General features: G+C 63.0%; 97 protein-coding genes, 3 tRNA genes and 1 pseudogene (1 of these 101 cut by a window edge). 47 read left to right on the plus strand and 54 right to left on the minus strand.

Annotated features, from left to right (window positions below; translation table 11 throughout):
• The 5 genes from ACN0X6_RS05515 to sdhC form a co-directional block, all read right to left on the minus strand.
• Window positions 1–2428 carry the 5' portion of a 2-oxoglutarate dehydrogenase E1 component gene (locus ACN0X6_RS05515; protein ID WP_417702649.1) on the minus strand. Its footprint begins 404 nt before the window's first position, so only the first 2428 of its 2832 coding nucleotides appear in the window; its start codon is at window positions 2426–2428; its stop codon lies off the left edge, out of view.
• A 249-nt stretch (window positions 2429–2677) separates the two neighbouring features.
• Window positions 2678–3385 carry a succinate dehydrogenase iron-sulfur subunit gene (locus tag ACN0X6_RS05520; protein WP_013715382.1) on the minus strand — a complete coding sequence of 236 codons (708 nt, stop codon included), beginning with the start codon at window positions 3383–3385 and terminating at the stop codon, window positions 2678–2680.
• Window positions 3386–3396: 11 nt separating this feature from the next.
• Window positions 3397–5169 carry a succinate dehydrogenase flavoprotein subunit gene (gene sdhA, locus ACN0X6_RS05525; RefSeq protein ID WP_417702650.1) on the minus strand — a complete coding sequence of 591 codons (1773 nt, stop codon included), beginning with the start codon at window positions 5167–5169 and terminating at the stop codon, window positions 3397–3399.
• A 3-nt stretch (window positions 5170–5172) separates the two neighbouring features.
• Window positions 5173–5541, minus strand: coding sequence for a succinate dehydrogenase, hydrophobic membrane anchor protein (sdhD, locus tag ACN0X6_RS05530; protein WP_024308045.1), 369 nt, complete (start codon window positions 5539–5541; stop codon window positions 5173–5175).
• Window positions 5535–5909, minus strand: a complete 375-nt coding sequence (sdhC, locus tag ACN0X6_RS05535; protein WP_037000859.1) for a succinate dehydrogenase, cytochrome b556 subunit — start codon at window positions 5907–5909, stop codon at window positions 5535–5537. The genes sdhD and sdhC overlap by 7 nt, the downstream gene beginning before the upstream one ends.
• 363 nt (window positions 5910–6272) lie before the next feature.
• Here sdhC and gltA point away from each other — a divergent pair, with 363 nt between their 5' ends.
• Window positions 6273–7556 carry a citrate synthase gene (gene gltA / locus ACN0X6_RS05540; RefSeq protein ID WP_074678169.1) on the plus strand — a complete coding sequence of 428 codons (1284 nt, stop codon included), beginning with the start codon at window positions 6273–6275 and terminating at the stop codon, window positions 7554–7556.
• Between the two features lie 65 nt (window positions 7557–7621).
• Here the strand turns inward: gltA and ACN0X6_RS05545 are convergent, their stop codons facing one another.
• From ACN0X6_RS05545 to ACN0X6_RS05555, 3 genes are all read right to left on the minus strand, one after another.
• A complete protein-coding gene (locus ACN0X6_RS05545; protein WP_417702651.1) occupies window positions 7622–8221 on the minus strand; it encodes an START domain-containing protein in 600 nt (199 codons plus the stop codon).
• 66 nt (window positions 8222–8287) lie between these two features.
• Complete coding sequence (locus ACN0X6_RS05550; RefSeq protein ID WP_072423863.1) at window positions 8288–8539, minus strand: YkgJ family cysteine cluster protein; 252 nt, start codon at window positions 8537–8539, stop codon at window positions 8288–8290.
• A gap of 73 nt (window positions 8540–8612) precedes the next feature.
• Window positions 8613–9485 (minus strand): NAD(P)-dependent oxidoreductase, encoded by an 873-nt coding sequence (locus ACN0X6_RS05555; RefSeq protein WP_417702652.1) that lies wholly within the window; start codon window positions 9483–9485, stop codon window positions 8613–8615.
• Window positions 9486–9782: 297 nt separating this feature from the next.
• Here ACN0X6_RS05555 and ACN0X6_RS05560 point away from each other — a divergent pair, with 297 nt between their 5' ends.
• From ACN0X6_RS05560 to rhtA, 3 genes are all read left to right on the plus strand, one after another.
• Complete coding sequence (locus ACN0X6_RS05560; protein WP_417702653.1) at window positions 9783–10331, plus strand: exonuclease domain-containing protein; 549 nt, start codon at window positions 9783–9785, stop codon at window positions 10329–10331.
• A gap of 137 nt (window positions 10332–10468) precedes the next feature.
• On the plus strand, window positions 10469–10750 hold the full coding sequence (locus ACN0X6_RS05565; RefSeq protein ID WP_160017947.1) for a pyrimidine/purine nucleoside phosphorylase: 282 nt from the start codon (window positions 10469–10471) through the stop codon (window positions 10748–10750).
• Window positions 10751–10820: 70 nt separating this feature from the next.
• Window positions 10821–11672 carry a threonine/homoserine exporter RhtA gene (rhtA, locus tag ACN0X6_RS05570; RefSeq protein ID WP_417702654.1) on the plus strand — a complete coding sequence of 284 codons (852 nt, stop codon included), beginning with the start codon at window positions 10821–10823 and terminating at the stop codon, window positions 11670–11672.
• Here the strand turns inward: rhtA and ACN0X6_RS05575 are convergent.
• Genes ACN0X6_RS05575 through ACN0X6_RS05595 form a run of 5 tightly spaced genes read right to left on the minus strand, consistent with a single transcriptional unit; the run spans window position 11669 to window position 15981 of the window.
• On the minus strand, window positions 11669–13426 hold the full coding sequence (locus ACN0X6_RS05575) for an ABC transporter transmembrane domain-containing protein (protein WP_417702655.1): 1758 nt from the start codon (window positions 13424–13426) through the stop codon (window positions 11669–11671). The genes rhtA and ACN0X6_RS05575 overlap by 4 nt on opposite strands.
• 8 nt (window positions 13427–13434) lie before the next feature.
• Window positions 13435–13842 carry a DoxX-like family protein gene (locus tag ACN0X6_RS05580; protein ID WP_417702656.1) on the minus strand — a complete coding sequence of 136 codons (408 nt, stop codon included), beginning with the start codon at window positions 13840–13842 and terminating at the stop codon, window positions 13435–13437.
• A complete protein-coding gene (locus ACN0X6_RS05585; protein WP_417702657.1) occupies window positions 13835–14269 on the minus strand; it encodes a thiol-disulfide oxidoreductase DCC family protein in 435 nt (144 codons plus the stop codon). Before ACN0X6_RS05585 ends, ACN0X6_RS05580 begins: the two co-directional genes overlap by 8 nt.
• On the minus strand, window positions 14266–14856 hold the full coding sequence (locus ACN0X6_RS05590) for a DUF1287 domain-containing protein (protein WP_417702658.1): 591 nt from the start codon (window positions 14854–14856) through the stop codon (window positions 14266–14268). The genes ACN0X6_RS05585 and ACN0X6_RS05590 overlap by 4 nt, the downstream gene beginning before the upstream one ends.
• Window positions 14857–14865: 9 nt before the next feature.
• Window positions 14866–15981 (minus strand): ATP-NAD kinase family protein, encoded by a 1116-nt coding sequence (locus tag ACN0X6_RS05595; protein WP_417702659.1) that lies wholly within the window; start codon window positions 15979–15981, stop codon window positions 14866–14868.
• 147 nt (window positions 15982–16128) lie between these two features.
• Between ACN0X6_RS05595 and ACN0X6_RS05600 the strand changes: the two genes are divergently transcribed.
• Window positions 16129–16305 carry a PA1571 family protein gene (locus ACN0X6_RS05600; RefSeq protein ID WP_417702660.1) on the plus strand — a complete coding sequence of 59 codons (177 nt, stop codon included), beginning with the start codon at window positions 16129–16131 and terminating at the stop codon, window positions 16303–16305.
• A gap of 41 nt (window positions 16306–16346) precedes the next feature.
• Here ACN0X6_RS05600 and msrB read toward each other — a convergent pair whose 3' ends face one another.
• The gene (gene msrB, locus ACN0X6_RS05605; protein ID WP_417702661.1) at window positions 16347–16742 is read right to left on the minus strand and encodes a peptide-methionine (R)-S-oxide reductase MsrB; all 396 of its coding nucleotides are present in this window, start codon (window positions 16740–16742) and stop codon (window positions 16347–16349) included.
• Between the two features lie 274 nt (window positions 16743–17016).
• On the opposite strand from msrB, the gene ACN0X6_RS05610 reads away from it, so the two are divergent.
• The 3 genes from ACN0X6_RS05610 (at window position 17017) to htpX (ending at window position 19648) form a co-directional block, all read left to right on the plus strand.
• Window positions 17017–18228, plus strand: coding sequence for a pyridoxal phosphate-dependent aminotransferase (locus tag ACN0X6_RS05610; protein WP_003459950.1), 1212 nt, complete (start codon window positions 17017–17019; stop codon window positions 18226–18228).
• Between the two features lie 6 nt (window positions 18229–18234).
• Window positions 18235–18681: a hypothetical protein gene (locus ACN0X6_RS05615; RefSeq protein ID WP_003459949.1), complete on the plus strand. Its 447-nt coding sequence runs from the start codon at window positions 18235–18237 to the stop codon at window positions 18679–18681.
• 94 nt (window positions 18682–18775) lie between these two features.
• Window positions 18776–19648: a protease HtpX gene (gene htpX, locus ACN0X6_RS05620; RefSeq protein WP_017676754.1), complete on the plus strand. Its 873-nt coding sequence runs from the start codon at window positions 18776–18778 to the stop codon at window positions 19646–19648.
• A 61-nt stretch (window positions 19649–19709) separates the two neighbouring features.
• Here htpX and ACN0X6_RS05625 read toward each other — a convergent pair whose 3' ends face one another.
• The gene (locus ACN0X6_RS05625; RefSeq protein WP_417702662.1) at window positions 19710–20366 is read right to left on the minus strand and encodes a thiopurine S-methyltransferase; all 657 of its coding nucleotides are present in this window, start codon (window positions 20364–20366) and stop codon (window positions 19710–19712) included.
• A 105-nt stretch (window positions 20367–20471) separates the two neighbouring features.
• Here ACN0X6_RS05625 and ACN0X6_RS05630 point away from each other — a divergent pair, with 105 nt between their 5' ends.
• On the plus strand, window positions 20472–21239 hold the full coding sequence (locus ACN0X6_RS05630) for a DODA-type extradiol aromatic ring-opening family dioxygenase (RefSeq protein WP_417702663.1): 768 nt from the start codon (window positions 20472–20474) through the stop codon (window positions 21237–21239).
• 74 nt (window positions 21240–21313) lie between these two features.
• Here ACN0X6_RS05630 and ACN0X6_RS05635 read toward each other — a convergent pair whose 3' ends face one another.
• Together ACN0X6_RS05635 and sohB are read right to left on the minus strand one after the other, a co-directional pair.
• Entirely contained in the window at window positions 21314–22303 is a 990-nt protein-coding gene (locus ACN0X6_RS05635) for a YhdH/YhfP family quinone oxidoreductase (protein WP_417702664.1), read from the minus strand.
• Window positions 22304–22375: 72 nt separating this feature from the next.
• The gene (gene sohB / locus ACN0X6_RS05640) at window positions 22376–23395 is read right to left on the minus strand and encodes a protease SohB (RefSeq protein ID WP_417702665.1); all 1020 of its coding nucleotides are present in this window, start codon (window positions 23393–23395) and stop codon (window positions 22376–22378) included.
• Window positions 23396–23594: 199 nt separating this feature from the next.
• Here sohB and ACN0X6_RS05645 point away from each other — a divergent pair, with 199 nt between their 5' ends.
• The 4 genes from ACN0X6_RS05645 to ACN0X6_RS05660 all read left to right on the plus strand — a co-directional run bounded on the left by ACN0X6_RS05645 (window position 23595) and on the right by ACN0X6_RS05660 (window position 26808).
• Window positions 23595–24293, plus strand: coding sequence for a histidine phosphatase family protein (locus ACN0X6_RS05645; protein WP_417702666.1), 699 nt, complete (start codon window positions 23595–23597; stop codon window positions 24291–24293).
• Window positions 24294–24349: 56 nt separating this feature from the next.
• On the plus strand, window positions 24350–24661 hold the full coding sequence (locus tag ACN0X6_RS05650) for an SCP2 sterol-binding domain-containing protein (RefSeq protein ID WP_003459932.1): 312 nt from the start codon (window positions 24350–24352) through the stop codon (window positions 24659–24661).
• A 295-nt stretch (window positions 24662–24956) separates the two neighbouring features.
• On the plus strand, window positions 24957–26024 hold the full coding sequence (locus tag ACN0X6_RS05655) for a phosphotransferase family protein (RefSeq protein WP_417702667.1): 1068 nt from the start codon (window positions 24957–24959) through the stop codon (window positions 26022–26024).
• Between the two features lie 16 nt (window positions 26025–26040).
• On the plus strand, window positions 26041–26808 hold the full coding sequence (locus tag ACN0X6_RS05660; protein ID WP_417702668.1) for an SDR family oxidoreductase: 768 nt from the start codon (window positions 26041–26043) through the stop codon (window positions 26806–26808).
• Window positions 26809–27036: 228 nt separating this feature from the next.
• On the opposite strand, the gene ACN0X6_RS05665 is transcribed toward ACN0X6_RS05660, so the two are convergent.
• Window positions 27037–27684, minus strand: a complete 648-nt coding sequence (locus ACN0X6_RS05665; protein WP_055985706.1) for a hypothetical protein — start codon at window positions 27682–27684, stop codon at window positions 27037–27039.
• Window positions 27685–27785: 101 nt separating this feature from the next.
• On the opposite strand from ACN0X6_RS05665, the gene ACN0X6_RS05670 reads away from it, so the two are divergent.
• Window positions 27786–28565 carry a TSUP family transporter gene (locus ACN0X6_RS05670; RefSeq protein ID WP_417702669.1) on the plus strand — a complete coding sequence of 260 codons (780 nt, stop codon included), beginning with the start codon at window positions 27786–27788 and terminating at the stop codon, window positions 28563–28565.
• A gap of 36 nt (window positions 28566–28601) precedes the next feature.
• Here the strand turns inward: ACN0X6_RS05670 and nudC are convergent, their stop codons facing one another.
• From nudC to ACN0X6_RS05705, 7 genes are all read right to left on the minus strand, one after another.
• A complete protein-coding gene (gene nudC, locus ACN0X6_RS05675) occupies window positions 28602–29426 on the minus strand; it encodes an NAD(+) diphosphatase (RefSeq protein ID WP_417702670.1) in 825 nt (274 codons plus the stop codon).
• Complete coding sequence (locus ACN0X6_RS05680; RefSeq protein WP_417702671.1) at window positions 29426–31105, minus strand: ferrous iron transporter B; 1680 nt, start codon at window positions 31103–31105, stop codon at window positions 29426–29428. Before ACN0X6_RS05680 ends, nudC begins: the two co-directional genes overlap by 1 nt.
• Before the next feature lie 37 nt (window positions 31106–31142).
• Complete coding sequence (locus ACN0X6_RS05685) at window positions 31143–31955, minus strand: crotonase/enoyl-CoA hydratase family protein (RefSeq protein ID WP_417702672.1); 813 nt, start codon at window positions 31953–31955, stop codon at window positions 31143–31145.
• 201 nt (window positions 31956–32156) lie between these two features.
• A complete protein-coding gene (locus ACN0X6_RS05690) occupies window positions 32157–34400 on the minus strand; it encodes an Orn/Lys/Arg decarboxylase N-terminal domain-containing protein (protein ID WP_417702673.1) in 2244 nt (747 codons plus the stop codon).
• 121 nt (window positions 34401–34521) lie between these two features.
• Complete coding sequence (gene dnaQ, locus ACN0X6_RS05695; protein ID WP_417702674.1) at window positions 34522–35280, minus strand: DNA polymerase III subunit epsilon; 759 nt, start codon at window positions 35278–35280, stop codon at window positions 34522–34524.
• A 73-nt stretch (window positions 35281–35353) separates the two neighbouring features.
• On the minus strand, window positions 35354–35806 hold the full coding sequence (gene rnhA / locus ACN0X6_RS05700) for a ribonuclease HI (protein ID WP_021488942.1): 453 nt from the start codon (window positions 35804–35806) through the stop codon (window positions 35354–35356).
• A 58-nt stretch (window positions 35807–35864) separates the two neighbouring features.
• Window positions 35865–36623: a class I SAM-dependent methyltransferase gene (locus ACN0X6_RS05705; RefSeq protein ID WP_417702675.1), complete on the minus strand. Its 759-nt coding sequence runs from the start codon at window positions 36621–36623 to the stop codon at window positions 35865–35867.
• 72 nt (window positions 36624–36695) lie between these two features.
• Here ACN0X6_RS05705 and gloB point away from each other — a divergent pair, with 72 nt between their 5' ends.
• Together gloB and ACN0X6_RS05715 are read left to right on the plus strand one after the other, a co-directional pair.
• On the plus strand, window positions 36696–37469 hold the full coding sequence (gene gloB, locus ACN0X6_RS05710; RefSeq protein WP_417702676.1) for a hydroxyacylglutathione hydrolase: 774 nt from the start codon (window positions 36696–36698) through the stop codon (window positions 37467–37469).
• 121 nt (window positions 37470–37590) lie between these two features.
• Window positions 37591–39168 (plus strand): LysM peptidoglycan-binding domain-containing protein, encoded by a 1578-nt coding sequence (locus ACN0X6_RS05715; protein ID WP_417702677.1) that lies wholly within the window; start codon window positions 37591–37593, stop codon window positions 39166–39168.
• On the opposite strand, the gene ACN0X6_RS05720 is transcribed toward ACN0X6_RS05715, so the two are convergent.
• Complete coding sequence (locus ACN0X6_RS05720; RefSeq protein WP_417702678.1) at window positions 39169–40611, minus strand: HDOD domain-containing protein; 1443 nt, start codon at window positions 40609–40611, stop codon at window positions 39169–39171.
• A 147-nt stretch (window positions 40612–40758) separates the two neighbouring features.
• Here ACN0X6_RS05720 and ACN0X6_RS05725 point away from each other — a divergent pair, with 147 nt between their 5' ends.
• From ACN0X6_RS05725 to fabI, 6 genes are read left to right on the plus strand one after another with little or no spacing between them, the layout of a single operon-like run.
• On the plus strand, window positions 40759–42588 hold the full coding sequence (locus tag ACN0X6_RS05725; protein WP_417702679.1) for an extracellular solute-binding protein: 1830 nt from the start codon (window positions 40759–40761) through the stop codon (window positions 42586–42588).
• On the plus strand, window positions 42585–44432 hold the full coding sequence (locus tag ACN0X6_RS05730; RefSeq protein ID WP_417702680.1) for an extracellular solute-binding protein: 1848 nt from the start codon (window positions 42585–42587) through the stop codon (window positions 44430–44432). The genes ACN0X6_RS05725 and ACN0X6_RS05730 overlap by 4 nt, the downstream gene beginning before the upstream one ends.
• A 1-nt stretch (window position 44433) precedes the next feature.
• A complete protein-coding gene (locus tag ACN0X6_RS05735; protein WP_417702681.1) occupies window positions 44434–45519 on the plus strand; it encodes a microcin C ABC transporter permease YejB in 1086 nt (361 codons plus the stop codon).
• A 2-nt stretch (window positions 45520–45521) separates the two neighbouring features.
• A complete protein-coding gene (locus tag ACN0X6_RS05740; RefSeq protein ID WP_092375695.1) occupies window positions 45522–46541 on the plus strand; it encodes an ABC transporter permease in 1020 nt (339 codons plus the stop codon).
• A gap of 1 nt (window position 46542) precedes the next feature.
• Window positions 46543–48156, plus strand: a complete 1614-nt coding sequence (locus ACN0X6_RS05745) for an ABC transporter ATP-binding protein (protein ID WP_417702682.1) — start codon at window positions 46543–46545, stop codon at window positions 48154–48156.
• Between the two features lie 28 nt (window positions 48157–48184).
• Window positions 48185–48979, plus strand: coding sequence for an enoyl-ACP reductase FabI (fabI, locus tag ACN0X6_RS05750; protein ID WP_074678102.1), 795 nt, complete (start codon window positions 48185–48187; stop codon window positions 48977–48979).
• Window positions 48980–49118: 139 nt separating this feature from the next.
• Here the strand turns inward: fabI and ACN0X6_RS05755 are convergent, their stop codons facing one another.
• The 9 genes from ACN0X6_RS05755 to ACN0X6_RS05795 form a co-directional block, all read right to left on the minus strand.
• Window positions 49119–50966: a SurA N-terminal domain-containing protein gene (locus tag ACN0X6_RS05755; protein WP_417702683.1), complete on the minus strand. Its 1848-nt coding sequence runs from the start codon at window positions 50964–50966 to the stop codon at window positions 49119–49121.
• Between the two features lie 195 nt (window positions 50967–51161).
• The gene (hupB, locus tag ACN0X6_RS05760) at window positions 51162–51434 is read right to left on the minus strand and encodes a nucleoid-associated protein HU-beta (RefSeq protein ID WP_003239952.1); all 273 of its coding nucleotides are present in this window, start codon (window positions 51432–51434) and stop codon (window positions 51162–51164) included.
• A gap of 135 nt (window positions 51435–51569) precedes the next feature.
• The gene (lon, locus tag ACN0X6_RS05765; RefSeq protein ID WP_417702684.1) at window positions 51570–53966 is read right to left on the minus strand and encodes an endopeptidase La; all 2397 of its coding nucleotides are present in this window, start codon (window positions 53964–53966) and stop codon (window positions 51570–51572) included.
• 149 nt (window positions 53967–54115) lie between these two features.
• On the minus strand, window positions 54116–55396 hold the full coding sequence (gene clpX / locus ACN0X6_RS05770) for an ATP-dependent Clp protease ATP-binding subunit ClpX (RefSeq protein ID WP_017676722.1): 1281 nt from the start codon (window positions 55394–55396) through the stop codon (window positions 54116–54118).
• Window positions 55397–55503: 107 nt separating this feature from the next.
• On the minus strand, window positions 55504–56145 hold the full coding sequence (gene clpP / locus ACN0X6_RS05775; protein WP_160017909.1) for an ATP-dependent Clp endopeptidase proteolytic subunit ClpP: 642 nt from the start codon (window positions 56143–56145) through the stop codon (window positions 55504–55506).
• Window positions 56146–56239: 94 nt separating this feature from the next.
• Window positions 56240–57550 carry a trigger factor gene (gene tig / locus ACN0X6_RS05780; protein ID WP_417702685.1) on the minus strand — a complete coding sequence of 437 codons (1311 nt, stop codon included), beginning with the start codon at window positions 57548–57550 and terminating at the stop codon, window positions 56240–56242.
• A 128-nt stretch (window positions 57551–57678) separates the two neighbouring features.
• A tRNA-Leu gene (locus tag ACN0X6_RS05785) sits at window positions 57679–57763 on the minus strand.
• Between the two features lie 56 nt (window positions 57764–57819).
• A tRNA-His gene (locus ACN0X6_RS05790) sits at window positions 57820–57895 on the minus strand.
• A gap of 39 nt (window positions 57896–57934) precedes the next feature.
• A tRNA-Arg gene (locus tag ACN0X6_RS05795) sits at window positions 57935–58011 on the minus strand.
• Window positions 58012–58280: 269 nt separating this feature from the next.
• Here ACN0X6_RS05795 and folD point away from each other — a divergent pair.
• Window positions 58281–59135, plus strand: a complete 855-nt coding sequence (gene folD, locus ACN0X6_RS05800) for a bifunctional methylenetetrahydrofolate dehydrogenase/methenyltetrahydrofolate cyclohydrolase FolD (RefSeq protein WP_417702686.1) — start codon at window positions 58281–58283, stop codon at window positions 59133–59135.
• A gap of 119 nt (window positions 59136–59254) precedes the next feature.
• Here the strand turns inward: folD and ACN0X6_RS05805 are convergent, their stop codons facing one another.
• The 6 genes from ACN0X6_RS05805 to ACN0X6_RS05830 are packed head-to-tail and all read right to left on the minus strand — an operon-like array spanning window position 59255 to window position 65194.
• Window positions 59255–60997 carry an ABC transporter substrate-binding protein gene (locus ACN0X6_RS05805; RefSeq protein ID WP_417702687.1) on the minus strand — a complete coding sequence of 581 codons (1743 nt, stop codon included), beginning with the start codon at window positions 60995–60997 and terminating at the stop codon, window positions 59255–59257.
• A 51-nt stretch (window positions 60998–61048) separates the two neighbouring features.
• Window positions 61049–61321 carry a DUF2160 domain-containing protein gene (locus tag ACN0X6_RS05810; protein ID WP_003239937.1) on the minus strand — a complete coding sequence of 91 codons (273 nt, stop codon included), beginning with the start codon at window positions 61319–61321 and terminating at the stop codon, window positions 61049–61051.
• A 12-nt stretch (window positions 61322–61333) separates the two neighbouring features.
• Complete coding sequence (locus tag ACN0X6_RS05815) at window positions 61334–62134, minus strand: carbohydrate ABC transporter permease (RefSeq protein ID WP_160017905.1); 801 nt, start codon at window positions 62132–62134, stop codon at window positions 61334–61336.
• A gap of 8 nt (window positions 62135–62142) precedes the next feature.
• Window positions 62143–63006 (minus strand): carbohydrate ABC transporter permease, encoded by an 864-nt coding sequence (locus ACN0X6_RS05820; RefSeq protein WP_417702688.1) that lies wholly within the window; start codon window positions 63004–63006, stop codon window positions 62143–62145.
• Window positions 63003–64100, minus strand: coding sequence for an ABC transporter ATP-binding protein (locus ACN0X6_RS05825; RefSeq protein ID WP_417702689.1), 1098 nt, complete (start codon window positions 64098–64100; stop codon window positions 63003–63005). Before ACN0X6_RS05825 ends, ACN0X6_RS05820 begins: the two co-directional genes overlap by 4 nt.
• Window positions 64100–65194: an ABC transporter ATP-binding protein gene (locus ACN0X6_RS05830; protein WP_417702690.1), complete on the minus strand. Its 1095-nt coding sequence runs from the start codon at window positions 65192–65194 to the stop codon at window positions 64100–64102. The genes ACN0X6_RS05825 and ACN0X6_RS05830 overlap by 1 nt, the downstream gene beginning before the upstream one ends.
• Before the next feature lie 258 nt (window positions 65195–65452).
• Between ACN0X6_RS05830 and ACN0X6_RS05835 the strand changes: the two genes are divergently transcribed.
• The gene (locus tag ACN0X6_RS05835) at window positions 65453–67282 is read left to right on the plus strand and encodes a sigma-54-dependent Fis family transcriptional regulator (RefSeq protein ID WP_417702691.1); all 1830 of its coding nucleotides are present in this window, start codon (window positions 65453–65455) and stop codon (window positions 67280–67282) included.
• A gap of 95 nt (window positions 67283–67377) precedes the next feature.
• Window positions 67378–68517, plus strand: coding sequence for a PRC family class C beta-lactamase (gene blaPRC / locus ACN0X6_RS05840; protein WP_417702692.1), 1140 nt, complete (start codon window positions 67378–67380; stop codon window positions 68515–68517).
• 114 nt (window positions 68518–68631) lie between these two features.
• Here the strand turns inward: blaPRC and ACN0X6_RS05845 are convergent, their stop codons facing one another.
• The 5 genes from ACN0X6_RS05845 to ACN0X6_RS05865 form a co-directional block, all read right to left on the minus strand.
• Window positions 68632–69759, minus strand: coding sequence for an acyl-CoA dehydrogenase family protein (locus tag ACN0X6_RS05845; RefSeq protein ID WP_417702693.1), 1128 nt, complete (start codon window positions 69757–69759; stop codon window positions 68632–68634).
• Between the two features lie 84 nt (window positions 69760–69843).
• Window positions 69844–71034, minus strand: a complete 1191-nt coding sequence (locus ACN0X6_RS05850) for an acetyl-CoA C-acyltransferase (RefSeq protein ID WP_417702694.1) — start codon at window positions 71032–71034, stop codon at window positions 69844–69846.
• Between the two features lie 87 nt (window positions 71035–71121).
• The gene (locus ACN0X6_RS05855) at window positions 71122–71889 is read right to left on the minus strand and encodes a 3-hydroxyacyl-CoA dehydrogenase (RefSeq protein WP_417702695.1); all 768 of its coding nucleotides are present in this window, start codon (window positions 71887–71889) and stop codon (window positions 71122–71124) included.
• 17 nt (window positions 71890–71906) lie between these two features.
• Complete coding sequence (locus tag ACN0X6_RS05860) at window positions 71907–73526, minus strand: acyl-CoA synthetase (RefSeq protein WP_417702696.1); 1620 nt, start codon at window positions 73524–73526, stop codon at window positions 71907–71909.
• Between the two features lie 118 nt (window positions 73527–73644).
• Window positions 73645–74673 carry an AraC family transcriptional regulator gene (locus tag ACN0X6_RS05865; RefSeq protein ID WP_417702697.1) on the minus strand — a complete coding sequence of 343 codons (1029 nt, stop codon included), beginning with the start codon at window positions 74671–74673 and terminating at the stop codon, window positions 73645–73647.
• A 145-nt stretch (window positions 74674–74818) separates the two neighbouring features.
• Here ACN0X6_RS05865 and ACN0X6_RS05870 point away from each other — a divergent pair, with 145 nt between their 5' ends.
• The 11 genes from ACN0X6_RS05870 to ACN0X6_RS05920 all read left to right on the plus strand — a co-directional run bounded on the left by ACN0X6_RS05870 (window position 74819) and on the right by ACN0X6_RS05920 (window position 87070).
• Entirely contained in the window at window positions 74819–75199 is a 381-nt protein-coding gene (locus ACN0X6_RS05870) for a MerR family transcriptional regulator (RefSeq protein WP_417702698.1), read from the plus strand.
• A gap of 73 nt (window positions 75200–75272) precedes the next feature.
• The gene (locus ACN0X6_RS05875) at window positions 75273–76436 is read left to right on the plus strand and encodes an isovaleryl-CoA dehydrogenase (RefSeq protein WP_417702699.1); all 1164 of its coding nucleotides are present in this window, start codon (window positions 75273–75275) and stop codon (window positions 76434–76436) included.
• Window positions 76437–76539: 103 nt separating this feature from the next.
• A complete protein-coding gene (locus ACN0X6_RS05880; protein ID WP_417702700.1) occupies window positions 76540–78147 on the plus strand; it encodes a carboxyl transferase domain-containing protein in 1608 nt (535 codons plus the stop codon).
• A 93-nt stretch (window positions 78148–78240) separates the two neighbouring features.
• Window positions 78241–79035, plus strand: a complete 795-nt coding sequence (locus tag ACN0X6_RS05885) for a gamma-carboxygeranoyl-CoA hydratase (RefSeq protein ID WP_417702701.1) — start codon at window positions 78241–78243, stop codon at window positions 79033–79035.
• A 2-nt stretch (window positions 79036–79037) separates the two neighbouring features.
• Window positions 79038–80966: an acetyl/propionyl/methylcrotonyl-CoA carboxylase subunit alpha gene (locus tag ACN0X6_RS05890; protein ID WP_417702702.1), complete on the plus strand. Its 1929-nt coding sequence runs from the start codon at window positions 79038–79040 to the stop codon at window positions 80964–80966.
• 26 nt (window positions 80967–80992) lie between these two features.
• Entirely contained in the window at window positions 80993–81118 is a 126-nt protein-coding gene (locus ACN0X6_RS05895; RefSeq protein ID WP_417702703.1) for a hypothetical protein, read from the plus strand.
• Window positions 81115–82014, plus strand: coding sequence for a hydroxymethylglutaryl-CoA lyase (locus ACN0X6_RS05900; protein ID WP_417702704.1), 900 nt, complete (start codon window positions 81115–81117; stop codon window positions 82012–82014). Before ACN0X6_RS05895 ends, ACN0X6_RS05900 begins: the two co-directional genes overlap by 4 nt.
• A gap of 413 nt (window positions 82015–82427) precedes the next feature.
• Complete coding sequence (locus tag ACN0X6_RS05905; protein WP_417702705.1) at window positions 82428–84389, plus strand: acetoacetate--CoA ligase; 1962 nt, start codon at window positions 82428–82430, stop codon at window positions 84387–84389.
• Between the two features lie 106 nt (window positions 84390–84495).
• Window positions 84496–85323, plus strand: a complete 828-nt coding sequence (locus ACN0X6_RS05910; protein ID WP_417702706.1) for an alpha/beta fold hydrolase — start codon at window positions 84496–84498, stop codon at window positions 85321–85323.
• Window positions 85310–86263 carry a diguanylate cyclase gene (locus ACN0X6_RS05915; RefSeq protein ID WP_417702707.1) on the plus strand — a complete coding sequence of 318 codons (954 nt, stop codon included), beginning with the start codon at window positions 85310–85312 and terminating at the stop codon, window positions 86261–86263. Before ACN0X6_RS05910 ends, ACN0X6_RS05915 begins: the two co-directional genes overlap by 14 nt.
• 57 nt (window positions 86264–86320) lie before the next feature.
• Window positions 86321–87070 (plus strand): substrate-binding periplasmic protein, encoded by a 750-nt coding sequence (locus ACN0X6_RS05920; RefSeq protein WP_417702708.1) that lies wholly within the window; start codon window positions 86321–86323, stop codon window positions 87068–87070.
• A 3-nt stretch (window positions 87071–87073) separates the two neighbouring features.
• Here ACN0X6_RS05920 and ACN0X6_RS05925 read toward each other — a convergent pair whose 3' ends face one another.
• The gene (locus tag ACN0X6_RS05925; protein WP_417702709.1) at window positions 87074–88294 is read right to left on the minus strand and encodes a PilT/PilU family type 4a pilus ATPase; all 1221 of its coding nucleotides are present in this window, start codon (window positions 88292–88294) and stop codon (window positions 87074–87076) included.
• A 148-nt stretch (window positions 88295–88442) separates the two neighbouring features.
• On the opposite strand from ACN0X6_RS05925, the gene ACN0X6_RS05930 reads away from it, so the two are divergent.
• The gene (locus ACN0X6_RS05930) at window positions 88443–88721 is read left to right on the plus strand and encodes a peptidylprolyl isomerase (RefSeq protein WP_017362973.1); all 279 of its coding nucleotides are present in this window, start codon (window positions 88443–88445) and stop codon (window positions 88719–88721) included.
• Window positions 88722–88728: 7 nt separating this feature from the next.
• Here ACN0X6_RS05930 and ACN0X6_RS05935 read toward each other — a convergent pair whose 3' ends face one another.
• From ACN0X6_RS05935 to ACN0X6_RS05950, 4 genes are all read right to left on the minus strand, one after another.
• Window positions 88729–89640 (minus strand): LysR family transcriptional regulator, encoded by a 912-nt coding sequence (locus ACN0X6_RS05935; RefSeq protein WP_417702710.1) that lies wholly within the window; start codon window positions 89638–89640, stop codon window positions 88729–88731.
• Window positions 89641–89708: 68 nt separating this feature from the next.
• Window positions 89709–90188 carry a DUF1348 family protein gene (locus ACN0X6_RS05940; protein WP_143508788.1) on the minus strand — a complete coding sequence of 160 codons (480 nt, stop codon included), beginning with the start codon at window positions 90186–90188 and terminating at the stop codon, window positions 89709–89711.
• Window positions 90172–90786 carry a TetR/AcrR family transcriptional regulator gene (locus tag ACN0X6_RS05945; protein WP_417702711.1) on the minus strand — a complete coding sequence of 205 codons (615 nt, stop codon included), beginning with the start codon at window positions 90784–90786 and terminating at the stop codon, window positions 90172–90174. Before ACN0X6_RS05945 ends, ACN0X6_RS05940 begins: the two co-directional genes overlap by 17 nt.
• Before the next feature lie 181 nt (window positions 90787–90967).
• Entirely contained in the window at window positions 90968–91888 is a 921-nt protein-coding gene (locus ACN0X6_RS05950; RefSeq protein ID WP_417702712.1) for a LysR substrate-binding domain-containing protein, read from the minus strand.
• Window positions 91889–92028: 140 nt separating this feature from the next.
• On the opposite strand from ACN0X6_RS05950, the gene ACN0X6_RS05955 reads away from it, so the two are divergent.
• Entirely contained in the window at window positions 92029–92424 is a 396-nt protein-coding gene (locus tag ACN0X6_RS05955) for a RidA family protein (RefSeq protein WP_417702713.1), read from the plus strand.
• Window positions 92425–92466: 42 nt separating this feature from the next.
• Here ACN0X6_RS05955 and nfsB read toward each other — a convergent pair whose 3' ends face one another.
• Together nfsB and ACN0X6_RS05965 are read right to left on the minus strand one after the other, a co-directional pair.
• On the minus strand, window positions 92467–93117 hold the full coding sequence (gene nfsB, locus ACN0X6_RS05960; protein ID WP_417702714.1) for an oxygen-insensitive NAD(P)H nitroreductase: 651 nt from the start codon (window positions 93115–93117) through the stop codon (window positions 92467–92469).
• Between the two features lie 125 nt (window positions 93118–93242).
• Entirely contained in the window at window positions 93243–94112 is an 870-nt protein-coding gene (locus ACN0X6_RS05965; protein ID WP_417702715.1) for a LysR family transcriptional regulator, read from the minus strand.
• Window positions 94113–94214: 102 nt separating this feature from the next.
• Here ACN0X6_RS05965 and ACN0X6_RS05970 point away from each other — a divergent pair, with 102 nt between their 5' ends.
• The 7 genes from ACN0X6_RS05970 to ACN0X6_RS06000 all read left to right on the plus strand — a co-directional run bounded on the left by ACN0X6_RS05970 (window position 94215) and on the right by ACN0X6_RS06000 (window position 100369).
• Entirely contained in the window at window positions 94215–94637 is a 423-nt protein-coding gene (locus ACN0X6_RS05970) for a VOC family protein (protein WP_417702716.1), read from the plus strand.
• An 18-nt stretch (window positions 94638–94655) separates the two neighbouring features.
• Window positions 94656–95669: a homoserine dehydrogenase gene (locus tag ACN0X6_RS05975; RefSeq protein ID WP_417702717.1), complete on the plus strand. Its 1014-nt coding sequence runs from the start codon at window positions 94656–94658 to the stop codon at window positions 95667–95669.
• Window positions 95670–95681: 12 nt separating this feature from the next.
• On the plus strand, window positions 95682–96383 hold the full coding sequence (locus tag ACN0X6_RS05980; protein ID WP_417702718.1) for a glutamine amidotransferase: 702 nt from the start codon (window positions 95682–95684) through the stop codon (window positions 96381–96383).
• 180 nt (window positions 96384–96563) lie between these two features.
• Window positions 96564–97478 carry an ABC transporter substrate-binding protein gene (locus tag ACN0X6_RS05985; RefSeq protein ID WP_417702719.1) on the plus strand — a complete coding sequence of 305 codons (915 nt, stop codon included), beginning with the start codon at window positions 96564–96566 and terminating at the stop codon, window positions 97476–97478.
• Window positions 97478–98479 (plus strand): FecCD family ABC transporter permease, encoded by a 1002-nt coding sequence (locus tag ACN0X6_RS05990; protein WP_417702720.1) that lies wholly within the window; start codon window positions 97478–97480, stop codon window positions 98477–98479. The genes ACN0X6_RS05985 and ACN0X6_RS05990 overlap by 1 nt, the downstream gene beginning before the upstream one ends.
• Before the next feature lies 1 nt (window position 98480).
• Window positions 98481–99545, plus strand: a complete 1065-nt coding sequence (locus tag ACN0X6_RS05995; protein ID WP_417702721.1) for a FecCD family ABC transporter permease — start codon at window positions 98481–98483, stop codon at window positions 99543–99545.
• Window positions 99542–100369 (plus strand): ABC transporter ATP-binding protein, encoded by an 828-nt coding sequence (locus tag ACN0X6_RS06000; RefSeq protein ID WP_417702722.1) that lies wholly within the window; start codon window positions 99542–99544, stop codon window positions 100367–100369. The genes ACN0X6_RS05995 and ACN0X6_RS06000 overlap by 4 nt, the downstream gene beginning before the upstream one ends.
• Here the strand turns inward: ACN0X6_RS06000 and pdxY are convergent.
• Window positions 100366–101244 (minus strand): pyridoxal kinase PdxY, encoded by an 879-nt coding sequence (gene pdxY, locus ACN0X6_RS06005; protein ID WP_417702723.1) that lies wholly within the window; start codon window positions 101242–101244, stop codon window positions 100366–100368. The two genes, ACN0X6_RS06000 and pdxY, sit on opposite strands and share 4 nt — an antisense overlap.
• Before the next feature lie 248 nt (window positions 101245–101492).
• On the opposite strand from pdxY, the gene ACN0X6_RS06010 reads away from it, so the two are divergent.
• Window positions 101493–101795, plus strand: a complete 303-nt coding sequence (locus ACN0X6_RS06010; RefSeq protein ID WP_196477099.1) for an ArsR/SmtB family transcription factor — start codon at window positions 101493–101495, stop codon at window positions 101793–101795.
• 152 nt (window positions 101796–101947) lie between these two features.
• Window positions 101948–102081 (plus strand): annotated as a pseudogene (locus ACN0X6_RS06015) (NADPH:quinone oxidoreductase); the annotation flags it as partial.

Genomic DNA, 102081 nt, shown 5'->3' on the forward strand with positions numbered 1-102081 from the left:
CGGTCTGGAAGGAGCCTTCGGCCAGATCTTCCAGGGTCGAGATGGCCAGCTTGTGACGCAGCAGCGATTTGGGCGTCAGCACCACCAGCGGCTTGCGCAGCGGACGGATCACCTGGCGACGCAGCATGTGGTAGACCTGTGCCGGGGTGGTCGGTACGCAGACCTGCATGTTGTGCTCGGCGCACAGCTGCAGGTAACGCTCCAGACGCGCCGAGCTGTGCTCAGGCCCCTGCCCTTCATAGCCATGCGGCAGCAGAACGGTCAGGCCGCAGAGACGGCCCCACTTGGTTTCGCCACTGGAGATGAACTGGTCGAATACCACCTGGGCGCCGTTGGCGAAGTCGCCGAACTGAGCTTCCCAGATCACCAGCGCGTTCGGCGTGGTGGTGGCATAGCCGTACTCGAAGGCCAGCACCGCTTCCTCGGAGAGGTAGGAGTCGTACAGCTCGAACTTCGGCTGACCGTCGTACAGGTTCTTCAGCGGAACGTGGGTCGAGGCGTCCTTCTGGTTGTGCAGCACCGCGTGACGGTGCGAGAAGGTGCCACGGCCGATGTCCTGACCAGTCATGCGGATCGGGTGACCTTCGACCAGCAGCGTGGCATAAGCCATGGTCTCGGCGAAGCCCCAGTTGATCGGCAAGCCGCCTGCGCCCATCTTCTGACGGTCTTCGAGGATCTTCGCCACCTGGCGCTGAACCAGGAAGCCTTCAGGGATTTCCAGCAGCTTGGCCGAGAGATCCTGCAGGGTCTTCAGATCGAAGCGGGTGTCGTGACGCGCAGTCCAGGCATGGCCCAGGTACGGACGCCAATCGACGAACAGTTCCTTGTTCGGCTCCTTGACCAGGCTCTTGACCACGTGCTGACCATTGTCCAGCGCGGTGCGGTACTCGTCGATCTTGGCCTGCACGTCGTCGCTGCTCTGCGCGCCGGCTGCAATCAGAGCATCGGCGTACAGCTCACGGGTGGTGCGCTGCTTGGCGATCTGCTGGTACATCAGCGGCTGGGTGCCGTTCGGCTCGTCGGCCTCGTTGTGACCCCGACGGCGGTAGCAGACCAGGTCGATGACCACGTCACGCTTGTACTGCATGCGGTAGTCGACAGCCAGTTGAGTCACGAACAGCACGGCTTCCGGATCATCACCATTCACATGGAAGATTGGCGCCTGAATCATCTTCGCCACGTCGGTCGCGTACTCGGTGGAGCGCGCATCCAGCGGGTTGCTGATGGTGAAGCCGACCTGGTTGTTGATCACGATGTGGATGGTGCCGCCAGTCTTGTAGCCGCGGGTCTGCGACATCTGGAAGGTTTCCATGACCACACCCTGACCGGCGAAGGCAGCATCACCGTGGATGGAGATCGGCAGCACTTTCTCGCCGCTGGCATCGCTGCGACGATCCTGACGAGCACGCACCGACCCCTCGACCACCGGGGAAACGATTTCCAGGTGCGAAGGGTTGAACGCCAGCGCCAGGTGCACTTCGCCACCGGCAGTCATGACGTTGGAGGAGAAACCCTGGTGGTACTTCACGTCACCGGACGACAGACCTTCGGTCTTCTTGCCTTCGAACTCGTCGAACAAGTCGCGCGGATTCTTGCCGAAGGTGTTGACCAGAACGTTGAGGCGGCCGCGGTGGGCCATGCCGATGACGATTTCCTTGGTGCCGTAGGAGCCGGAACGCTGAATGATCTCGTCCAGCAACGGAATCAGGCTTTCGCCACCTTCCAGGCCGAAACGCTTGGTGCCCGGGTATTTGGTACCCAGGTACTTTTCCAGACCTTCGGCAGCAGTGACGCGCTCGAGCACATGCGCCTGAACTTCGGCGGAAAACTGCGGACGACCGCGCACGCTTTCCAGGCGCTGGGCAAACCAGTTGCGCTGTCCGGAGTCGACGATGTGGGTGAACTCGGCACCGATGGTGCGACAATATGTCTGCTGCAGCGCATCGCGGATTTCGCGTAGCGTTGCCTCTTCCTTGCCGATGTACAGCTCACCAGTGCGGAATGTGGTGTCCAGATCCGCGTCGGTCAGGCCATAGTGATTGATCGACAGGTCAGACGGCGCAGTGCGCACCCACAGACCCAGAGGGTCGAGCTGGGCGGCCTGATGGCCACGCATGCGGTAGGCCTGGATCAAGCGCAGCACTTCCACCTGCTTCTTTTCGTGCTCGCTGCTGACGGCCCCGGCGGAAACCGGCTGGGCACGACGCGAATTCTTGGCGAGCAGGACGAAATGATCGCGAATGGTCGAATGCGATACGTCCGTTGCAGCGCTGCCGTCGGTCGGCAACTTCTGGAAGTAAGTGCGCCACTCTTCTGGCACAGCGTTGGGATCGTGCAGGTAGAGCTCGTAGAGCTCTTCCACGTAGGCAGCGTTGCCACCGGATAGGTGGGCACTGTCCCACATGCGCTGCATCACGCTTTCTTGCATGCTTGGTCACCCTCGGTAAGGGGACACCACCGGCGTGAATACCGCATGGTCCTGATCAAAGTCATGATGCTGCGACTCGGATAAAGCCACTTGGGTTCCCGCAGATAGTCCGGGTACCAGCCCGGATGCCCCTGCTGGTCGTCATGTTTTTCGAGTATGAGCCGCGGCTTTGTGGGCTGCGGCTCTGGCTTTACTGCGAGGCCGACCTGAGCCGGACTCGCAGGTGTTACAGGTATAGCAACTTGCGAATCAGGTACCGCTCTGCAGCAGCATGTTACGCACGTGGCCGATCGCCTTGGTCGGGTTCAGACCCTTGGGGCAGACGTTCACGCAGTTCATGATGCCGCGGCAACGGAACACACTGAACGGATCGTCCAGCGAAGCCAGACGCTCAGCGGTCTTGGTGTCACGGCTGTCGGCCAGGAAGCGATAGGCCTGCAGCAGTGCAGCGGGACCGAGGAACTTGTCGGGGTTCCACCAGAACGACGGGCAGCTGGTCGAGCAGCACGCGCACAGGATGCACTCGTACAGCCCGTCGAGCTTCTCGCGCTCTTCCGGCGATTGCAGACGCTCGATGGCCGGAGCCGGCGTATCGTTCTGCAGGAACGGCTGCACCTTCTCGTACTGCTTGTAGAAGATGCTCATGTCGACGACCAGGTCACGAATGACCGGCAGACCCGGCAACGGACGAATCACCAGCTTGCCGCCCTTGAGGCCGGCAGCGGAGATCGGCGTGATGCAGGCCAGGCCGTTCTTGCCATTGATGTTCATGCCGTCGGAGCCACACACGCCTTCACGGCAGGAACGACGGTAGGAGAAGCCTTCGTCCTGTTCCTTGATCAGCGCCAGCACGTCGAGGACCATGATGTCCTTGCCGCCGGTGTCGACCTGGAAGTCCTGCATGAACGGAGCAGCGTCCTTCTCCGGGTTGTAGCGATAAACACTGACTTGCAACATATCAGTCACCCTTAATAAGTCCGAACCTTGGGTTCAAATGCCGGAACGGTCTTCGGCGCGAAGTTCACGTCACGCTTGGCTACGCGCTTCTCGCCCGGGAAGTAGAGCGAATGGCACAGCCAGTTCTGATCGTCGCGCTCCTCGAAATCTTCACGAGCGTGCGCACCGCGCGACTCTTTACGAGCCTCGGCAGCCACAGCGGTCGCTTCGGCGACTTCGAGCAGGTTTTGCAGTTCCAGCGCCTCGATACGCGCAGTGTTGAACGCCTGGCTCTTGTCCGCGATCTTGACTTTCGCGATGCGCTCACGCAGGTCGGCCAGTTGTTGGATGCCCTTCTGCATGTATTCGCCAGTACGGAATACACCGAAGTAGTTCTGCATGCACTGTTGCAGCTCTTTGCGCAGCGGCGCTACATCTTCGCCGGTGCTGCGCTCGTTGACGCCAGCCAGACGCGACAGCGACTGCTCGATGTCGGTTTCGCTGGCACCGCGAGCTTCCACGCCTTCTTTCAGCGCTTTTTCCAGGTGCAGGCCAGCCGCACGACCGAATACCACCAGGTCGAGCAGCGAGTTACCGCCCAGACGGTTGGCGCCGTGCACCGATACGCACGCCACTTCACCTACGGCGAACAGACCGTCGATGATCTTGTCGTTGCCGTTGGCATCCTGAGTGATGGCCTGACCATGAATGTTGGTCGGCACGCCGCCCATCATGTAGTGGCAGGTCGGGATGACCGGAACCGGAGCGACGACCGGGTCGACGTGAGCGAAGGTCTTGGACAGTTCGCAGATACCCGGCAGGCGGCTGTGCAGCACTTCCTCGCCGAGGTGATCGAGCTTGAGCAGCACGTGGTCCTTGTCCGGGCCACAGCCGTTGCCGGCGATGACTTCCTTAACCATCGAGCGCGCAACCACGTCGCGACCAGCCAGGTCTTTGGCGTTCGGTGCATAACGCTCCATGAAACGCTCGCCATGGGCGTTGATCAGGTAACCACCCTCGCCACGGCAACCTTCGGTGACCAGCACACCAGCGCCGGCGATACCGGTCGGGTGGAACTGCCACATTTCGATGTCCTGCACCGGCACACCGGCACGCAGGGCCATGCCCACGCCGTCACCGGTGTTGATCAGGGCATTGGTGGTGGAGGCGTAGATACGACCCGCACCGCCAGTGGCCAGGACCACGGCCTTGGAGCGGATGTAGACGGTTTCGCCAGTCTCGATGCAGATGGCGATGACGCCGACGATGGCGCCGTCCTGGTTCTTCACCAGGTCAACGGCGTACCACTCGTTGAGGAACGAGGTGCCAGCTTTCAGGTTGGCCTGATACAGGGTGTGCAGCAGCGCGTGACCGGTACGGTCGGCAGCAGCACAGGTACGGGCAGCCTGGGTCGGATTGTCCGGCCCCTTGGACTGGCCACCGAACGGACGCTGGTAGATGCGGCCCTGCTCGGTACGGGAGAACGGCAGACCCATGTGCTCGAGTTCGAACACGGCTTCCGGGCCGACGGAGCACATGTATTCGATCGCGTCCTGGTCACCGATGTAGTCGGAACCCTTGACGGTATCGTACATGTGCCAGCGCCAATCATCGTTCGGGTCGGCCGAAGCGATGGCGCAGGTGATGCCACCCTGAGCGGAAACGGTGTGCGAACGAGTCGGGAACACCTTGGTGACCACGGCTGTCTTGTGACCGCCCTGAGCCAGTTGCAGCGCAGCACGCATGCCGGCGCCGCCACCACCAACGATGATGGCGTCATAAGAAAGAGTACGGATGCTAGCCATGAATCAGAAACCCCACAGAATCTGCACGCCCCAGACGAACATCGCAAACATGGCGATGCCACACACGGCCTGGAACAGGAAACGCACACCAGTCGCCCACTTGCCCAGCGCCATCGGCGTCAGGTAGTCGGTGGAAATGGTCCACATGCCAACCCAGGCGTGCACGCTCAGTGCAACGAGGGCCAGCAGGCTGAAGATGCGCATTGCGGTATGCGAGAACAGACCATGCCATTCGGCGTAGCCCATACCCGGATTACAGATCACATAGCCCAGCAGAAACAGCGTGTAAGCCGCGAGAACGACCGCAGAAACGCGCTGAGCCATCCAGTCGTAGAGGCCCGAACGCGAGAAATTCGTGACATTGGTTACCATATCCACACCCCCAGCAGCACGATCACGACCGCCGCAACGGCGATGACGATTTTCGAGCCCAGTTTGCCGCCTTCCAGCGTCTCACCGATGCCCATGTCCATGATCAGGTGGCGTACACCGGCCACCAGGTGGTACAGCAGAGCGGACAACAGACCCCAGATCACGAACTTGGCCAGCGGGCTGGTCAGGCACTCTTTCACCTGGGCGAAGCCCTCTTCGGAGGTCAGCGACTTGTCGAGGCCAAACAGCAGAATGGCGATACCGACAAAGAGGATGACACCGGAGATACGGTGAAGAATGGACGTGTAAGCGGTGATCGGAAGCTTGATAGTCCGAAGGTCTAGGTTTACAGGTCGTTGGCTATTCACGGCTTTTTTATCACACTGAGAGCCCCTAACTATCAGGGCAAAGTTGTTGGGAAGTGCACTGGTCAGGTACCCATCACCCAATGAGTGAGAACCGCCATGACACGGCCCTAAAGCCTGTGGCGGTCGGCCGCAGAGTATAGACAGTTAGCAGACTAATGACAATGCAATGCCCTCCCCCAAAAAGCGCATTGCAGCCTGCAAACAAATGGCGTAAATAGCGCCCCTTTTTCGTTGAAAATACCGTTCAAACCCTTCTACTGCCTGGGTTCTCGCAAATTGACTTTCGAATTTATCCCACTATAGTGGTGCGGGCCCTGCGTGGGGGGCTGTCTGATGATTTCAAGCATAACTAGGAGGCCACAAATGGCTGACAAAAAAGCGCAGTTGATCATCGAGGGCAATGCCCCCGTCGAACTGCCCGTTCTGACCGGCACTGTTGGTCCCGATGTAATCGATGTGCGGAGCCTGACCGCCACGGGTCGGTTCACCTTTGATCCTGGTTTCATGTCGACCGCCTCTTGCGAGTCGAAGATCACCTATATCGACGGCGACCAGGGGATTCTGCTGCACCGCGGCTACCCCATCGAGCAGCTTGCCGAGCAGTCCGACTACCTGGAAACCTGCTACCTGCTGCTCAATGGCGAACTGCCGAGCAAGGAAGAGAAGGCCAAGTTCGTCAGCACCATCAAGAACCACACCATGGTTCACGAGCAGCTGAAGACCTTCTTCAACGGTTTCCGCCGCGACGCCCACCCGATGGCCATCATGTGCGGCGTGGTTGGTGCCCTGTCCGCCTTCTATCACGACTCGCTGGACATCAATAACCCGCAGCACCGCGAAGTGTCGGCCATGCGCCTGGTGGCCAAGATGCCGACCATCGCCGCCATGACCTACAAGTACTCCATGGGTCAGCCCATGATGTACCCGCGCAATGACCTGAATTACGCGGAAAACTTCCTGCACATGATGTTCAACACGCCGTGCGAGATCAAACCGATCAGCCCGGTACTGGCCAAGGCGATGGACAAGATCTTCATCCTCCACGCCGACCACGAGCAGAACGCCTCCACCTCTACCGTACGCCTGGCGGGCTCCTCGGGTGCCAACCCGTTCGCCTGTATCGCAGCCGGTATCGCCGCGCTGTGGGGCCCGGCACACGGCGGCGCCAACGAAGCCGTGCTGGCCATGCTCGACGAGATCGGTGACGTTTCGAACATCGACAAGTTCATCGCCAAGGCCAAGGACAAGAACGACCCGTTCAAGCTAATGGGCTTCGGTCACCGCGTCTACAAGAACCGCGACCCGCGCGCCACCGTGATGAAGCAGACCTGCGACGAAGTCCTCGGCGAGCTGGGCATCACCAATGACCCGCAGCTGGAACTGGCCATGCGCCTGGAAGAGATCGCCCTGACCGATCCTTACTTCAAAGAGCGCAACCTGTACCCGAACGTGGACTTCTACTCGGGCATCATCCTCAAGGCCATCGGCATTCCGACCTCGATGTTCACCGTTATCTTCGCCCTGGCACGCACCGTGGGCTGGATCTCGCACTGGAAGGAAATGCTCTCGGGTCCGTACAAGATTGGCCGTCCGCGCCAGCTGTACACCGGTTACGAGCAGCGCGATCTGCCGAGCAACCGCGACTGATAGCGCCGCGAGACGAAAAAAGGCTGCCAATCTGGCAGCCTTTTTTTATTGCCGACGCACCGAGCTCAGCGCCCTTCCACCTTCGCCCGCAAGCCCCGCAGCGTCTGCAGCGGCGCATCGACGACGAAGCTGTTGGCCAGCCAGGAGGGCACGCTACCACCCGGTTCGGTATGCACCTCGTAGGTCACCTCCACCCTGCCCTGATCCAGCGGCTTGAGATGCCACTCACCCTCGACGCGCGGCACCCGCACGAAACCCTTTTCCTCCGGCAATCGCTGCGGCACCGCCTTGAGCAGGCGTGTGACACTGCCGTCGGCATCAGTGCGCGTGGTCACCTGGATCACCGAGTCACGCGCCTTCACCGGCCAGGGCATGTCGAAACGGGTGTACAGCTCGCTCACCTCACCCTCGGTCTCGAGCAGTCGCTGCTGCTGACAGCTGAAGATCCAGGAGCACGCCCCCGTGACATCCTCCTGCGCCGCCTGCACCGCAGCCAGGTTCGCGTTGATCGTCACCACACCGCGATAGGCCTTGTACTTGGACCCCGGTACGTCGGCCAGGTAAACGCTCACACCGTCTTCTTCGCGCTCCAGCTGCCACTGCCTCTCGGCAGCCTGGACAGCGGTCGCACACAACATCATGGCCAGAACGGAATAACGCATCATCTTCGAGCAACTCCCGGTGGGACTGTTTGCGTTTCGACCCGCACGGGCCACGAGCGGTTCACATCGTCAGGCAGTCGCCTGCTCCAGCCAACCCAACATACGAATGGCGCTTTCGCGATCATCCGCGCACAGCTGCTCTTCCGCCTTGAACCCAGCGCACACTGCGGGCCTCTCCGGGCGACCGAAGATGGCGCAGAGAAACTCGGCATTGAGGTGAATGCAGCGCACACCGGCGGGCTTGCCCTCAGGCATACCCGGAATCGGTGAACTGATGGAAGGCGCGATGCAGCAGGCACCGCAACCGGCACGACACTCCATGAAACGACCTCGACTGGAAGCAAACGGCGGCGATCCTAATGAGGCGCGCGCCATCCGTCGAGGCCTTTTGCGATCAGCGGTTACGCTGCAAGCGAGCCAGCAGACTGGAGGTGTCCCAGCGCCCGCCCCCCATGGCCTGAACATCGGCGTAGAACTGATCGACCAGCGCCGTGACCGGCAGTTGCGCGCCGTTGCGACGCGACTCCTCGAGCAGGATCGACAGGTCCTTGCGCATCCAGTCGACCGCGAAGCCGAAGTCGAATTCGCCAGCCAGCATGGTCTTGTAGCGATTCTCCATCTGCCAGGACTGCGCCGCGCCCTTGCTGATCACATCGACCACTGCATGACCATCGAGCCCCGCGCATTGGGCGAAGTTCAGCGCCTCTGCCAGCCCCTGAACCAGGCCGGCGATGCAGATCTGGTTGACCATCTTGCTCAGTTGGCCACTACCCGCCGGGCCCATCAGACGCATCATTCGCGCGTAGTTCTGGATGACCGGCTCGGCCACCGCATAGGTCTCTGCCTCACCACCGACCATCACGGTCAGCACGCCATTGACCGCACCGGCCTGGCCGCCGGATACCGGCGCATCGAGAAAACCGAGGCCACGCTCGGCCGCGACGGCCGCCAGCTCACGTGCCACATCGGCCGAGGCGGTGGTGTGATCGACCAGAATAGCGCCCGCAGCCATACCGGCGAACGCACCCTGTTCGCCCAGAATCACGCTGCGCAGGTCGTTATCGTTGCCGACGCAGCACATCACCAGTTCGGCGCCCGCCACCGCCTCACGCGGGGTCGGCGCACTGCTGCCGCCATATTCACCCAGCCATTGCTCGGCCTTGCCAGGCGAGCGGTTATAGACCGTTACCTGATGACCGTTGCGAGCCAGATGCCCAGCCATCGGATACCCCATGACGCCCAACCCGAGAAACGCGACCTTTGCCATAGCAACCTCCAGCAGATACAGGGGCCAGAGCCTAATGGGCATGCCGCCAATCAGCAAAGCTTTTGCAGCACATCCGCCGCCACGCGCCACCTGCTCCCGCGGGGAAGGACCTCAGCAATCGTCGCGGCGCAACTCTCGCGCCAAGGTCGTTTGCCCTGCTCGAAAAGGCCTTCCATACTGCCTGCGGTTCCGTTCAGAACGGGAGGCCTGAGCTAGCCTCGGCCCTGATGCCAGGAACCTTTTCCATGCAGCGGGGCCGAAGCGCAACAGATCGCAGACAGGTTCTAAGGAGCGCCCATGGGGCATTGGCTAGTCATCGACCTGGAGGCCACCACCGATGAGGGCGGCTGGGCGATGGAAGAAATGGAAATCATCGAGATCGGCGCCAGCCTGGTTGGCGTGGACGGCCATGAGCGGGATCACTTTCAGCGCTTCATCAAGCCACAGCGCCGCCCATGCCTGACCGACTTCTGTCGCGAACTCACCCACATCAGCCAGAGCGATGTCGACAGTGCAGCGCCATTGCCCCAGGTCTGGGCTCAGTTCGAACGCTGGCTCATGCAACATGCATCGCGCCTGGTCGGCTGGAGCAGCTGGGGCGATTACGATCGACGTCAACTGGAACAGGAGTGGCGCCAGCACCGATTGCATAGCCTGCTGGCTGACGTGCCACACCTCAATCTCAAGCAGGCTTTCGCCAAGGCGCGCAAGCTACAGCGTCCGGTAGGCCTGCACGGCGCGCTGCAGCTGGCCGGCATGCAGTTTCAGGGGCAACAGCACCGCGCCCTCGAGGATGCACGCAATACCGCACGCCTGCTGCCGCTGGTACTGCCTCTCAAAGACTGATGACGAAAAAAAGGCGCTTGGGCATACTGGCGGCCCTTTTATGGCCTGCCATCCATGGCGGCCACCCTTCGGGCCGTCGCCACACGACGTGAAACATGGCTCTCAGCAATTTTTCCACCCCTTCCGAGGAATCGCAGATGTTCAAGGTCAACGAATACTTCGACGGCACCGTCAAATCCATCGGTTTCACCATGGCTGAAGGCCCTGCCACCATCGGCGTAATGGCCCCGGGCGAATACGAATTCGGCACCAGCCAACTGGAAGTCATGCATGTGGTTGCCGGCGCACTGACCGTCAAACTGCCAGGCAGCGAAAGCTGGAACACCTTCGAAGCCGGCAGCAAGTTCACCGTCGAGGCCAACAGCAAGTTCCAGCTCAAGGTGGCCGTAGACACCGCCTACCTGTGCGAATATCGCTAAGCCACCAGGCGCCACGAAGAACCGGCCCCAGCGGCCGGTTTTTTCTTTGACCATCATCAGGATTCTGTCCATGCCACGCTCCGCCCTTCTTGTCCCCATCGCCCTGCTCGTGGTGGCCATGGTCTCGATCCAGAGCGGCGCGTCGCTGGCCAAGAACCTGTTCCCGCTGGTCGGCGCCGAAGGCACCACAGCCCTGCGCCTGGTGCTCGGCGCGATCATTCTGTCGCTGGTCATGCAGCCCTGGCGAGCCAAACTGGATCTGCGCAAGTGCCACGCCCTGCTCGCCTACGGACTGGCGCTGGGCGGTATGAACCTGATGTTCTACATGTCGCTGCAGAGCATTCCGCTGGGCATCGCCGTGGCGCTGGAGTTCACTGGCCCACTGGCCCTGGCGCTGTTCTCTTCGCGCCGTCTGCTGGATTTCGTCTGGGTGATCCTGGCCATCGCCGGCCTGTGGATGCTACTGCCCACCGGCGCCACGCAAAGCGCCATCGACCCACTCGGCGCAGCCCTGGCCCTCGGTGCGGGCGTTTGCTGGTCGCTGTACATCATCTTCGGGCAGAAAGCCGGCGCCCGGCATGGCCGCCATACCGTCGCCCTGGGCACCTGGGTCGCCGCTTTGCTGGTCTTGCCCATCGGCATCTGGCATGCAGGCACTGACCTGCTGAGCGTGGACCTACTGCCCATAGCACTCGGCGTCGCGGTGCTGTCCTCGGCCCTGCCCTACAGCCTGGAGATGGTCGCCCTGACGCGTTTGCCAGCGCGCACCTTCAGCGTCTTGATGAGCCTGGAGCCGGCAGTCGCCGCCTTGTGCGGCCTGGCCTTTCTCGGCGAGAAGCTGCTCTGGGGCCAGTGGCTGGCCGTCGGCGCCATTATCGTCGCCTCGGCTGGTGCCGCCGCCACCATCAGACCCAAGAGCTAGCTGCCGAACTGCAGCTCGGCCAGCCGCGCATAGAGCGGGCTACTCTCGATCAGCTCGGCATGGCTGCCGATCGCAGCCAAACGGCCATGCTCGATCACCGCGATGCGATCGGCCTGCTTCACCGTGGCCAGGCGATGAGCGATCACCAAGGTGGTACGCCCGGCCATCAGTGACGGCAGCGCCTGCTGGATCAGGTGCTCGCTCTCGGCATCCAGCGCACTGGTGGCCTCGTCGAGCAGCAGGATCGGCGCATCGGCGAGCAAGGCACGGGCAATCGCCAGGCGCTGACGCTGGCCCCCGGAAAGCCCGAGCCCGGCCTCCCCCAGATGAGTCTGGTAACCCTGCGGCAGGCGCTGAATGAACTCATGCGCATGCGCTGCCCGTGCGGCCGCCTCCACCTCGGCCTGGCTGGCATCCAGGCGACCATAGCGAATGTTGTCTTCGACCGAACCGAAGAACAGCGCCGGATTCTGCGAAACCAGTGCAAAACTGGCGCGCAGCTCGCGTGGGTCGAGCTGATTGATCGGCACGCCGTCGATGAGGATGCGCCCGCCCTGCGGATCGAAGAAACGCAGCAGCAGGTCGAACAGCGTCGACTTGCCAGCACCGGACGGCCCGACCAGCGCCAGCGTCTCACCCGCCGCCACCTGCAGGTCGACGCCATCGATGGCGTAGCTGTCCGAACGCGACGGATAGGCGAAACGTACGTTTTGTAGCTCGATGCGCCCCTGTACCGGCTGTGGCAGATGCCGTGGCTGCTCCGGCGCCACGATGGCGTTGCTGGCACGCAGCAGCTCGCCGATGCGCTCGGCAGCCCCTGCGGCGCGCTGCAATTCACCGATCACCTCGCTCAGGGTGCCGAAGGACGAGCCGACGATCAGGCTGTAGAACACGAAGGCTGCCAGCTCACCGCCGGAGATGCGCCCGGCGATCACGTCCATGCCGCCGACCCAGAGCATCACCCCCACGGCGCCGAGCACCAGCACGATGACCACGGTGATCAGCCAGGAACGCTGGGCGATGCGCTTGCGCGCCACATCGAAGGCGGCCTCGGCGGACTCGCCAAAGCGGCGCTTGTCCTCGTCCTGATGGTTGTAGGCCTGCACCGTCTTGATCTGTCCCAGCACCTCGCCGACATAGCTGCCGACATCGGCCACGCGGTCCTGACTCTGCCGCGACAGTGCGCGCACACGGCGGCCGAACAGCAGGATCGGCGCCACCACCAGCGGCAGAGCCAGCAAAACGATGCCACTGAGCTTGGGATTGGTGACCACCAGCAGCACGCTGCCACCGATCAGCATGATCAGGTTGCGCAGCGCCATCGACAGTGACGAGCCGATCACCGACTGCAGCAAGGTGGTATCGGCGGTCAGCCGCGACTGGATTTCCGAACTGCGATTGCTCTCGTAGAAGCCGGGATGCAGTTCGATCAGGTGATCGAACACCCGCCGGCGGATATCCGCGACCACCCGCTCGCCAATCCATGACACCAGATAGAAGCGCGTGTAGGTGCCGAAGGCCAGCGCCAGCACCAGCACGAAGAACAGCAGCAGGGACTGACGCAGCGCGGCTGGCGACTGCGTGGCCAGGCCCTGATCCACCAGCAGCTTGATGCCCTGGCCCATGGACAGGGTGATCGCCGCCGTGAACATCAGCGCCAGCAGCGCGCCCAGTACTCGGCCGCGATAAGGCGCAATGAAGCGCCAGGCCAGGCGTATGGCGCCACGCTGGCGAGAAGAAAGCATCGATGTCATGACGGGTCTCAGGAGTCAGCAGCCGAGGGCGCTTCGGCCAGCCAGGACACGGCGCACAAGGCCAGTGCAGCCAGGTTGGTCGAAAGCGGATTGAACGCCTGAGTCAACAGATGGGGGCTCAGCAGCGCAACATCAAGCAGCAGCACCAGCAATACCCCACCTGCGACCAGCAGGGGCCAGCGCTGGCGCCGCACCGTCAGCAGCAGGACGCCCAGAAGTATCTCGGCAATACCGCCGACAGCCGCGATCAGCTGCGGCGCGAACAGCGGATGATCTGGCAGACCATGGACTGCGATCATCGCCACTTCGTCAGGGCTGAGCCAGAGAATCTTCGGCGCCAGGCCATGCCAGATGAACACCAGTGCCAGAGCCAATCGAGCGAGCCAGGTGATCTGCGCCAGGCGCCGGTCAGTCATGCAGAAAGCGCTCAGCGTGATCGGCAGCGGGCAGCAGACAGACCTGGTAGCGCCCGAACAGGCGGTAGCGATTCAGTGCAATGCGGTCATAGCACCAGTCGCGCAGCGAACGCGGAATCAGGCGCAGCCAGGCAAGCACCCGCCAGGGCTGGGGCAACCGCGCAAGAATGCGCAACAGCGCCGTGGAGCGTAGATGCAACCCCGCCTCATCGATCAGCGCCATGCTGTCGAAGCGGTCGGTCGGCAGCCCATACCAGGCCAGCAACGCCTGGCCTTGCACCGACTGCACCGACGCCAGGCGAAACTGGCCTTGGCTGTCATGCCGAATGAGGAATCTCGCCCAGCCATTGCACAGCTTGCAGACGCCATCGAACAGGACGACACGCTCGCCTGCAGCAAGACCGGGCGGCAGCGACTGCTGCGTCATTGGCCAGCGCTCGCCTGTTGCGCCAGCGGACGGTAATGGCCGGTGATGCGGTAGGCGAACAGGATGTCCTCCTCCTGCGTGCCGCGACCGATGTTGTGCAGCACCAGCGGCGTAGCCGTTGGCGCCTGACGATCACTGATGATGCCGACATGAGTGAGACCACGGCCCAGGTCCCAGGTGACGATATCGCCGGCCTGGTATGCCGCGGCATCCTGCTTGACGGGCAGCGACCAGCCCTGACGCTTGAACCAGGTCATCAGGTTGGGCACGCGGCGGTGATCGATATTGCTGTCCGGGCGATTCAGCCCCCAATTCTTCGGGTAGACGGAGAAGTTGCCGCGCATGTCGCGATGCACCGCTTCCTGCAGATCCAGCCCCTGCTGACGCAGTGCGCGGATCACCACGTCGGTGCAGACCCCTGTGGCCATGGGCACGTCGCCGCCCGGATAGCTCAAGCGGCGATAGGCCGGGTCATAGCTCAGGGTCACGCCGACCTGCTGGCGAGCATCGAGCACCAGCCTGTCGGCCTCGATGGCCTGCACGGTAAAAGCCAGCGACCCGAGCAGCAGCGCGATCATTGTGCGCATATCGATCTCCTATCGACTCAGGGGGTACAGCAGTTCTTCCTTATAACCGGCCCAGACCCGTACCGCATCAGGGAAGCTGTCGTCCAGATTCACGTCGCCACTGTCGACCAGCAGCGGCCGACCTTCCAGCGTCGCCAGCTTGCGTTTGGTCGCCACCACGCGCAGACGCTCCAACCCCACGGCGCGCAGCACGCGCGGGCTGATCTGCTGGTTGCCGCGACCGATGATATGGCCCTGACCGCCAATGGCGGTCACCAGCAGGTAAGTCGGGTGCCCTTCGACCAGGGCGAACAGCTCGGTTTCATTGACGTCGCGGGCGATGACCCGGCCATCCTCGATCACATCGACGCCGAGCAAGGTGGTTTCCAGCCCCAGGTTCTGCGCCAGACCGTGCAGGGTCGAGCCAGGACCGAACACGTAACGCGCACCCTGCTCCCACTCGCTCTCGAGCCAGGCGGCCAGATCAGCCAGCACCAGTTCCTCGGACTCCATACCGCCCTGCTTCACCGCCTGCACGTAGCCGCCCTCCTGCGGCACGCACAACTCGCCGTACCAGCGCGCCGTCACCCGGCCCTCGCGCAGGGCGTTCTCGTCGATGTCACGCACCTCGCCGCTGGCCAGTCGTACCAGACCGCCTTCGACCAGCCGCGCAGTCAGCTCACCCGCCGCACGCGGGCTGATGGCGTAGACGCCGGACTGGATCTTCACCCCAGCTGGAATGCCCAGCACCGGCTGCCCGTCCCTGGCGGCTGCGCACACATCGCGGGCGGTGCCATCACCGCCCGCGAAGAGAATCAGCGCTACACCGGCGTCCTGTAGCTGCTGCACTGCGTGACGGGTGTCTTCGGCAGTGGTCGGCTGCGCACCGACCTGCCCCAGCAGGCGATGCTCGAAGCCCATCTGCGCCAGAAGATCGCCACCCATTGCGCCCGGATAGCTGACGAACTCGATGCGCTCGCGCAGGGTCAACAGCTGTTCGAGCGCGGTGCGCGTGCGTTGCGCCGCCTTTGGCTCGACACCCAGAGCCAGCGCCTGCTCGGCCATGCCGTCGCTGCCCTTGAACGCTGCTGGGCCACCCAGCCCGGCCAGTGGATTGATGATCAGACCGATATGAAAACGCGACATGAATTCCTCGTTCCACACAGACTGGCACGCAGCCTGCAATACGACTTTCGCAATGTGTTTTGTGACATAGTTCCGACGTCGCAGCTGTCACCGCGCCTTCATCTGGAAGCTCTAGAGTGGCGCGCATCACTGATGAGGAGATAGGCCATGAGCTTGCCAGACAACCCAGCCCAGTACCCCACCCCAGCCAAGCAACAACAGGAGCCGGTGGGCGGTTTTATCATTGATGGTCAGGGCCGCGAAGTGCCTATTACCGAAGAGATGATCAAACAGGCCTGCGATGCCCTGGAAGAAGACCGTCAGCCCACCAGCCAGCAGGCTTGAATCTCCTGCGCCAGACACGCAATGTGCCTGGCGTACCGGCCTCAATCGTGCGGCACCAGCTTCAACGATAGTGAGTTGATGCAGTAGCGCAACCCGGTCGGACGGGGCCCATCGGGAAATACATGCCCGAGGTGCGCGTCGCATTTGGCGCATTTGACCTCGATCCGATGCATGCCGTGGCTGTAATCCTCGAGGCTGGCGATCACCTCATCGTTGATCGGCTGAAAGTAGCTTGGCCAACCGCTCCCAGAGTCATATTTGGCATCCGAGTCGAACAGCGCCTCGCCGCAGCAGGCGCAGTGGTAGATGCCGGGCGTCTTGCTGTCGTGATAAGCGCCGGTGAACGGCCGCTCCGTGCCGCCCAGACGGCAGACATGAAATTGCTCGTCAGTCAGTTCTTCACGCCAGCTATCCAGGGGTTTGTCGACTTTATCCACGAACGGAGTTCCTCCTCGGTAATTGGGCAATACACGGCGGTACAGGCAGCACCAGCATCTGGCAGCTTCGAGGGTGAGGTTTCTACGACTGCAGCGCCACTGTGCGCCGCGTGGCAGGCCAGAAAAAAGCAGGACGGGTACCTTTGCCGCGATCAGGTCGCCACGTATGATTCGACCCCAGTCTGTCACCCACGTTACAGGCTGCCAAGATTCCTCCGCCGGGAGAATTTTGCAGCGTACTTCAGTGGGTTCTCCATAGCTCGGGATTCCTTACATGCAGGTCAGCAAATCGAACAAGCTCGCCAACGTCTGCTACGACATCCGCGGGCCGGTGCTCAAGCACGCCAAGCGCCTGGAAGAGGAAGGCCATCGCATCCTCAAGCTGAACATTGGCAACCCGGCGCCGTTCGGTTTCGAGGCGCCGGAAGAGATTCTGCAGGATGTCATCCGCAACCTGCCAACCGCGCAGGGCTACAGCGACTCCAAGGGTCTGTTCAGCGCGCGCAAGGCGGTGATGCAGTACTACCAGCAGAAGCAGGTCGAAGGCGTCACCATCGAGGACATCTACCTCGGCAACGGCGTGTCCGAGCTGATCGTCATGGCCATGCAGGCGCTGCTCAACAACGGTGACGAGGTGCTGATTCCGGCGCCCGACTATCCGCTGTGGACCGCCGCCGTGGCCCTGTCCGGCGGCAAGCCGGTGCACTACCTGTGCGACGAGCAGGCCGGCTGGTTCCCCGACATCGCCGACATGCGCGCCAAGATCACGCCCAATACCAAGGCGCTGGTGCTGATCAACCCGAACAACCCGACCGGCGCGGTGTACTCCAAGGAAGTCCTGCAGGACATCGTCGAGCTGGCGCGCCAGCACAACCTGGTGATCTTCTCCGACGAGATCTACGACAAGATCCTCTATGACGAGGCCGTGCACATCAGCACCGCGTCGCTGGCACCGGATGTGCTCTGCCTGACCTTCAACGGCCTGTCCAAGAGCTACCGCGTGGCGGGCTTCCGCTCCGGCTGGGTAGCCATCTCCGGGCCCAAGCACAGGGCGCAAAGCTATATCGAAGGCCTGGATATCCTGGCCAACATGCGCCTATGCGCCAACGTGCCGAGCCAGCACGCGATCCAGACCGCGCTCGGCGGCTACCAGAGCATCAACGACCTGGTACTGCCCAACGGCCGCCTGCTGGAGCAGCGCAACCGTGCCTGGGAACTGCTCAACGACATTCCTGGCGTCAGTTGCGTCAAGCCCATGGGCGCGCTCTACGCCTTCCCCAGGATCGACCCGAAAGTCTGCCCGATCCATAACGATGAGAAGTTCGTCCTCGACCTGCTGCTGTCGGAAAAACTGCTGATCGTCCAGGGCACCGCCTTCAACTGGCCGTGGCCGGATCACTTCCGCGTGGTCACCCTGCCCCGCGTCGACGACCTGGAGCAGGCCATCGGTCGTATCGGCAACTTCCTCAAAGGTTACAGCCAGTAAGCCGACATGGACCTGCAGATCGACGATTTCTACAAGGACGCCGCCAGCGGCCTGCTCATGCTCTATCAAGCCTTCCCGCGCAAGATGGCGCTGTACGTGGAAGACCTGATAGGGCGCGAGGAGCCGGACGAGTTCGGCCTGCCCAGCAAGCGTCACCAGGCCTGCCTCGGCGCGCTGCTGTGGCTGGCCGAGGAAGGCTATCTGCGTTTCGAGTCGACCATCGCGTACGATGCGCTGGATCAGGCGGTGCTCAGCGAGAAGGGTTTTCTGCGCCTGTCACGGGCCATTCCCCATGCCTTGCGCGAAGGTGAAGTGTTGCCACCGAGCGTGCGCCGCGTGCACGCCACACTGGCATTCCAGCTGCGCGAAGCCCTGGCCCAGCAGCACGGCGAGCGTACCGCCCGCCTCACTCGCCTGCTGTTCGAGAGCACGCTACAGGGTCAAGAGACATAGTTTGAAATAGTCGCTGGTTGAAAGCCCCAGGGGGGCGCCCTTATATAGCCGGCATTACTCGTACGTCTTTCCCCGTGAGGAGTCCGTTCACACCATGATGCGCATTATGTTGTTCCTGGCCACCAACCTGGCGGTGCTGGTTATCGCCAGCATCACCCTCAAACTGCTGGGGGTCGACCGCTTCACCGGCCAGAACCACGGCAGCCTGCTGATTTTCTGCGCAGTGTTCGGTTTTGCCGGCTCGCTGGTGTCGCTGTTCATCTCCAAGTGGATGGCGAAGATGAGCACCGGCACGCAGATCATCACCCAGCCGCGCACCCGTCACGAACAGTGGCTGTTGCAGACCGTCGAGGAGCTGTCGCGCGAAGCCGGGATCAAGATGCCTGAAGTCGGCATCTTCCCCGCCTACGAGTCCAACGCCTTCGCCACGGGCTGGAACAAGAACGACGCACTGGTCGCCGTCAGCCAGGGCCTGCTCGAACGTTTCTCACCGGATGAAGTACGTGCGGTGCTGGCCCACGAGATCGGCCACGTCGCCAATGGCGACATGGTCACCCTGGCGCTCATCCAGGGCGTGGTGAACACCTTCGTGATGTTCTTCGCACGCATCTTCGGCAACTTCGTTGACAAAGCGATCCTGAAGAACGAAGACGGCCACGGCATCGGCTACTTCGTCGCGACCATCTTCGCCGAGCTGGTACTGGGCATCCTCGCCAGCATCATCGTCATGTGGTTCTCGCGCAAGCGCGAGTACAAGGCCGACGAAGCCGGTGCTCGCCTGGCCGGTACCGGCGCGATGATCGCCGCACTGCAACGCCTGCGTGCCGAACAGGGCGTACCGGTGCAGATGCCGGACAGCCTGACCGCCTTCGGTATCAATGGCGGCCTGAAGAATGGCCTGGCCGGCCTGCTGATGAGCCACCCGCCGCTGGAAGATCGCATCGAGGCGCTGCGCCGCCGCGGCTGATCCATCTTTCACGGACAAAAAAAGGCGACCTTAGGGTCGCCTTTTGCATGGGCCTGGCGTATCAGCGGCGTGCCAGGTGAAACACCACCTCCTCCACCGCCTCGAGCTGATTCTCGATGAAGCGCGGGTTGCCACTGAGCACGTCCTTGCGCTCCACCTCACGCGGCACCCAGCCTGCGCTGAAGTGCTGAACGACTTCGGCGTCCTCGACCGAGAACGGCGGGCCATCCATGCGCTGCTGGTCGTACACCAGGGTCACCAGCAAGCCCTGGCAGGCTGGCGGCAAAATGGCCTGCAGGTGAGCGACATAGCGCTGGCGCATTGCCGGCGGCAAGGCGATCAGCGCAGCGCGGTCATAGAACGCCTGGCACTCGGCAACGTGCTCACGGCTCAGGGCGAAAAAGTCGCCACACAGAATCTGCAGCCTGCCCGCCTGATAGACCTTGAACGCACCGTGCTGCGACACCTGTGGCTGCACATCACGCTCAGCGAAGAAATCCTGCACCGCGCGCTCTGCCAGCTCCACACCAATCACGGCATGCCCCTGCTCCGCGAGCCAGGCCAGGTCGAGGCTCTTGCCGCACAGCGGCACCAGCACCGCCGCATCGGTGGAGAGGCCAAGCGCAGGCCAGTGGCGACGCAGATAGCCGTTGACCTTCTCCTGATGAAAGCCGATTTGGCTGCGCGCCCAACGTTCCTGCCAGAACAGCTCATGCATGGATAAAACCTCCATAAACTCGATAGGAATGCTCAACTATTTGTGCTGGAAGTCGATAGGTCCAGCAATGAAGATGGCGACATCCTACTTCAGGAGCTGATCGCCATGCTGCCGTCCCTGTTCATTTCCCACGGTTCCCCCATGCTAGCCCTGGAGCCCGGTGCCAGCGGCCCGGCGCTGGCCAAGCTGGCCGCCGATATACCCAGGCCCAAAGCCATAGTGGTAGTGTCGGCGCATTGGGAAAGCCAGCGCCTGCAGCTGACGGCGGGCGAACATCCACAGACCTGGCACGACTTCGGCGGCTTTCCGGCCGAACTCTATGCCCTGCAGTATCCGGCCCCCGGCGCACCGGAGCTGGCCGAGCAGATCACCCAGCGACTGAACGACGTCGGTCTGTCTGCGCAGCTCGATGCGCAGCGTCCCTTCGACCATGGCGCCTGGGTACCGCTGTCGCTGATGTATCCGCAAGCCGACATCCCCGTTCTGCAGCTCTCGCTACCCAGCCATCTCGGCCCAGAGCTGCAGACCCGCGTGGGCCGTGCTCTGGCCAGCCTGCGTACACAAGGCATTCTGCTGATTGGCTCCGGCAGCATCACCCACAACCTGGGCGAGCTGAACTGGCGCGCCGGCCCGGACGTCATCACGCCCTGGGCCAAGGCGTTTCGCGATTGGGTGGTGGAAAAGCTCGAAGCCGGCGATGAGCAAGCGCTGCACCATTACCGCCGGCTGGCGCCGCATGCCGCTCGCAATCATCCCAGCGAAGAACACCTGCTACCGCTGTTCTTCGCCCGAGGTGCTGGCGACACCTTCAAGGTCGAGCACAGTGGTTTCACATACGGCGCGCTGGGGATGGATATCTATCGCTTCGACTAGGCGTCACGACCGCCCCCAGCGCTGTCATCGACCTGAAAATGCAGAGGCCCGTCATCGACGGGCCTCTGACCCACTCAGTCGAGTCGCACCAGGATACGGCCAACCATGCCGCCGGAGAGTATCCGCTCGATGGCCGTCGGCAACTGGGCCAGGCCTATTTCCTCGCACAGCGGCGAAAGATCGAGCTTCCACTGCAGCGACAGCTTGTCCCACATGGAAGCCTTGACCACCAGTGGCAGCTCCACCGAATCCACGCCCAGCAGGTTGACCCCGCGCAGGATGAACGGCAGGACGCTGGCCTGGAAACCGACACCAGCGGTCAGCCCACAGCAGGCTACGCTGCCGCTGTGGCGCAGCGACTTGACCACATTGAACAGGATGTCGCCACCCACTGTGTCCACCGCTCCCGCCCAGCGTTCCTTGAGCATCGGACGCTCACTCCCTTGCTGCAGCTCTTCGCGACTGACGATCTCGTCAGCCCCCAGACCACGCAGGAAATCGCCCTGCTCGGCCTTGCCGGTCGCGGCAGCGACGCGATAGCCCAGCTGCTTGAGCAGCGCCACGGCGATGCTGCCAACGCCGCCAGTGGCGCCGGTGACCAATACAGTGCCTGACTCCGGGGTGACGCCAGCCTGCTCCAGTTTGTCCACGCACAGCGCGGCGGTGAGGCCGGCGGTACCGAGAATCATCGCCTCGCGCAGCGGCAAGCCTTGTGGGCGCTTGAGCGCCCAGGCGGCAGGCACGCGGATGTACTGGCCAAAGCCACCGGCAGTGTTCATGCCCAGGTCGTAGCCAGTGACGATCACCTCGTCGCCGACAGCGAACTCGGCAACGCTGGAGGCTTCGACCACACCCGCCGCGTCGATGCCGGGCGTGTGCGGGTAGGCCTTGGTCACGCCACGGTTGCCGCTGGCGGACAGGGCATCCTTGTAGTTGAGCGAGGAATAGCGCACGCGGATCAGCAGTTCACCCTGTGGCAACTGCTCGACGTTGCGCTGGACCACTTCACGCTGGAAACCGCCATCGGCGCCCTCGCTGACCAGCAAGGCCTTGAACTCGGTCATCATCCTCTCCTCTTGTCGTGGTTCGCGGCTGCGCGGCGCAAGTCGCTCGTGCAGCCCATCATGAACGAAGCGTTACCAGAAGCGCTGCTGATTGAGTCTGCTCAACCAGGTCAGGACGAAACGATCCAGTGCCATGCTGGCAGCCAGCCCGACGCGCTCCTGCAGACTCTTCTTGTGAGCGAAATGCAGGTGGAACAGTTCGGCCTCGACGGCGCGCTCGGCCAGGTATTGATCGCTGGTCATGAGCTCGTCAACCAGCAGGCGCTCCTGCGCGGCCATGCCCAGCCAGACTTCACCGGTGGCGATGGCGTCGATGTCCAGTTGCGGCCGATAACGGGCAACGAAGCCCTTGAACAGTTCGTGGGTGGTTTCCAGGTCTTCCTGGAATTTCTCCCGGCCCTTTTCGGTGTTCTCGCCGAATACGGTCAGCGTGCGCTTGTATTCACCAGCCGTCAGCACTTCGAAATCGATTTCATGCTTCTTCAACAGACGATGCACGTTAGGCAGCTGTGCCACCACCCCGATGGAACCGAGGATGGCGAACGGCGCGCTGAGAATCTTCTGGCCGATGCAGGCCATCATGTAACCGCCGCTGGCCGCCACCTTGTCCACGCACACGGTCAGCGGGATGCCAGCGTCGCGAATGCGCACCAGTTGCGACGACGCCAGGCCATAGCTGTGCACCATGCCGCCGCCGCTTTCCAGGCGCAGCACCACTTCGTCTTCGGCCTTGGCCATGGACAACAGCGCCGTCACTTCATGGCGCAGGTTGTCGGTGGCTGAGGCCTTGATATCGCCATCGAAATCCAGCACGAACACCCGCGGCTTGCTGGGCGGCGCTTTCTTTTCCTGCTTGGCCGCCTTGGCTTGCGCCTTGCGCGTGGCCTTGAGCTGATCCTTGGACAGCACGCTGTGCTCCAGGCGCTCACGCAGATCCTTGTAGAAATCATTGAGCTTGTGCACCTGCAACTGACCACTGCCGCGTCGCCCTTTACCGCGCGTGGCAGCGATCGCTACCAGCACCACGACGATGGCGACCACCAGGGTCAGGGTTTTCGCCAGAAAGCTGGCGTACTCGCTAAGAAACTCCACGGATCCCCCTTGGACAATGCAGCGGCGCCTGAGCGCGCAAAGGCTCAAGCATACCGGCGCAGCGACTCGCCGGCCAAGCGTGGCAGCACCGCACAATGGACATACAAGCAATTCAAACAAGCGTATGTTTTTTCGTTGACAGCCCCCGAGCTTCCTCATACCCTCGCGAAACATTCAACGTGCCGGGACCAATACGGACGTGGGCAGCATCTATCTGATTCGACATGGCCAGGCCTCATTCGGTGCAGACGACTACGATGTCCTGTCTCCCGTCGGCGTGCGCCAGGCCGAAGTGCTGGGTGAACACCTCGAGCAACTCGGCATCAGCCTCGATCGTTGCGTCAGTGGTAGCCTGCGCCGTCAGCAACACACGGCCAACGCCGCCCTGCAACAGATGAGCAATGCGCCGGTGCTGGATATCGACGAAGCCTTCAACGAGTTCGATGCCGATGCGGTGGTTCGCACGCTGCTGCCGGATCTGCTGCCGGAAGAACCCGAAGCCCTGCATATCCTGCGCAACGGAGCGCAGAATCGTGCCGAGTTTCAGCGCCTGTTTGCCACACTGATCCAGCGCTGGATTTCCGGCGAGCATGACAAGCCCGGCCTGCAAAGCTGGCAGGCCTATGTCGAACAGGTCGAAGGTGGCCTGCGGCGCATCCTCGAGCAGGCAGACAGCAAACAGAATATCGCCGTGTTCACCTCCGGCGGCACCATCACCGCCCTGCTCCGCCTGATTACCGGCGTACCGCCTGCAAAGGCCTTCGAACTGAATTGGCAAATCGTCAATACCTCGCTCAGCCAGCTGAAATTCCGCGGCAGCGAGGTGAGTCTGGCTTCCTTCAACAGCCATGTGCATTTACAGCTGCTGAAGGCGCCGGAGCTCATCACCTACCGATGAGCTCCAGCCCACTGCGGCCGTGAGGCTGCGCGAAAAAACCGAAAAAGGATAAGACCATGAGTGTTGCTGACATCGCCCAAACCATGCAGTCCAAGTTCAACGCCAGCGCCGCTGCAGGCCTGGATCTGGTATTCCAGTTCAACATCGAAGATGGCGAGAACTACGCGCTGATCGTCAAGGACGGCACCTGCGCCCTCGAGCAAGGCGATAACCCGAACGCCAACGTGACCCTGATCATGGACAGCGAAACCCTCAAGGGCATCGTCAGCGGTGAAACTGACGGCATGCAGGCGTTCATGGCCGGCAAGCTGCGCGCCGAAGGCGACATGATGCTGGCGATGAAGCTGGGCGAACTGTTCCCGGTCTGATCGGCGAGCTGAGCGCAAACCACGAAAACCGGAGTCCTGGCACTCCGGTTTTTTATTGCCTGCCATCCCTGGCAGCAAGCCTTCGGGCCGTCGCTACGCGACGTTGAAAATTTCTCCTGAAAATTTTTCATACCGGCGCACTGGTGGGCAGCGCAGCTCGAAGGTGACTGATCAGGCAGTTTGATCGAGGTGCAACACGCCCGCCTATAACGGCGCGTATTGCTTGTGACAGCCTGGGTGCAGCATTAGATTAGCCAATTATCTAGGGCACCCATCATAAGTAGAAGGGATAAGCATGGCGCTCACTGACCAATCCACTCGCATCCGCACCGGCGAAGAACTCGACGCCGCCGTCATCGACGCTTATCTGAAAGCCAATATTCAGGGCCTGAGCGGCGTCGCCAGGATCAGCCAGTTCCCCGGCGGCGCTTCGAACCTGACCTACCTGATCGAGTACCCACAGCAGGAATTCGTCCTGCGCCGCCCGCCGTTCGGCCACAAGGCCAAGTCGGCCCACGACATGGGTCGTGAGTACCGCATTCTCAACCAGCTCAACGCCGGCTTCCCCTACTGCCCCAAGGCTTACGTGCACTGCACCGACGAGTCGGTGATCGGCGCCGAGTTCTATGTGATGGAGCGGGTCAAGGGCATCATCCTGCGCTCGGACATGCCCGCCGAACTGAGTTTCAGCGCCGAGCAGACCAGCGCGCTGTGCAAGAGCTTCATCGACAAGCTGGTCGAGTTGCATAACGTCGACTACAGCGCCTGCGGCCTGGGTGACCTGGGCAAACCCGAGGGCTATGTCGGGCGTCAGATCAAGGGCTGGAGCGAGCGCTACGAGAAAGCCCTGACCCCGGACGCGCCGACCTGGGAGCCGGTAAAGGCCTGGTTGAATGACAAGATGCCGGCCGATCACCACAAGCCCGGCATCGTGCACAACGACTACCGCTTCGACAACGTGATCCTCGACCCGAATAACCCGATGCAGATCATCGGCGTGCTGGACTGGGAGATGACCACCATCGGCGATCCATTGATGGACCTGGGCAACACCCTGGCCTACTGGATCGAAGCCGGTGACCCGGCTCCGGTGCAACTGATGCGTCGCCAGCCGAGCAACGCGCCTGGCATGCTCCCGCGCCAGCAGTTCGTCGACTACTACGCCGAAAAGGCCGGTATCGAGATCAAGAGCTTCGATTTCTACTACACCTACGGCCTGTTCCGCCTGGCCGGCATCGTTCAGCAGATCTACTACCGCTTCTACCACGGCCAGACTCAGGACAAGCGCTTCGCCCAGTTCATTCAGATGAACAAGCTGCTGGAGCAGATGTGCCTGCAGGTCATCGGCAAATCCACTCTCTAACCCCGGGGTAATCACAATGTCCAAGACCCAACTGTTCGACCTCGACGGCAAGATCGCCTTCGTTTCCGGCGCCAGCCGCGGCATCGGCGAGGCCATCGCCAAGTTGCTGGCTCAGCAAGGCGCGCACGTGATCGTCTCCAGCCGCAAGATCGAAGGCTGCCAGGCGGTAGCAGACGCCATCGTCGCGCAAGGCGGCAAGGCCACCGCCATCGCCTGCCACATCGGCGAAATGGAGCAGATCACTCACGTCTTCGCGCAGATCAAGGAACAGTTCGGCCGTCTCGACATCCTGGTCAACAACGCCGCCACCAACCCGCAGTTCTGCAACGTGCTGGATACCGACCTGGGCGCGTTCCAGAAAACCGTCGACGTCAATATCCGCGGCTACTACTTCATGTCCATCGAAGGCGGCAAACTGATGAAAGCAGGCGGTGGTGGCTCGATCATCAACGTCGCCTCGATCAACGGCGTCTCCCCGGGGGAATTCCAGGGCATCTACTCGGTGACCAAGGCCGCGGTGATCAGCATGACCAAGGTGTTCGCCAAGGAGTGCGCGCAGTTCGGCATTCGCTGCAACGCTCTGCTGCCAGGCCTGACCGACACCAAGTTCGCCTCGGCACTGACCAAGAATGACGCCATCCTCAAGCATGCCCTGCAGCGCATCCCGCTCAAGCGCGTGGCCGACCCGAGCGAGATGGCCGGCGCGGTGCTGTACCTGGCCAGCGAAGCGTCCAGCTATACCACCGGCGTGGCACTGAACGTGGACGGCGGCTTCCTTTCCTGAAGCCAAAAGCCATGAACGACAAAGGCACCCGAGGGTGCCTTTGTCGTAAGCAGGATAGGCCGAACGCAGCGCAATTGTAGGGGGCCGGGCGGCCCACCAATCACTATTGATGTGGGCTGAAGCCCACCCTACATCACCGACGCGAACGCCAACTTCGCCCCCTCTCCCGCCCTTCGGGCACCCTCTCCCATGAATGGGAGAGGGTCATCAGATGGCCGCAAGCGGCCGCTACCAATCCTTCAGCGCGGCTTCGGCGGCGGGGTTCATGGGTTCGGCCAGCAGGCCGGTCGGCGTCAGGCTGACGCTGTAGACGGCATCGGCGGCAATCGGCAGGTAGGTGACGCGCAATGCCTGCGGGTCGAACAGCAGCAGATCACGCTGGCTCAGGCGCAACCAGCGCCACAGGTCCACGCCGTAGGGACTTTCGGCCAACTGCACGCGCCCATGTTGCGCCAACGCCTGCTGTTCGATGGCCAGAAAACGCCCGGACAGACGCTCAAGGCGGTAACCCGGTTCAAGGCCTATCAGCTCGGCCAGGCCTTTCCAGCGAATCAGGCGACCGTCGAGTTGCCACATGTCGCCCTCGAGCGTGACCGTACGCTCGCGCCCCCCTTCGAGCAGCGTCACCTGATAACGCTGCGGGCCATCGGCCTTGAAACTCAGCGTCACCAGCGGCTTGCCCGGCTGCAGCGGCTCGTAGGCATACAGGTCGTAAGCCACCAGACCAACCAGGCCGGCCAGGGCGAGAAATGCCAGACCACAGGTGCCACGCAACCAGCCGAGGAACCAGCCCGTATTGAGCAGAATGCGCAATGCCACCAGCAGCGCCAATACGGCCAACAGCGCCACGGCCCAGGCCAACCCGTCGTATTGCATCGATTGCGTTCCTTCTCTGACGAAATCCCGGCATTATGCGCAGCTCTCTCCACGACGAACAGCCGGCAGGCTGCGCACTCGCCCACAAGTCGACACTTTATATGCCATTCGCTCTCGAGCTCGCCATCGATCCCGGCACGCTAGCCATTCTCGCCTTGGTCGCTTTCATCGCCGGCTTCATCGACGCCATTGCCGGCGGCGGCGGCCTGCTGACCATCCCTGCCCTGCTTACCGCAGGTTTGCCGCCACATCTGGTGCTGGGCACCAACAAGCTGTGCGCCACCTTCGGCTCGGGCACCGCGGCCTTGACGTTCTACCGGCGCAAACTGTTCGACCCCAAGCAATGGCGCAACGCTTTGCTGGCGACCCTGATCGGCGCCCTGCTCGGCGCCGTCATCGCACACTGGATGCCGGCCGCCTGGCTCAACCAGATGCTACCGGTGATCGTCTTCGCCTGCGGTATTTACCTGCTGTTCGGACGCATGCCAGAAGCGCCGGCCGAACACGACCTGCCGATCGCGCGCGGCCGGCAATGGCCTCAAGGGCTTGGCCTGGGACTCTACGATGGGGTGGCCGGCCCTGGCACCGGCGCGTTCTGGACGGTCAGCAGCCTGCTCATGTACCCACTCGATCTGGTGCGCGCCAGCGGTGTGGCGCGCACCATGAACTTCGTCAGCAACGCGGCGGCGCTGGCCGTGTTCATCGCCTTCGGTCAGGTCGCCTGGGTGCTCGGCCTGACCATGGGCGCCGCGTTGATGGTCGGCGCCTTTCTCGGTGCACGCACGGCGATCAAGGGCGGTTCGAAATTCATCCGCCCGGTGTTCATTACGGTGGTATTGGCATTGACCGCACGCCTGGTCTGGCAGCACTGGTTTGGCTGATTCCGGCGGGCCACGCGGGGTCGTGCTGGAGCGGCTCTAGGCTGGCAGCGTCGGCTCAGGCAAGCCAAGACGACGCGCAACGTAAAGATCGATCAGATGGCGAGCGATGGATCGCGACGCTGGCAACGGCGGCAAGTCATCGACACGGAACCAGCGCGCATCCTCGATTTCGTCTTCCTGCATGACGATCTCGCCACCGGCGTACTCGGCGTGAAAGCCAAGCATCAGCGAATGCGGAAACGGCCAGCCCTGGCTACCGATGTACTGCAGGTTGCGCACCTCGACGCCGACTTCCTCACGCACTTCCCGCGCCACGCAATGCTCCACCGATTCGCCCGGCTCGACGAACCCGGCCAGGGTACTGTACACGCCGGTGACGAACCGCGGTGAACGTGCCAGGAGTATCTCGTCGCCCCGTGTGACCAGCACGATCATGCTCGGCGAAATGCGCGGATAGTGCTGCGATTCGCAGCTGTCGCAACGCATCGCCCGCTCACCAGGAAGCTGGCGCGTCGGCGCACCGCAACTGCCGCAATAACGATGTTCGGCGTACCAGGTGCCGATCTGCGCGGCGTAGGCCAGCATGCGGAAGGTTTCTGCGTCGCCCTGCAGCATGAACTGACGCAGGCTCTGCCAACTGCAGCCCTCCAGCGTCGCCGTGGGCTTGAGCTGCAGCAGGTAGACGGCATCCTCGCCGAAATGACCGATGCCCTGCTCGCCGAGAATCGGCAGGTCCTGGCGCTTGACCCAATCGCGCGGGAACAGCACGCCATTGCTGTCGGCAAGAAAGTGCTGCTGGTTGTAGAGCAGCGCCCAGCCACCGGGCTGGGCAGGGTCGAGGAAGGTATTGCGCCAGACCATCAGGCCGCCACCGGCATGCCCAGTGCCTTGACGCTTTCTTCAGCCAGGTCGAGCACGCTGGGACGGGTTTCAGGACGCATCACCGCGCCCGCTTCCAGGTAGTACTCGAGGCTGCTCAGGGCATCAGCCAGGGTTTCCAGCATCTGCTCCGACGGCATTTGCGCGGACTCGAGCATACGCGCCTGGATATAGTCGGCACAGGCACCGACCAGCATCGCGGCTCGGCGCTGCTCGAGGAACCACAAGCCGCCCCGCACGGCTTGCAGGCTGAACGGCACGTTGGACAAATGCATCTTGTCGCCAGCCGACTCCAGATATGCAGTGATCGCGCGCTTGGCCAGGGCCAGGCCGGCCTGGGCCTCGTCGACCACGACGATACGGGCTTCATTGAGCTGATGCGTGGCAAAAGAGTCGGCCTCATTGCCCGGCTCGACGGCAGCCGGCCTGATGTCGCGACCTTCGCCACGTTCCAGGCTGGCCACCATGCCTTCGACGTAGAGCACGGCATCGGCCAGCTTGTGCAGTTGTTCGGCCTGTGGCGGCGTATCCTCGCTCCAGGCGGCAACCAACGGCAGCTGCGCGCCGAGCGAGTTGCCGGCAGAGTTCAGGCCGACCATGCCCAGGGTCTTGGCCAGCTTGCCCAGTAACGCATGCAGGGTGCCCAAGGTTTCGCCTTGCAAAGTGCCGCGTTCGAGCAGGTCGAGCATGTCCTTGACGCTGGCCAGCTCTTCGCGAATCGCCGTGGACAACGAACGCATCACCGCCTGGCCCGGCCCGGCCAGACGCCGGTATTCCTCTTCCAGCAGGTGATCGGTGAACGGCAGCGGCGCGAGACCGAATACGTCGCGCATGGCACTGGTGTGCGGACCATGGCTGTCGGCGAGCGCGACCAGATACAGCAACTCTTTGAGCAGGCTGCGCGGCGCTTCGTACTGCGGGTTGCCGAGCATCAGCTTGAGCTCGCGATCGACCCGCGAGAACAACTGTTTGCGCGACTTGCGCGGCAGCAACTGGCCATCGCACTGGGCCTCGATGGCGGCGGCACCAATCCAGCACATGCGCCCACGCGGCTCGTTGGCGAACAGGCTGTCCAGGCGCGCCATGGCGCGCACCATCAGCTTGAGGCTGGCCTGCGGATTCTGCTCACGGATGAAGCCCAGCAGCCCGACCTGATACATGTGACGCAGGCGCTTGCCTTCGCTCAGCTTCGCCGCGCCATCGAGTGGTTGGGTAGCCGTGTGCGGCCGCGCATGATCGAGGCGGACGCTGAAGAAGAAACTTTCCGGCAGCGGCTGCTGCGCGCCGGCCTGACGCAAGTCGTTGATCGCCGGCAGCAACAGCTCGGGCATTTCCTGGCGATGGGCATCGACGTTTTCCAGATAACGGCGCAGCACATGCAGGGCATTGCTCAGTGCCGAGAGCTGCGCATCGCGCTCCTCACCAGCGCCGGCGGGAATATCAGTGGCCTGATCCAGCACTTCCTGAGCCAGCAACTCGGCACCGGCCAGCTCGATCAGGTTGAGCGTGCCGCGAACCTGATGCAGGCTTTCCACCGCCTGCTGCAACAGGCTGCCGTTGTGCCGCTCGGCGATGAAATGCTCCAGGCTCTGCTCGGCCTCTTCCATGGTGACGAACAGCTCGTCGCGCACCAGATTCAGGGATGTGGCTCCACTTACCATGCTCTAGGCCTCGCAGCGAACATCAGCGAATACGGCATCAGTCGGCGAACTCCGGCTTCTGCTTGGTCATGTGCGCCGCCATGGCCAGGCGCAAGTCTTCCGACTGCAGCATGGCGGCATTCCAGGTAGCGATGTATTCAAGGCCATCATCGACCCGGTGATCGCGCATATAGCGAATCATTTCCTTGGTTCCACGCACGGCAATCGGCGACTTGGCGGCGATTTGTGCGGCGATTTCCATCACCCCGGCCAGCAGCGCCTCGTGATTGTCGTAGGTGCGATTGACCAGGCCGATGCGCGCCGCCTCGTTACCGTCGATGGTGCGCCCGGTGAAGGCCAGCTCGCGCATCATGCCGTCGCCGATGATGCGCGGCAGGCGCTGCAGGGTGCCGACGTCAGCGGCCATGCCCATGTCGATTTCCTTGATCGAGAACTGCGCATCGACGCTGGAATAACGCATGTCGCAGGCGCTGATCAGGTCGATGGCGCCGCCAATGCAGTAGCCCTGAATGGCAGCCAGCACTGGCTTGCGGCAGTTGTCGACGGCGTTGAAGGAAGCTTGCAGCTCGAGAATCTTGCGGCGCAGCGCAGAGGCATTGCGGCCAACGTCCTTGCCCAGCTGGGCACCGACCGAGGCCAGCAGCATCAGGTCGATGCCCGAAGAAAAGTGTTTGCCGGCACCGGAGAGCACCACGACCCGAACCGCATCGTTGTCATCGACCCACTGGAAGATCTCGATGATCTCGCGCCAGAAGTCGGCATTCATTGCGTTGACTTTGTCGGGACGGTTGATCTGCACATGGGCGATCTTGTCCGCCAGCTCGACGCGGAAGGCTTTGTAGTCGGACATGGCAGGCATCCTCAGCCGCGGCTCGGCAGCACAGTAACAATTTTGTGATTAATAACCGAGCAACTATAACAAGCGCGTCATAAAAGTCGATGCTTGCCACTGTGACGCAGGGCACGCCTCGGACGTTAACAACCGCTTTGACTATCACGGATAAGAGCTTGATCTACCGAGAGTCTTGCCCTCGGCAGTCACCTCGTCAATTCACTCCACGAGACAGTCCACGCAATAGTGCCCCGCCTCGGTCTGCAAGCCGTGTACATCGATATCGAAGCCGGGGAAGGCCTGGTCGAAGGTCCGCGCGAAGGCCAGGTAGTCGAGAATCGAACGAGTGGCGGCAGTGAAGCGCTCGCCCGGCATGATCAAGGGAATGCCCGGCGGGTAAGGCACCAGCATCACCGCAGCGATACGTCCCAGCAACTGGTCGATGGGCACCGCCTCGACCTCGCCGCGCACCAGACGGTCATAGGCATCGGCAGGCTTGATCGCCAGCTCGGGCAGCGCCGTGTACATGCTTTTCAGCGCCTTGGCCGTGGCGTTTTCGCGGTAGCACCCATGCAGCGCGTCGCACAGATCCCGCAAGCCCATGCCCTGGTAGCGCCCACCGCCCGCGTGGGCGATGCAGGGCAGCACGTCGATCAGCGGCAGGTTGGCATCGTAGCTGCGCTTGAACTCCAGCAGCTCGGTCAGCAACGTGCTCCACTTGCCCTTGGTGATGCCCATGGAGAACAGCACCAGGAAGGAGTACAGGCCGGTTTTCTCCACCACCAGGCCACGCTCCCAGAGGAACTTGCTGACCACCGCTGCGGGAATCCCCTGCTGCTCCAGTTTGCCGGCCGCATTGAGGCCAGGCATCACCAACGTGACCTTGATCGGATCGAGCAGCACATAGTCATCGGCCACTTCACCGAAGCCATGCCAATCAGCGTCCGGCTGCAACACCCAGTCGGAAGTCGTCAGGCTGTCGGCGCCACCGGCCTCAGCCGGCTGCCAGATGCTGAACCACCAGTCCTCGGCGCTCAGGTTGCGCCGTACATTGGCCAGTGCCCGGCGGAAACTCAGCGCCTCGTCGAAGGTTTCCTGGATCAGCGAACGCCCTGCCGGCCCCTCCATCATCGCCGAGGCCACATCCAGCGAGGCGATGATGCCGTACTGTGGCGATGTGGAGATGTGCATCATGAAGGCTTCGTTGAAGCGATCGCGGTCCAGCTGCCGCTGCCCACCGTCCTGCACGTGAATCATCGAGGCCTGGCTGAAGGCCGCCAGCAGCTTGTGCGTCGAATGGGTGCTGAACACCAGTGGCGAGCGCTCGTCGTAGCGGGTGCCCATGCCGTAGCGGCCCGCATAGAACTCGTGGAAGGCGGCGTAGGCATACCAGGCCTCGTCGAAGTGCAGCACCTCGACCGAATCACCCAACGCCTGCTTGACCATTTCGGCGTTGTAGCAGAGCCCGTCGTAGGTCGAGTTGGTCACCACCGCCAGCTTGACCTTGGGCGCACGGCCTCGTGCCAGCGGGCTGGCGTCGATCTTGGCCTGAATCGACTCTTTGCTGAACTCACTCAAAGGAATCGGCCCGATGATCCCCAGCTCGTTGCGTTCCGGGCACAGATAAAGCGGAATCGCACCGGTCATGATGATCGAGTGCAGGATCGACTTGTGGCAGTTGCGGTCCACCAGCACCAGGTCGTCGCGACCGACCATCGAATGCCAGACGATCTTGTTCGCCGTCGAGGTGCCGTTGATCACGAAGAAGGTATGGTCGGCGCCGAAGTTGCGCGCGGCGCGTGCCTCGGCCTCGGCCAGCGGGCCGGTGTGATCGAGCAGTGAGCCCAGTTCCGGCACCGATACGGACAGGTCCGAACGCAGCGTGTTCTCACCGAAGAACTGGTGAAAGGCCTGGCCCACCGGACTCTTGCGATAGGCCACGCCACCGCCATGACCCGGCGTGTGCCAGGAATAGTTGGACTGCGCGGTGTGCTGCACCAGCGCCTTGAAGAACGGCGGCAGCAGGCCGTCGAGGTAGTTGTGCGCCGCACGCGCCACCTGCCGCGCCAGGAAGGACACGGTGTCTTCGTAGAGATAGAGGATGCCGCGCAGGTGGTTGAGATCGGCCATGGCCTCGGCCGGCGCGTTTTCGATGGTGACCTGCTCGCCCAGGGCGAAGATCGGCAACTGCGGCGCACGCACTCGCGCCACGCGGATCAGCTCGACCATGTCCTGCAGCAGGCGACTGTTCTCCCCTGCGCCCTCTGCCGCCACCAGGATGCAGGCCAGACCATGGTGGGTGGACGCGACGATACGCCCCTCGGCGGCGCTCGCCGTGGGCAGAATGCTGAAACCGTCCTGGGTGAGTTCCTGAGCGATGGCGCGCACACGATCACCGGCCACGGTGTCGGCCTTGATGTCGCGGTGCACGATTAGGACGGGAAACTTGAGGTCTTTATACATTGTGACGTCCTGAAGGCTGGCAGGCTCGGCCTGCCCATCGCCTCAGGTTAGAGGCTCCCCCTGATCGGCGGAACCCCCTGTGCATCACGCTATAAGAAAAGGTCGCAATTGCGCTGTTCGGTTATTCCGGTGCTTTTTCCAGCTGCGCCCACAGCGACGGACCGCCAGCGGATTTCTCGATCACGGCCAGGCGTACCAGATGCTCCGCAAGCTCCTGCTCGCTGGCGCGAATGACGCGAGTGCGCGCACGAGAGGCGTCCAGACGGCGGATCGGCGTGGCCTGCTGGCGCCCGCTGCCATCGCCATCGGCACCTTCACCGGCCAGGGACAGATTGGTCTGGCCGCCGGTCATCGCCAGGTAGACGTCGGCGAGAATCTCCGAGTCGAGCAAGGCGCCGTGCAGTTCGCGGTTGGAGTTGTCGACGCCGTAACGCTTGCACAGCGCATCCAGGCTGTTGCGCTGCCCCGGATGGCGCTCGCGCGCCATCATCAGGGTATCGAGCACCGAGCAGTAATCGCTGACGTCGGCACGCTCGCTCTGGCCCAGCAGGGCGAACTCGTTGTTGATGAAGCCAACGTCGAACGCCGCGTTGTGGATGATCAGCTGGGCGCCCTTGATGAACTCGTAGAATTCATCGGCGACCTCCTTGAAGCGCGGCTTGTCGGCGACGTACTCGTTGGTAATGCCGTGAACCGCGATGGCGCCTTCGTCGATTTCACGATCGGGGTTGAGGTAGACGTGGAAATGACGCCCGGTCAGGCGGCGGCCCAGCAATTCGACACAACCGATCTCGATGATACGGTGCCCGTCAGTGACCGGCATACCCGTGGTTTCGGTATCCAGCACTACGTAGCGCTTGACGGTGTTCTCGGTTGTCACGCCTTGCCTCTCTCATCTATTCGGGTTGCCGCACATTCAGCGCAGCATCTTAACTCAGGTGCCGTGTCACCGCTCAGCGCGCCGCACGCACATCGTCGACACCGCGATTGGCCAACTGGTCGGCACGCTCGTTGCCGGGGTGGCCAGTATGCCCACGCACCCACTGCCAGCTTACCTGGTGGCGATTCACTTCCTCATCCAGCTTCTGCCAGAGGTCGGCGTTTTTCACCGGTTCTTTCGAAGCGGTCTTCCAGCCGCGTTTCTTCCAGTTCGGCAGCCACTCCTGGATACCTTTCATCACGTATTGCGAGTCGGTCACCAGCTTGACCGAGCACGGCCGGGTCAGCGCGATCAGGCCGGCAATCGCCGCCATCAGCTCCATGCGGTTGTTGGTGGTATTGGGGTCGCCGCCCCAGAGTTCCTTCTCCACGCCCTTGTACACCAGCAGCGCGCCCCAGCCGCCGGGGCCGGGATTGCCCTTGCAGGCACCGTCGGTGTAAATCACCACATCATGGGTTTCAGACATTCATAAGCTCTGTACAGAATTGTTTGACCGGAGCCTGGCCTGCAGCGAATCGCCGCGATCAGTTGTCGAGATCGCGCCGACTGACCTTGGCCACCGGCATTGGCAGCAACTGGCCCATCGGCTCGCGACGCGGTTGCCGCAACGGGCGCAGGCCGACCACCAGCTTGCGCGCCACCAGCAGGTAGAAACCGGCGCCCGGCAACTGCCAGGCATCGCCCCAGCTTTCCATTCGCCGCAGGCGCATTTGCCAGGCCAGCGAAGCGAGCGGCGGACGATAGCACCCGAACCGCCGTTTCTCCAACGCAAAGCCCAGCAAACTCAGCCAGTCACCGACACGACTCGGCGCGATGCAACGCGCCTTGGCCAAACCATCCTGGGCAAACAGCCGGCGCACGCCCCAGGCGCTCCAGGGGTGAATACCCAGGATCAACAGATGCCCACCAGGCCTGACGCTGCGAGCCGCCTCACGCAGCAGGCCGTGAGGCGACAGGCTGAAATCCAGGCCATGCTGCAGCACCACCACATCAGCGGCGTGCTCACCCAAGGGCCAGGCTTGCTCCTCACAGACGATCTGCACGCCCGGCATCGGCGCGCCAAGACGCACGTTGTGCTGGATCTGCCCCGCGTTGGGCGGGCCTTCGGCGCCGGGGCCGTAGCTCACCAGATAACCCCCGAAAAAACGCGCCAGCTCTTCTTCCAGCAAGCGCCGCTCTTCTTCCAGCAGCAGCTGGCCGAGCGGCCCGGCAAGCCAGTCGCGCGCCTCGCCAATGAGCTTGAGCCACTCAGGGTCGGCCTGGGCGAATGCCTGATCAGTCATCGCTGCCTCCACATGACAGGTTCTGCATGTCGTGTCTAAGATGCACCTTTATCACCCGCTTAGCGACCCGCAATGATCCAGATCGACGCGCTGCCCGCCTTCACTGACAACTATATCTGGCTGCTGCAGGACGCCCGCAGCAGACGCTGCGCCGTGGTCGACCCCGGTGATGCGGCACCCGTCATGGCCTGGCTTCAGGCTCACCCTGACTGGACCCTCAGCGACATCCTGATCACTCATCATCATTTCGATCACGTCGGCGGCGTCGAGCAACTGAAGATGACTACCGGCGCCCGTGTCGCCGGTCCGGCGGCGGAAAAAATCCCGGCTCGTGACATCGACCTGAACGACAACGACGAGATCGAGGTGCTCGGCCTGCGCTTCGAGGTCATGTCCATACCGGGCCATACCCTCGGCCATATCGCCTACTACCACGCCGAACAGAACCTGCTGTTCTGTGGCGACACTCTGTTCGCGGGCGGCTGCGGGCGCCTGTTCGAAGGTACGCCGCAACAGATGCACCAATCCCTGAGCCGCCTGGCGGCACTGCCCGCCAGCACGCGGGTGTACTGCACCCACGAATATACCCTGAGCAATCTGCGCTTCGCCCACGCCGTCGAACCGGACAATGCACGCTTGAACGAGCGCCTGGCCGAAGTGGCCCGCTGGCGCGACGAGGGCCGTATCAGCCTGCCATCGAACATCGAACTGGAACTGGCCACCAATCCTTTCCTGCGTGTTGGCGAGCCTTCGATCATCGCTGCGGCCAAAGGACGCGACGACCGGCAGCCGAGCGAGCCAAGCGCCGTATTCGCTAGCCTGCGTGCCTGGAAAGACAGGTTTTAGTCACCGAGAAAAAGGTCGACAGGCCCGCAAAAGACCAGATCAAGGCTGGCGAAAACTTGACCACCCCCGGCTCGATTCCTAGAATCGCCCGATCTTTCCGCCGGGACATACACCTCACCCAATGCCTTTAACATCACGCAAGCCATTGAATATAAAGGCATTGGCGCGAAGCTCCCGAGCGCTCGCGGTGATGTGCAGCATGATCCTGGCCGGCTGTCAGAGCCTGCCCAGTGACACCCCGGATCACTCTACCGATACTTCTCGCGCCATTGGCCTGGAGCGTGAGGCCGAGTGGCCAAGTAGCAACGAAGTCAAACCTCGCGAATACGCCGACATCTGGGAGCGCGTGCGCGACGGTTTCAAGCTGCAGGATGAAATCGGCATCAACCCGCGCATCGAACGCGTGCGCCTGTGGTACGCCAGCAACCCGAAACACGTTAATACCGTCAGCGAGCGCAGCGCGCCTTATATCCACTATATCGTCGAGCGCCTGGCCGAACGTGACATGCCGATGGAGCTGGCGCTGTTGCCGGTGATCGAAAGTGCTTACGACCCACAGGCCTACTCATCGGCGCACGCGGTCGGTCTCTGGCAATTCATTCCGTCGACCGGCCGCTACTACAACCTGCGCCAGACCAACTGGTACGACGGCCGCCGCGACGTCACCGCCTCGACCGAAGCCGCGCTCAACTACCTGAGCCGCCTGCACGAAATGTTCAACGGCGACTGGTTGCTCGCCCTGGCAGCCTACAACGCTGGCGAAGGTCGCATCAGTCGTGCCATCGAGCGTAACGAAAAGCTCGGCCTGCCCAGCGACTACTGGAACCTGCCGCTGCCCAAGGAAACCGAGGACTACGTGCCCAAGCTACTGGCGCTGTCACAGGTGATCCTGACGCCGGAAGCCTACAGCGTTACCCTTTCGCCAATCGCCAACGAACCCTACTTCGAACAGATCGCGATCAAGCAGCACATGGATCTGGCCCGCGTCGCCAAACTGGCCGACCTCGATGAACAGGAGCTGCTGCAGCTCAACCCCGCCTACAAGCACGGCATTACCCTCGACGGCCCGCAACATCTGCTGGTACCGACCGAGAAGGCCGAGATGCTCAGCGCCAACCTGGCCTTGATGAAACCGCAGGAAATGGTCGACTGGCAGCGCTACACCGTGCGCTCCGGCGATAGCCTGCACGCCATCGCCAACCGTCATCACCTGTCTGTGAGCATGCTCAAGGACGTCAACCGCCTGAGCAGTAACAACCTGAGCATCGGCCAGGTGCTGACCATTCCCGGCAAACCAGGCGCGCAACCCAGCGAGCCGCTGTATCAACAGCGCAACACCGCGCAGAACCCGGCCGGCACAACCTATCGGGTGAAGAACGGCGACAGCCTGTGGCAGATCGCTCGCGCCAACCAGGTTGCCGTGCATGATCTGAAGCGCTGGAACAAGCTGCAAGGCAATCAGCTGAAAGTCGGCCAGGTGCTCAACCTGGCTGCCGCTGACAGCGCCCCACAGGTTGCCAGCACGACGCGCAACAGTTCCAGCTCACGGGACAAGGCCACCTACTACCGCGTCCAGCATGGCGACTCGCTGTACGTGATTGCCAAGCGCTTCAAGATCAACCTCAAGCACCTGCAAGCCTGGAACCCGCGCAGCAGCACGTTGCGCCCCGGGCAGATGCTGACCCTCTACCTGCCGTGATCAGCGTTTGCTGATCGCCTCCAGGCAACGCCCCGCCAGTTGAGTGAAGCGCTGAAACGCCACGAACTGCTCATGTCGCAGCGCCCGGCCGGACAGTCTGCTGTCGGCGTATAACACGCCGATCTCCCGCGTACCGGCGATGATCGGCGCGATGAAAAACATGCCAGCACCAAGACTGCGCCGAATCGGCTGGGTCACCAGCTCGGCCAGGTTGTAGCTGGCGGGCACGCCCATCCAGATCGCCTCACGATGGCGCAACGCATAACTGAAGATATGCGGCTGCTCCGCCTGCTCGGCCGGCAGCACGAAGTCCTCCAGCCATTGCTGAGTCTTTTCACCGACGACCCGCTTGGCGCGAAAGCGGCTTTGCCCATCGGCCAGAACCGTGAGCATCACCCGCTCCAGGCCAGCACCTCGATGCAAGCCCTTGAGCAAGGTGTCGAGCACCAGCCCGACATCGGCTCTGGCATTGACCATCAGGCCGAGGTCCTGCAATGCCTGCTGCAGCACCAGCAGATCCGGCTGCAGCAAACGCGCACGACGCTCTTCCTGCTGCTGGCGAATCTGCTCGGGATCGGTATTGGGAATGAGGCGGCACAACTTGCTGGCACCGAAGGTCGAGGCGACCTTGACCGCTTCATCAGCACTGGCCAGCACCTGCTGCAAGGTTTCCTCCGGGGTCAGCTCGATAAACGCCGCCACCTTGCCCAGTACGCCCTCCATTTCCGCACAGTCCCAGCCATCCAGCGCCGCCTCGCTGATACGCACGCCCAACTGCACGGCGTAGGCGGCCGGATCGTGCTGGCTGGCACCTGTCTGGGCGAGGATGGCGGTCTCGCCCAGGTTCCAGCTTTTCAGCAACGCCTGGGTAAGTTGACGGAAGCTGGCGCCGAGCACCTCGCGCACCGCCTCATCGACATCGACCCCGGGGCGCTCGAGGGCATCGGCCAGCTCGTCAGCCTGCGCTCCGCCGCAGCCCCAGAACGCCAGCTCGCCCAGGTGATGGAGCAGCGCAGCGATGAACACCTCTTCGGTGTGCCCGGAAATGACATAGCCGGCCAGGTTGCGCGCCTGCACCGCAGCATGGAACGAACGCGCGAGCAAGGTCTGCAACTGCTCGCGCGGCGCGCGGGTAAGCAGCCCGTCTATCAGGCTCACAGAAAGGCTGATCAGGCGCACATTGTCGAAGCCGATCAGTACGATGGCTCGCGAGATGGTCTTTATGGTTTCCTGGGAAGGGTTGTAGTAGACGCTGTTGCCGACCCGCAGCACCTTGCTGGTCAGCGCTGCATCACGCAGCAACACATCGGCCAGTTGCTGTACGGAAGCAGAATCCTGCTGCGCAAGGCGTTGCAGATCCTGCACCACGGCAGCCAGCGCGGGCAGTTCGGCTTGGTTCAGGCGATCGATCCATGACTGCAAACCATGGCTTCGTTCCGACAAATTCGTACCCTCATGGTGTGTCCCTGAAGTGTATGCCATCGCGTCGCAAGCGCCCGCCCACCGCTGCACTCTTTTTCCTGTCCATACAAGCTGTTACTGTACCGACCCAGAAGCCCAAACGCCGCCATGGATCGGATCTCACGCCCGATGCGTCCCCTCCTACTGCTGTTCCTCAGCCTGGCCTTGAGCTTTCCCGCCTCTGCGACTATCAGCGAGAGCCACGGCTACGCCCAGTTCGGGACACTCAAGTATCCTGCCAGCTTCAGTCATTTTGACTGGGTCAACCCCGATGCGCCCAAAGGTGGCACGTTGCGCATCATGGCGTCCGGCACATTCGATACGCTCAACCCCTATACCTTCAAGGGCAGCAGCCCGATCAGCACGGCGCATTTCCTGCAGTACGGCGCCAACGAGCTGAACGAACCCTTGATGGCTGGCACTGGCGCTTACGACCCCTCGGGGGATGAGCCCGCCTCCAGTTATGGCCTGATCGCGCAAAGCGTCGAGTACAGCGAGGACCGCAGCTGGGTGGTGTTCAACCTGCGGCCAGAAGCGCGCTTTCACGACGGCAAGCCGATCACCGCCTACGACGTAGCCTTCTCCTATCGCCTGCTGCGCAATGACGGCCACCCGCAGTACCGTACCAACCTGCAGGAAGTGAAGCGCGTCGACATCCTGGGCCGCCACCGCATCCGCTTCGTCTTCAAGCGCGCCGGCAACCCGCTGCTGATCCTGCGCCTGGGTGAACTGCCAGTGCTGCCGCAGCACTACTGGAAAGACCGCGACTTCAAGAGCACCACCTTCGATGCACCACTGGGCAGCGGGCCATACCGCATCGTTCAGGTCGAGCCCGGCCGGCGCCTGGTTTTCGAGCGGGTGAAGGACTGGTGGGGCAAGGATCTGCCGGTCAATCGCGGCAAGTACAACTTCGACCGCATCGAAGTGGAGTTCTACCGCGATAACCATGTCGCCTTCGAAGCCTTCAAGGCCGGTGAGTTCGACTTCTACATCGAGAACCAGGCCAAGAACTGGGGCAACGGTTATCGCTTTCCGGCCGTGACCCGTGGCGATGTGATTCGCGCCGAGATACCGCACCAGATCCCGACCCAGACCCAGGCGCTGTTCATGAACACGCGCCGCGACCTGTTCAGCGACCGCCGGGTGCGCGAGGCACTGGGGCTGATGTTCGATTTCGAGTGGACCAATCGCGCGCTGTTCAACAATGCCTACGTACGCGCCGCCAGTTACTACCCCAACAGCGAATTCTCGGCCACCGGCAAGCCCGAGGGCGCGGAGTGGCTGTTGCTCTCACCGCATCGCGACAAGCTGCCCGCACGCCTGTTCACCGAAGCCCCGACACAACCGGAAACCGACGGCCGTGGCATCCCCCGGGAAACCTTGCGCCGCGCCCTCGGTCTATTGGCCGATGCCGGCTGGAAGCCTGCCGGCCAGGAGCTGCGTAATGCTCGCGGTCAACGCCTCGAGTTCGAGATCATGCTGGTCAACCCCAGCCTCGAACGCATCCTCCAGCCCTACACTGCCAACCTCGCCAGTATCGGCATACGCGCCAACCTGCGTACCGTTGACCGTGCCCAGTACAAGCAACGCCTTGATCAGTTCGACTACGACATGATTCTGCTGACCCTGCCGCAAACCCTCAGCCCTGGCCTGGAACAATCGCTGTACTTCCATTCCAGCCAGGTGAACATCAAGGGCGGCAAGAATTATGCAGGCGTCAACGATCCGGTGGTCGACGCGATGATCGACAAGCTGCTTTCGGCGCAGACTCGAGACGAACAGATCGCCGCCACGCGGGCCCTGGATCGGGTCCTGCTCTGGCAGCACTACAGCATTCCCAACTGGTACATCAATTATCACCGCCTGGCGTACCGCAACCGGTTCGCCTTCGTCACCACGCCGCCCTACACGCTGGGCCTGCGCACCTGGTGGCTGAAGCCCACGGAGAACGCTCGATGACCCACCCGCTGCGCAGTTTCCTGCTCCAGGGTAGCAGCCTCATTCTGCTCGGCCTCGCTGGCCTTGCCTTCGCCGCCCCCAAACACGCCGTCACCCTCTACGACGAGCCGCCCAAATACCCCGCCGACTTCACGCATTTCGAATACACCAACCCCGATGCCCCCAAGGGCGGCACCTTTCGCGAAGCGGGTTTCGGCGGCTTCGACAGCCTCAACCCCTTCATCAGCAAGGGCGTGGCTGCCGACCAGATCAGCCTGATCTACGACACTCTTACCGTGCAGAGCATGGACGAGCCCTTCACCGCCTACGGACTGGTGGCGGAAAAGATCGAGAAGGCACCCGACAACGCCTGGGTGCGTTTTCTCCTGCGCAAGGAAGCCCGCTTCCACGACGGCACGCCGATCACCGCCGAAGACGTCAAGTTCACCTTCGATACGCTGATGGAAAAAGGCGCGCCGATGTACCGCGGCTACTACGCCGATGTCGAGCAGGTGGAAGTGGAATCACCGCACAGCGTGCGCTTCGTGTTCAAGCACGCCGGCAACCGCGAGCTGCCGCTGATCGTCGGCCAACTGCCGGTGCTACCCAAGCACTGGTGGACCGAGCGCGACTTCAGCAAGGGCAACCTTGACGTACCGCTGGGCAGCGGCCCGTACAAGGTCGGCCGCGTCCAGGCCGGCCGCAGCATCCGCTACGAACGGGTCGGCGACTGGTGGGCCAGGGATCTGCCCGTCAGTCGCGGCTTCTACAACTTCGACGCTATCCAGATCGACTACTACCGCGACAACACCGTGGCCCTGGAGGCGCTCAAGGCCGGCCAGTTCGACTACTGGCTGGAAACCAGCGCGAAGAACTGGGCCACGGCCTACAACACTCCGGCGGTTGCCAATGGCCAGCTGATCAAGGAAGAAATCCAGAACCGCAACCCTACCGGAATGCAGGGCTTCATCTTCAACACCCGTCGACCGCAGTTCCAGGATCGCCGCGTGCGTGAGGCCCTGGGCCTGCTGTACGACTTCGAATGGGCCAACAAGCGCCTGTTCAACGGCGCCTATTTCCGCACCAGCAGCTACTTCGACAATTCCGAACTGGGCTCACAGGGCCTGCCTGGCGAAGACGAGCTGGCGATTCTCGAGCCGCTACGCGGCAAGATTCCGGCCGAGGTCTTCAGCGAAGAGTTCCGCGTACCGACCACCGACGGCAGCGGCATCATTCGCGAGCAACAGCGCCGCGCCTACCAGTTGCTGCAGCAGGCCGGCTGGCGTATCGAAGGCGATCGCATGCTCGATGCCAATGGTCAGCCGGTCAGCTTCGAGTTCCTCCTCGCGCAAACCGAGTTCGAGCGCGTGCTGCTGCCATTCAAGCGCAACCTGGCCGATCTCGGCATGGATCTGGTGATTCGCCGCGTCGACGTTTCGCAGTACGTCAACCGCCTGCGCTCACGTGATTTCGACATGATCGTCAGCGGCTTCGGCCAGTCCAACTCGCCGGGCAACGAGCAACGCGAATACTGGCACTCCTCCAGCGCCGACAATCCCGGCAGCCGCAACTTCATCGGCCTCAAGGACCCGGCCATCGACCAGATCGTCGAGGGGCTGATCAACGCCGACTCCCGGCAGAACCTGATCGCCCACACCCGCGCCCTCGATCGCGTGCTGCTGTGGGGCTATTACGTGATCCCCAACTGGCACATCAAGACCTGGCGCGTCGCCTACTGGAACCGCTTCGAGCACCCGAAGGTGACGCCGCTCTACGACATCGGTCTGCACACCTGGTGGGTCCGCCCGCACCTGGAGCAGCCGAGCGAGGCCCCGCAGCAAGCCGCAGAACAGGCGGAGCAATAACATGCTGGCCTATATCTTTCGCCGCCTGCTGCTGATCATCCCGACCCTGTTCGGCATTCTGCTCATCAACTTCATCATCATTCAGGCCGCGCCCGGCGGCCCGGTCGAACAGATGATCGCCAAGCTGGAGGGTTTCGATGCGGCCGCTGGCGGCGCCACCGGGCGCATCGGCGGTGGCGGCGCCGAAGTGTCGGTGGCCGGCTCCAACTATCGCGGCGCCCAGGGCCTCGATCCGCAGCTGATCGCCGAGATCGAAAAGATGTACGGCTTCGACAAGCCGGCGCCGGAACGTTTCTGGATCATGCTGAAGAACTACGCCCAGCTGGATTTCGGCTCCAGCTTCTTTCGCGACGCCCAGGTCATCGACCTGATCATCGAAAAGATGCCAGTGTCGATCTCGCTCGGGCTCTGGAGTACCTTGATCATGTATCTGGTCTCCATCCCCCTGGGGATCGCCAAGGCCACCCGCCACGGCAGCGCCTTCGACGTCTGGACCAGTTCGGCTATCATCGTCGGCTACGCCATCCCGGCGTTCCTCTTTGCCATCCTGCTGATCGTGCTGTTTGCCGGCGGCAGCTACTGGGACTGGTTCCCGCTGCGCGGCCTGACGTCGAACAGCTTCGAGCAACTGAGCCTCGGCGGCAAGATTCTCGACTATCTCTGGCACCTGGTGCTGCCGGTTACGGCCCTGGTCATCGGTAACTTCGCCACCCTGACCCTGCTGACCAAGAACAGCTTTCTCGACGAGATCAACAAACAGTACGTGGTGACCGCCCGCGCCAAGGGCCTGACCAACCATCGCGTGCTCTACGGCCACGTATTCCGTAACGCCATGCTGCTGATCATCGCCGGCTTCCCCGCCGCCTTCATCGGCATCTTCTTCACCGGCTCGCTGCTGATCGAGGTGATCTTCTCCCTCGACGGCCTGGGCCTGATGAGCTTCGAAGCGGCGATCAACCGCGACTATCCGGTGGTGTTCGGCACCCTGTTCATCTTCACCTTGCTGGGGCTGATCGTGAAACTGATCGGTGACATCACCTACACCCTGGTCGATCCGCGTATCGACTTCGAAAGCCGGGAGGGTTGAGCATGAAACTTTCCCCTCTCAATCGACGCCGCTTCGACCGTTTCAAGGCGCACAAGCGTGGCTGGTGGTCGCTGTGGCTGTTTCTCATCCTGTTTGGCCTGAGCCTCGGTGCCGAACTGATCGCCAACGACAAGCCGCTGGCCGTGCGTTACGACGGGCAGTGGTATTTTCCGGTGCTCAAGCGCTACCCGGAAACCGTGTTCGGCGGCGAATTCCCGCTGCAGGCCAACTACAAGAGCCCCTACATTCAGGACCTGATAGCGGAAAAGGACGGCTGGATGATCTGGCCGCCCATCCCATTCAGCTATTCGAGCATCAACTACGACCTGGAAGTACCGGCACCTGCACCACCCTCGGCGCAGAATTGGCTGGGCACCGACGATCAGGGCCGTGACGTACTGGCACGGGTGATCTACGGCTTTCGCATCTCGGTGCTGTTCGCCCTGATCCTGACCCTGGCCAGCTCGGTGATCGGTGTGATCGCCGGCGCGCTGCAGGGCTTCTATGGCGGCTGGGTCGACCTGATCGGTCAACGCTTTCTGGAAATCTGGTCAGGTCTGCCGGTGCTCTATCTGCTGATCATCCTGGCCAGCTTCGTGCAGCCCAATTTCTGGTGGTTGCTGGGCATCATGCTGCTGTTCTCCTGGATGAGCCTGGTCGACGTGGTGCGCGCCGAGTTCCTGCGTGGGCGCAATCTCGAGTACGTGCGCGCGGCGCGGGCGCTGGGCATGGAGAATGGCGCCATCATGTTCCGCCATATCCTGCCCAACGCCATGGTCTCGACCATGACCTTCATGCCCTTCATCCTCACTGGCGCGATCGGCACCCTGACGGCTCTGGACTTCCTCGGTTTCGGCCTGCCCCCTGGCGCGCCATCGCTGGGTGAACTGGTCGCTCAGGGCAAGAGCAACCTGCAGGCACCCTGGCTGGGTATCAGCGCCTTCGCCGTATTGGCGATCATGCTGAGCCTGCTGGTATTCATCGGTGAAGCTGCCCGCGATGCCTTCGACCCGAGGAAATGACATGAGCCAGAACGAAACCCTGCTGCAAGTACGCGACCTGGCCGTCGAGTTCGTCACGGGCGAGCAGTGCCAGCGCGTGGTCGAGAACGTCAGCTTCGACATTCACAAAGGCGAGACCCTGGCCCTGGTCGGTGAAAGTGGCTCGGGCAAGTCGGTCACCGCGCACTCGATCCTGCGCCTGCTGCCCTACCCGCTCGCGCGCCATCCACACGGCAGCATCGAGTACGCCGGTGAAGACCTGCTCAAGCTCAGCGAAGGCCGCCTGCGCGGCATTCGCGGCAACCGCATCGCCATGGTCTTTCAGGAGCCGATGACCTCGCTCAACCCGCTGCACTGCATCGAGAAGCAGATCAACGAGGTGCTTGCCCTGCACAAGGGCCTGCGCGGCAAGGCCGCCAGCGCGCGTACCCTGGAACTGCTGGAGCTGGTCGGCATCCCGGAACCGAAGAAGCGCCTGAAGGCCTACCCCCACGAACTCTCAGGCGGCCAACGGCAGCGCGTGATGATCGCCATGGCCCTGGCCAATGAACCTCAACTGCTGATCGCCGACGAGCCGACCACCGCCCTGGACGTCACCGTACAGCTGAAGATCCTCGAATTGCTCAAGGATCTGCAGGCGCGCCTGGGCATGTCGCTGCTGCTGATCAGCCACGACCTCAACCTGGTTCGCAGAATTGCCCACCGCGTATGTGTCATGCAACGCGGTCGCATCGTCGAACAGGCGTCGTGTGAAGAATTGTTCCAGGCTCCGCAGCATCCCTACACCCAGGAACTGCTCGGTGCCGAGCCCAGCGGCGACCCTGCGGCCAACCCTGCGGGCCAGCCGCTGCTGGAAGTGGACGACCTGCGCGTGTGGTTCCCGATCAAAAAGGGCCTGCTGCGCCGGACGGTGGATCATGTCAAAGCGGTGGACGGTATCAACTTCAGCCTGCCCCAGGGTCAGACCCTGGGCATCGTCGGTGAAAGTGGTTCCGGCAAATCCACACTGGGCATGGCCATTCTGCGGCTGCTCGGCAGTCGCGGTGATATCCGCTTTCAGGGTCAGCAGTTGCAGGGCCTGAGTCAGCAGGAAGTACGCCCGCTGCGCAGGCAGATGCAGGTGGTGTTTCAGGACCCCTTCGGCAGCCTGAGCCCACGCATGTCGGTGAGCCAGATCGTCGGTGAGGGTCTGCGCATTCACGGCATGGGCAACGAGGCGGAGCAGGAACAAGCCATCATCGACGCGCTTTTGGAGGTAGGGCTGGACCCGCAGACGCGGCATCGCTACCCCCACGAGTTTTCTGGCGGGCAACGGCAGCGGATTGCCATTGCCCGGGCACTGGTGTTGAAACCGGCGCTGATCCTGCTCGACGAGCCCACTTCGGCGCTCGACCGCACGGTGCAGCGTCAGGTGGTGGAGTTGTTGCGCGGCTTGCAGGCCAAGTACAACCTGACCTATCTGTTTATCAGCCATGACCTGGCGGTAGTCAGAGCGCTGAGCCACCAGTTGATGGTGGTCAAGCAGGGCCAGGTGGTCGAACAGGGGTCTGCCGAGTCGATCTTCAATGCACCGCAACACCCTTATACGCAGCAATTGCTGGAAGCCGCTTTTCTGGCCCCGGCAACGGCTCACTGATCCTTGAAACAGGAAGAGGAATAGCACAATGGGTTTTCTAACCGGTAAGCGCGTACTCATCGTTGGCGTTGCCAGCAAACTGTCCATCGCCTCGGGCATCGCCGCCGCCATGCACCGCGAAGGTGCCGAGCTGGCCTTCACCTACCAGAACGAGAAGCTCAAGGGCCGCGTAGAAGACTTCGCTGCCGGCTGGGGCTCCAGCGCCGACCTGTGCTTCCCTTGCGATGTGGCCAGCGACGAGGAAATCGCTTCAGTGTTCGAAGCGCTGAGCAAGAAATGGGATGGCCTGGACTGCATCGTACACTCGGTCGGCTTCGCTCCGGGCGATCAGCTCAACGGCGACTTCACCGACGTCACCACCCGTGAAGGCTTCAAGATCGCCCACGACATCAGCGCCTACAGCTTCGTTGCCCTGGCCAAGGCCGGTCGCGAGATGATGAAAGGCCGCAACGGCAGCCTGCTCACCCTCTCCTACCTGGGCGCCGAGCGCACCATGCCCAACTACAACGTCATGGGCATGGCCAAGGCCAGCCTGGAGGCCGGCGTACGCTACCTGGCCGGCAGCCTCGGTCCGGAAGGCACCCGCGTCAACGCCATCTCCGCCGGCCCGATCCGCACCCTGGCGGCCAGCGGCATCGCCAGCTTCCGCAAGATGCTGGCCGCCAACGAGAAGCAGACTCCGCTGCGCCGCAACGTTACCATCGAGGAAGTCGGCAATGCCGGCGCTTTCCTCTGCTCCGATCTGGCTTCGGGCATCAGCGGTGAAATCATGTACGTCGACGGCGGCTTCAACACCACCGCCATGGGCGCCATGGAAGACTGACAGGTTAGCGCCCGGCCCTGGTGCCGGGCGCGACTCGATGCCGCCAGCGGCGTCCTGTCAGGCAATAAAAAACCCGCACGACGTGCGGGTTTTTTATTGCCTGCTCAAGCCCCCCTAGAAGGGACCTGAGCGACTTTACTCAGAAGCGCTCGACATCAGCCTGGGCTTCCAGCTGCTTGCGCAGTGCGGCGAAGTCCTGCTGACCGGCACGCGACGCCAGGAAGTTGCGGTACATGGCGATTTCTTCGTCAGCCAGCGCCTCTTCCGGCACATTCACGCCATCGAGGCGCAGCACCACGTAGTCACCATTGTTCAACGTCACACCGGCGAAGGTCGGCTCACCCGCCTTGGCGGGCTTGGGCATGCGGAACAGCGCCTGCAGCACCTTCGGCTCGACGCCATCCTGACTGCGAGTGGCCGCTTCCTGAACCTGCCAGTCAGCAGCAGCCTGCTCACCGGCCTGGGCGGCAGCCAATTGCTTCTCACCCTCGGCCTTGGCAGCAGCACTGGCACGTTCCTGCTGCAGATGGGCACGAATGCTTTCAGCAACCTGTTCCAGGGGCAGTTGCTCAGGCTTCTTGTGTTCCTTGACGCGCACGACGACCACGGTGCTCGGATCCAGCTCGATGGTCGAGCTGTTGGTACCGTCTTCCAGAACCTCTGGGCTGAATGCAGCCTGCAGCACCTGACGGTTGGCAGTGATGCCAGTGGCGCCACCTTCACGACCGAAGGCTTCGCTGGTCTTGACCTCAAGCCCCAGCTCCTGGGCCGGCTGAGCCAGATCCGATGCTTCGAATGCGGCGTCCTCCAACTGCTTGGTCGCCTCGACGAAGCGCTGCTCGACCTGCTGCGCCTTGAAGTCACGCGCCAGCTTGTCCTTGAGGCTGTCGAAGCTGGGTACGTCTGGAGCCTGAACACCTAGCAGCTTGATCAGGTGCCAGCCGAACTCGCTCTGCACGGGATCGGAAACCTGCCCCTGCTGCAGCGCATAGAGCGCCTCCTCGAAAGCCGGATCGTAAACGCCAGGACCGGCGTAACCCAGATCACCACCGTCGGCAGCCGAACCTGGGTCCTGCGAGAACTCCTTGGCCAGAGCAGCGAAATCTTCGCCAGCGTCCACACGCGCCTTGATCTCTTCGATCTTGGTACGCGCGGCCTGGTCATCGCCCTCGATAAGGATGTGCGCAGCCTGACGCTGCTCAGCCAGGTTGGCGATCTCGCTCTCGTACAGCGGCTGCAGGTCGTCATCGCTGACTTCGACCTGATCGAAGAAGCTGTCCTTCTCCAGCTCGACGTACTCCAGCACGACCTGCTCAGGGCTCATGAACTCGCTGGCGTGCTCGTCGTAATAGGCGTTGACGTCGCTATCGCTCAACTCGATCGCAGCACTATCGGCCTTGATGGTGAGGCTAGCGAAGTCGCGGGTCTGCCGCTCGAGATTGGCGAAGGCACGCGCCTCCTGCTCGGTGACGAAGCTACTGGCACCGAGACCGGCACGCAGTTGTCCGATCAGCATTTCCTCTTCCAGCATCTGGCGGAACTGCAGGCGGGTGTAACCCATCTGGCGAATGACCTGATCGAAGCGCGCGGCATCGAAGCGGCCATCTACCTGAAATTCGGGAGTTTGCAGAATCACCTGGTCCAGCGATCCCTGCGAGAAGGCGAAATGAGCGTCATCGGCTGCTTGCAGCAGCAGCCTGCGCTCGATCAGGCCCTTGAGCGAAGCCTCACGCAGCAGGTTGTCATCGAGCAGCGAGGCATCGAAATCGCGACCCAGTTGCTGCAGCAGTTGACGACGCTGCATTTCAACGGCCTGGTTGAGCTCGTTGAGGGTAATGGTGTCACCGTTCACGTCGGCCGCATTGTTGCGATTGCTGGTCCCCGTGACGATGGCTTCGAAACCGGTAAACGCCATCAGCATCACAATGAGGCCGATGATGATTTTGGCAATCCAACCGCGTGAATTGTCCCTGATGTTTTGCAGCATGCTTCCCCCAGAACGACTGTACAGAGTCACCAGCCGCGCAGTGTGGGTAATGTCCAGATAGAAGAAAGGCGCATCCTTGGATGCGCCTTCTCGTAACGCGTCAAGCGGTCAGAGCAGAAGAGTCTAGGACTACCTGCGCTGCCCCTTGACAGCCGCCAGACTGAGCCTGGACGGCGAGGCAAACCCAGAAGACGCTTAGTTGACGGCGTCTTTCAGAGCCTTGCCAGCTTTGAAGCCTGGGATCTTGGCAGCAGCGATGCTGATCGGCTTGCCGGTCTGCGGGTTGCGACCAGTGCGTGCAGCACGCTCTTTCACAGCGAAGGTGCCGAAGCCAACCAGCACAACGGAGTCACCAGCCTTCAGAGCGCCAGTGACGGATTCAATCACTGCATCCAGCGCGCGGCCAGCAACAGCTTTCGGGATATCAGCAGATGCAGCGATGGCATCGATCAGTTCCGACTTGTTCACTCTAAGTCCCCTTATTTCTGTTGAGTTTGTTTCTTGATTTTTAGTGTAAGCAAAGCGGGTGCTGGATGGCCTGCCGACACAATAAAAGCCGCTTTATAACAAGGGCTCAAAAATTGTGTCAAGGAAGCCCTCCGGCTAATGCGTGCTAATTCGCTCCTTGGAATCAGACTCGCGCTTGTCATCCGTTGCAACCATCTCCGGAGCCGCATCGGGCAAGGGCTCCGGGGCGTATTGCAGCGCAATTTGCAGGACCTCGTCAATCCATTTAACCGGTTTAATCTGCAGGTCTTGCTTAATATTTTCCGGAATTTCCTTCAGATCACGCACATTCTCCTCGGGAATGATCACCGTCTTGATCCCACCCCGATGAGCTGCCAGAAGTTTTTCCTTGAGGCCACCGATGGCCAGCACCTGGCCACGCAGGGTGATTTCTCCGGTCATGGCCACGTCCGCTCGCACGGGAATCTGGGTCAATGCCGATACCAGTGCCGTGCACAAACCAATGCCTGCGCTCGGGCCGTCCTTGGGCGTGGCACCTTCCGGCATATGGATGTGAACGTCGCGCTTCTCGTTGAAATCAGCCGGGATCCCCAGGCTTTTCGCGCGACTGCGAACCACCGTCATGGCTGCCGTCATCGACTCTGCCATGACATCACCCAGCGAGCCGGTCTTGATCAGATTGCCCTTGCCAGGCACCACAGCCGTCTCGATGGTGAGCAGCTCACCACCCACCTGCGTCCAGGCCAGACCGGTCACCTGACCGATCTGATCCTGCTGTTCGGCGAGACCATAGCGATGCTTGCGCACCCCCAGGAAGTGCTCCAGGGAATCGGCGCTGACGGTGACCTGAAAACGCTTCTCGCGCACATGTTCCTTGACCACCTTGCGGCAGACCTTGGCGATTTGCCGCTCCAGACTGCGCACGCCAGCCTCACGCGTGTAGTAGCGAATGATGTCGCGAATAGCCGACTCATCCAGCTCCAGCTCGCCCTTCTTCAGGCCATTGGCCTGAATCTGCTTGGGCGCCAGGTACTTGATGGCGATGTTGACCTTCTCGTCCTCGGTGTAACCCGGCAGGCGAATGACCTCCATCCGATCCAGCAGCGGGCCGGGGATGTTCATCGAGTTGGCGGTACAGAGGAACATCACATCCGACAGGTCATAGTCGACCTCCAGATAGTGATCGTTGAAATTGTGGTTCTGCTCAGGGTCGAGCACTTCGAGCAGCGCCGAGGCAGGATCACCGCGCATGTCCTGCCCCATCTTGTCGATCTCGTCGAGCAAAAACAGCGGGTTGCGCACGCCGACCTTGGTCATCTTCTGAATCAGACGACCCGGCATCGAGCCGATGTAGGTGCGGCGGTGACCACGAATCTCGGCCTCGTCACGCACGCCACCGAGCGCCATGCGCACGAATTTGCGATTGGTGGCAGTGGCGATGGACTCGGCCAGCGAGGTCTTGCCCACGCCGGGCGGGCCGACCAGGCACAGCACCGGCCCCTTGAGCTTCTTCACCCGCTTCTGCACGGCGAGATACTCGAGGATGCGCTCCTTGACCTCCTCCAGACCGTAGTGATCGGCATCGAGAATGGTCTCGGCACGCGCCAGATCCAGACGAACCTTGCTCTCGGCCTTCCACGGTACATTCACCAGCCAATCGATGTAGGAGCGCACCACCGTGGCTTCAGCGGACATCGGCGACATCTGCTTGAGCTTGTTCAGCTCGGCATTGGCCTTGGTCAGGGCTTCCTTGGTCAGACCCGCGTTATCGATGCGCTTGCGCAGTTCGTCGAGCTCGCTATGGCCTTCATCGATATCGCCCAGCTCCTTCTGAATGGCCTTCATCTGCTCATTCAGGTAGTACTCACGCTGGCTGCGCTCCATCTGTTTCTTCACGCGGCCACGAATACGCTTCTCGACCTGCAGCAGGTCGATCTCGGCATCCAGCAGGGCCAGTACATGCTCGACCCGAGCGGACAGCGAGGTGATTTCGAGGATTTCCTGCTTCTGCTCGATCTTCAGCGCCATGTGCGCGGCCATGGTGTCGACCAGGCGGCTGGGCTCATCGATGCTGTTGAGCGAAGACAGGACTTCGGCCGGAACCTTCTTGCCCAGCTGCACGTACTGCTCGAACTGGCTGAGCAGACTGCGGGTGAAGACTTCCGATTCGCGCTCGGCAGTTTCGCCCTCCTCGATCAGTTGCACTTCGGCACGGCAATGATCATCGAGCTCGATGAAACGCTCGATCGAGCCGCGCTGCTCACCTTCGACCAGCACCTTGACGGTGCCGTCGGGCAGCTTGAGCAACTGCAGGACGGTGGCAACGGTGCCAACGCGATACAGATCCTGATCATCCGGATCATCGACGGCCGGGTTCTTCTGGGCCACCAGCAGGATCTGCTTGTCGCCCGTCATCGCAGCCTCGAGGGCCTCGATGGATTTCTCACGCCCGACGAAAAGCGGGATGACCATGTGCGGATAGACCACTACATCGCGCAATGGCAGGAGAGGCAATTCGATGGCTGTCTTCATGATTTCGGCTCAGCGGCGGCCATGAGGCCGTAAACAGGCGGGATTACCCTTGGCTTTTAAGATGGGGGTAGCTCCCGTAAAAAACAAGCGCAATGTCCACAAAAGCGAAGGGGCCCGAGGGGCCCCTTCTTTGCATCGTGTAACTGCTGTCAGGCGTCTGGCGCGGCCTTCGCCGGCGGTTCGCTGTTCTCGTAGATCAGCAGCGGCTTGGACGAACCCTCGATGACGCTCTCGTCGATCACCACCTTGCTCACGTCCTGCTGGGACGGGATCTCGTACATGGTGTCGAGCAGAATGCCCTCGAGAATCGAACGCAGGCCACGAGCACCGGTCTTGCGCTCCAGCGCCTTCTGCGCAACGGATTTCAGCGCATCGGAACGGAATTCCAGGTCCACGCCTTCCATCTCGAACAGCTTGGCGTACTGCTTGGTCAACGCGTTCTTCGGCTCGGTGAGAATCTGCACCAGAGCAGCCTCGTCCAGCTCCTCCAGCGTCGCGATCACCGGCAGACGACCGACGAACTCGGGAATCAGGCCGAATTTGACCAGATCGTCCGGCTCGACCTCACGCAGAGATTCGCCGATTTTCTTGCCTTCCTGCTTGCTGCGCACTTCTGCACCGAAACCGATACCGCCTCGGGTGGAGCGGGCCTGAATGACTTTCTCCAGGCCGGCGAACGCACCGCCACAGATGAACAGGATGTTGCGCGTATCGACCTGCAGAAATTCCTGCTGCGGATGCTTGCGCCCGCCTTGCGGCGGAACCGAAGCAACGGTGCCCTCGATCAGCTTGAGCAGCGCCTGCTGCACGCCCTCGCCCGACACGTCACGAGTGATCGACGGGTTGTCGGACTTGCGCGAAATCTTGTCGATTTCGTCGATGTAGACGATGCCCATCTGGGCCTTCTCGACATCGTAATCGCACTTCTGCAGCAGCTTCTGAATGATGTTCTCGACGTCCTCACCGACATAACCGGCTTCGGTCAGGGTGGTGGCGTCAGCGATGGTGAACGGTACGTTGAGCAGGCGTGCGAGCGTTTCGGCCAGCAGCGTCTTACCCGAACCGGTCGGACCGATCAGTAGAATGTTGCTCTTGCCCAGCTCGACATCATCTTTCTTGTCACGCTGATTAAGACGCTTGTAGTGGTTGTATACAGCTACCGACAGCACTTTCTTCGCGCGCTCCTGACCGATCACGTACTGATCGAGGATGCCGCTGATTTCCTTGGGTGCCGGAAGTTTGTGCGCGCTGCTCTCAGCCTGTGCTTCCTGCACCTCCTCGCGGATGATGTCATTGCACAGGTCGACGCATTCGTCGCAGATGAAGACGGAAGGACCGGCGATCAACTTGCGCACTTCATGCTGGCTTTTGCCGCAGAAGGAGCAATAAAGCAGTTTGCCGTTGTCCTCACCGTTACGGGTATCAGTCATTCGATCAATCCAATACGGTAGGCTTGAAACACAAGATGAAGGCAAATGCGGGCATTTTCAAGGGCGCGGCTCGCGTCAGTGAAGGATGCCCGCAACCAATACCTTATCTAGACCGGCATTTGACGCTTTTCGTGCACGGCATCGACGAGACCGTACTCCACGGCGCGCGAAGCGCTCATGAAGTTGTCGCGGTTGGTATCGCGCTCGATGACTTCCAGGCTCTGACCGGTGTGGTGTGCCAGCAGCTCGTTCAAGCGCTCACGAATAAAGAGGATTTCCTTGGCGTGAATCTCGATGTCCGAGGCCTGCCCCTGGAAGCCGCCCAGCGGCTGGTGAATCATCACGCGCGAGTTCGGCAGGCAGAAACGCTTGCCCTTGGCGCCACCAGCCAGCAGGAATGCACCCATGCTGCAGGCCTGACCGATGCAGGTAGTGGACACGTCCGCCTTGATGAACTGCATGGTGTCGTAGATCGCCATGCCGGCAGTCACCGAGCCACCCGGCGAGTTGATGTACAGATGAATGTCCTTGTCCGGATTCTCTGCTTCCAGAAACAGCAGCTGGGCGCAGATCAGGTTGGCCATGTAGTCCTCGACCGGGCCAACCAGAAAGATCACGCGCTCCTTGAGCAGACGCGAATAGATGTCATAGGCACGCTCGCCACGAGCGGATTGCTCGATGACCATCGGCACCAGGCCGCCAGCGGCCTGGATTTCAGGCATGTTTTGCATAAAAGGATTGCGGGACATGTCTTGCGCTCACTCCCTAATAGTCATGTCTCAAATACACATAAGCCAGCACGGAGGCTGGCTTATGGTGGTGTACTCGAACGAGGTTACCAGATCAGTCGGCTTTAGGAGCTTCCGCCGGCTTGACTGCGTCTTCGTAGGAAACCGCTTTATCGGTCACGTTGGCCTTCTGCAGAACAGTATCTACAACTTGCTCTTCCAGTACAACCGAACGCACTTCGTTCATCTGCTGGTCGTTCTTGTAGTACCAGGCAACGACCTGCTCAGGCTCCTGGTAAGCCGAGGCCATCTCTTCGATCAGCTCGCGTACGCGGGCTTCGTCAGGCTTGAGATCGAACTGCTTGACCACTTCGGCAACGATCAGGCCCAGCACCACACGGCGCTTGGCTTGCTCTTCGAACAGCTCGGCCGGCAGCTGGTCTGGCTTGATGTTGCCACCGAACTGCTGAACGGCCTGCACGCGCAGACGGTTCACTTCGTTGCCGATCAGCGCCTTCGGCACTTCGACCGGGTTGGCAGCCAACAGGCCGTCCATTACCTGGTTCTTGACCTTGGACTTGATGGCCTGACGCAGTTCGCGCTCCATGTTCTTGCGAACTTCGGCGCGGAAACCTTCCAGACCACCTTCCTTGATACCGAACAGGGCGAAGAACTCGTCATTCAGCTCAGGCAGTTGCGGGGCGGAAACGCTGTTCACGGTAACGGTGAACTCGGCGGTCTTGCCGGCCAGATCGAGGTTCTGGTAATCCTCGGGGAAGGTCGGATTGATCACGCGCTCTTCACCGGCCTTGGCACCAACCAGGGCATCTTCGAAGCCCGGGATCATGCGGCCGGAGCCCAGCACCAGCTGGGTGCCCTTGGCGCTACCGCCAGCGAAGGCTTCGCCGTCGATCTTGCCGACGAAATCGATGTTCAGCTGATCGCCATTCTCGGCAGCGCGCTCAACAGCTTCGAAGCGGGTGTTCTGCTTGCGCAGGATGTCGAGCATGTTGTCGACGTCGCTGTCAGCCACATCGGCTTCCAGGCGCTCGATGGCAATGGAATCGAAACCGGAAACCTGAAACTCGGGGAATACTTCGAAGGTAGCGACGTATTCCAGATCCTTGCCCTTCTCGAAGGACTTGGGCTCTACAGCCGGAGCACCGGCCGGGTTCAGCTTCTGCTCGACCACGGCTTCATAGAAGGTAGCCTGGATCAGGTCGCCCAGCGCTTCCTGACGAGCGGTATCTTCGTAGCGCTGACGGATCACGCTCATCGGCACCTTGCCAGGACGGAAGCCAGGAACCTTGGCACGACGGGCAGTCTGCTGCAGACGCTTGTTGACTTCGGTCTCGATGCGCTCGACGGGTACGCCGACAGTCATGCGGCGCTCAAGAGCAGAAGTGCTTTCAACAGAAACTTGCATGGATATTCCTCGTTGCACAGACATAAGCCGGCTCGAACCGGCCCCGAATCAAGGCCAAGCATTCTAGAGGGTCAATGTGCAGAAGTCACCCTAGAAGCAGGCGGCAGTCGGGAGGGGCTATATAAAGATGGTGCGGACGGAGAGACTCGAACTCTCACACCTTGCGGCGCCAGAACCTAAATCTGGTGTGTCTACCAATTCCACCACGTCCGCGTGGCTTTGCAGCTTAAAACAAAAACGCCAGGCTTTTGGCCTGGCGCTTTGGAATATGGGGTGGACGATGGGAATCGAACCCACGACACCAGGAGCCACAATCCTGTGCTCTACCAACTGAGCTACGCCCACCATATTGCATTTGCTTACTCGATTTGCCTGACCGCCAAATGGCGCACCCGGCAGGACTCGAACCTGCGACCATCCGCTTAGAAGGCGGATGCTCTATCCAGCTGAGCTACGGGCACTTATCCATCCGCTAGCGCAGACTTACAAGCTTTTGGCTCCAACCTCACCACCAGGGCTTGGCTCTTGCCGCCTCACCCAGCGAGTGGCTGTTCCTGAGAAGCGGGGCGAATGTTATAGACGGCTCCCCACCTCGTCAACAGAAATTTTCAAAAAAATTCAGCGATTTAAAGGAGTTACGCGAAAACGACGGCAGGCGCCTTTGCCCAAGTGAGCGCCCATGCGAGAATGCGCGTCCTTTTTTCATCCTTATTAATGGTTAACCAGCGCAATGACCGCACAACTGATCGACGGCAAGGCGATCGCCGCCAGCCTCCGCCAGCAGATTGCCCAACGTGTCGCCGAACGCCGCCAGCAAGGCCTTCGTGCGCCAGGCCTGGCCGTGATCCTGGTCGGCACCGATCCCGCCTCCCAGGTCTATGTGTCACATAAACGCAAGGATTGCGAAGAGGTCGGCTTTGTTTCCCGCGCCTATGATCTGCCGGCAGAGACCAGCCAGGCCGACTTGCTCGCGCTGATCGACGAACTCAACGAAGACCCGGCCATCGACGGCATCCTGGTGCAACTGCCGCTGCCGGAGAACCTGGACTCGTCCCTGCTGCTCGAACGCATTCGCCCGGACAAGGATGTCGATGGCTTCCACCCCTACAACATCGGCCGTCTGGCGCAGCGCATGCCGCTGCTGCGCCCGTGCACACCGAAGGGCATCATGACCCTGCTGGAAAGCACCGGTGCCGATCTGTACGGCATGCATGCCGTGGTAGTGGGCGCCTCCAATATCGTCGGTCGGCCCATGGCCATGGAGCTGCTGCTGGCCGGTTGCACCGTCACCGTCACCCACCGCTTTACCAAGGACCTGGCCGGCCACGTCGGCCAGGCCGATATCGTCGTGGTCGCAGCCGGCAAGCCTGGGCTGGTAAAAGGTGAGTGGATCAAGCCAGGCGCCATCGTCATCGACGTCGGCATCAACCGTCAGGCAGACGGCAAGCTGGTCGGCGACGTGACCTTTGATGCCGCCCTGCCCCGCGCCGGCTGGATCACCCCGGTTCCAGGCGGCGTTGGCCCGATGACCCGCGCCGGCCTCCTGGAAAACACCCTGCACGCGGCCGAGCATCTGCATAAATAAGCGGTACGGCTGAATGAAAAACGGCACCCTAGGGTGCCGTTTTTTATCGCGGCTGAAGCCGCTCCCACAGGGAAGGAAGCCCCCTCGCCGAAGGGCTTCAGCCACTGCGCCCCTGAGATTCAGTTACGCGACTGTTCCCAGGACTTGAGCAACTCGTCATAGGCGATGGTTTCGCCTTTGGGTTTCTCGTTGGCCAGCTTGGGCTTCGGCGCACCGGGCTGGTCGAACCAGTACTGCGGATCGCGCGGCTCGTTCAGTTTCGGCCCGCACTCACCCAGCACACCCGAGCGCTCCAGACGACCGAGCATGGTGTCCTGCGCCGCAGCCAGGCCATCGAGCGCCTGTTGCGGCGTCTTGTCACCACTGGCCGCTTCGGCGATGAATTGCCACCAGAGCTGAGCCAGACGCGGATAATCCGGCACGTTGGTGCCGGTCGGCGTCCATTGCACGCGCGCCGGGCTGCGGTAGAACTCCACCAGACCACCGAGCTTGGGCGCCACGTCGGTCATGGCCTGCGAGTTGATGTCCGACTCACGAATCGGCGTCAGGCCGACCAGGGTCTTCTTCAGCGACACGGTCTTGGAGGTGACGAACTGCGCGTAGAGCCAGGCGGCCAGGCGCTGTTTCTCCGGGGTGGACTTGAGGAAGGTCCAGGAGCCGGTGTCCTGATAGCCCAGCTTCATGCCCTCTTCCCAGTACGGTCCCTTGGGCGACGGCGCCATGCGCCACTTCGGCGTGCCGTCTTCGTTGACCACCGGCAGGCCGGGCTTGGTCATGTCGGCGGTGAAGGCGGTGTACCAGAAGATCTGCTGGGCGATTGCGCCCTGCGCCGGCACCGGCCCGGCTTCGGAGAAGGTCATGCCCTGCGCTTCCGGCGGCGCGTACTGGCGCATCCAGTCGACGTATTTCTGCGTGGCGAATACCGCCGCCGGGCCATTGGTGTCGCCGCCACGGGCAACGCTGGAACCCACCGGACGACAACCGTCGACACGAATGCCCCACTCGTCCACCGGCAGACCGTTGGGCAGGCCCTTGTCGCCGCCGCCGGCCATGGAGAACCAGGCATCGGTGAAGCGCCAGCCCAGCGACGGGTCTTTCTTGCCGTAGTCCATGTGGCCGTAGACGCGCTGACCGTCGATTTCCTTGACATGCACCGAGAAGAACTCGGCGATGTCCTCATAGGCCGACCAGTTGACCGGCACGCCCAGCTCGTAGCCGTAGATTTCCTTGAACTTGGCCTTGAGCTCCGGGCGCTCGAACCAGTCGGCACGGAACCAGTAGAGGTTGGCGAATTGCTGGTCGGGCAGTTGGTAGATTTTCTTGTCCGGCCCGGTGGTGAAGGAAATGCCGATGAAGTCTTCGAGATCCAGGGTCGGCGAGGTGAAGTCCTTGGCCTCGCCCTCGATCATGTCACTGATCGCCACGGCCTTGCCGTAACGCGCATGGGTGCCGATCAGGTCGGAGTCGTTGACCCAGCCGTCGTAGATGTTCTTGTCCGACTGCATCTGCGTCTGCAGTTTCTCGACAACGTCGCCTTCCTGCAGCAGATCGTGGCGCAGCTTGATCCCGGTGATCTCGCTGAACGCCTTGGCCAGCACCTTGGACTCGTATTCGTGGGTGGTGATGGTTTCCGACACCACGCTGATGTCCATGCCGCGAAACGGCTCGGCGGCCTTGATGAACCATTTCAGCTCTTCGAGTTGCTGTTCGGGCGTCAGGGTCGAGGGATTGAACTCATCATTGATCCATTTCTTCGCGGCCTCTTCATAGGCATCCGCCCAGGCCGCACCGCTCAAACCGGACAACGCCAGCAGGGCGGCCAACGCCATGCTATGTCGGGTCTTGTTGTTATTGTCGAACATAGAGACCTCCATCTCAGGATTTGGGGAGAGGCATACCGGCGGCAGCCCGGCTCAGCCCCAGCGCATGACTGCGCACAACCACAACAGTGATAGCAGCGACGCTATCCACACGCTCCAGTCGGTCACGCCTATCACCAGCAGATGCAGGTAGGCGCTGCCGAGCAGACCGATGAACAACCGATCACCCCGGGTGGTGGTGATCGGCAGAAACCCCTTGCGCTCGACGCACGGCCAGCGCAGCTCGACCAGCGTCATGCCGGCCAGCAGTACGGCAATGCCGCCGAAGAACAGCGCGGTCGGTAGAGTCCAGGCCATCCAACTCATGACGAACCTCCCTTACACGCGACCGAGGGCGAAGCCCTTGGCCACATGGTTGCGAACGAACCAGATCACCAGCATCCCCGGAAGGATGGTCAGTACCCCGGCAGCAGCCAGCACGCCCCAGTCGATGCCCGAGGCGGACACGGTACGTGTCATCACCGCCGCGATCGGCTTGGCGTCCACCGAGGTCAGGGTGCGCGCCAGCAGCAACTCGACCCAGGAGAACATGAAGCAGAAGAAGGCGGTGACGCCGATGCCGGAGCGGATCAGCGGAATGAAGATCTTCACGAAGAATGTCGGGAAACTGTAGCCGTCGATATAGGCCGTCTCGTCGATTTCCTTGGGCACGCTGGACATGAAGCCCTCGAGAATCCACACCGCCAGCGGCACGTTGAACAGGCAGTGCGCCAGCGCCACGGCGATATGGGTGTCGAACAGGCCGATGGACGAATAGAGCTGGAAGAACGGCAGCAGGAACACCGCCGGCGGCGCCATGCGATTGGTCAGCAGCCAGAAGAACAGGTGCTTGTCGCCGAGAAAGCGATAGCGCGAGAAGGCATAAGCCGCCGGCAGCGCCACGCTGAGCGAGATCAGGGTGTTGAGGCTGACGTAGTACAGCGAGTTGAGGTAACCCTCGTACCAGCTGCGGTCAGTGAAAATCACCCGGTAGTTGTCCAGGGTGAAACTCTGTGGCCACAGGCTGAGCCCACCGAGAATCTCGGTGTTGCTCTTGAACGACATGTTCAGCAGCCAGTAGATCGGCACCAGCAGGAATAGAAAGTAGATCAGCAGTACCAGGCGTTTGCGCAGCGTCATGGTCGGCCTCAGCGAGTTTTGTCGTCGTGAGTCATGGCGGTGTAGAACAGCCAGGACACCAGCAGGATGATCAGGAAGTACACCAGCGAGAACGCCGCCGCCGGGCCCAGGTCGAACTGGCCGATGGCCATTTGCGTCAGGGTCTGGCTGAGGAAGGTGGTGGCGTTGCCCGGCCCGCCGCCGGTGAGCACGAACGGTTCGGTGTAGATCATGAAGCTGTCCATGAAGCGCAGCATCACCGCGATCAGCAGCACGCTTTTCAGCTTGGGCAGCTGGATATGGCGGAACACCGCCCAGTTCGACGCGCGGTCGATGCGCGCCGCCTGGTAGTAGACGTCGGGAATGGCGCGCAGGCCGGAGTAGCACAACAGCGCCACCAGCGAGGTCCAGTGCCAGACATCCATGATCAGCACCGTCACCCAGGCGTCCATGGTGTTGGATGCATAGTTGTAGCTGATGCCCAGCGCATTCAGCGCCCAGCCCATCAGCCCGATGTCGGCGCGGCCGAAGATCTGCCAGATGGTACCGACCACGTTCCACGGAATCAGCAGCGGAATGGCCATCAGGATCAGGCACAGCGACGCCCAGCGCCCGCGCGTCGGCATGCACAGGGCAATAGCGATGCCCAGCGGAATCTGGATCAGCAGCACGCAGGCGGAAAAGATGAACTGACGCAGCAGCGAGTCGTGCAGGCGCGGGTCCTGCAGTACCTGGCGATACCAGTCGACGCCGACGAAGTAGCGCGTGGACGGGTCGAAGATGTCCTGCACCGAATAGTTGACCACCGTCATCATCGGCACGATGGCGCTGAACGCCACCAGCAGGAACACCGGCAATACCAGCCACCAGGCCTTGTTGTTCTGCACCTTCATGGCGCCACCTCCACCAGGTAGTCGTCGGCGTAAAGCATCAGCCACTGCGCCGGGAAGCTCAGGTACAACTGCTCACGCGGCACCGGCTGATCCTCCTGCAGGCGCACCTTGAGCACCTGGCCGTCGAGATCGAAGGTGAGAATCTTGTAGGTGCCGAGGTCCTCGACGTGCAGCACCTGGCCGCACAGCGCATCCTCGTAAGCGCCGTCCCAGATGTGCACGAACTCGGGGCGGATACCCACCTGCAGGCGTTTGCCATCCAGCTCGGCGAGACGCTGGTTGAGCGCGGCCGAGAGCGGCAGCTGAGTGCCAGCGAAACGCACCCCACCCTCACAGCGCTGCACGTCGATCAGATTCATGCCCGGGCTGCCGATGAAATAGCCGACGAAGGTGTGTCCGGGGCGCTCGAACAGCTCGCGCGGCGTGCCGAACTGGACGATCTGCCCGCCATACATCACCGCGATCTTGTCGGCGAAGGTAGAGGCCTCCAACTGATCGTGAGTGACGTAGACCATGGTGATGTTGAACTGCTCGTGAATCTGCTTGAGCTTGCGCCGCAGCTTCCACTTCAGGTGCGGGTCGATCACTGTCAGCGGCTCATCGAAGAGAATCGCCGACACATCGTCGCGCACCAACCCGCGGCCCATGGAGACCTTCTGCTTCTCGTCGGCGGTGAGGTTGCGCGCCTTCTTGTGCAGCAGCGGATGCAGCTCCAGCACCTCGGCGATCTCGTGCACCTTGCTCATCACCCGCGCCTCGTCCATGCCCTGGTTGCGCAGTGGGAAGGCCAGGTTGTCGAACACCGTCATGGTGTCGTAGACCACCGGAAACTGGAAAACCTGGGCGATGTTGCGCTCCTGCGGCGACAGCGTGTTGACCGCCTTGCCGTCGAACTGCACTTCGCCCTGGGACGGGCTGAGCAGACCGGAGATGATGTTGAGCAATGTGGACTTGCCGCAGCCTGACGGCCCCAGCAGCGCGTAGGCGCCACCCTGCTGCCAGACATGGTTCATCTCGCGAATCGCGTAATCTTCCGGCGCCTTCGGCACACCGCTGTAGCTGTGCGCCAGGTTGTGCAGACGAATCTCGGCCATCAGGCAGCCCTCCCCTGACGGCGACTGGGCGCCTGCACCAGTTGCCCATCGGCGGCGAAAACGAAGAGTTTGTGAGTGGGGATGTAGATCAGGATTGGCGTATCCACCGCATACTCGTGCACGCCCGGAAGGTGCAGCACCAGCACGAACTGCTCGTTGCGCACGTGAAGGAAGGTTTCCGAGCCGCTGATCTCGGCCAGCTCCACGGTCACCGCCAGCTCCAGGTCATCGTCGTTGGAAGGCACCAGGCCGATATGACTGGGGCGCACGCCGAAACGGTACTCGCCCTCGGCGATGTCGCGCAGGTCAGGGTTGAGCGGAAAGTGCACGCAATCGGCGAAACTCACCTCGGAGCCGCTGATGCGTCCGGGCAGCAAGTTGATCGCAGGTTCCGAGAACAGCTCGGCGGCCAGCACCTGCTGCGGACGGTGATAGACCTCGGCGGTCTTGCCACTCTGCACCACCCGGCCCTCGTGCAGGATGGTGGTGGTTCCGCCCAGGGCCAGCGCCTCGTTGGGCTCGGTAGTGGCGTAGATGGCGATGGTGTGGCGCGCCTGGAACAGCTCGCGCATTTCCTGGCGCAGCTCCTCGCGCAGTTTGTAGTCGAGGTTGACCAGCGGCTCGTCGAAGAGGATCAGCGAAGCATCCTTGACCAGCGCCCGAGCCATGGCCGTGCGCTGCTGCTGGCCGCCGGACAGCTCCAACGGATAGCGCGACAACAGTTTGTCGATGCGCAGCATGCGCGCGGTGGCCTCGACCTTCTCGACGATCTGCTCCTTGCCCACACCGGCCTGGCGCAGCGGCGAGGCGATGTTCTCGAACACCGTCAGGGTCGGGTAGTTGATGAACTGCTGATAGACCATCGACACGTTGCGCTGGCGCACCGGCATACCGGTGACATCGGCGCCGTTCATCAGCACACGGCCGCTGCTGGGCCGATCCAGACCGGCCATCAGCCGCATCAGGCTGGTCTTGCCGGCCAGGGTGCGGCCGAGCAGGACGTTGAAGGAGCCGGGTTCGAAACTCAGGCAGGCATCGTCGATATGCACCTGGCCGTCGACGATACGGGTGACGTGTTCGAGCTTGAGCGACATGGCCTGTCCTTTTTCTTGTCGTGCCATTCGATTGCGAACATCGATAGCGACAAGCGTGCCAGCACCCAAAAATCAGACATATCTATTTGATAAAAATCAAAAATCCCTTCGCGCCGATTGGCGCGCCAGTTTTCCACTGAACACTTTTGAACAGTCGAATGTGAACAACTGAACAATTCGTTCGTTGACTTTGAACAGGCTTGAACGAAACTGGATCGATCGCGGCGCAGATCGCGAACCAACAAGAAGAGATCATGTATGACAGAAGCTGCCCGCGCCCCGGCGCACGACACCCTCATCCAGGAGTCCTGGTCGCGCTGTCGTGACTATGGACTGACCCATCAGAGCCCGCCGCGCTTCGATCCACCAGCTGCCGGCGAACTGTCGGCCCTGCTGGAGAGCCGCCAGGCCCTGGTGCAGACCACCCACCAGGAAGTGCTGCCCTACTACGGCACCATCCTCGCCAATTCCAACTGCCTGATCATGCTCGCCGACGACCAGGGCCGACTGCTGCATTCCTGGGGCGACCAACGTTTCATCGAACCGCGCCAGGCCGCCGGTTTCGTCGCAGGCGCCAGTTGGCTGGAGCGCTACACCGGCACCAACGCCATCGGCACCGCGCTCAGTTGCGGCCAGGCGGTGCACATCCAGCACGACGAACACTTCCTCAAGGCCAACCGCTTCATGACCGGCTCGGCCTCGCCGATCTTCGACGAGCAACGGCGCATGATCGCCGTGCTCGACGTGTCCAGTGACAGCTACCTGCCGCCGGCGCACACCCTGGGCATGGTCAAGATGATGAGTCAGTCGGTGGAGAACCGCCTGATCCTCAAGCTGTTCGCCGACCAGTACCACCTGCTCAGCTTCAACACCAGCCTGGACAACCTCGACAGCCCCTGGGCTGGCCTGGTGGTGTTCGACGAGCAGGGCCACGTGGTGTCCGCCAATCGCCGCGCCGACAACCTGCTGGGCCAACCCCTGACCTACGGCGCCATCGAGCAGCTGTTCGACGTGCCGCTGCAACAGTTGCTCAATCAACCGGACGGCCAGCCCTTCAGCCTGCGCACCAGCGACCATTTTCGCTTTCATGCTCGGGTACGTCGCCCTGCCCGACCCGCTCCGATCCAGCCTCGCGACTTCCGCCCGCAAGCGGCGCAGAGCACACCGCAAGAGCCCCAACTGCATGCGCTGAGCGCGGGCGATGCGCGGATGGACAAGGCCGTGCGCCAGGCCGAACGCCTGCTGGAAAAGGACATTCCGATTCTGGTTCAGGGCGAAACCGGTGCCGGCAAGGAAGTGTTCGTCAAGGCGCTGCACCAAGCCAGTTCGCGTGCCAGTCAGCCGTTCATCGCAGTCAACTGCGCCGCCATTCCAGCGGAGCTGGTGGAGTCGGAGCTGTTCGGCTACGAGAAAGGCGCCTTCACCGGCGCCAGCCAGAAAGGCCACATCGGGCTGATCCGCAAGGCGCACAAGGGCACGCTGTTTCTCGACGAGATCGGCGACATGCCGCTGCGCGTGCAGGCGCGCCTGCTGCGCGTGCTGCAGGAACGCTGCGTGCAGCCGCTGGGCAGCAGCGACCTGCATCCGGTCGACGTGCGCCTGGTCTCGGCTACCAACCGTCCGCTGCGCCAGGACGTCGACAGCGGGCAATTTCGCGCCGACCTGTACTACCGCATCAGCGGCCTGAACCTGGAGCTGCCGCCACTGCGCGAACGCAGCGACAAGCAGGCGCTGTTCCAAAAACTGTGGGAGCAGCACCGCGAACCCCACCAGCGCGCGGGTATCAGCCGCGAGGTACTGGAGCTGTTTCAGCATCACCCCTGGCCAGGCAACCTGCGCCAACTCAGCAGCGTGCTGCGCGTGGCGCTGGCCATGGCCGACGACCAGCCCATCCGCGCCGAACACCTGCCGGACGACTTCTTTCTTGACCTGCCAACGGACACGACCCTGCAAGCACACCCCGAGCCCGACGATCTGGCCAGCCAGTACCAGGCGTGCGGCGGTAATATCTCCTACCTGGCCCGCCACCTTGGCCTGAGCCGTAATACCCTGTACAAGCGCCTGCGCGAACAGGGTGTCAGGCCCTGAACCATTGTTCGAAAAGTCGGCCCAAGCCATAGATTTGCCACCGCACTCGCTCGCCGAGCAGGACAGACATCGTCCCGCCACGAAAGGAACTCACCATGCGTCACCTGTACCGCCCCCTGTTCGCTGCACTGACGCTGCTGGCCGCCAGCCAGGCGTCGGCCTCGCCCTCACTGGACAAACAGGTCGGCGCCGCCGTGAAGCCGATGATGCAGAGCTACGCCATCCCCGGCATGGCCATCGCCATCAGTCACAAGGGGCAGCAACATTTCTTCGAATACGGCGTCGCCTCACGTGAGAGCGGCCAGGCCGTGGATCGCCACACCCTGTTCGAACTGGGCTCGATCAGCAAACTGTTCACCGCCACCCTCGGCGCCTACGCCGAGGCCAGCGGTACGCTGAACCTCAGCGACAACGCCAGCCAGTATCTGCCGGCCCTGCGCGGCACCGCCTTCGATCACATCAGCCTGCTGGATCTGGCCACCTACACCGCAGGCGGCCTGCCGCTGCAGTTTCCGGATGCGGTCAGCAGCGAACGACAGATGCTCGACTATTACCGCAACTGGCAGGCGGTCTATCCGCCGGGTATGCAGCGGCTGTATTCCAACCCCAGCATCGGCCTGTTCGGCCACCTGGCGGCCGCCAGCCTGGCCAAGCCGTTTCAGCAGTTGATGGAGCAGGACCTGCTGCCACAACTGGGCATGCAGGAAAGCTACGTACGGATACCGACCGAGCAGATCAGGCGCTATGCCTGGGGCTACCGCGACGACAAGGCCGTGCGCGTGAGCCCCGGCGCGCTGGATGCCGAAGCCTACGGCTTGAAATCCACTGCGGCCGACATGCTGCGCTTCATCGACGCCAACCTGCACCCGGACAAGCTGCCCGCACCGCTGCGCCAGGCCGTCAGCTCCACCCATCGCGGCTACTACCAGGTCGGTGACATGACCCAGGCCCTGGGCTGGGAGCGTTACACCTACCCCATCAGCCTGGAAAAACTGCTGGCTGGCAACTCCGCCGAGATGGCGCTGCAACCCCAGCCGGTGAAACGCTTCAGTGTTCCCGAACCGGCCGAGGGTGACCTGCTGCTGAACAAGACCGGCTCGACCAATGGCTTCGGCGCCTACATCCTGCTGCTGCCGGCGCGCGATACCGGCCTGGTGATACTCGCCAACCGCAACTACCCGAATGCCGAGCGTGTGCGCCTGGCGCTGCAGTTGCTCGAGGCCATCGATCACTAGCGCCTGCGCTCCCAGGCGCTAGTGGTGCACCTGACAACTCGCGTCAACCGCACCGGTCATTCGGGGGCCGGCGCAGCCTCTGGTGCGCACGGCGCACCCTACATAAACCGGCACTTACAGACTGCGCGCGATCACCATCCGCTGCACGTCGCTGGTGCCTTCATAGATCTGACACACGCGCACGTCGCGGTAGATGCGCTCGACCGGAAAGTCCTTGAGGTAACCGTAGCCACCTAGCGTCTGGATCGCCGCCGAACACACCCGCTCGGCCATCTCCGAGGCGAACAGCTTGGCCATCGAGGCCTCGGTCAGGCACGCCTGTCCCGCTTCGCGCAGGCTGGCGGCGTGGTGCACCATCTGCCGTGCCACAGCGATCTGCGTGGCCATGTCGGCCAGGCGAAAGGCCACGGCCTGGTGCTCGATGATCGGCTTGCCGAAAGTCACCCGCTCATGGGCGTAATCACGCGCCGCCTCGAATGCCGCCCGCGCCATGCCCACCGCTTGCGCGGCGATACCGATGCGTCCGCCTTCCAGGTTGGCCAGGGCGATGCGATAGCCCTCGCCCTCCTCGCCCAGGCGCAAGCTGGCCGGAATGCGCACCTCGTCGAGCTGGAGCTGGCAGGTGTCGGAGGCATGCTGACCGAGCTTGTCCTCGACCCTGGCCACGGAGAATCCCGGCGTGTCGGTGGGCACGATAAAGGCGCTGATGCCCTTCTTGCCCGCTTGCGGATCGGTGACGGCGAACACGATGACCATGCCGGCATGACTGCCGGAGGTGATGAACTGCTTGGCGCCGCTCAACACGTAGTGCTCGCCGTCACGCCGGGCGCGGGTGCGCAGGTCGCTGGCGTCGGAGCCGGCCTGCGGTTCGGTCAGGGCGAAGGCACCGAGCATCTTGCCCTCGGCCAGCGGGCGGAGAAAGCGCTGCTTCTGCTCCTCGCTGCCGTATTTGAGGATCGGCATGCAGCCCACCGAGTTATGCACGCTCATGATGGTGGAGCAGGCGCCATCGCCAGCCGCTACCTCCTCCAGGGCCATGGCGTAGGCCAGGTGGCCGGTCTCGGCGCCGCCCCACTGCTGCGGCACCAGCATGCCCATGAAGCCCAGTTGCCCCATCTCGGCAATGGCTTCGGCTGGGAAACGATGCTCGCGATCCCAGTCGGCGGCGAAGGGTTTCAACCGTTCCTGGGCAAACTGGCGGGCCATGTCACGGATCAGGATTTCTTCTTCGTTGGGCAGCATGGCTGGCTCCATACGTAGGGTGCGCCGTGCGCACCGCTGGTTGGCGGAAACTCTCGGTGCGCACGGCGCACCCTAGGGGTCGAGTCAATACAACTCGATAGCCACGGCAGTGGCTTCACCGCCACCGATGCACACGGAGGCCACGCCACGCTTGAGCTCGCGCTGCTCAAGCGCCGCCAGCAGCGTCACCAGAATGCGCGCACCGGATGCGCCGATGGGATGGCCCAGGGCACAGGCGCCGCCGTTTACGTTGAGTTTGTCGTGGTCGATGCCCAATTCACGCATGGCCACCATCGGCACCACGGCGAACGCCTCGTTGATCTCGAACAGGTCGATCGTCTCCAGTGGCCACTCGATACGCGCCAGCAAGCGCTGGATCGCCGAAACCGGAGCGGTGGTGAACAGATTCGGCGCCTGGGCGTGGCCAGCATGACCGACGATGCGCGCCAGCGGCGCCAGGCCGCGTTCCTGAGCCTCGGACAGGCGCATCAACAGCAGTGCGGCGGCGCCGTCGGAAATGGAGCTGGCATTGGCCGCCGTGACCGTGCCGCCCTCGCGGAACGCCGGCTTCAGGCCGGGTATCTTGTCCGGGCGGGCCTTGGGCGGCTGCTCATCGCTGCTGACCAGGCGCCGTTCACGCCCCTGTGGCGCCTGCACGGCGACGATCTCACGGGCGAAACTGCCGTCGGTTATCGCCTGCTGGGCGCGGCGCAGCGACTCCAGGGCATAGGCGTCCTGCTCCTCACGACTGAAGCGATACTGCTGCGCGCAATCCTCGGCAAAGGTGCCCATCAGCCGGCCGCGCTCGTAGGCGTCTTCCAGGCCGTCGAGGAACATGTGGTCGAGCACCTGGCCATGGCCCATGCGATAACCGCCACGGGCGCGCGCCAGCAAGTACGGCGCATTGGACATGCTCTCCATGCCACCGGCCACCAGCACATCGGCGCTGCCGGCAAGCAACTGGTCGTGACCGAGCATCAGCGCCTGCATACCGGAGCCACACATCTTGTTCAGCGTGGTGCACTGCGCCGCCTGGCTCAGCCCGGCGCCCAACGCGGCCTGGCGCGCCGGTGCCTGGCCCTGTCCGGCCTGCAGTACGCAGCCCATCAGTACCGTGTCCACTGCCTCGGCCGCGAGCCCGGCACGCTCCAGGGTCGAGCGGATGGCTACGGCGCCCAGTTCAGCCGCCGTCAGACCGGCCAGATCACCAAGAAAGCCGCCCATGGGCGTGCGCACTGCGCTGACGATAACCACGGGGTCGAGTTGCTGTTTCATGAGTTTCACCTTCGAATCGCGTAGCCCGGATGCAATCCGGGAAATCTGCGTGAGTTCCTCCCGGATTACATCCGGGCTACCTGTCCGTTACTTCGCCGCCATGCGCAGCGCGCCATCGAGGCGGATCACATCGCCATTGAGCATCGGGTTCTCGACGATGTGCCGCACCAGTGCCGCATATTCGTCGGGGCGCCCCAGCCGCGGCGGGAACGGCACGTTGGCCGCCAGCGAATCCCGCACCTCCTGCGGCATGCCGGCCATCATCGGCGTCTCGAACACACCGGGTGCAATGCACATCACGCGGATGCCCGAGCGCGCCAGATCGCGCGCCGCCGGCAGCGTCAGCGCGGCGACGCCGCCCTTGGAAGCTGCATAGGCAACCTGGCCCATCTGTCCGTCGAACGCTGCCACCGACGCAGTATTGATAATGACCCCACGCTCGCCCTCGGCGTTCGGCGTGTTCTGCGCCATGGCCTCGGCAGCCAGGCGCAACAGATTGAAACTGCCGATCAGATTGATCTCGACGGTACGGCGAAAGCTGTCCAGGCCATGTGCACCATTGCGCCCCAGCACCTTCTCGGCCGGCGCGACGCCGGCGCAGTTGACCAGCCCGTGCAGAGCACCGAAAGCCTCCAGAACCTGCGTCACTGCAGCACCGCCATCCTCTTCACGAGTGATATCGGCGCGCACGAAACGGGCGTTGGCGCCCAGCTCGGCGAGGGCCTGCTGGCCCGCTTCTGCATTGATATCCAGCAGCACCACCTTGCCGCCCTGCCCGACCAGTTCCCGGGCGGTGGCCAGACCAAGGCCGGAGGCGCCGCCACTGATCAGGAATACGGAGTGTTCGATATGCATGATGAGGGTTCCTTGACTCAATGACGGGCGGCCGCCTGGGCCTTGGCGATTTCCTGATTACGCAGGAGGAAACGCTGGATCTTGCCGCTCGGGGTCTTGGGCAGCTCGCTGACGAACTCGATTTCGCGCGGGTAGGCATGGGCCGACAGGCGCTTGCGTACGTACTGCTGGAGCGCTTCAGCCAGACGCTCGTCCGCGGCGTGTCCGACGTGCAGCACCACGAAGGCCTTGATCCGCTCGGTGCGCTCCGGGTCGGGCTTGCCGATCACCGCAGCCTCGATCACGGCGGGATGCTCGATCAGCGCACTCTCCACATCGAAGGGGCCAACCCGGTAGCCGGATGTGGTGATCACATCGTCGGCCCGCCCGACGAAGCTGATGCTGCCATCCTCGTTGAGCTCGACCGTATCGCCACTGAGGTAGTAGTCGCCGACGAAGGCGTGGGTTTCCATCGCCCGGTAACCGGGGAACCAGAAAAGCGGCGAACGCGACCGGTCCAGCGCCAGGATGCCGGGCCGACCGGCCGGCAACTCGCGCATCTGCTCGTCCAGCACCACCACGCGATGTCCCGGCATTGCGAAACCCGCCGCGCCCAGGCGTACCGGGTGCTGCAAAGCATGGTGGTTGCACAGCACCATGCCCAGTTCGGTCTGCCCGTAATGATCGTGGATAGTGCAGTCCAGCCCCTCGGCGAACCAGCGGATCACCTCGGGCGTCAAGGGTTCGCCGGCGCTGCTCACGGCGCGCAGCTGGCCCTTGAGGGCAGCCTCCACCTCCTCACGCGCGGCCAACAGCAGGCGATAGACCGTGGGGGATCCCGCCACATTGGTGATGCCATGCTCGCGAATCACCCGGCAGGTGCTCTCGACGCTGAAAGCGCCCTCGTAGAAGGTGGTGGCATGCCCCATCGCCAGCGGGCCGGTGACGGCGTAGTACAAGCCGTAGGCCCAGCCGGGGTCGGCCAGGTTCCAGAAGCGGTCTTCCGGGCGCAGATCAACCGCCTCGCGCATGTAGCCGACGAAGGCGACGATGGCCTTGAGTGGCACCTGCAGTGGTTTGGCCAGGCCGGTGGTACCGGAGGTGAACATCAGCAGGAAGGGATCGTCGGCCCGGCGCATGACCGGCTCGAAGTGATCCGCCTGCTGCTCCAGCTCGGCCCAGAAATCCTTACCCACCACCAGTGCCGGCGGCGCCTGCTCCACCTCATCGAGTTTGGTCCGGTTGAGCGTGTCGGTGACCACCAGCTTCGAGCCTGCGCTGTGCACCCGGTGCTCGATGGCCTTGGGGCCGAAGGCGGTGAACAGCGGCTGGTAGATGGCCCCGGCGCGCCAGGTGCCGAGAATGGTGATCAGCAGTTCCGGCGTGCGTGGCAGGATGCCCGATACGCAATCACCGGCGCCGATGCCACGGCTGGCCAGCAGGTTGGCGAAGCGTGCCGAGGCTGCCTGCAATTGCTCGAAGGTCCAGGTAGCGCGCTCGCCGTTGCGGCCCTCCCAGATCAGCGCCGTCCTGCCGTTACCGACATGGCGGTCGCAGCATTCCACGCAGGCATTGAGGACATCCAGGCGACCGGCCAGCGTATCGGCAACGGCCGCCTCGAAGTCGAATTCGCGGGCAGCGGTGAAGTAATCGCGCATCGGGGTGTTCTCCCGGATTGTTCTTATTGAATGCCGCGATGGTCACTCCAGCCGGACCGGCCAGCAATGTCGAAAGGTCTCAACCTGCTTGAGCAAAAATGACAGAACAGCGCTTCATTCAAGCACTTTCAGGGTGGCTCAGCGCGCGGTACTGGCCTGGGGTCGAGCCCGTCCACTTCTTGAACGCCTTGTAGAAGGCGCTGGTGTCGGCAAAACCCAGCTCGAAGGCCAGGTCGCTGAAATTGACCGGGTCACCGTCCAGGCAGGCGATGGCCAGATCACGCCGCACCTGATCCTTGAGCCCCTGGTAGGACTGCCCTTGCAGCGACAGCTTGCGCCGCAAGGTCGAAGGCGCCATATGGAAATGCCCGGCCAGCGCTTCCACATCCGGCCAGCGCGCGGGCGCCAGGCTGCGCAGGTGCGCCTTGATGCGCGCGCCCAGGCTTTGCGGGTCGCGGTAGCGCACCAGAATGTTGGCAGGCGCGCCAACCAGAAAACGCTTGAGGTCACGCGGGCTGCGCCGAATCGGCGTCTGCAGGCATTCGGCATTGAACAACAGGCGGCTCTGCGGCCGCCCGAAATGCAGGTTACGGGTGAACATCACCTGGTAATCCTCGATGTAGTCAGGCTGCGCGCAACACAGGTGGATGCCGAGCACATCGATGCGCCGCCCCGCCAGCCAGCAGGTCAGGCCGTGGATCATCAGCCACAGGGTGAAATAGCCGAAAGCCCGGCAACAGCGTTCGGGCGGCTCATCGATGACAATCGCAGCCAGGCCATCGCGCACCTCCAGCCGCGGGCTGAAATCATCGAAGATCAGGTGCAGCAAGCGCAGCACCGTCTGCAGGGCCGCGCCCAATGTTGGCTCCTTCACGGCAGCGCGGGCCATGAAGGCGAAACTACCTGACTTCATGCGCCTTGGGTTCATGCCGAAGAATTCATCGTCCATCTGCTGGGCAATGCTGAGCCAGAGCTGGCCGTAAGCCTCGGACGATACCCTGCCATCGGGTTGCGCCAGCAGTTCGCCGTCTATCCCTGCCCCATGCAGCAACGGCGCCTCATCGCAGTCTCGCTGACGCAACTCTTGCAGAGCTTCGAGCACCAGACGGATGGAAATCGTGCCTTTTTCAGCGGACGCGCTTGCCATGAATTTCCCTGATCCTGGCTGCCGACGGGATCAGCATTCTAACAGGCGGCGATTGCCAAAGAGACTCACACCCTGCCCCAGGAAGTTGACAGCCTGCAAAGGTCATCTTAACGTTTACGTAAAGGTAAACAACAAGACTGCTCTAATGCTCACGACCTACAGCATCTCCGACCTGGCCCGCGAACTGGATGTCACGACTCGCGCGATCCGCTTCTACGAGGAACAAGGCATGCTCGCCCCCGAGCGACGTGGCCAGGAGCGCATCTACCACCCCAAGGATCTGGTGACCCTGAAACTCATCCTGCGTGGCAAGCGCATCGGTTTCTCCCTGGCCGAATGCAAGGAATTGATCGACCTCTACGACCCCAGCAGCGGCAACCACCGACAGCTCAATACCTTCCTGACCAAGATCGCCGAGCGTCGCCTGCAGCTTGAACAACAATTGCTGGATATCCAGCAGATGCAACTGGAACTGGATACCGCCGAGGAGCGTTGCCTCGCCGCCTTGGCCGAGACTCCAGCCTAGGGTGCGCTGCGCGCGCCACAGAATCCGATCCGGTGCGCAAGGCGCACCCTACGACAACAACAATAGGTGAATCATGAGCTACCCCAGCCTCAACTTCGGCCTCGGTGAAACCCTCGACATGCTGCGCGACTCGGTGCACCAGTTCGCCCAGGCCGAGCTGGCGCCACGCGCCGCGCAGATCGACCGCGATAACGAATTTCCCATGGACATGTGGCGCAAGTTCGGCGACATGGGCCTGCTCGGCATGACGGTGAAGGAAGAGTACGGCGGCACCGACATGGGCTATCTGGCCCATGTGTTGGCCATGGAAGAGATCAGCCGCGCTTCGGCATCGGTGGGCCTGTCCTACGGCGCGCACTCCAACCTCTGCGTCAACCAGATTCACAAGAACGGCAGCGAGGCACAGAAGCACAAATACCTGCCCAAACTGTGCTCCGGCGAGCACATCGGCGCCCTGGCCATGAGCGAGCCCAACGCCGGCTCAGACGTGGTGTCGATGAAGCTGCGCGCGGAAAAGCGCGGCGACCGCTACGTACTCAATGGCAACAAGATGTGGATCACCAACGGCCCGGACGCCCACACCTATGTGATCTACGCCAAGACCGACATCAACGCCGGTTCGCGCGGCATGACCGCCTTCATCGTCGAGCGCGATTTCAAGGGCTTCTCCCGCCACCAGAAGCTGGACAAGCTGGGCATGCGCGGCTCCAACACCTGTGAGCTGGTGTTCGAGGACTGCGAAGTACCGGAGGAGAACATCCTGGGCAGCGAAGGCGGTGGCGTGCGCGTGCTGATGAGCGGCCTGGATTACGAACGCACCGTGCTCTCCGGCGGCCCGACCGGGATCATGCTGGCCTGCATGGACGTGGTGCTGCCCTACGTGCACGAGCGCCAGCAGTTCAAGCAATCCATCGGTGAATTCCAGTTGGTACAGGGCAAGCTGGCTGACATGTACGCCGGCATGAATGCCTCCAGGTCCTACCTGTACAACGTCGCCAAGGCCTGCGACCGCGGTGAGGAGTCGCGCAAGGACGCCGCCGCGGTGATTCTCTACACCGCCGAGATGGCCACGAAAATGGCACTGGACACCATCCAGTTGCTCGGCGGCAACGGCTACACCAACGAATACCCGGCCGGCCGCCTGCTGCGCGACGCCAAGCTCTACGAGATCGGCGCCGGCACCAGCGAAATCCGCCGCATGCTGATCGGCCGCGAGCTGTTCAACGAAACCAAGTGATCCCTTCTCCCCCTGGGAGAAGGTGCCCGAAGGGCGGATGAGGGGCTTTCCCCTCACCCCAACCCTCTCCCGGAGGGAGAGGGAGCCAAGCGAAGAGGCATCCATGGCCATCCTGCACACCCAGATCAATACCCGTTCACCTGAGTTCGCCGCCAACAGCGCGGCGATGCTTGCTCAGGTCAACGAGCTGCGCGCCCTGCTCGCCCGCGTCCATGAAGGCGGCGGCGCCAAGGCGCAGGAACGCCACATCTCGCGCGGCAAGTTGCTGCCGCGCGAACGCATCAACCGCCTGCTGGATGCCGGCTCGCCCTTCCTCGAGATCGGCCAGCTCGCCGCCCATGAGGTCTACGGCGAAGACGTACCCGCCGCCGGGGTGATCGCCGGTATCGGCCGCGTCGAAGGGGTCGAATGCATGATCGTGGCCAACGACGCCACGGTAAAAGGCGGCTCCTACTACCCGCTGACGGTGAAGAAGCACCTGCGCGCGCAGGCCATTGCGCGTGAGAACCGTCTGCCGTGCATCTACCTGGTGGACTCCGGCGGCGCCAATCTGCCGCGCCAGGACGAAGTGTTCCCGGATCGCGAGCACTTTGGCCGGATCTTCTTCAACCAGGCCAACATGAGCGCGCTGGGCATTGCGCAGATCGCCGTGGTGATGGGCTCCTGCACCGCCGGTGGCGCCTACGTGCCGGCGATGAGCGACGAAACCATCATGGTGCGTGAGCAGGCGACCATCTTTCTCGCCGGCCCGCCCCTGGTGAAGGCCGCCACTGGCGAAGTAGTCAGTGCCGAGGAACTCGGGGGCGCCGACGTGCACTGCAAGACCAGCGGCGTGGCCGACCACTATGCCGAGGATGACGAACACGCCCTGGCCCTGGCCCGGCGCAGCATTGCCAACCTCAACTGGCGCAAGCTCGGCCAGCTCGACGCTCGCGCCCCCATCGCCCCGCGCTATGCCGCAGAAGAGCTGTACGGGGTGATCCCGGCCGACGCCAAGCAGCCCTTCGATGTACGCGAGGTAATCGCGCGTATCGTCGACGACTCGCAACTGGATGAATTCAAGGCGCTGTTCGGCACTACCCTGGTGTGCGGCTTCGCCCGCATCAATGGCTACCCGGTGGCGATCCTGGCCAACAACGGCATCCTCTTCGCCGAGTCGGCGCAGAAGGGCGCGCACTTCGTCGAACTGGCCTGCCAGCGCGGCATCCCCCTGCTGTTCCTGCAGAACATCACCGGCTTCATGGTGGGCAAGAAATACGAGGAAGGCGGCATCGCCAAGCACGGTGCCAAGCTGGTCACCGCCGTGGCCTGCGCCCAGGTACCGAAGTTCACCGTGATCATCGGTGGCAGCTTCGGCGCCGGCAACTACGGCATGTGCGGCCGGGCCTACGATCCGCGCTTTCTGTGGATGTGGCCCAACGCGCGGATCGGCGTGATGGGTGCCCAGCAGGCCGCAGGCGTGCTGGTGCAGGTCAAGCGCGAGCAGGCCGAGCGCGCCGGTCAGCACTATTCCGACGAGGACGAACAGCGCCTGAAGCAACCCATCGTCGAGCAGTACGAGCAGCAGGCGCATGCCTTCTACTCCAGCGCCAGATTGTGGGACGACGGCGTGATCGACCCGGCGCAGACCCGTGACGTACTGGCCCTGGCGCTGTCCGCCAGTCTCAACGCACCGATCGAGCCGACCCGTTTCGGCGTGTTCCGTATGTAATCCGTGGGAGGGGCTTTAGCCGCGACAGCCACAGCAAAGCTCGCGGCTAAAGCCCCTCCCACCAGAGCCAGCGCATATTTCGAGCCCATTGCCATGACCGACTTAACCACCGTACAGCTTGAAACCGACAAACGCGGCTTCGCCACCCTCTGGCTGAACCGCCCGGAAAAGAACAACGCCTTCAACGCCGAGATGATCCGCGAGCTGATCCTCGCCCTCGACGCCGTCGGTGAAGACAAGAGCCTGCGCTTTCTCCTGCTGCGCGGCCGTGGCAAACACTTCTCGGCCGGCGCCGACCTGGCCTGGATGCAGCAGGCCGCCACCCTGGACTACAACGCCAACCTGAATGATGCCCGCGAACTGGCCGAGCTGATGTACAACCTGCATGGTTTGAAGATCCCGACCCTGGCCGTGGTGCAAGGCGCGGCCTTTGGCGGCGCGGTGGGGCTGGCCAGTTGCTGCGACATGGCCATCGGCGCCGAGGACGCCCTGTTCTCGCTGTCCGAGGTACGCATCGGCCTCGCCCCGGCGGTGATCAGCCCCTTCGTCGTACAGGCCATTGGCGAGCGTGCGGCCAAGCGCTACGCACTCACCGCCGAACGCTTCGACGGCAAACGCGCCCGCGAACTGGGCCTGCTCGCCGAGTGCTACCCGGTCGACGAACTGGACGCCCAGGTCGAAGACTGGGTCGCCAACCTGCTGCACAACAGCCCGCAAGCCATGCGCGCCAGCAAGGATCTGCTGCGTGAAGTCGGCAGCGGCGAACTGACCCCGGCCCTGCGCCGCTATACCGAGAACGCCATCGCCCGTCTTCGCGTCAGCGCCGAGGGTCAGGAAGGCCTGCGTGCATTCCTGGAAAAACGCCAACCCACCTGGCAGGAGCAATGACCATGATCGACACCCTGCTGGTCGCCAACCGTGGCGAGATCGCCTGCCGTGTGATGCGTACGGCCAAGGCCATGGGCATTCGCACCGTCGCCGTGCACAGCGCCATCGATGCCCATGCACGGCATGTGCGTGAAGCTGACGTCGCGGTGAATCTCGGCGGCGCCAAGCCTGGCGAAAGCTATCTGCTGATCGACAAGATCATCGCCGCCGCCAAGGCCAGCGGCGCGCAGGCCATCCATCCCGGCTACGGCTTTCTCTCGGAGAACGCCGGCTTCGCCCGCGCCATCGAACAGGCCGGATTGATCTTTCTCGGGCCGCCCGCCTCGGCTATCGAGGCCATGGGCAGCAAGTCGGCAGCCAAGTCGCTGATGGAAGCTGCCGGCGTACCGCTGGTGCCCGGCTACCACGGTGACAAGCAGGATATCGACACCTTCCGCGAGGCCGCTGCACGCATAGGTTACCCGGTGCTGCTCAAGGCGGCTGCCGGCGGCGGTGGCAAGGGCATGAAGGTCGCCGAGTCGCAAGCGCAGCTCGCCGAAACGCTGGAGTCCGCGCAGCGTGAAGCGCAGTCGGCGTTCGGCGACTCGCGCATGCTGGTGGAAAAATACGTGCTCAAACCACGTCATGTGGAAATCCAGGTATTCGCCGACCAACACGGCAACTGCCTGTACCTCAACGAGCGCGACTGCTCGATCCAGCGGCGCCACCAGAAGGTGGTCGAGGAAGCGCCGGCACCGGGCCTGAGCCCCGAGCTGCGCCGCGCCATGGGCGAAGCGGCGGTCAAGGCGGCGCAGGCCATCGGCTATGTCGGCGCCGGCACGGTGGAATTCCTGCTCGACGAGCGTGGCGACTTCTTCTTCATGGAGATGAACACCCGCCTGCAGGTCGAGCATCCGGTCACCGAAGCCATCACCGGCCTCGACCTGGTGGCCTGGCAGATTCGCGTCGCCCGTGGCGAGCCGCTGCCGATCACCCAGCAGCAGGTGCCATTGAACGGTCACGCCATCGAGGTGCGGCTGTACGCCGAAGACCCGGATCACGATTTCCTCCCCGCCACCGGCACCCTGGCGCTGTACCGCGAAGCCGGCAACGGTGACGGGCGTCGCATCGACAGCGGCGTGGCGGAGGGTGACAGCGTCTCGCCCTTTTACGACCCGATGCTGGGCAAGCTGATCGCCTGGGGCGAAAACCGTGAGCAGGCGCGCCTTCGTCTGCTGGCCATGCTCGAAGGCACCCTGGTCGGTGGCGTGAAAACCAACCTGGCATTCCTGCGCCGCATCCTTGCTCATCCAGCGTTCGCCGCGTGCGAGCTGGACACGGGCTTTATCCCGCGCCACCAGCAGCAGTTGCTGCCTGCGCCACGCGAGTTGCCGGACGCCTTCTGGCAACTCGCCGCCGATGCCTGGGTACAGAGCGAAAGCCCCGTGCAGCGCGCGGACGACAGCCATTCGCCCTGGGCGGCCCGCAGTGGCTGGCGCGCCGGTGGCGTGGCGGAAATCGAGTTGCACCTGAACTGCCAGGGCGAGAGCCGCACGGTGCGCGCGAGCAACCAGGCCCGTTTGCAGGGCGAAGAGCTGCTGGCAGAGATCGACGGCACGCGCCAGCGTCTGTGCGCCATTCGCCGTGGCGAAACCCTCTACCTGCAATGGTACGGCGAGCTGCATGCCATCAGCCGCTTCGACCCTATCGCTGCCGCCGAGGCCAGCCATGCCCAGCAGGGTGGCCTCAGTGCACCGATGAACGGCAGCATCGTCCGCGTACTGGTCGAACCCGGTCAGGCGGTCGAGACTGGCACGGCGCTGGTGGTGCTGGAGGCGATGAAGATGGAGCACAGCATCCGCGCGCCCGAAGCCGGGACGGTCAAGGCTCTGTACTGCCGCGAAGGGGAAATGGTCAGCGAAGGTGCGGTGTTGGTGGAGCTAGAACCCTAGGGTGGATCGCGCTTCATCGATCCACCATGAAGTCATTCGCCTGCATCAAGGTGGACATGAAAGGCGATGTCCACCCTACGCAGCAGTTCGACCATCTTGCCGCGAGTGGTGCGCACGGCGCACCCTACGATGAAAACGAGGACAGCCTATGAACCTGCCTGAATCCGTGCGCCTGGTCGAAGTCGGCCCGCGCGATGGCCTACAGAACGAGAAACAGCCGATCAGCGTCGCCGACAAGGTGCGCCTGGTGGACGGCCTGACAGCCGCCGGCCTGAGCCATATCGAGGTGGGTAGCTTCGTCTCGCCCAAATGGGTGCCGCAGATGGCCGGCTCCGCCGAGGTGTTCACCGGCATCCTACGTAAACCGGGCGTCACCTATGCGGCGCTCACGCCGAACCTGAAAGGCGTCGAAGCCGCACTCGAAGCCAAAGTCGAGGAAGTGGCGGTATTCGCCGCCGCCAGCGAGGCCTTCTCACAGAAGAACATCAACTGCTCCATCGCCGACAGCCTGCAGCGCTTCGTACCACTGATGGCAGCGGCCAAGGCGGCGAACGTGCGTGTACGCGGCTACGTTTCCTGCGTACTCGGCTGCCCTTACGATGGCGAAGTCGCGCCCGAGCAGGTCGCCAGCGTCGCCCGCGAGCTGTATGCCATGGGCTGCTACGAAGTGTCGCTGGGCGACACCATCGGCACCGGCACCGCTGGCAAGACGCGCGCACTGATCGAGGTGGTTGGCCGCCACATCCCGCGCGACAGGCTCGCCGGGCATTTCCACGACACCTATGGCCAGGCCCTGGCCAACATCTACGCCAGCCTGCTCGAAGGCATCAGTGTGTTCGACAGCTCGGTCGCCGGCCTGGGCGGTTGCCCCTATGCCAAGGGCGCCACCGGCAACGTCGCCACCGAGGACGTGCTCTACCTGCTGCAGGGCCTGGGCATCGAGGCCGGTGTGGACATGGACGAGCTGATCGCCGCGGGTCAACGCATCTGCGAAGTGCTGGGCAAGACCAACGGCTCGCGGGTAGCGCGGGCACTTCTGAGCCGCTAGATCCGATAGGGTGGATGATGCTTTTCTCTTCCACCGTCGTGGTGGATCGGTGAAGCGTGATCCACCCTACGCGCAGGGCAACGCCAAGGGTTCGCGGGCGGCTCGGGCACGCCTGAACCGCCAGGTCCCCTAGGGTGGATGACGCTTTTTTCATCCACCGTTGTGGTGGATCGGTGAAGCGTGATCCACCCTACGCACTGAACAACAGCCCGCATATGCGTAGGAGCGGATTCATCCGCGATTATCGCGGCTAAAGCCGCTCCTACAGGCAGGTGTACCGTATCGGCCTGTCGTTTGCTTCCGAACATATGAAAAGGTCGGTGCGATAGCCGCGAAGGTCGCTCAGGTTAAAGGCCTGATTGCCCATGCGTACTAACCTGAAGCTTACGAACAAGCAACGACGAGGACTGGCCATGCAGCAGCCTCTCTGGACGCCCTCCGCCGACCGCATCGCTGGCACCCGCATGGATGCATTCCGCCGTTTCGTCAACGAGCGCCAGAGTTTGCAACTGGCCGACTACCCTGCCCTGCACACGTGGAGCGTCGAGCAACGCGAAGCCTTCTGGCAGGCCATCGTCGACTTCTTCGACATTCGCTTGCACAGCCCCGCCGAATGCGTGCTGCGCGAAGGCCCGGCAATGCCGGATGCGCAGTGGTTTCCCGGCGCCACCCTGAATTTCGCCGAACACCTGCTGCGCCGCCGTGACGGTCATCCGGCGCTGGTGGCCATCGCCGAGGATGGCACCCGCGAACAGCTCAGCCATGCGCAACTGGCTGCCCATGTAGCCGGGCTGCAACGCGCCCTGCAAAACGCGGGCGTGGGCATCGGTGATCGCGTGGCGGCCGTCATGCCCAACACCTGGCAGACCGTGGTGGGCATGCTCGCCACCGCCAGCCTGGGCGCCACCTGGTCGAGCTGCTCGCCGGATTTTGGCACCCAGGGGGTGATCGACCGCTTCGGCCAGATCGAACCCAAGGTGCTGATCGCCGCCGCCGGTTATCGCTATGCAGGGAAGAGTCTGGACCTGACCGACAAGCTCAATGAAATTCTCCAACAGCTGCCTTCCTTGCAGCATCTGGTGCTGGTGCCCTACGCCAAGCTCGACGCTCGTGCCACGGATTGCAAATCCGTCGCAGCGATCAGCCTTTGGCAGGATTTCTATCAGCCCGGCGGCGCGCCGCAATTCACCCCGGTACCCTTCGACCAACCGCTGTACATCCTCTACTCCAGCGGCACCACCGGCGTGCCCAAGTGCATCGTCCACGGCGTCGGCGGTACCCTGCTGCAACACCTCAAGGAGCTGGGCCTGCACACCGACCTGACAGCCGATGACTGTCTCTTCTACTACACCACCTGCGGCTGGATGATGTGGAACTGGCAGGTAGCAGGCCTGGCCTTGGGCGCCACCCTGGTGCTCTACGACGGCTCACCCTTGCATCCGGAACCGACGCGCCTGATCGATCTGATCGACGCCGAGGACATTTCTGTCTTCGGCACCAGCGCCAGGTTCATCGCCGCACTGGAGAAAGCCGGCGTCAAACCCCGTGAAAGCCACAAGCTGAGCATGCTCAAGGCGATCCTTTCCACCGGCTCGCCGCTGCTCCACGAAAGCTTCGAATACGTCTACCGCGACGTGAAACGTGACCTGTGCCTGTCCTCGATCTCGGGCGGTACCGACATCGTCTCCTGCTTCGCCCTGGGCAACCCGACCCTGCCGGTCTGGCGTGGCGAACTGCAGTGCAAGGGCCTGGGGATGGACGTGCAGGTGTGGAACGACAGTGGCCAGGCGGTGACCGGGGAAAAAGGCGAGCTGGTCTGCACCCGGCACTTTCCCTCGATGCCGGTGGGCTTCTGGAACGACGCGAATGGCGAGAAATTCCGCGCGGCCTATTTCGCCACCTTCCCCGGCGTCTGGGCACACGGCGACTATGCCGAGCAAACCGCCCATGGCGGCCTGGTCATTCATGGCCGCTCCGATGCCGTGCTCAACCCGGGCGGCGTCCGCATTGGCACCGCAGAGATCTATCGCCAGGTGGAAAAGGTGCCGCAGGTGCTGGAGTCCATCGTCATTGGCCAGGACTGGCAGGGCGACGTGCGCGTGGTGCTGTTCGTGCGTCTGCGTGACGGCGTGACGCTGGACGACAGCCTGCGCGAGGAAATCCGCCAGGTGATCCGCGCCAACACCACGCCACGCCACGTGCCGGCGAAGATCCTCCAGGTCGCCGATATTCCACGTACCCTCAGCGGCAAGATCGTCGAACTCGCGGTGCGCAACGTCATCCACGGGCGCCCGGTGAAGAACACCGATGCCCTGGCCAACCCGCAGGCGCTTGAGCTTTACCGCAACGTGCCAGGGCTGATGGACGATCTGTAGCAAAAAGCCACCAGCCAGAAAAAATCACTATACTGGCGCCATTTTTTCGTCTTCACAGCAGCTGAGTCCTGGCCAAGGTCGACTCGGCACATGGCAAGGTGGCGGCATGAACATCATCCAGCGCAACAACGTTCAACGCTTGAAAGCGCAAACGGCCAATGCCCCAACGCTCATCTACGGCCACGGCTTCGGTTGCAATCAGGATATGTGGAGCAAGGTCACGCCAGCCTTCAGCCAGCACTGGCACCAGGTGCTGTTTGACTATGTCGGCAGCGGCCGCTCCGATGCCAACGCCTTCCACCCTGCCCGCTATGCCCAGCTGGAGGGTTACGTAGAGGACCTTCTGGAAGTGTGCGACGCCCTCGAGCTCTCGGGTGATCTGACCTTCGTTGGCCACTCGATCAGTTGCAGCGTCGGCATTCTCGCGGCCATCAGGCGCCCCGAGCTGTTCTCCCGGCTGATTCTTCTCGGTCCGTCCCCCTGCTTTCTCAACGACCCGCCCTACTATCGCGGAGGCTTCGAACGCAGTGACCTGGAGGGGCTCCTGGAGCTGATGGCCCACAACTATCTGGGCTGGGCCCAGCAGTTCGCACCGCTGGTATCGGCCGACGAGGCGCCCGCCGTCACCCGGCAGCTCTCCGACAGCTTCTGCTCGACCGACCCGATCATGGCTCATGCCTTCGCGCAGGCCACCTTCTTCTCCGATATCCGCCCGGCGCTGCAGCTGTGCCTGTCGCCCAGCCTGATCCTGCATCACCAGCGAGATGCACTGGTTCCCACGCCAGTTGCCGACTATCTGCATGGCGCACTCACGGGCAGCACTCTGCAAACGCTGGACGTCAGCGGCCATTGCGCGCACATGAGCCATCCCGAACTGGTGAGCGCCGCCATGCTTCGCTACCTGCAGGGAGCACGCACCCGTGTTCTATCTTGATCGCCTACCCGGCCCGGTGCTGGTCACTGACTGCAACGGCCGAGTCAAGCATTGCAATTGCGATTTCAAGCGTCTGGCAGGTGCGGGCGCGGCCGAAGGCATGGACCAGTTCTTTCCACCGGCCAGCCGCATCTTCCTGCAAACCCACGCCTGGCCCTTGCTGCTGCGCAACGGTGAGTTCAGTGAGCTTTACCTGCAACTGCAATCAGAAAACGGCCAGGCAATACCCGTCATGGCCAACGCACGCATCAGCCAAGTCGATGGCGCGACGGAGGTCATCTGGCTGTTCTTCGTCGCCAAGGACCGGCAACGGTTCGAAGCAGAGCTGCTCAAGGCTCGCGAACAGGCGCAGGAAAGCGCAGCGCAACTGGCCAAGGCCAACCTGGCGCTGCAGAGCGCCTACGCCCAGTTGGCCACCTACGCCGTGGAAATTCAGAGCGAAGCCGAGCAACTTGCACAGCTGAGCCATACCGACCCACTGACCGCGCTGAGCAATCGCAGGGCGCTGTCAGTGCACGTCGAGCAGTGGCTCGGCAGCGTCAGCGAGCTGGCTTGCGGCAGCCTCCTGCTGATCGATATCGACCACTTCAAACAGATCAACGATCGCTTCGGCCACGCCGAGGGCGATCGAGTTCTGGTGGATATGGCGCAGCGTCTTCTGGCCAGCGTGCGCAGTGGCGACAGCGTGGTGCGCTACGGCGGCGAAGAGTTCGCGATATGGCTGCCCAACGCCGATCTCGATGAAGCCGGCGATATCGCCGAGCGCGTGCATGAGCAGATCAAGACCCTGGAAACCGCCCACCAGGCTGTCACGGTGAGCATCGGCATCGCCAGCCTGAAACCAGGCGAAGGCTACCTGGAGCGTCTGCTGGCGGCGGCCGACAAGGCCCTCTACACAGCCAAAGCCCAGGGCAGGAATCGCAGCATTCGGCACGAGTAGCCGGTCGCTGCAGCGGGCCACAAACGCCACCTATACTGGAGCGACAATGACAACAGGATGTTCGTAGTGCCCAACCACATCTGCCTGCTGGTTGCGTTGCTGATAGCTGGAGCTGCATCCGCCGATGAGCCCGTCAAGCTGTACATGCCGGACGCGCCGCCGCTGACGCTGCATGACTATGAAAGCGGCCATGGCATGGCGGGTGACGTGGTACTGGCTGCGCTGGCCAGGATCGGCAAACTCACCCACATCGTCGCCGAGCCCTGGCCGCGCGCCCAGATCAACGTGTCCAGGGGCAGGAACATGCTGATCATTCCCCTGTCGCGAACGCCCGAGCGCGAGGCGCTGTATACCTGGATTGCCTCGATCATGGAGCTGGAGCGCGCCTTCTTCAGCCTGGACGACCCCGTCGAGAACTTCGCCCAGGCTCGCCAGCGCTATCGCCGCATAGGTGTCGGCATGGGCACGGCGCAGGTCGGCATCCTGCAGCGCCAGGGGTTCAGCGACGAGCAGATCGTGCAACTCAAACTGGGCGAAAATCCGGCCCATCTGCTCAGCCTTGGACGTATCGACGCCTGGTTCACCGGGGTGCCGGAGGCGCTGTACATCTGGGAAAGCTCGGCCTATCGCGGGCAGAATCTGCGCAGAAGCCCGACCCTGGCCAGCACCGGCCTGTATCTGGGCTGCTCGAAGGACTGCGATGCGCAACTGGTCGAACAACTGCGCAGCGCCATCAGCGAGCTGGAACAGGACGGCGTCAGCCAGCGTCTGCGTCAGGCCTATCTGCCGCTGCAACCCGACCCATAGGATCTAGATCCCCTGCCGACCCGGATCCTCTGGCGGCAGCTCCTCTTCGATGTCCTCGAGCTTCAGTTCCAGCCCCCAGTCGCCTGTCGAGGCCGCTTTCGGTGACGCAACGGGTGCCGCCACCGGTGCTGCGGCGGCAGGCGCAGGCCTGGCATTGGCCGGGTTGTCGCGGTGCAGCTTGAGCTTCAGGCGCACGTTGTTCGCCGAGTCGGCGTTCTTCACCGCTTCTTCCTCGTCGATTGCCCCTTCATGCACCAGATCGATCAAGGCCTGATCGAAGGTCTGCATGCCGAGGTTCCTGGATTTCTCCATGATTTCCTTGAGTTCGGAAAACTCATTGCGCTTGATCAGGTCGCGCACCGTCGGCGTGCCCAGCATCACCTCCACTGCCGCGCGGCGCTTGCCATCGACGGTCTTGACCAGACGCTGCGAGACGAATGCCTTGAGGTTGTTGCCCAGGTCGTTGAGCAACTGCGGGCGGCGATCCTCGGGGAAAAAGTTGATGATGCGATCCAGCGCCTGGTTGGCGTTGTTGGCGTGCAGCGTGGAGATCGCCAGGTGCCCGGTATCGGCGAAGGCCAGCGCATGCTCCATGGTTTCGCGGTCGCGGATCTCGCCGATCAGGATCACGTCCGGCGCCTGGCGCAGGGTGTTCTTCAGCGCGGCGTGGAAGCTGCGGGTGTCCACGCCCACCTCGCGCTGGTTGATGATCGACTTCTTGTGCCGGTGCACGTATTCCACCGGGTCTTCGATGGTGATGATATGGCCGCCGCTGTTACGGTTGCGGTAGTCGATCAGCGCCGCCAGGGAGGTCGACTTGCCAGAACCGGTGCCGCCCACGAACAACACCAGGCCGCGCTTTTCCATCACCGTGCCGAGCAGCACCTCGGGCAGCTTGAGGTCTTCGAAGCGCGGAATATCCAGCTTGATGTTGCGCGCGACGATGGACACCTCGTTACGCTGCTTGAAGATGTTAATGCGAAAACGCCCCACACCGGCCAGCGATATCGCCAGGTTCATCTCCAGTTCGCGCTCGAATTCCTCACGCTGGGCACTGTCCATGATCGAATCGGCAATGGCCGCCACATCGCCCGCCTTCATCGGCTCCTGGCTCAACGCCTTGAGCACGCCATTGAACTTCGCGCAGGGTGGCGCGCCGGTAGACAGATAGAGATCGGAGCCATCCTGGGTGGACAGGATTTTCAGCATTGCTTGGAGATCCATGGCGGCGTTTCCGTGAGCGCGATTGAAATACCATAGGCCATGATTCGTCCGCACTGCGGACAACGCACGACCCACAAAATTGACGCCATTCTGCTGGCGCAATGAATGCTGGCACAATAGCGCCCTGACAGAATTGAGGAGCCCATCAATGGCAAAGGCAATGGCCCGCCACATCCTGGTCAAGACCGAAGCGGAAGCCGCCGCGCTGAAGAAGCGCATTGCCGCTGGCGAAGCCTTCGATGTGCTGGCACGCAAGCACTCCACCTGCCCCTCCGGCAAGAAAGGTGGCGACCTCGGCGAGGTGCGGCCCGGGCAGATGGTGCGTGCGGTGGATCAGGTGATTTTCAAGAAGGCGCTGCGCGAAGTGCACGGCCCGGTGAAGACCCAGTTCGGCTATCACCTGATCCAGGTGTTCTATCGCGACTGAGCCCTGCTCAGGCGCCTGGCTCGCCCATGAACTCGACGATCTTGCTTCTGAGCCAGCGCTCGGCAGGGTCGTTGTCGGTCACCCCGCTCCAGACCATGGACAGATCCGAATTGACCAGCTCGAATGGCGGGTCATCGGCACGCAGGCGGCTCCCTTCGATCAGCGCCGCTGCGGCGAAATCCGGGACTGTGGCGAGGATTTCCGTACCCGCGATGATCGAGCGCAAGCCACTGAACTGCGGCACCGCCAGCACCACGCGACGCGAGCGATCCAGGCGCGCCAGGTCGTTGTCGATGTTGCCGCACAGATCCCCCGAGAACGACACCAGCGCATGCGGCCGCGAACAGTACTCGTCCAGCGTCAGTGCGCCAGGGCGGTCATCGCCACGCAACACCTTGACCTTCATCTCGCGCAGCGTGCGCCGCTTGGCGTTGGCCGGCAGCTCGGTGGTGTAGCTGACGCCCACGGAAATTTCGCCCGAGGCCAACATCGCTGACATCAACAGGAAGTTGACCCGCCGCACCACGATCACCACCTCCGGCGCCTCTTCGCGAATCTGCTTGAGCAAGGCCGGGAACAGGCCGAACTCGGCATCATCGGACAGACCGATGCGGAAGGTGTCGCGGTTGGTCGCCGGGTTGAACTCGCGGGCACGACTGACCGCGCCCGAGATGGTGTCCATGGCCGGCTGCAGCTCCCTGAGAATCGCCAGCGCTCGCGCCGTCGGCTCGAAACCACGGCCATTGCGCACCAGCAACGGATCGTCGAACAGGTCGCGCAAACGGGCCAGCGCCGCACTGACCGCCGGCTGACCGAGAAACAGCTTCTCGGCGGCGCGGGTCAGGTTCTTCTCGAACATCAGGGTTTCGAAGATCACCAGCAGGTTCAGGTCGACGCGGCGCAGGTCGTTGCGATTCATTCAGGGGTCTCGGAGCACGATGTGATTGACGCATTAAAGCAGCAACTCCCGTGCCCACATAGCCCGGATCAGAGGCCCAGTTCGGACAGCCCCGGATGATCGTCAGGACGACGCCCCTGGGGCCAGCGGAACTTGCGCTCGGACTCCTGAATCGGCAGATCGTTGATGCAGGCATAGCGATTGATCATCAGGCCGTCGGCGCCGAACTCCCAGTTCTCGTTGCCGTAGGAGCGAAACCAGTTGCCCGAGTCGTCGCGCCACTCATAGGCGTAACGCACCGCGATGCGGTTGTCGGTGAACGCCCAGAGCTCCTTGATCAGACGGTACTCCAGCTCCTTCGCCCACTTGCGCTCGAGGAAGGCACGCGCCTGATCGCGACCATTGGCGAACTCGGCGCGGTTGCGCCAGCGCGTATCGAGGCTGTAGGCCAGTGCGACCCTGGCCGCATCACGGCTGTTCCAGCCATCCTCGGCCAGGCGCACTTTCTCGATGGCGCTCTCGCGAGTGAACGGCGGTAGCGGCGGACGAACTTCAGTAGTTGACGACATGAGACACCTCAGGCTTGCGGGGGTTGAGCCCATCACTGGGCGACAAGGATTGCAGGAGCAGTTGCGCGGTGCGACCAGCGCTGTCAGCCGCGTCGGCCTGGCCGGTGACCATGGCGACGGCCGTTGCGCCATCGATCAGCAGGAGAAACTGCCTGGCCATTTCCTCGGCTTCGGCAAAGCCGCAGGCCGTGGTCAGTTCGCCCAGATAGGCCAGCAGGCGTTGTTTATGCAAAAGCGCGACGGCGCGGATCTCGCTGTCGGGCTCACCGATCTCCCCGGCCGCATTGATGAAGGCGCAGCCATGGAAGTCAGGCGCCGAGAACCAGCTGCGCAGCAGTGGGAACACTGCCAGTAGCCGCTCGTTCGGCGCCCCCGCCGAGGTGCCGGCGACGAACCATTGCATCCAGCGCTCATCACGCTCGCGCAACGCGGCGGCAACCAGTGCTTCCTTGGTCGGATAGAGGCGATAGATGCTTTTGCGCGCCACCCCCGAGGCCTTGACGATGGCGTCCATACCCGTGGCATTGATACCACCGGCATAGACCAGGTGTTCGGTGGCGCGCAGCAAGCGCTGCTGGATCGAGGCGTCTTCGAGCATGATTCAAACCATAGAGAATGATCGTTCTCAGCAAGATAGAACGATCATTCTCCACGGTCAACTCAATTCTCGAACGCCCAGGGTCTACGACATATCGACCAGGCTTTCACTGAAATTCATGACGCCCGCTGCGAAACCAGCCGCGCCAGTTCCAGGGGGAGATCCAACCAGTGACGCTCACTCAATGCCGCTCCAACACCGGCGCATGTTCGGCCATCAGCGCCACCACCCAATCGATGAATACCCGCAGCTTGGCGCTGACATGGCGGTTCGGCGGGAAAGCCAGGTACATCGGCATCGGTTTCATCTGCCAGTCGTCGAACAGACGCACCAGTTCGCCGCTGGCCAGGTGCGGCCTGGCCATGTAATGCGGCAGCCAGAGCATGCCCAGGCCTGCCAGGCCCGCAGCCAGATAGGCGTTGCCATCGTCGACCGTCAGCAACGGGCGGCCATGGGCCTCGATGCGCTCCTCACCCCGCTGCATCGCATAGGGCAAGGCCTTGCCGGTGCGCGACCAGAGAAAACCCACCGTATGATGACCAGCCGCCTCCAGTTCGCGCGGATGCATCGGCGTGCCGGCGCGCTGCAGATAGCCCGGCGTGGCGTAGATACCCAGTTGCAGATCACCGACATGGCGCGCGATCAGCGATTGATCGGTGATCTCGCCGCCGCGCACCACGCAGTCGACGTTCTCCCCGATGATGTCGATGAGCCGATCGCTTACGCCCATGGTCAGCTGGATTTCCGGATAGCGCGCATAGAACGCCGGCAAGGCCGGGATCAGCAGCATGCGCGCGAAGGGACTGGGCACGTCCACGCGCAGGCGGCCGCGCGGCGCCATCGATGCACTGGACAGGCTGGTCTCGGCATCGTCGACATCCGCCAGCAGACGCACCACCCGCTCGTAGTAGGCGGCTCCGTCAGCGGTGACGTTGACCTTGCGCGTGGTGCGGTTGAGCAGGCGCACCCGCAGCCGCGCTTCCAGTTGCTGAACGAGCTGGGTCACACTGGTCTTGCTCATGTGCAGGGTGGCTGCCGCCTTGGTGAAACTGCCGGTTTCCACCACACGGGCGAAGGCCTGCATCGCATCGAAACGATCCATCAGGCATCTCTCTTGAGCTCATGATTGTTTGGATTCTACAAACAGTCATGACCAGAGTTGCTCGTTTATCCAGCCCGGCCGTGTTTTTAAAGTGATTCCATCGTTAACAGCGGGCCGTAGCGGCCCAGATGGAGGCAACAATGACCAGCAAACGTGATGTGGTTTTCCCGGCCGACCGCCATGACCTGTATGAACTTCATCGCTATTCACCGGCGATTCGTTCCAACGGTTTTCTGTTCGTGTCCGGCCAGGTCGGCAGCCGCAAGGACGGCTCGCCCGAACCCGACCTGAAAGAGCAGGTGCGCCTTGCCTTCGCCAACCTCAATGCGATCCTCGCCGCAGCAGGTTGCAGCTTCGATGACGTGGTCGACACCACCGTGTTCATGCTCGACCCGCATGCGCAGTTCGAAACCATCTGGGAGGTGGTAGCCGACTATTGGGGCGAGGCGCCCTACCCGAACGTGACTGCGGTCGGCGTGACCTGGCTGGCCGGCTTCAACTTCGAGATCAAGGTGATTGCCAAGCTGCCGGAGTAAGCAGCGGTAGCGCCCCCGTGACGAGGGGCGCAGCCGAAAGACTCAGAGGTGCGTGAAGACACGCTCGGCTGGCAGACGCGACTTCGGCAGCGCGGCATTGAAATCGCTGTCGCTGTGATACCCCAGCGCCACCGCGACCATGCTGCTCAACCCCTGAGCGGCCAGCCCCAGCTCCTCATCCAGCGCCTCGCGGTCGATGCCCTCCATCGGCGTGGCGTCCACACCCTTGGCCGCTGCACCCAGAAGCAAGGTGCCCAGCGCCAGATAAGCCTGTTTTTCCGCCCAGTGCGGGGTGTCGCCCAGGCCACGGTGCAGTTCGACGTAACTGCTGCGGGTGTTGTGTTGAGTGGTGCGCGCCGCGTCGTCGCGGAAGCGACCATCGTCGGCTTCCTGCTGCAGCACATCGGCCAGATAGGCATCGTCGAGGTCGCGGCGAGCGCAGATCAGGATCACGTGCGAGGCATTGAGGATCTTCGACTGGTTGTAGGCGAAACCGCCCTGGGCGCCCTTGGCCAGGCGAGCCTTGCCTTCGGCCGTGCTCGCCACGACGAAGTGCCAGGGCTGCGAATTGACCGAAGACGGCGACAGGCGCAGCAACTCCAGCAGCTCGTCGATGACCGCCTGATCCACCTGGCGACTGGCGTCGTAAGCCTTGGTGGTGTAACGCTGACGCGCGAAGGAAACGGGGCTCATGAACACTCTCCTGATCGATGGATGACGCGAAATGGACGCCAGTCTGCAGCATGCCCGTGCATGAAGAAAGCAGGCAAAGCCGCTAGGAGTTTCAAAGCAAAGATGAAAATGCAGGCGTCAGCCCTCTATCGAGCCACGCCGGCGCTCTGCAAGCATTCGATAAAACCCGCCACGGCCGCCGAGCGGCTGACCTTGGGATACAGCGCGCCGATCTCGCGATGAATGGGCGTCGCACCGAGCGCGATGACGCGAACGCTGGCCGGCAGCGGCACGATGGTTTCCGTCAACGGCACCACGGCCACGCCAAGGCCGCTTTCGACCATCGACAGCATCGCCTGGATATCGTCGACCTCGATCCACTCCTGCAGCACCAGCGAGTGGTCGCGCAGAAAGCGCTCCACCTGCCGGCCACCGAAGGAGGAGCGGCTGTAGCGGATAAAGGGCTGCTCGCGAATCACCGACAGCCAGTCATCGCCCACCACGTCGCTGGCCGCCAGCAGCACGTAGTTCTCGCATGCCAGCGGCGCCCACTGCAGCTCACGGGGCGGCTCGAACGCCGGACGAATGAGGATGGCCAGGTCGAGCTCTCCGGCTTCGACTCGATCCATCAGCTGCAGGGAAACGCCAGGCGACAGATTCACCCGGCAGTTGGCAAAGCGCTGACGAAACGGCACCAGCGCGCGCGTGAGGATGGTCGCGTGCACCGAGGCGATCGCGCCGATCTCCAGCGGTTTGGCCCATTCCTCGTCCTGAGTCGGCTCGCCCAGGGCATCGAAACCGGCGACCAGCACCTCGGCACGCGCCAGCGTGCGCAGCCCTGCAGCGTTCAGCGTGGCCGAACGACCGGTGCGATCGAACAGAGCGAAACCAAGGCTTTCCTCCAGGCGGCGCATATGACCGCTGACGGCTGCCTGGGTCAGGCCGATGCGCTCACCAGCGGCGCTGAAGGTGCCATAGCGAGCCACCGCTATCAGCGTGCGCAGTTCGATGATCATGTCGATTGATAAGATTCTGTTTTGCTCATGATCAGAACATATAGTTTTTTAAGAGGCTTGTCGCCGAATAGGATGATTCCACTCACCAACGAGGGAACCCCGATGACCGCACTCTGCCCGTTCCACCTGGCCTTTCCGGTTGACGACCTGGCCGCCGCCCGCGACTTCTACGGCAACCTGCTCGGCTGCAGCGAAGGTCGCAGCTCGTCAGAGTGGATCGACTTCAATTTCTATGGCCATCAGATCGTCGCCCACCTGGCGCCTGACGAAGCAGGCTCGGTACCGGCCAACGCGGTCGACGGCCACGGCGTGCCGGTGCGCCACTTCGGCGTCGTCCTGCCGATGCACGACTGGCAGGTCGCTGCCGATAAACTCACCGCCGCCGGTGTCGAGTTCATCATCGAGCCCTATATCCGCTTCAAGGGCGAGCCGGGCGAACAGGCGACGATGTTCTTCAAGGACCCAAGCGGCAACGCCGTCGAAATGAAGGCTTTCGCCGATATCAACAACCTGTTCGCCCGCTGACAGCGAAAGGAACGCCCCATGCAAACGCTCAAGGTTGCAATCGCCGGTTTCGGCGGTGTCGGCCGCGCCACGGCGAACCTGCTGTTGCAACGTCGCGACCACTATCGCCAGGTCTACGGCGTGGATGTGCGACTGGTTGCCGTATGTGGCTCACGCGCCGGCCTGGCCGATGCCAACGGCCTGCAGGCGAACCAGCTGGACGACCTGCAGCCCGGGCTGTCCGGCCCGGATTTCGTCGCGGCGAGTGGCGCCGAGGTGCTGATCGAGGCCGGCCCCAGCGATTTTCGCAGCGGCGGGCCAGGCCTGGACTACCTCTGTGCGGCGCTGTCTGCCGGGCGGGACTGCATCGTCATCGCCAAGGGCGCGCTGGTGCATAGCGGGCCGCGTCTGTGCGAACTGGCACGCGCCTCCGGGGCGCAGCTGAAACTCAGCGGTGCGGCAGCCGCCGCCCTGCCCACACTCGACCTGCTCGAGCACAGCCTGGCTGGCTGCAAGGTGCTCAGCGTCGAGGGCATTCTCAACGCCACCACCAACTACCTGCTCGACGCCATGCGCACCCAGGGGCTTGGTTTCGATGCAGCACTGCGCGAGGCACAAGCCGGCGGTTTCGCCGAAGCGGATACGCGCAACGACACCGAGGGTTGGGACACTGCCTGCAAACTCCTGCTGCTGGCCAACTTCGGCCTTGGCGCCCAGCTGACAATGGCTGACGTCGAGGTCGATGGCATCCATTCGGTCACCGCGCAGCGGATCGAAGCCTGGCGAGCACAGGGCCTGGTTCCCCGCCTGGTCGGCAGCCTCAGCTCCGTGGACGGTGCGATCCGCGCCAGCGTCGGGATCAAGACCTATCCGCTGTCCGACCCCTTCGCCCAGGTGAACGGGAAGAACAAGGCGATCCGCATCAACAGCGACGCCATGGGCGAGACGATCGCCATTGGCGGCGGCGCTGAACCCCTCGCCACAGCAGCCGCCGCACTGAAGGACTTCGAACATATTCTCCAGACCAGAGGGCATGCCCCCCTCCTTTACTGACGGACATTGCAAATGACCGAACGCACCCTGCAAGCCATCCGCCACGTCGGTTTCGAGGATCTCGGCAGCTTCGAGGCGCCGCTGCGCGCTGCCGGCTACCAGATCGAGTACATCGACGCAGCGGAACGTGACCTCAGTCAACTCGACCCGCTCGCAGCCGACCTTCTGCTGGTGCTCGGCGGCCCTATCGGCGTCTATGACCACGACCTCTACCCGCTCCTCTCCGATGAATTGGAAATACTGCGCGCACGGCTGGCAGCCGATAAGCCGACGCTGGGCATCTGCCTCGGTGCGCAGCTGATGGCTGCGGCATTGGGCTCCACCGTCTACCCAGGGCCAGCCAAGGAAATCGGCTGGTCGACGCTGGAGCTGGCAGCCTCCGACTATCAGCCACTTGCCGCCCTGCGCGACGTCGCCGTGCTGCATTGGCATGGCGATACCTTCGACCTGCCGCAAGGCTGCACCCTGCTCGCCTCGACCCCGCTGTGCCGCCAGCAGGCTTTCGCTCGCGGGCAAAACGTGCTGGGCCTGCAATTTCACCCGGAGGTGCGCGGCGACCGCTTCGAGCATTGGCTGCTGGGCCATGCCAGCGAACTGGCCAGTTCGGGCATCGATCCCGTCACCCTGCGTCACGACGCCAAGCGTCATGCCAGCGCCCTCGAGCAAGCGGGCGCCATCATGCTCGGCGATTGGCTGGCCAAGCTGAAGCTCTGAGCAGCAGCAGGCCCGAGCCTCATGACAAGGCCCGGGCATCGCCGGCTCATTCAGCGCCTGCATCCTGTAAACACTTCGTAAATGCGATGGATTTTCATTAACTCACCTAGTAAAAGATAGCTTGCTTTCGATCCTCCCGGAGCAGCGCTTGCCGCTGCTCGTCTCGACCCGGAGTCCAGCATGTCTATCCGCTCTCACCTGCAACGCACTGCGGCGGCGCTTACCACGTCGCTGCTGCTCGCCCTGCCCCTGCACGCCAGCGAACGCATGCTGGACGGTGCCTATGGCCCCGTGAAAATCAGCGGCACTGCGCAGCGCGTGGTGGCACTGGGCGACAGCGCCCTGGATGCGGCGCTGTCACTCGGCATACAGCCGGTCGGTACCCTGGCCAGTCGCGGCGGCGACGACGTGCCGGACTATCTCAAGACCACGGCAGGCAGGATCACCCTGGTGGGCAGCGTGCGCGAACCCAACCTGGAGGCCATCCTGCGCCTGCAGCCGGATCTGGTGCTGGCCTCCAGCGATCTGTCACGCGATCTGTACGCCAAACTGAGCCTGATGGCGCCCACCGTGGTGCCCACCGGTAATTCCTTCCAGGACTGGCGCGAAACCTACCTGACCTACGCCCAGGCCCTCGGCAAACAGGAAGAAGGCCAGCAGCGCATCACCGAAATCGACAAACGCAGCGCCGAACTGCGCCAGCGTCTGCCGCAAGATCAGGCAGTCAGCGTGGTGCGCTGGAACCCGCAAGGGCCGGTGATCATGTCCAGCCATCTGTTCGTTGGCCAGCTGCTGAGCGATCTCGGCCTGCGCGCCAACGAGCTGGCCGCAGCCCAGGCGCAGAAGCCGCACAGCGACGTGCTGAGTCTGGAGAACCTGTCACGCATCAATGCCGACTGGATATTCCTCGCCACGCTCAATCCGGATGGTCGCAAGGCCCTGGAAGACGCGCGCAAGCAGCCTGCCTTCACTCGCCTGCCAGCCGTCGCCGACGGTCATGTGGTGACCGTCGACGGCCAGATCTGGAGCAGCAGCTCCGGTTACCTGGCGGCTCAGCAGGTACTCGATGACGTGGAGAAGGCTCTGCTCGACTGATGCTCGCTGCACGCCTTTCCGTCCCTCGGGCGCTGAGCTACGCGGCTGCGTGCCTGTTGCTTTTGTGCGTCGCCAGCCTGCTGTTGGGCGCGGGTGACATCGGCATCCTGCCCAGCCTGCAAGCCCTGCTCGGCGGCAGCGATGAGGATGCTCGCTTCATCGTCTTCGAACTGCGCTGGGTGCGTACCGAACTGGCCCTGTTGGTCGGCCTCGCCCTGGGCGCGGCCGGTGTGCTGCTGCAAGCGGTGACGCGCAACCCGCTGGCCGAACCTGGATTGCTTGGCGTCAGCGCCGGTGCCTCGTTCGCCGTGGTGCTGGCGATCAACCTGGGCGCCTCGGCTGCCAGCCTGCATCTGGGCGTGGCCATGCTGGGGGCTCTGGTGGGCTGCGTGCTGGTGCTGCTGGTCACGCGCATGCGTGGCGTCGGTGACGACCCCGTACGCCTGGTGCTGGCCGGCGCCGCGTTCTCCGGCATGCTCGGCGCACTCAGTAGCCTGCTGCTGCTATGGGATCAGCGTACCGCCGATGAAATGCGCTTCTGGGTCATCGGCGCCTTGGCGGGTCGCCCGCTGGACACGCTCGACTGGAGCCTGCCCGGACTGATCGGCGGACTGCTGGTGGCGCTATTGCTGGTGCGTCCGCTGGCTGCCCTGGCGCTGGGCGAGCGCGTCGCCAGCGGCCTTGGTCACCATCCGCAACTGACGCGCCTGGGCACCTTGCTTGCGGTCGCAATCCTGGTCGGCACCGCCACCGCTGCCGCCGGCCCCATCGCCTTTATCGGTCTGATCGTGCCCTATATCGCCCGTCGCCTGGTCGGCTCGGACATCCGCCGCACCCTGGGCTTGAGCATGCTGCTCGGTCCCTGCGTCCTGCTGCTGGCCGACGTCATCTCGCGCCTGCTGGTACGCCCCTACGAACTGCCGGTGGGCGTGGTGGCCGCCTTCGTCGGCGCGCCGATCCTGATTGCCGTGGTGCGCAACCACCGCCTGCCGACCCTGTGACATGAACATTTCTTCCTCACGCCCCCTGCTCGCCCCGGCCGGCCATCACCTGTTGCGCCTGGGTGACTACAGCCTGCTGCTGCACCGCCGCAGCCTGCTCGTCGCGCTGACACTGTGCCTGCTGCTGATCGGCGTCGGCACCTGGATACTGGCGGCCGGCGACGACGCCCTCACGCCCAGCAAAGCCCTGCTGGCCGCCTTCGGTCAGGGCGAGGCGCTGCAGGTGTTCCTGATTCAGGAGCTGCGCCTGCCCCGGCTGATCGCCGGCCTGCTCAGCGGCGCCGCTCTCGGCGCTGCCGGTTGCCTGCTGCAGACCCTGGCGCGCAATCGCCTGGCCACGCCGGGGGTGATCGGTATCGACAACGGCGCCACCGCCTTCGCCGTCGCCTCCATCGTCGCCGTACCCACCAGCCTGGCGCCTTCCGCCCTGGCGCTGAGCGGCGCCGCCAGCGCAGCCGTGCTGACCTTCGCCCTGGCCGCCGGCGGTGGCGCACGCGGCTATCGCTTCATCGTCGTCGGCATCGCCATCGGTGCGTTGTTCGGCGCGCTGACCAACCTGATGCTGGCCCGCAGCGACATGGACGCCGCCAATGCCGCCTATCCCTGGACGGTCGGCAGCCTCAATGCGCGCCCGGCCGACTCGGTGCTGCTGCTCGGTATCGGCCTGGCCGTGGGCTTGCCGCTGGCCAAGCTGCTGGTCAATGCCCTGAGCCTGATGCGTTTTTCCGACAACGTCGCCATCGGCCTCGGTGTGCGCCTGCAACGCATGCGCCTGCTCACCCTGGCGCTGTGCGTCTGGCTCACGGCGCTGGCCGTAGCCGTGGTCGGCCCGGTCGGCCTGATCGCCCTGGCGGCGCCGGAAATGGCGCGCCATCTGTGCAACCGCCACGGCGTGCCGGTGCTCAACGCGGCGCTGTCCGGCGCACTGATGATGATCCTCGCCGACTGGCTCGGTCGTACCCTGCTGGCGCCCATCGAAATCCCGGTCGGCATCATCGCCGCCGTGGTGGGCGGCCCCTACCTGCTGTGGATTCTGCTGCGCCAGGCCCCACGGAGTTCGACATGACCCTGCATTCCTCACTGCTCGGCGACGCCCGCCAGTCCGACGTGCGCCTCGAAGCCCGCGACCTGAGCATGGGCTACGCCCAGACCCGCATCATCGACGACCTCGACCTGCTGATTCCCAGCGGCCAGGTCAGCGCCATCGTCGGCCCCAACGGCTGCGGCAAATCCACCCTGCTGGCCGGTCTGGCTCGTTTGCACAAACCCTTATCAGGCAGCGTCCTGCTCGACGGCAAGACCATCGGCAGCCTGCCGTCACGTGAAGTGGCGCGCAGGCTTGCCCTGCTGCCGCAAGATGCCAGCGCCCCAGACGGCCTGACGGTCAGCGAACTGATCCGCTTCGGCCGCCAACCGCACCAGAGCCTGCTGCGCCAGTGGAGCGAGGAAGATCAGGCCATCGTCGATGCGGCACTGCTCGCCGCCGATCTGCTGGAACTGGCCGACCGGCCGCTGGAGTCGATGTCCGGTGGCCAGCGCCAGCGCGCCTGGATCGCCATGGCCATCGCCCAGGCCACGCCTCTGCTGCTGCTCGACGAACCCACCTCGGCACTGGACCTGGGCCATCAGATCGAAGTGTTCGAACTGATCCGCCACCTCGCCGCAGCCGGCAAGACCATCGTCATGGTGGTACACGACCTCTCCAGCGCCTGCCGCTACGCCGATCACCTGATCGCCATGCACCAGGGTCGGATCGTCGCCAGCGGCCGCCCCGACGAGATCGTCACCCCGGAGCTGGTCGAGCGTCTTTACGGCGTACGTTGCACGCTGCTGCGCGATCCGCTGAGCGGCACGCCAGTGATTGCGGGAGTCAGCAGGCTACAGCCTTAAGCCGTGGAAAGCTGGCGAGCCACGAAGCGCTTGCCCGGCACCACGATCTGCTCCTGCGCGGCGATCAACGGCAGATCGCGCGCGCCGTCCGCAGTCTGCTCGACCAAGGCGTACAGCGTTGCCGTGGCCAGTTCCAGCGCCTGCGGCAACGCTTGCCCGGCCAGCAACCGGCCCAACAACGTGGCCGAGAACACATCGCCCATGCCGTTGGGCAACGGGTGCAGCGCCAGGCGCGGGGTGCTCACCAGCCAGGCGCCCTCGCCGTTCACCGCCAGCGTGCCCAGCTCGCTGTCGGGGATGTCCGGCGTCGCCAGGCTGGTGATGATCACCACGTCAGGGCCTCGACCGCGCAGCTGCCGGGCAATCTTCACCGCCTCCTGCAGACTGGCCGGTTTCGAGCCGGTGAGCAGTTCGAACTCGAACTGATTGGGCGTGATGATATTGGCAAAAGGAATCGCCTGATCCCGGAGGAAATCGGGAATCGCCGGGTTGACGAACACGCCGCGCCCGACGTCGCCCATCACCGGATCGCACAGGTAACGCAGCGCCGGGTTGTGCTGGCGAATCTCGCCCACCGCCTCGAGGATCACCCGCCCCGTATCGGCATCGCCCAGGTAGCCGGACAGCACCGCCGACAGTCGCGGCAGCACCCCGCGCTCACGCAGCCCCAGCAGCACCTCGCGCACATGCTCGGCACCGAACACCTGGCCGCGAAACTGGCCGTAACCGGTGTGGTTGGAGAACTGCACGGTGTGAATCGGCAGCACCTCGAAGCCCAACCGCTGCAGCGGAAACACCGCAGCAGCATTGCCGACATGGCCCCAGGCGACATGCGACTGAATGGACAGAACGAGGGGCGGTAGCATGGCGCTCATGACGATCTCTGCTGGTTGGATACGACGAGGCGCAGATTATTCGCCATGCGGCGCTGGCATACCACTGCCTGTTCAAGCGCCGGGCCGTTGGAGACGGCGCCTGGCGGCTGGGTTGGATCGCGGCCGCCTGAGCGCCTCGCTTGAGGTGCGGCTTGCTGACCTTCTGGACAACGCCTCTCGAACCGGGAGGCCGACAGACGGTTGATTCTTGCATTGACATATCGGTAAATCTCGATACTATCGCCTCCATGGAACTGATCAATGTATTCAAAGCCCTCTCGAATCCCACCCGCCTTGGAATCCTCAAGGGGTTGAAGGATCCGGTTAAGAACTTCCCTCCCCAGGATGAAGGGGACGTGCACACCGTGGGCGTGTGCGTCAGCAGTATTCAGGAAGGCGTCGGTCTGTCGCAGTCGACGGTGTCCGACTACCTCGCGACGCTGCAACGTGTAGGCCTGGTCGAAGTCCGTCGGGTCGGGCAGTGGACCTACTACAAGCGCAATGAAGCCAACATCCGTGCCCTGGCCGAGCTCATAGGCAAGGAGCTGTAATTTTTTGACCTAATATATCGACACTTCCCGATATCCCTTTTAGCCGAAACAAGGACCGACAACCGAGAGACCCCAGGCAACGTCGCGTGTTTTTTTTGCATCATTATATCGAAAATTCTCTATATCCCTTTTTCCAGAAACGAGGAATCACCATGAAAGCGCAAGTACTCAAATCCTTTGGCGGCCCGAACGCGTTCGAACTGAGCGAAGTGGCCAAACCCGTACCGCAGGCAGGACAGGTGCTGGTGCGGGTTCATGCAACCTCCATCAACACGCTGGATTACCA

The organism is Pseudomonas sp. (assembly GCF_048269965.1).
Classification (GTDB): Bacteria; Pseudomonadota; Gammaproteobacteria; order Pseudomonadales; family Pseudomonadaceae; genus Aquipseudomonas.

Excerpts from the sequence above, each read along its gene's own strand:
- ACN0X6_RS05520 (WP_013715382.1), bottom strand. The coding sequence starts at position 3,385 with ATGTTGCAAGTCAGTGTTTATCGCTACAACCCGGAGAAGGACGCTGCT.
- sdhA (WP_417702650.1), bottom strand. The coding sequence starts at position 5,169 with ATGGCTAGCATCCGTACTCTTTCTTATGACGCCATCATCGTTGGTGGT.
- sdhD (WP_024308045.1), bottom strand. The coding sequence starts at position 5,541 with ATGGTAACCAATGTCACGAATTTCTCGCGTTCGGGCCTCTACGACTGG.
- gltA (WP_074678169.1), top strand. The coding sequence starts at position 6,273 with ATGGCTGACAAAAAAGCGCAGTTGATCATCGAGGGCAATGCCCCCGTC.
- ACN0X6_RS05545 (WP_417702651.1), bottom strand. The coding sequence starts at position 8,221 with ATGATGCGTTATTCCGTTCTGGCCATGATGTTGTGTGCGACCGCTGTC.
- ACN0X6_RS05550 (WP_072423863.1), bottom strand. The coding sequence starts at position 8,539 with ATGGAGTGTCGTGCCGGTTGCGGTGCCTGCTGCATCGCGCCTTCCATC.
- ACN0X6_RS05555 (WP_417702652.1), bottom strand. The coding sequence starts at position 9,485 with ATGGCAAAGGTCGCGTTTCTCGGGTTGGGCGTCATGGGGTATCCGATG.
- ACN0X6_RS05560 (WP_417702653.1), top strand. The coding sequence starts at position 9,783 with ATGGGGCATTGGCTAGTCATCGACCTGGAGGCCACCACCGATGAGGGC.
- ACN0X6_RS05565 (WP_160017947.1), top strand. The coding sequence starts at position 10,469 with ATGTTCAAGGTCAACGAATACTTCGACGGCACCGTCAAATCCATCGGT.
- rhtA (WP_417702654.1), top strand. The coding sequence starts at position 10,821 with ATGCCACGCTCCGCCCTTCTTGTCCCCATCGCCCTGCTCGTGGTGGCC.
- ACN0X6_RS05575 (WP_417702655.1), bottom strand. The coding sequence starts at position 13,426 with ATGACATCGATGCTTTCTTCTCGCCAGCGTGGCGCCATACGCCTGGCC.
- ACN0X6_RS05580 (WP_417702656.1), bottom strand. The coding sequence starts at position 13,842 with ATGACTGACCGGCGCCTGGCGCAGATCACCTGGCTCGCTCGATTGGCT.
- ACN0X6_RS05585 (WP_417702657.1), bottom strand. The coding sequence starts at position 14,269 with ATGACGCAGCAGTCGCTGCCGCCCGGTCTTGCTGCAGGCGAGCGTGTC.
- ACN0X6_RS05590 (WP_417702658.1), bottom strand. The coding sequence starts at position 14,856 with ATGCGCACAATGATCGCGCTGCTGCTCGGGTCGCTGGCTTTTACCGTG.
- ACN0X6_RS05595 (WP_417702659.1), bottom strand. The coding sequence starts at position 15,981 with ATGTCGCGTTTTCATATCGGTCTGATCATCAATCCACTGGCCGGGCTG.
- ACN0X6_RS05600 (WP_417702660.1), top strand. The coding sequence starts at position 16,129 with ATGAGCTTGCCAGACAACCCAGCCCAGTACCCCACCCCAGCCAAGCAA.
- ACN0X6_RS05610 (WP_003459950.1), top strand. The coding sequence starts at position 17,017 with ATGCAGGTCAGCAAATCGAACAAGCTCGCCAACGTCTGCTACGACATC.
- ACN0X6_RS05615 (WP_003459949.1), top strand. The coding sequence starts at position 18,235 with ATGGACCTGCAGATCGACGATTTCTACAAGGACGCCGCCAGCGGCCTG.
- htpX (WP_017676754.1), top strand. The coding sequence starts at position 18,776 with ATGATGCGCATTATGTTGTTCCTGGCCACCAACCTGGCGGTGCTGGTT.
- ACN0X6_RS05625 (WP_417702662.1), bottom strand. The coding sequence starts at position 20,366 with ATGCATGAGCTGTTCTGGCAGGAACGTTGGGCGCGCAGCCAAATCGGC.
- ACN0X6_RS05630 (WP_417702663.1), top strand. The coding sequence starts at position 20,472 with ATGCTGCCGTCCCTGTTCATTTCCCACGGTTCCCCCATGCTAGCCCTG.
- ACN0X6_RS05635 (WP_417702664.1), bottom strand. The coding sequence starts at position 22,303 with ATGACCGAGTTCAAGGCCTTGCTGGTCAGCGAGGGCGCCGATGGCGGT.
- ACN0X6_RS05650 (WP_003459932.1), top strand. The coding sequence starts at position 24,350 with ATGAGTGTTGCTGACATCGCCCAAACCATGCAGTCCAAGTTCAACGCC.
- ACN0X6_RS05655 (WP_417702667.1), top strand. The coding sequence starts at position 24,957 with ATGGCGCTCACTGACCAATCCACTCGCATCCGCACCGGCGAAGAACTC.
- ACN0X6_RS05660 (WP_417702668.1), top strand. The coding sequence starts at position 26,041 with ATGTCCAAGACCCAACTGTTCGACCTCGACGGCAAGATCGCCTTCGTT.
- ACN0X6_RS05665 (WP_055985706.1), bottom strand. The coding sequence starts at position 27,684 with ATGCAATACGACGGGTTGGCCTGGGCCGTGGCGCTGTTGGCCGTATTG.
- ACN0X6_RS05670 (WP_417702669.1), top strand. The coding sequence starts at position 27,786 with ATGCCATTCGCTCTCGAGCTCGCCATCGATCCCGGCACGCTAGCCATT.
- nudC (WP_417702670.1), bottom strand. The coding sequence starts at position 29,426 with ATGGTCTGGCGCAATACCTTCCTCGACCCTGCCCAGCCCGGTGGCTGG.
- ACN0X6_RS05680 (WP_417702671.1), bottom strand. The coding sequence starts at position 31,105 with ATGGTAAGTGGAGCCACATCCCTGAATCTGGTGCGCGACGAGCTGTTC.
- ACN0X6_RS05685 (WP_417702672.1), bottom strand. The coding sequence starts at position 31,955 with ATGTCCGACTACAAAGCCTTCCGCGTCGAGCTGGCGGACAAGATCGCC.
- ACN0X6_RS05690 (WP_417702673.1), bottom strand. The coding sequence starts at position 34,400 with ATGTATAAAGACCTCAAGTTTCCCGTCCTAATCGTGCACCGCGACATC.
- rnhA (WP_021488942.1), bottom strand. The coding sequence starts at position 35,806 with ATGTCTGAAACCCATGATGTGGTGATTTACACCGACGGTGCCTGCAAG.
- ACN0X6_RS05705 (WP_417702675.1), bottom strand. The coding sequence starts at position 36,623 with ATGACTGATCAGGCATTCGCCCAGGCCGACCCTGAGTGGCTCAAGCTC.
- gloB (WP_417702676.1), top strand. The coding sequence starts at position 36,696 with ATGATCCAGATCGACGCGCTGCCCGCCTTCACTGACAACTATATCTGG.
- ACN0X6_RS05715 (WP_417702677.1), top strand. The coding sequence starts at position 37,591 with ATGCCTTTAACATCACGCAAGCCATTGAATATAAAGGCATTGGCGCGA.
- ACN0X6_RS05725 (WP_417702679.1), top strand. The coding sequence starts at position 40,759 with ATGCGTCCCCTCCTACTGCTGTTCCTCAGCCTGGCCTTGAGCTTTCCC.
- ACN0X6_RS05730 (WP_417702680.1), top strand. The coding sequence starts at position 42,585 with ATGACCCACCCGCTGCGCAGTTTCCTGCTCCAGGGTAGCAGCCTCATT.
- ACN0X6_RS05735 (WP_417702681.1), top strand. The coding sequence starts at position 44,434 with ATGCTGGCCTATATCTTTCGCCGCCTGCTGCTGATCATCCCGACCCTG.
- ACN0X6_RS05740 (WP_092375695.1), top strand. The coding sequence starts at position 45,522 with ATGAAACTTTCCCCTCTCAATCGACGCCGCTTCGACCGTTTCAAGGCG.
- ACN0X6_RS05745 (WP_417702682.1), top strand. The coding sequence starts at position 46,543 with ATGAGCCAGAACGAAACCCTGCTGCAAGTACGCGACCTGGCCGTCGAG.
- fabI (WP_074678102.1), top strand. The coding sequence starts at position 48,185 with ATGGGTTTTCTAACCGGTAAGCGCGTACTCATCGTTGGCGTTGCCAGC.
- ACN0X6_RS05755 (WP_417702683.1), bottom strand. The coding sequence starts at position 50,966 with ATGCTGCAAAACATCAGGGACAATTCACGCGGTTGGATTGCCAAAATC.
- lon (WP_417702684.1), bottom strand. The coding sequence starts at position 53,966 with ATGAAGACAGCCATCGAATTGCCTCTCCTGCCATTGCGCGATGTAGTG.
- clpX (WP_017676722.1), bottom strand. The coding sequence starts at position 55,396 with ATGACTGATACCCGTAACGGTGAGGACAACGGCAAACTGCTTTATTGC.
- clpP (WP_160017909.1), bottom strand. The coding sequence starts at position 56,145 with ATGTCCCGCAATCCTTTTATGCAAAACATGCCTGAAATCCAGGCCGCT.
- tig (WP_417702685.1), bottom strand. The coding sequence starts at position 57,550 with ATGCAAGTTTCTGTTGAAAGCACTTCTGCTCTTGAGCGCCGCATGACT.
- folD (WP_417702686.1), top strand. The coding sequence starts at position 58,281 with ATGACCGCACAACTGATCGACGGCAAGGCGATCGCCGCCAGCCTCCGC.
- ACN0X6_RS05805 (WP_417702687.1), bottom strand. The coding sequence starts at position 60,997 with ATGTTCGACAATAACAACAAGACCCGACATAGCATGGCGTTGGCCGCC.
- ACN0X6_RS05810 (WP_003239937.1), bottom strand. The coding sequence starts at position 61,321 with ATGAGTTGGATGGCCTGGACTCTACCGACCGCGCTGTTCTTCGGCGGC.
- ACN0X6_RS05815 (WP_160017905.1), bottom strand. The coding sequence starts at position 62,134 with ATGACGCTGCGCAAACGCCTGGTACTGCTGATCTACTTTCTATTCCTG.
- ACN0X6_RS05820 (WP_417702688.1), bottom strand. The coding sequence starts at position 63,006 with ATGAAGGTGCAGAACAACAAGGCCTGGTGGCTGGTATTGCCGGTGTTC.
- ACN0X6_RS05825 (WP_417702689.1), bottom strand. The coding sequence starts at position 64,100 with ATGGCCGAGATTCGTCTGCACAACCTGGCGCACAGCTACAGCGGTGTG.
- ACN0X6_RS05830 (WP_417702690.1), bottom strand. The coding sequence starts at position 65,194 with ATGTCGCTCAAGCTCGAACACGTCACCCGTATCGTCGACGGCCAGGTG.
- ACN0X6_RS05835 (WP_417702691.1), top strand. The coding sequence starts at position 65,453 with ATGACAGAAGCTGCCCGCGCCCCGGCGCACGACACCCTCATCCAGGAG.
- blaPRC (WP_417702692.1), top strand. The coding sequence starts at position 67,378 with ATGCGTCACCTGTACCGCCCCCTGTTCGCTGCACTGACGCTGCTGGCC.
- ACN0X6_RS05845 (WP_417702693.1), bottom strand. The coding sequence starts at position 69,759 with ATGCTGCCCAACGAAGAAGAAATCCTGATCCGTGACATGGCCCGCCAG.
- ACN0X6_RS05850 (WP_417702694.1), bottom strand. The coding sequence starts at position 71,034 with ATGAAACAGCAACTCGACCCCGTGGTTATCGTCAGCGCAGTGCGCACG.
- ACN0X6_RS05855 (WP_417702695.1), bottom strand. The coding sequence starts at position 71,889 with ATGCATATCGAACACTCCGTATTCCTGATCAGTGGCGGCGCCTCCGGC.
- ACN0X6_RS05860 (WP_417702696.1), bottom strand. The coding sequence starts at position 73,526 with ATGCGCGATTACTTCACCGCTGCCCGCGAATTCGACTTCGAGGCGGCC.
- ACN0X6_RS05865 (WP_417702697.1), bottom strand. The coding sequence starts at position 74,673 with ATGGCAAGCGCGTCCGCTGAAAAAGGCACGATTTCCATCCGTCTGGTG.
- ACN0X6_RS05870 (WP_417702698.1), top strand. The coding sequence starts at position 74,819 with ATGCTCACGACCTACAGCATCTCCGACCTGGCCCGCGAACTGGATGTC.
- ACN0X6_RS05875 (WP_417702699.1), top strand. The coding sequence starts at position 75,273 with ATGAGCTACCCCAGCCTCAACTTCGGCCTCGGTGAAACCCTCGACATG.
- ACN0X6_RS05880 (WP_417702700.1), top strand. The coding sequence starts at position 76,540 with ATGGCCATCCTGCACACCCAGATCAATACCCGTTCACCTGAGTTCGCC.
- ACN0X6_RS05885 (WP_417702701.1), top strand. The coding sequence starts at position 78,241 with ATGACCGACTTAACCACCGTACAGCTTGAAACCGACAAACGCGGCTTC.
- ACN0X6_RS05890 (WP_417702702.1), top strand. The coding sequence starts at position 79,038 with ATGATCGACACCCTGCTGGTCGCCAACCGTGGCGAGATCGCCTGCCGT.
- ACN0X6_RS05895 (WP_417702703.1), top strand. The coding sequence starts at position 80,993 with ATGAAGTCATTCGCCTGCATCAAGGTGGACATGAAAGGCGATGTCCAC.
- ACN0X6_RS05900 (WP_417702704.1), top strand. The coding sequence starts at position 81,115 with ATGAACCTGCCTGAATCCGTGCGCCTGGTCGAAGTCGGCCCGCGCGAT.
- ACN0X6_RS05905 (WP_417702705.1), top strand. The coding sequence starts at position 82,428 with ATGCAGCAGCCTCTCTGGACGCCCTCCGCCGACCGCATCGCTGGCACC.
- ACN0X6_RS05910 (WP_417702706.1), top strand. The coding sequence starts at position 84,496 with ATGAACATCATCCAGCGCAACAACGTTCAACGCTTGAAAGCGCAAACG.
- ACN0X6_RS05920 (WP_417702708.1), top strand. The coding sequence starts at position 86,321 with ATGTTCGTAGTGCCCAACCACATCTGCCTGCTGGTTGCGTTGCTGATA.
- ACN0X6_RS05925 (WP_417702709.1), bottom strand. The coding sequence starts at position 88,294 with ATGGATCTCCAAGCAATGCTGAAAATCCTGTCCACCCAGGATGGCTCC.
- ACN0X6_RS05930 (WP_017362973.1), top strand. The coding sequence starts at position 88,443 with ATGGCAAAGGCAATGGCCCGCCACATCCTGGTCAAGACCGAAGCGGAA.
- ACN0X6_RS05935 (WP_417702710.1), bottom strand. The coding sequence starts at position 89,640 with ATGAATCGCAACGACCTGCGCCGCGTCGACCTGAACCTGCTGGTGATC.
- ACN0X6_RS05940 (WP_143508788.1), bottom strand. The coding sequence starts at position 90,188 with ATGTCGTCAACTACTGAAGTTCGTCCGCCGCTACCGCCGTTCACTCGC.
- ACN0X6_RS05945 (WP_417702711.1), bottom strand. The coding sequence starts at position 90,786 with ATGCTCGAAGACGCCTCGATCCAGCAGCGCTTGCTGCGCGCCACCGAA.
- ACN0X6_RS05950 (WP_417702712.1), bottom strand. The coding sequence starts at position 91,888 with ATGGATCGTTTCGATGCGATGCAGGCCTTCGCCCGTGTGGTGGAAACC.
- ACN0X6_RS05955 (WP_417702713.1), top strand. The coding sequence starts at position 92,029 with ATGACCAGCAAACGTGATGTGGTTTTCCCGGCCGACCGCCATGACCTG.
- nfsB (WP_417702714.1), bottom strand. The coding sequence starts at position 93,117 with ATGAGCCCCGTTTCCTTCGCGCGTCAGCGTTACACCACCAAGGCTTAC.
- ACN0X6_RS05965 (WP_417702715.1), bottom strand. The coding sequence starts at position 94,112 with ATGATCATCGAACTGCGCACGCTGATAGCGGTGGCTCGCTATGGCACC.
- ACN0X6_RS05970 (WP_417702716.1), top strand. The coding sequence starts at position 94,215 with ATGACCGCACTCTGCCCGTTCCACCTGGCCTTTCCGGTTGACGACCTG.
- ACN0X6_RS05975 (WP_417702717.1), top strand. The coding sequence starts at position 94,656 with ATGCAAACGCTCAAGGTTGCAATCGCCGGTTTCGGCGGTGTCGGCCGC.
- ACN0X6_RS05980 (WP_417702718.1), top strand. The coding sequence starts at position 95,682 with ATGACCGAACGCACCCTGCAAGCCATCCGCCACGTCGGTTTCGAGGAT.
- ACN0X6_RS05985 (WP_417702719.1), top strand. The coding sequence starts at position 96,564 with ATGTCTATCCGCTCTCACCTGCAACGCACTGCGGCGGCGCTTACCACG.
- ACN0X6_RS05990 (WP_417702720.1), top strand. The coding sequence starts at position 97,478 with ATGCTCGCTGCACGCCTTTCCGTCCCTCGGGCGCTGAGCTACGCGGCT.
- ACN0X6_RS05995 (WP_417702721.1), top strand. The coding sequence starts at position 98,481 with ATGAACATTTCTTCCTCACGCCCCCTGCTCGCCCCGGCCGGCCATCAC.
- ACN0X6_RS06000 (WP_417702722.1), top strand. The coding sequence starts at position 99,542 with ATGACCCTGCATTCCTCACTGCTCGGCGACGCCCGCCAGTCCGACGTG.
- pdxY (WP_417702723.1), bottom strand. The coding sequence starts at position 101,244 with ATGAGCGCCATGCTACCGCCCCTCGTTCTGTCCATTCAGTCGCATGTC.
- ACN0X6_RS06010 (WP_196477099.1), top strand. The coding sequence starts at position 101,493 with ATGGAACTGATCAATGTATTCAAAGCCCTCTCGAATCCCACCCGCCTT.